This is a genomic window from Tianweitania sediminis (assembly GCF_017813335.1).
Lineage (GTDB): Bacteria > Pseudomonadota > Alphaproteobacteria > Rhizobiales > Rhizobiaceae > Tianweitania > Tianweitania sediminis.
Window position 1 is genome coordinate 277062 of the sequence record NZ_JAGIYY010000004.1, and the last position, 97538, is coordinate 374599.

The 97538-nt window shown below is 62.8% G+C and carries 107 protein-coding genes, 1 tRNA gene and 1 pseudogene (1 of these 109 only partly in view); 63 read left to right on the forward strand and 46 right to left on the reverse strand.

Translation table 11 applies throughout. From position 1 onward, the window contains the following. Positions 1 to 462, reverse strand: partial view of a type I methionyl aminopeptidase gene (gene map / locus J5Y06_RS14300; RefSeq protein ID WP_209335853.1) — the 5' portion only. Its footprint begins 366 nt before the window's first position; 462 of the gene's 828 nt are visible here — the first part of the coding sequence; its start codon is at positions 460 to 462; its stop codon lies beyond the left edge, outside the window. 32 nt (positions 463 to 494) lie between these two features. Here map and J5Y06_RS14305 point away from each other — a divergent pair, with 32 nt between their 5' ends. Both J5Y06_RS14305 and J5Y06_RS14310 read left to right on the forward strand, forming a co-directional pair. Further along, the gene (locus tag J5Y06_RS14305; RefSeq protein ID WP_342453428.1) at positions 495 to 1187 is read left to right on the forward strand and encodes a biliverdin-producing heme oxygenase; all 693 of its coding nucleotides are present in this window, start codon (positions 495 to 497) and stop codon (positions 1185 to 1187) included. Further along, complete coding sequence (locus tag J5Y06_RS14310; RefSeq protein WP_209335854.1) at positions 1187 to 1618, forward strand: YbaN family protein; 432 nt, start codon at positions 1187 to 1189, stop codon at positions 1616 to 1618. The genes J5Y06_RS14305 and J5Y06_RS14310 overlap by 1 nt, the downstream gene beginning before the upstream one ends. Positions 1619 to 1621: 3 nt before the next feature. Here the strand turns inward: J5Y06_RS14310 and otsA are convergent, their stop codons facing one another. Further along, the gene (gene otsA / locus J5Y06_RS14315; RefSeq protein WP_209335855.1) at positions 1622 to 3025 is read right to left on the reverse strand and encodes an alpha,alpha-trehalose-phosphate synthase (UDP-forming); all 1404 of its coding nucleotides are present in this window, start codon (positions 3023 to 3025) and stop codon (positions 1622 to 1624) included. A gap of 91 nt (positions 3026 to 3116) precedes the next feature. Then, positions 3117 to 3896, reverse strand: a complete 780-nt coding sequence (gene otsB / locus J5Y06_RS14320; protein WP_209335856.1) for a trehalose-phosphatase — start codon at positions 3894 to 3896, stop codon at positions 3117 to 3119. Positions 3897 to 4065: 169 nt separating this feature from the next. Here otsB and J5Y06_RS14325 point away from each other — a divergent pair, with 169 nt between their 5' ends. After that, on the forward strand, positions 4066 to 5184 hold the full coding sequence (locus J5Y06_RS14325; protein ID WP_209335857.1) for a mechanosensitive ion channel family protein: 1119 nt from the start codon (positions 4066 to 4068) through the stop codon (positions 5182 to 5184). Between the two features lie 24 nt (positions 5185 to 5208). Here J5Y06_RS14325 and J5Y06_RS14330 read toward each other — a convergent pair whose 3' ends face one another. Together J5Y06_RS14330 and J5Y06_RS14335 are read right to left on the reverse strand one after the other, a co-directional pair. Continuing rightward, positions 5209 to 6138, reverse strand: coding sequence for an SRPBCC family protein (locus J5Y06_RS14330; protein ID WP_209335858.1), 930 nt, complete (start codon positions 6136 to 6138; stop codon positions 5209 to 5211). Beyond that, positions 6135 to 6476 carry an ArsR/SmtB family transcription factor gene (locus J5Y06_RS14335; protein ID WP_209335859.1) on the reverse strand — a complete coding sequence of 114 codons (342 nt, stop codon included), beginning with the start codon at positions 6474 to 6476 and terminating at the stop codon, positions 6135 to 6137. Before J5Y06_RS14335 ends, J5Y06_RS14330 begins: the two co-directional genes overlap by 4 nt. 128 nt (positions 6477 to 6604) lie before the next feature. Between J5Y06_RS14335 and J5Y06_RS14340 the strand changes: the two genes are divergently transcribed. Continuing rightward, on the forward strand, positions 6605 to 6868 hold the full coding sequence (locus J5Y06_RS14340) for a hypothetical protein (protein WP_209335860.1): 264 nt from the start codon (positions 6605 to 6607) through the stop codon (positions 6866 to 6868). 38 nt (positions 6869 to 6906) lie between these two features. Here J5Y06_RS14340 and J5Y06_RS14345 read toward each other — a convergent pair whose 3' ends face one another. Further along, a complete protein-coding gene (locus J5Y06_RS14345; protein ID WP_209335861.1) occupies positions 6907 to 7173 on the reverse strand; it encodes a DUF2934 domain-containing protein in 267 nt (88 codons plus the stop codon). Between the two features lie 174 nt (positions 7174 to 7347). Here J5Y06_RS14345 and J5Y06_RS14350 point away from each other — a divergent pair, with 174 nt between their 5' ends. From J5Y06_RS14350 to J5Y06_RS14360, 3 genes are all read left to right on the forward strand, one after another. After that, entirely contained in the window at positions 7348 to 7821 is a 474-nt protein-coding gene (locus J5Y06_RS14350; RefSeq protein WP_209335862.1) for a hypothetical protein, read from the forward strand. 441 nt (positions 7822 to 8262) lie between these two features. Next, positions 8263 to 8403, forward strand: a complete 141-nt coding sequence (locus J5Y06_RS14355; RefSeq protein ID WP_209335863.1) for a hypothetical protein — start codon at positions 8263 to 8265, stop codon at positions 8401 to 8403. Beyond that, positions 8400 to 9698 (forward strand): NAD(P)/FAD-dependent oxidoreductase, encoded by a 1299-nt coding sequence (locus tag J5Y06_RS14360; protein WP_342453429.1) that lies wholly within the window; start codon positions 8400 to 8402, stop codon positions 9696 to 9698. Before J5Y06_RS14355 ends, J5Y06_RS14360 begins: the two co-directional genes overlap by 4 nt. An 82-nt stretch (positions 9699 to 9780) precedes the next feature. Here J5Y06_RS14360 and J5Y06_RS14365 read toward each other — a convergent pair whose 3' ends face one another. The 8 genes from J5Y06_RS14365 to phaC all read right to left on the reverse strand — a co-directional run bounded on the left by J5Y06_RS14365 (position 9781) and on the right by phaC (position 17355). Continuing rightward, positions 9781 to 10848 (reverse strand): zinc-binding metallopeptidase family protein, encoded by a 1068-nt coding sequence (locus J5Y06_RS14365; RefSeq protein WP_209335864.1) that lies wholly within the window; start codon positions 10846 to 10848, stop codon positions 9781 to 9783. A gap of 279 nt (positions 10849 to 11127) precedes the next feature. Continuing rightward, positions 11128 to 11382 carry a DUF6894 family protein gene (locus tag J5Y06_RS14370; protein ID WP_209335865.1) on the reverse strand — a complete coding sequence of 85 codons (255 nt, stop codon included), beginning with the start codon at positions 11380 to 11382 and terminating at the stop codon, positions 11128 to 11130. A gap of 172 nt (positions 11383 to 11554) precedes the next feature. Continuing rightward, the gene (locus J5Y06_RS14375; RefSeq protein ID WP_209335866.1) at positions 11555 to 12589 is read right to left on the reverse strand and encodes a fatty acid desaturase; all 1035 of its coding nucleotides are present in this window, start codon (positions 12587 to 12589) and stop codon (positions 11555 to 11557) included. 117 nt (positions 12590 to 12706) lie between these two features. After that, positions 12707 to 13105 carry a hypothetical protein gene (locus J5Y06_RS14380; protein WP_209335867.1) on the reverse strand — a complete coding sequence of 133 codons (399 nt, stop codon included), beginning with the start codon at positions 13103 to 13105 and terminating at the stop codon, positions 12707 to 12709. A 236-nt stretch (positions 13106 to 13341) separates the two neighbouring features. Further along, positions 13342 to 13551 (reverse strand): cold-shock protein, encoded by a 210-nt coding sequence (locus J5Y06_RS14385; RefSeq protein ID WP_209335868.1) that lies wholly within the window; start codon positions 13549 to 13551, stop codon positions 13342 to 13344. A gap of 316 nt (positions 13552 to 13867) precedes the next feature. After that, positions 13868 to 13943: transfer RNA gene (locus tag J5Y06_RS14390), tRNA-Glu, on the reverse strand. Between the two features lie 80 nt (positions 13944 to 14023). Continuing rightward, positions 14024 to 15229 (reverse strand): YcbK family protein, encoded by a 1206-nt coding sequence (locus tag J5Y06_RS14395; RefSeq protein WP_209335869.1) that lies wholly within the window; start codon positions 15227 to 15229, stop codon positions 14024 to 14026. A gap of 281 nt (positions 15230 to 15510) precedes the next feature. Then, a complete protein-coding gene (phaC, locus tag J5Y06_RS14400; RefSeq protein ID WP_209335870.1) occupies positions 15511 to 17355 on the reverse strand; it encodes a class I poly(R)-hydroxyalkanoic acid synthase in 1845 nt (614 codons plus the stop codon). Positions 17356 to 17452: 97 nt separating this feature from the next. Here phaC and J5Y06_RS14405 point away from each other — a divergent pair, with 97 nt between their 5' ends. The 5 genes from J5Y06_RS14405 (at position 17453) to recJ (ending at position 23564) form a co-directional block, all read left to right on the forward strand. After that, entirely contained in the window at positions 17453 to 17944 is a 492-nt protein-coding gene (locus J5Y06_RS14405; protein ID WP_209335871.1) for a hypothetical protein, read from the forward strand. 96 nt (positions 17945 to 18040) lie between these two features. Beyond that, positions 18041 to 19258, forward strand: coding sequence for an LL-diaminopimelate aminotransferase (locus tag J5Y06_RS14410; protein WP_209335872.1), 1218 nt, complete (start codon positions 18041 to 18043; stop codon positions 19256 to 19258). Positions 19259 to 19283: 25 nt separating this feature from the next. Further along, complete coding sequence (locus J5Y06_RS14415) at positions 19284 to 20597, forward strand: homoserine dehydrogenase (protein WP_209335873.1); 1314 nt, start codon at positions 19284 to 19286, stop codon at positions 20595 to 20597. Between the two features lie 151 nt (positions 20598 to 20748). After that, on the forward strand, positions 20749 to 21720 hold the full coding sequence (gene glpX, locus J5Y06_RS14420) for a class II fructose-bisphosphatase (protein WP_209335874.1): 972 nt from the start codon (positions 20749 to 20751) through the stop codon (positions 21718 to 21720). 32 nt (positions 21721 to 21752) lie between these two features. Further along, positions 21753 to 23564 carry a single-stranded-DNA-specific exonuclease RecJ gene (gene recJ / locus J5Y06_RS14425; protein WP_245247857.1) on the forward strand — a complete coding sequence of 604 codons (1812 nt, stop codon included), beginning with the start codon at positions 21753 to 21755 and terminating at the stop codon, positions 23562 to 23564. Here recJ and J5Y06_RS14430 read toward each other — a convergent pair. The 3 genes from J5Y06_RS14430 to folE are packed head-to-tail and all read right to left on the reverse strand — an operon-like array spanning position 23554 to position 25507. Further along, positions 23554 to 24462, reverse strand: coding sequence for a patatin family protein (locus J5Y06_RS14430; protein ID WP_209335875.1), 909 nt, complete (start codon positions 24460 to 24462; stop codon positions 23554 to 23556). The two genes, recJ and J5Y06_RS14430, sit on opposite strands and share 11 nt — an antisense overlap. Continuing rightward, positions 24462 to 24872, reverse strand: coding sequence for a phosphoribosyl-AMP cyclohydrolase (gene hisI, locus J5Y06_RS14435; protein ID WP_209335876.1), 411 nt, complete (start codon positions 24870 to 24872; stop codon positions 24462 to 24464). Before hisI ends, J5Y06_RS14430 begins: the two co-directional genes overlap by 1 nt. Beyond that, the gene (gene folE / locus J5Y06_RS14440; protein WP_209335877.1) at positions 24869 to 25507 is read right to left on the reverse strand and encodes a GTP cyclohydrolase I FolE; all 639 of its coding nucleotides are present in this window, start codon (positions 25505 to 25507) and stop codon (positions 24869 to 24871) included. The genes hisI and folE overlap by 4 nt, the downstream gene beginning before the upstream one ends. 236 nt (positions 25508 to 25743) lie before the next feature. On the opposite strand from folE, the gene J5Y06_RS14445 reads away from it, so the two are divergent. From J5Y06_RS14445 to J5Y06_RS14465, 5 genes are all read left to right on the forward strand, one after another. Continuing rightward, positions 25744 to 26193 carry an iron-sulfur cluster assembly scaffold protein gene (locus J5Y06_RS14445; protein WP_209335878.1) on the forward strand — a complete coding sequence of 150 codons (450 nt, stop codon included), beginning with the start codon at positions 25744 to 25746 and terminating at the stop codon, positions 26191 to 26193. Positions 26194 to 26205: 12 nt separating this feature from the next. After that, positions 26206 to 26412 carry a nucleotidyltransferase family protein gene (locus tag J5Y06_RS14450; protein ID WP_209335879.1) on the forward strand — a complete coding sequence of 69 codons (207 nt, stop codon included), beginning with the start codon at positions 26206 to 26208 and terminating at the stop codon, positions 26410 to 26412. Between the two features lie 225 nt (positions 26413 to 26637). Further along, the gene (gene yidD / locus J5Y06_RS14455) at positions 26638 to 26973 is read left to right on the forward strand and encodes a membrane protein insertion efficiency factor YidD (protein WP_209335880.1); all 336 of its coding nucleotides are present in this window, start codon (positions 26638 to 26640) and stop codon (positions 26971 to 26973) included. Positions 26974 to 27075: 102 nt separating this feature from the next. Next, the gene (gene thrS / locus J5Y06_RS14460) at positions 27076 to 29040 is read left to right on the forward strand and encodes a threonine--tRNA ligase (protein ID WP_209335975.1); all 1965 of its coding nucleotides are present in this window, start codon (positions 27076 to 27078) and stop codon (positions 29038 to 29040) included. Positions 29041 to 29112: 72 nt separating this feature from the next. Further along, positions 29113 to 30000 carry a lysophospholipid acyltransferase family protein gene (locus J5Y06_RS14465; RefSeq protein WP_209335881.1) on the forward strand — a complete coding sequence of 296 codons (888 nt, stop codon included), beginning with the start codon at positions 29113 to 29115 and terminating at the stop codon, positions 29998 to 30000. Positions 30001 to 30018: 18 nt separating this feature from the next. Here the strand turns inward: J5Y06_RS14465 and J5Y06_RS14470 are convergent, their stop codons facing one another. After that, positions 30019 to 30942, reverse strand: coding sequence for a hypothetical protein (locus J5Y06_RS14470; RefSeq protein WP_209335976.1), 924 nt, complete (start codon positions 30940 to 30942; stop codon positions 30019 to 30021). A 424-nt stretch (positions 30943 to 31366) separates the two neighbouring features. Here J5Y06_RS14470 and J5Y06_RS14475 point away from each other — a divergent pair, with 424 nt between their 5' ends. Both J5Y06_RS14475 and J5Y06_RS14480 read left to right on the forward strand, forming a co-directional pair. Further along, a complete protein-coding gene (locus tag J5Y06_RS14475) occupies positions 31367 to 31951 on the forward strand; it encodes a nitroreductase family protein (protein ID WP_209335882.1) in 585 nt (194 codons plus the stop codon). 3 nt (positions 31952 to 31954) lie between these two features. After that, complete coding sequence (locus J5Y06_RS14480; protein WP_209335883.1) at positions 31955 to 32560, forward strand: flavin reductase family protein; 606 nt, start codon at positions 31955 to 31957, stop codon at positions 32558 to 32560. Here the strand turns inward: J5Y06_RS14480 and J5Y06_RS14485 are convergent. After that, entirely contained in the window at positions 32557 to 33426 is an 870-nt protein-coding gene (locus J5Y06_RS14485; RefSeq protein WP_209335884.1) for an HpcH/HpaI aldolase/citrate lyase family protein, read from the reverse strand. The two genes, J5Y06_RS14480 and J5Y06_RS14485, sit on opposite strands and share 4 nt — an antisense overlap. A gap of 3 nt (positions 33427 to 33429) precedes the next feature. Next, positions 33430 to 33888: a MaoC family dehydratase gene (locus tag J5Y06_RS14490; protein ID WP_209335885.1), complete on the reverse strand. Its 459-nt coding sequence runs from the start codon at positions 33886 to 33888 to the stop codon at positions 33430 to 33432. A gap of 81 nt (positions 33889 to 33969) precedes the next feature. On the opposite strand from J5Y06_RS14490, the gene J5Y06_RS14495 reads away from it, so the two are divergent. Both J5Y06_RS14495 and gpt read left to right on the forward strand, forming a co-directional pair. Further along, positions 33970 to 35088 (forward strand): DUF2336 domain-containing protein, encoded by a 1119-nt coding sequence (locus J5Y06_RS14495; protein ID WP_209335886.1) that lies wholly within the window; start codon positions 33970 to 33972, stop codon positions 35086 to 35088. Between the two features lie 74 nt (positions 35089 to 35162). Further along, a complete protein-coding gene (gpt, locus tag J5Y06_RS14500) occupies positions 35163 to 35660 on the forward strand; it encodes a xanthine phosphoribosyltransferase (protein WP_209335887.1) in 498 nt (165 codons plus the stop codon). 3 nt (positions 35661 to 35663) lie between these two features. On the opposite strand, the gene J5Y06_RS14505 is transcribed toward gpt, so the two are convergent. Beyond that, the gene (locus J5Y06_RS14505) at positions 35664 to 35984 is read right to left on the reverse strand and encodes a YnfA family protein (RefSeq protein ID WP_209335888.1); all 321 of its coding nucleotides are present in this window, start codon (positions 35982 to 35984) and stop codon (positions 35664 to 35666) included. 173 nt (positions 35985 to 36157) lie between these two features. On the opposite strand from J5Y06_RS14505, the gene J5Y06_RS14510 reads away from it, so the two are divergent. Further along, positions 36158 to 36658, forward strand: coding sequence for an NUDIX hydrolase (locus J5Y06_RS14510; RefSeq protein WP_245247858.1), 501 nt, complete (start codon positions 36158 to 36160; stop codon positions 36656 to 36658). A gap of 7 nt (positions 36659 to 36665) precedes the next feature. Here the strand turns inward: J5Y06_RS14510 and J5Y06_RS14515 are convergent, their stop codons facing one another. Continuing rightward, complete coding sequence (locus J5Y06_RS14515; protein WP_209335889.1) at positions 36666 to 38333, reverse strand: DUF6311 domain-containing protein; 1668 nt, start codon at positions 38331 to 38333, stop codon at positions 36666 to 36668. 645 nt (positions 38334 to 38978) lie between these two features. Between J5Y06_RS14515 and J5Y06_RS14520 the strand changes: the two genes are divergently transcribed. The 5 genes from J5Y06_RS14520 to J5Y06_RS14540 all read left to right on the forward strand — a co-directional run bounded on the left by J5Y06_RS14520 (position 38979) and on the right by J5Y06_RS14540 (position 45611). Next, the gene (locus tag J5Y06_RS14520; RefSeq protein ID WP_209335890.1) at positions 38979 to 42833 is read left to right on the forward strand and encodes a vitamin B12-dependent ribonucleotide reductase; all 3855 of its coding nucleotides are present in this window, start codon (positions 38979 to 38981) and stop codon (positions 42831 to 42833) included. 65 nt (positions 42834 to 42898) lie between these two features. Continuing rightward, on the forward strand, positions 42899 to 43030 hold the full coding sequence (locus tag J5Y06_RS23580; RefSeq protein WP_209335891.1) for a DUF4062 domain-containing protein: 132 nt from the start codon (positions 42899 to 42901) through the stop codon (positions 43028 to 43030). A gap of 923 nt (positions 43031 to 43953) precedes the next feature. After that, a complete protein-coding gene (locus J5Y06_RS14530; RefSeq protein ID WP_209335892.1) occupies positions 43954 to 44493 on the forward strand; it encodes a GNAT family N-acetyltransferase in 540 nt (179 codons plus the stop codon). 64 nt (positions 44494 to 44557) lie between these two features. Further along, entirely contained in the window at positions 44558 to 44881 is a 324-nt protein-coding gene (locus J5Y06_RS14535; RefSeq protein WP_342453434.1) for a c-type cytochrome, read from the forward strand. A gap of 106 nt (positions 44882 to 44987) precedes the next feature. Beyond that, positions 44988 to 45611, forward strand: a complete 624-nt coding sequence (locus J5Y06_RS14540) for a YoaK family protein (RefSeq protein ID WP_209335893.1) — start codon at positions 44988 to 44990, stop codon at positions 45609 to 45611. Positions 45612 to 45662: 51 nt separating this feature from the next. Here the strand turns inward: J5Y06_RS14540 and cueR are convergent, their stop codons facing one another. After that, on the reverse strand, positions 45663 to 46061 hold the full coding sequence (gene cueR / locus J5Y06_RS14545; RefSeq protein ID WP_209335894.1) for a Cu(I)-responsive transcriptional regulator: 399 nt from the start codon (positions 46059 to 46061) through the stop codon (positions 45663 to 45665). 19 nt (positions 46062 to 46080) lie between these two features. Further along, a complete protein-coding gene (locus J5Y06_RS14550) occupies positions 46081 to 48561 on the reverse strand; it encodes a heavy metal translocating P-type ATPase (RefSeq protein WP_245247860.1) in 2481 nt (826 codons plus the stop codon). A 164-nt stretch (positions 48562 to 48725) separates the two neighbouring features. On the opposite strand from J5Y06_RS14550, the gene copM reads away from it, so the two are divergent. Then, entirely contained in the window at positions 48726 to 49139 is a 414-nt protein-coding gene (gene copM, locus J5Y06_RS14555) for a CopM family metallochaperone (protein ID WP_209335896.1), read from the forward strand. 228 nt (positions 49140 to 49367) lie between these two features. Here the strand turns inward: copM and J5Y06_RS14560 are convergent, their stop codons facing one another. Further along, positions 49368 to 49787, reverse strand: a complete 420-nt coding sequence (locus J5Y06_RS14560) for a cation transporting ATPase C-terminal domain-containing protein (RefSeq protein ID WP_245247861.1) — start codon at positions 49785 to 49787, stop codon at positions 49368 to 49370. Positions 49788 to 49832: 45 nt separating this feature from the next. Here J5Y06_RS14560 and J5Y06_RS14565 point away from each other — a divergent pair, with 45 nt between their 5' ends. Next, on the forward strand, positions 49833 to 50144 hold the full coding sequence (locus J5Y06_RS14565; RefSeq protein ID WP_209335897.1) for a type II toxin-antitoxin system HicB family antitoxin: 312 nt from the start codon (positions 49833 to 49835) through the stop codon (positions 50142 to 50144). Here the strand turns inward: J5Y06_RS14565 and J5Y06_RS23585 are convergent. Next, complete coding sequence (locus tag J5Y06_RS23585; RefSeq protein WP_209335898.1) at positions 50045 to 50413, reverse strand: helix-turn-helix domain-containing protein; 369 nt, start codon at positions 50411 to 50413, stop codon at positions 50045 to 50047. The two genes, J5Y06_RS14565 and J5Y06_RS23585, sit on opposite strands and share 100 nt — an antisense overlap. Before the next feature lie 250 nt (positions 50414 to 50663). Between J5Y06_RS23585 and J5Y06_RS14575 the strand changes: the two genes are divergently transcribed. From J5Y06_RS14575 to J5Y06_RS14590, 4 genes are all read left to right on the forward strand, one after another. Then, positions 50664 to 50870, forward strand: coding sequence for a glycine zipper 2TM domain-containing protein (locus J5Y06_RS14575; protein ID WP_209335899.1), 207 nt, complete (start codon positions 50664 to 50666; stop codon positions 50868 to 50870). Positions 50871 to 51076: 206 nt separating this feature from the next. Continuing rightward, complete coding sequence (locus tag J5Y06_RS14580; protein ID WP_209335900.1) at positions 51077 to 51679, forward strand: thermonuclease family protein; 603 nt, start codon at positions 51077 to 51079, stop codon at positions 51677 to 51679. A gap of 168 nt (positions 51680 to 51847) precedes the next feature. After that, positions 51848 to 52309 carry a DUF4112 domain-containing protein gene (locus J5Y06_RS14585; RefSeq protein WP_209335901.1) on the forward strand — a complete coding sequence of 154 codons (462 nt, stop codon included), beginning with the start codon at positions 51848 to 51850 and terminating at the stop codon, positions 52307 to 52309. Between the two features lie 84 nt (positions 52310 to 52393). Beyond that, positions 52394 to 52642, forward strand: coding sequence for a hypothetical protein (locus J5Y06_RS14590; protein WP_209335902.1), 249 nt, complete (start codon positions 52394 to 52396; stop codon positions 52640 to 52642). Positions 52643 to 52649: 7 nt separating this feature from the next. On the opposite strand, the gene J5Y06_RS14595 is transcribed toward J5Y06_RS14590, so the two are convergent. After that, positions 52650 to 53126, reverse strand: coding sequence for a methyltransferase family protein (locus J5Y06_RS14595; protein WP_209335903.1), 477 nt, complete (start codon positions 53124 to 53126; stop codon positions 52650 to 52652). Then, complete coding sequence (locus J5Y06_RS14600; protein WP_342453430.1) at positions 53119 to 54120, reverse strand: heparan-alpha-glucosaminide N-acetyltransferase; 1002 nt, start codon at positions 54118 to 54120, stop codon at positions 53119 to 53121. Before J5Y06_RS14600 ends, J5Y06_RS14595 begins: the two co-directional genes overlap by 8 nt. A 193-nt stretch (positions 54121 to 54313) precedes the next feature. On the opposite strand from J5Y06_RS14600, the gene J5Y06_RS14605 reads away from it, so the two are divergent. From J5Y06_RS14605 to J5Y06_RS14620, 4 genes are all read left to right on the forward strand, one after another. Continuing rightward, positions 54314 to 54949 carry an ATP-dependent Clp protease proteolytic subunit gene (locus tag J5Y06_RS14605; protein WP_209335904.1) on the forward strand — a complete coding sequence of 212 codons (636 nt, stop codon included), beginning with the start codon at positions 54314 to 54316 and terminating at the stop codon, positions 54947 to 54949. A gap of 343 nt (positions 54950 to 55292) precedes the next feature. Further along, the gene (gene clpX, locus J5Y06_RS14610; protein ID WP_209335905.1) at positions 55293 to 56564 is read left to right on the forward strand and encodes an ATP-dependent Clp protease ATP-binding subunit ClpX; all 1272 of its coding nucleotides are present in this window, start codon (positions 55293 to 55295) and stop codon (positions 56562 to 56564) included. Positions 56565 to 56837: 273 nt separating this feature from the next. Continuing rightward, positions 56838 to 59243 (forward strand): endopeptidase La, encoded by a 2406-nt coding sequence (gene lon, locus J5Y06_RS14615; RefSeq protein ID WP_209335906.1) that lies wholly within the window; start codon positions 56838 to 56840, stop codon positions 59241 to 59243. Positions 59244 to 59288: 45 nt separating this feature from the next. Continuing rightward, positions 59289 to 59696 (forward strand): HU family DNA-binding protein, encoded by a 408-nt coding sequence (locus tag J5Y06_RS14620; protein ID WP_465306594.1) that lies wholly within the window; start codon positions 59289 to 59291, stop codon positions 59694 to 59696. A gap of 77 nt (positions 59697 to 59773) precedes the next feature. On the opposite strand, the gene J5Y06_RS14625 is transcribed toward J5Y06_RS14620, so the two are convergent. The 6 genes from J5Y06_RS14625 to J5Y06_RS14650 all read right to left on the reverse strand — a co-directional run bounded on the left by J5Y06_RS14625 (position 59774) and on the right by J5Y06_RS14650 (position 67651). Then, positions 59774 to 60955, reverse strand: coding sequence for an acetyl-CoA C-acyltransferase family protein (locus tag J5Y06_RS14625; RefSeq protein ID WP_209335908.1), 1182 nt, complete (start codon positions 60953 to 60955; stop codon positions 59774 to 59776). A gap of 51 nt (positions 60956 to 61006) precedes the next feature. After that, on the reverse strand, positions 61007 to 61777 hold the full coding sequence (locus J5Y06_RS14630; protein ID WP_209335909.1) for an enoyl-CoA hydratase-related protein: 771 nt from the start codon (positions 61775 to 61777) through the stop codon (positions 61007 to 61009). A 147-nt stretch (positions 61778 to 61924) separates the two neighbouring features. Next, complete coding sequence (locus J5Y06_RS14635; RefSeq protein ID WP_209335910.1) at positions 61925 to 62101, reverse strand: hypothetical protein; 177 nt, start codon at positions 62099 to 62101, stop codon at positions 61925 to 61927. Positions 62102 to 62305: 204 nt separating this feature from the next. Further along, positions 62306 to 63844, reverse strand: a complete 1539-nt coding sequence (locus J5Y06_RS14640) for a site-specific integrase (RefSeq protein ID WP_209335911.1) — start codon at positions 63842 to 63844, stop codon at positions 62306 to 62308. A gap of 852 nt (positions 63845 to 64696) precedes the next feature. Further along, a complete protein-coding gene (locus J5Y06_RS14645; protein ID WP_209335912.1) occupies positions 64697 to 67036 on the reverse strand; it encodes an AAA family ATPase in 2340 nt (779 codons plus the stop codon). 54 nt (positions 67037 to 67090) lie between these two features. Then, a complete protein-coding gene (locus J5Y06_RS14650; protein ID WP_209335913.1) occupies positions 67091 to 67651 on the reverse strand; it encodes a hypothetical protein in 561 nt (186 codons plus the stop codon). Between the two features lie 254 nt (positions 67652 to 67905). Here J5Y06_RS14650 and J5Y06_RS14655 point away from each other — a divergent pair, with 254 nt between their 5' ends. From J5Y06_RS14655 to J5Y06_RS14690, 8 genes are all read left to right on the forward strand, one after another. Further along, a complete protein-coding gene (locus J5Y06_RS14655) occupies positions 67906 to 69885 on the forward strand; it encodes a hypothetical protein (protein ID WP_209335914.1) in 1980 nt (659 codons plus the stop codon). A gap of 98 nt (positions 69886 to 69983) precedes the next feature. Then, positions 69984 to 70367 carry a hypothetical protein gene (locus J5Y06_RS14660; RefSeq protein WP_209335915.1) on the forward strand — a complete coding sequence of 128 codons (384 nt, stop codon included), beginning with the start codon at positions 69984 to 69986 and terminating at the stop codon, positions 70365 to 70367. A 77-nt stretch (positions 70368 to 70444) separates the two neighbouring features. Then, positions 70445 to 70852: a hypothetical protein gene (locus tag J5Y06_RS14665; protein WP_209335916.1), complete on the forward strand. Its 408-nt coding sequence runs from the start codon at positions 70445 to 70447 to the stop codon at positions 70850 to 70852. A 54-nt stretch (positions 70853 to 70906) separates the two neighbouring features. After that, the gene (locus tag J5Y06_RS14670; RefSeq protein WP_209335917.1) at positions 70907 to 71071 is read left to right on the forward strand and encodes a hypothetical protein; all 165 of its coding nucleotides are present in this window, start codon (positions 70907 to 70909) and stop codon (positions 71069 to 71071) included. A 169-nt stretch (positions 71072 to 71240) separates the two neighbouring features. After that, the gene (locus J5Y06_RS14675) at positions 71241 to 71576 is read left to right on the forward strand and encodes a hypothetical protein (protein WP_209335918.1); all 336 of its coding nucleotides are present in this window, start codon (positions 71241 to 71243) and stop codon (positions 71574 to 71576) included. Further along, a complete protein-coding gene (locus J5Y06_RS14680; protein ID WP_209335919.1) occupies positions 71573 to 71815 on the forward strand; it encodes a hypothetical protein in 243 nt (80 codons plus the stop codon). The genes J5Y06_RS14675 and J5Y06_RS14680 overlap by 4 nt, the downstream gene beginning before the upstream one ends. A gap of 103 nt (positions 71816 to 71918) precedes the next feature. Then, a complete protein-coding gene (locus tag J5Y06_RS14685; protein ID WP_209335920.1) occupies positions 71919 to 72158 on the forward strand; it encodes a hypothetical protein in 240 nt (79 codons plus the stop codon). Further along, positions 72155 to 72379, forward strand: coding sequence for a hypothetical protein (locus J5Y06_RS14690; RefSeq protein ID WP_209335921.1), 225 nt, complete (start codon positions 72155 to 72157; stop codon positions 72377 to 72379). The genes J5Y06_RS14685 and J5Y06_RS14690 overlap by 4 nt, the downstream gene beginning before the upstream one ends. Positions 72380 to 72474: 95 nt before the next feature. On the opposite strand, the gene J5Y06_RS14695 is transcribed toward J5Y06_RS14690, so the two are convergent. The 3 genes from J5Y06_RS14695 to J5Y06_RS14705 are packed head-to-tail and all read right to left on the reverse strand — an operon-like array spanning position 72475 to position 74732. Further along, on the reverse strand, positions 72475 to 72756 hold the full coding sequence (locus J5Y06_RS14695) for a hypothetical protein (protein ID WP_209335922.1): 282 nt from the start codon (positions 72754 to 72756) through the stop codon (positions 72475 to 72477). A gap of 14 nt (positions 72757 to 72770) precedes the next feature. After that, positions 72771 to 73961, reverse strand: coding sequence for a three-Cys-motif partner protein TcmP (gene tcmP, locus J5Y06_RS14700; protein ID WP_209335923.1), 1191 nt, complete (start codon positions 73959 to 73961; stop codon positions 72771 to 72773). A 12-nt stretch (positions 73962 to 73973) separates the two neighbouring features. Next, positions 73974 to 74732 carry a DUF5131 family protein gene (locus tag J5Y06_RS14705; RefSeq protein WP_209335924.1) on the reverse strand — a complete coding sequence of 253 codons (759 nt, stop codon included), beginning with the start codon at positions 74730 to 74732 and terminating at the stop codon, positions 73974 to 73976. A 616-nt stretch (positions 74733 to 75348) separates the two neighbouring features. Between J5Y06_RS14705 and J5Y06_RS14710 the strand changes: the two genes are divergently transcribed. From J5Y06_RS14710 to J5Y06_RS14765, 11 genes and pseudogenes are all read left to right on the forward strand, one after another. Continuing rightward, a complete protein-coding gene (locus tag J5Y06_RS14710) occupies positions 75349 to 75621 on the forward strand; it encodes a hypothetical protein (protein WP_209335925.1) in 273 nt (90 codons plus the stop codon). After that, entirely contained in the window at positions 75602 to 76813 is a 1212-nt protein-coding gene (locus J5Y06_RS23310) for a terminase gpA endonuclease subunit (RefSeq protein WP_209335926.1), read from the forward strand. The genes J5Y06_RS14710 and J5Y06_RS23310 overlap by 20 nt, the downstream gene beginning before the upstream one ends. Further along, complete coding sequence (locus J5Y06_RS23315; protein ID WP_209335927.1) at positions 76789 to 77637, forward strand: terminase gpA endonuclease subunit; 849 nt, start codon at positions 76789 to 76791, stop codon at positions 77635 to 77637. Before J5Y06_RS23310 ends, J5Y06_RS23315 begins: the two co-directional genes overlap by 25 nt. Positions 77638 to 77745: 108 nt before the next feature. Beyond that, positions 77746 to 77979 (forward strand): gpW family head-tail joining protein, encoded by a 234-nt coding sequence (gpW, locus tag J5Y06_RS14725; RefSeq protein ID WP_209335928.1) that lies wholly within the window; start codon positions 77746 to 77748, stop codon positions 77977 to 77979. Between the two features lie 124 nt (positions 77980 to 78103). After that, positions 78104 to 79094: pseudogene (locus J5Y06_RS23105) on the forward strand (phage portal protein). Then, on the forward strand, positions 79094 to 79552 hold the full coding sequence (locus tag J5Y06_RS14740; RefSeq protein WP_209335931.1) for a phage portal family protein: 459 nt from the start codon (positions 79094 to 79096) through the stop codon (positions 79550 to 79552). The pseudogene J5Y06_RS23105 and the gene J5Y06_RS14740 overlap by 1 nt, the downstream one beginning before the upstream one ends. 73 nt (positions 79553 to 79625) lie before the next feature. Then, complete coding sequence (locus tag J5Y06_RS14745) at positions 79626 to 79988, forward strand: hypothetical protein (protein WP_209335932.1); 363 nt, start codon at positions 79626 to 79628, stop codon at positions 79986 to 79988. A 224-nt stretch (positions 79989 to 80212) separates the two neighbouring features. Beyond that, positions 80213 to 81793: a hypothetical protein gene (locus J5Y06_RS14750; RefSeq protein ID WP_209335933.1), complete on the forward strand. Its 1581-nt coding sequence runs from the start codon at positions 80213 to 80215 to the stop codon at positions 81791 to 81793. 96 nt (positions 81794 to 81889) lie between these two features. Then, positions 81890 to 82432 carry a S49 family peptidase gene (locus J5Y06_RS14755; protein ID WP_209335934.1) on the forward strand — a complete coding sequence of 181 codons (543 nt, stop codon included), beginning with the start codon at positions 81890 to 81892 and terminating at the stop codon, positions 82430 to 82432. Between the two features lie 200 nt (positions 82433 to 82632). Next, the gene (locus tag J5Y06_RS14760) at positions 82633 to 82818 is read left to right on the forward strand and encodes a hypothetical protein (protein WP_209335935.1); all 186 of its coding nucleotides are present in this window, start codon (positions 82633 to 82635) and stop codon (positions 82816 to 82818) included. Positions 82819 to 82888: 70 nt separating this feature from the next. Beyond that, entirely contained in the window at positions 82889 to 83188 is a 300-nt protein-coding gene (locus tag J5Y06_RS14765) for a hypothetical protein (protein WP_209335936.1), read from the forward strand. On the opposite strand, the gene J5Y06_RS14770 is transcribed toward J5Y06_RS14765, so the two are convergent. Beyond that, positions 83185 to 83541, reverse strand: coding sequence for a hypothetical protein (locus J5Y06_RS14770; protein ID WP_209335937.1), 357 nt, complete (start codon positions 83539 to 83541; stop codon positions 83185 to 83187). The two genes, J5Y06_RS14765 and J5Y06_RS14770, sit on opposite strands and share 4 nt — an antisense overlap. Continuing rightward, a complete protein-coding gene (locus J5Y06_RS23320; RefSeq protein WP_280819040.1) occupies positions 83538 to 83810 on the reverse strand; it encodes a terminase gpP N-terminus-related DNA-binding protein in 273 nt (90 codons plus the stop codon). Before J5Y06_RS23320 ends, J5Y06_RS14770 begins: the two co-directional genes overlap by 4 nt. Positions 83811 to 83951: 141 nt before the next feature. Here J5Y06_RS23320 and J5Y06_RS14780 point away from each other — a divergent pair, with 141 nt between their 5' ends. Beyond that, positions 83952 to 84593 (forward strand): hypothetical protein, encoded by a 642-nt coding sequence (locus tag J5Y06_RS14780; protein WP_209335939.1) that lies wholly within the window; start codon positions 83952 to 83954, stop codon positions 84591 to 84593. Positions 84594 to 85133: 540 nt separating this feature from the next. Here J5Y06_RS14780 and J5Y06_RS14785 read toward each other — a convergent pair. From J5Y06_RS14785 to J5Y06_RS14805, 5 genes are all read right to left on the reverse strand, one after another. After that, on the reverse strand, positions 85134 to 85970 hold the full coding sequence (locus tag J5Y06_RS14785; protein ID WP_209335940.1) for an HTD2 family dehydratase: 837 nt from the start codon (positions 85968 to 85970) through the stop codon (positions 85134 to 85136). After that, positions 85970 to 87076, reverse strand: coding sequence for a CaiB/BaiF CoA transferase family protein (locus tag J5Y06_RS14790; RefSeq protein ID WP_209335941.1), 1107 nt, complete (start codon positions 87074 to 87076; stop codon positions 85970 to 85972). The genes J5Y06_RS14785 and J5Y06_RS14790 overlap by 1 nt, the downstream gene beginning before the upstream one ends. 19 nt (positions 87077 to 87095) lie before the next feature. Further along, positions 87096 to 87836 (reverse strand): NAD(P)H-dependent oxidoreductase, encoded by a 741-nt coding sequence (locus J5Y06_RS14795; protein WP_209335942.1) that lies wholly within the window; start codon positions 87834 to 87836, stop codon positions 87096 to 87098. A 10-nt stretch (positions 87837 to 87846) separates the two neighbouring features. Continuing rightward, entirely contained in the window at positions 87847 to 89001 is a 1155-nt protein-coding gene (locus J5Y06_RS14800) for an acyl-CoA dehydrogenase family protein (protein ID WP_209335943.1), read from the reverse strand. Between the two features lie 79 nt (positions 89002 to 89080). Continuing rightward, a complete protein-coding gene (locus tag J5Y06_RS14805) occupies positions 89081 to 90055 on the reverse strand; it encodes a LysR family transcriptional regulator (protein ID WP_209335944.1) in 975 nt (324 codons plus the stop codon). A gap of 128 nt (positions 90056 to 90183) precedes the next feature. On the opposite strand from J5Y06_RS14805, the gene J5Y06_RS14810 reads away from it, so the two are divergent. From J5Y06_RS14810 to J5Y06_RS14835, 6 genes are read left to right on the forward strand one after another with little or no spacing between them, the layout of a single operon-like run. Beyond that, positions 90184 to 90717, forward strand: coding sequence for a thiamine pyrophosphate-binding protein (locus J5Y06_RS14810; RefSeq protein WP_245247895.1), 534 nt, complete (start codon positions 90184 to 90186; stop codon positions 90715 to 90717). 4 nt (positions 90718 to 90721) lie between these two features. Beyond that, positions 90722 to 91303: a thiamine pyrophosphate-dependent enzyme gene (locus tag J5Y06_RS14815; RefSeq protein WP_209335946.1), complete on the forward strand. Its 582-nt coding sequence runs from the start codon at positions 90722 to 90724 to the stop codon at positions 91301 to 91303. A gap of 16 nt (positions 91304 to 91319) precedes the next feature. Then, positions 91320 to 92792, forward strand: coding sequence for an aldehyde dehydrogenase (locus tag J5Y06_RS14820; RefSeq protein ID WP_209335947.1), 1473 nt, complete (start codon positions 91320 to 91322; stop codon positions 92790 to 92792). An 8-nt stretch (positions 92793 to 92800) separates the two neighbouring features. Beyond that, positions 92801 to 93964 carry an NAD(P)/FAD-dependent oxidoreductase gene (locus tag J5Y06_RS14825; protein ID WP_342453431.1) on the forward strand — a complete coding sequence of 388 codons (1164 nt, stop codon included), beginning with the start codon at positions 92801 to 92803 and terminating at the stop codon, positions 93962 to 93964. Between the two features lie 19 nt (positions 93965 to 93983). Next, on the forward strand, positions 93984 to 94763 hold the full coding sequence (locus J5Y06_RS14830) for an SDR family NAD(P)-dependent oxidoreductase (RefSeq protein ID WP_209335949.1): 780 nt from the start codon (positions 93984 to 93986) through the stop codon (positions 94761 to 94763). Then, entirely contained in the window at positions 94760 to 95212 is a 453-nt protein-coding gene (locus tag J5Y06_RS14835) for a VOC family protein (RefSeq protein WP_209335950.1), read from the forward strand. Before J5Y06_RS14830 ends, J5Y06_RS14835 begins: the two co-directional genes overlap by 4 nt. Before the next feature lie 590 nt (positions 95213 to 95802). On the opposite strand, the gene J5Y06_RS14845 is transcribed toward J5Y06_RS14835, so the two are convergent. Together J5Y06_RS14845 and J5Y06_RS14850 are read right to left on the reverse strand one after the other, a co-directional pair. Beyond that, positions 95803 to 97002, reverse strand: coding sequence for an ABC transporter substrate-binding protein (locus J5Y06_RS14845; protein ID WP_209335952.1), 1200 nt, complete (start codon positions 97000 to 97002; stop codon positions 95803 to 95805). 246 nt (positions 97003 to 97248) lie between these two features. Next, positions 97249 to 97538 (reverse strand): hypothetical protein (locus J5Y06_RS14850; RefSeq protein ID WP_209335953.1); only part of this gene is annotated, 290 nt, incomplete at its 5' end.

Here is a 97538-nt window from a genome sequence, read left to right on the forward strand (position 1 = left end):
TTTCACCGCAGCGATGCCACGCATCAGGCACTCGTGCGTCACCTCGAGAAGACGCTCGGCAGCGCGCTTTAAGGATCCCACGGGGTACATCCGGCTGGAGTCGCCATGCCAGCCATCGACGATGAAGGTGACGTCGATGTTGACGATATCGCCTTCCTTCAGGGGCTTGTTGTCGGGGATGCCGTGGCATACCACGTGGTTGATCGAGGTGCAGGTTGACTTGGTGTAGCCGCGATAATTCAGGGTCGCGGGCAGGCCGCCATTGTCCATCCCGTATTCATAAACGAAGCGGTCAATCGCGTCCGTGGTGACGCCCGGCTGAACCATTTCCACCAACGCATCCAGGCATCGGGCTGTGAGCTGGCAGGCCTTGCGCATGCCTTCGAACGCCGCCTCATCGTAGAGGCGGATCTGGCCGGTATTTCGAAGGGGCGCCGTTGCAGCGTCGAGATAAGTGACCATGAGAGCGACTTCAGTTCCTGCAAGCCGCACATGTGCCACTCGCAGGCGATGTCTTCAAGCCTGAAGCGACCTTCTGCTTGTTCCAGGCCGCGCATTCCGTTGCGCTGCAAGCTTGGAGTTCTATGTTCGGCTCCATGAACCAGGCTGCCATCCTCGATTTTCCGCTTTCGCGTCGCTTGAAAACGGCTACGGCTGAAGCGCATGCGGGCCTCGACGCCCGCATCATGAAAGCCAGCCCTTTTGCGTCGCGTGAGCGGTATGGCCGCTTTCTGCAGATGCAACATGGCTTCCACCGTGACGTGGCGGACATCTATGCCGATGAGCGCATCGCGGTGCTCCTGCCGGACTTGCGGTCCCGGTGTCGGCTGGCAGACATCGAAGCGGATCGGGCCGATCTCGGTCTTGATCTGGGGATGAACGCCTCGAGCCGGCCGTCGCCGGGCGAGGGGCTGGGGGAGCGGCTCGGCTGGCTTTATGTCGCGGAAGGCTCAAACCTCGGCGCTGCGTTTCTGATCAAGGAGGCCGCCAAGCTCGGCTTGAACGCAGATTTCGGCGCGCGTCATCTGGCCGGTCATCCGGATGGGCGGGGCCTCCAATGGCGTCGCTTTCAGGAAGCGATGGATGGTGCCGGCTTCGGCGAAGCCGAGGAGGCCCATGCCATCGCCGGCGCCTGTGCCGCCTTCGCGCGTGTCCGCCTTCTGGCGGATCAAGCTTTCAGCAGTTGATGAATGTGCCCAGCGAGCCCGTTGCACCACCCTTGCAGGAAGGGGAACGGGCTGTTGTCCCGCTTGGCCCTCTCGCACGAGGCTTTTACCTCGTCGCCGGGCTGCTTCTGACGGCGATCGGCATCATTGGCGTTTTCGTGCCCCTGCTACCGACCACGGTGTTTCTAATCCTGGCCGCGTGGTGCTTCAGCCGCTCTTCGCCACGGCTGGAAGCCTATCTCCTTCACCATCCCCGATTGGGGCCGCCGTTGCAGGCGTGGCGTCGCTCGGGCGCGATCCCGCCACGCGGAAAGTGGCTCGCCTTTGCCGGCATGGCGGGTGGCTACACGCTGTTTTACTTGGCAGCAGAACCCAGCGCGGCACTCGCACTGGCCGTCGCCGCGTTTCTGGCCGGCTGCGCTTTGTTTGTCGGCACCCGACCCAGCCGCTGAGGTTCAGGCCGCGTCATAGGTCTTGATGCTCGTTTGCCAGGCGCCCGGATCGGAAAGGCACGCAACAAAGCGCTCCTGCCAGGTGTGAACGTCGAAGGCGCGCGTTCTTTGCAGCAGAATCTCGTGGCGCTCGCGTCGTTCTTCGATCGGCATGTTGAGCGCTTGGTTGAAGGCGTCCGCCATTTCGTCGACATCGAACGGGTTGATCAGCAGCGCCTCCGGCATCTCTTCCGCCGCACCGGCAAAGCGCGACAACACCAGCACGCCCGGATCCTCCGGGTCCTGGGCAGCGACATACTCCTTGGCCACCAGGTTCATGCCGTCGCGCATGGGCGTCACCAGCGCGACCTGGCTCGTGCGCAGGAGCGCGGCGAGGCGGTCCCGCGACACGGAACGGTGAATATAGCGGATGGGCGTCCAGTCAAAGTCCGCGAAAGTGCCATTGATGGTCCCCGACAGCCGCTCGAGTTCATCGCGGATTTCGGCATAAGCGCCGATGTCCTCGCGAGACGGCGGCGCGATCTGCAGAAACGACACTGTCTTGCTCAACTCGGGATAGCGCGTCAGCATCTGGGAGAAGGCCTGGAAACGCGCCGGGATGCCCTTGGAATAATCCAGCCGGTCGACCCCGATCATCTGCTTGTCGGCGACGAGGTTGCGGCGGAACTTCTCGCTGAACAACGCTTCGGCTTTGGAGCTTGCCATCTTCTGGAACGCTTCAACGTCGATTCCAATGGGGAAACGATCGGCAACGGAAACTCTGCCGTTGAAGCGGAAGCGCTCGCCGTTCACTTCGGCTTGGGTGAATTCTTCCACGCAGCGCCGGAAGTTCGTCACGTCCGTGAAAGTCTGGAAGCCGATCACGTCGTACTGCAGCAGCGCCTCCATGATGGTTTGGTGATTGGGCAGTGCTGCAAAGATGTCCGGCGGCGGGAAGGGGATGTGCAAGAAGAAGCCGATCTTGGCTCCGCAGCCGCGTTCCCGCAGCATCGCGCCGAGAGGCATGAAATGGTAATCATGCACCCACACAAGGTCGTCGCCGCGCAGGTGCGGTATGAGACCGTCGGCGAACTGTTCGTTCACCCGCATATAGGCGTCGTAATAATCCTGCTGGTAGCGCACGAGATCGGCGCGGTAGTGAAACAGCGGCCAAAGCACGCTGTTGGCGAAGCCGAGATAAAACGGCTGGTAGTCGACGGACGCGATCGGGTGCAGAATGGTTTGAACGTTGCCGATCGTTTCGATGGTGGCTGAGCGATCAGCCTCGTCCTCGGTGTTTCCGTCCCAGCCGAACCAGATGCCGCCGCGGTCCTTGATGGCTTCCGAGACAGCCACTGCAAGCCCACCGGTTTGCGCCGGGTTGCGCAGATCGCCTACTCGGTTCGAAACAACAACCAGCCGGCTCACGCCAGCACCTCGAGATGCGTGTTCATCCGTATTCCCGTTCCCTTCGCGGACAAACCCGGTGGGGTTAACTCAAGTTCCGCCTTCTTCTTAACTATAGGGCAGGGCGCTCGGTGATCCATGTCTCGCAAACAGCGTGCAACCAGGCATGGAAGCCGTCCAGCGTCGCTATGCGGTGGGCGGCAAGCGTTGGACCCTCACCGATCTTGATCCCCAAGCCGGAATATCTGCCGAGCACCGCAAAACCATCCTCATCCGTGACATCGTCGCCAACAAACACCGGCAGCCGTCCCGCGAACGGGGCTTCCTGCATGAAATCTTCGATGGCGTCGCCCTTTGTGCGGTGGCTGGCACTCAGTTCAGCCACCATCTTGCCGCGCAACAGCCGGAAGGCGGCGTGCTCGCCCGCAACGCGCGACATCAGGGACAGAGCGTCAGGCTCGAGTTCGGGCCGCATTCGGTAGTGCAGGGCAACGGACGCGGATTTCACCTCGCACACGAGACCCTGATGCTGCGCAACGAACCGCTCGAGCTCCTCCGCAATTGCGCCTACGGCCTGCGCATCGAAGTCGGGCCGAAAGATCACGCCATCGCCGTTTCGCCGCTCGATGCCGTGCACGCCAGCCAGGGGCAGCTTAAGCGGGCTCAGCATCGTGTCCAGCTGGAGAATGGATCGACCAGACACAATGGCCAGCGCCCCGTCGGTAGCCCTCCATAAGGTCTCCAAGCATTGCAGGATATCGGCGTCGACCCCTGCAGCGTCCGGCTGGTCAACGATGCGCGCAAGCGTGCCGTCGCAGTCGAAGAAGAATGCCGTGGTGGCAGGCTGCAGGTTTTCGAGGGGAGGTGCGTTGTTGATCATCAAACCTCTCATGCTTCCGCTTCCCCCAAACTAGATGGGCCATCAAAAGCGGCAAGGCGCAAAGATGCGCTGGGGCCTAGTCAGCTGGGCACGACCGCCTAGTTGCTGCGATGCAGCATGAAATTCGATCGGCGAACGGTTCTGAGCGCCGCATCGTGAACTCAAACGAGAGAGGTCGCCCATGAACGACATTCTCGCACGCCTGAATTGGCTGCCCGACTGGGCGGTTGGCGCCGGTCTTCTCCTGGTCGCGGCGTTGATTGCCGTATCCGTCCATGGTTTGGTCGTGCGGGCGCTGCATGCCGTCCTTCCAAGCGGCAGCAGCTTCACCCACAGGCTGATTTCGTCCACAAAGAACCCGATCCGGTGGGCGCTCATCAACATCGCCATCGCGGTGGCACTGCCGCTCGCACCGTTTGCTTGGCAAACCAAGGTGATCCTCGCCAAGATCCTGACGGCATCATCCATTTGCCTCGTTGGCTGGATCGTTCTGAAGGCGATGGATCTCTTCGTTGATCGTCATCTGCGCCGCTACCGTATCGACGTTGAAGACAATCTACTGGCCCGAAAGCATGTGACGCAGGCCAACATTCTTCGACGCGCAGTGTCTTTCGTTATCGTTGTGCTGACGGCGGCCGCGGCCCTGATGACCTTCGAATCGGTCCGGCAATATGGCGTCAGTCTTCTTGCTGCCGGCGGTGCGGCCGGTGTGATCGTCGGGCTGGCGGCGCAGCCCGTCCTGTCCAACCTTTTTGCAGGCTTGCAGCTTGCCATCACGCAGCCGATCCGCATCGACGATGCGGTGATCGTGGAAGGCGAGTGGGGAACGATCGAGGAAATCACCGCGACCTATGTCGTGGTGAAAATCTGGGATTGGCGGCGTCTGATCGTGCCGCTGCGTTACTTCATCGAAAAGCCCTTTCAGAACTGGACGCGCGAGAACGCGTCCCTGATCGGCGTGGTGATGCTTTACTTGGATTATCGCGCGCCGGTCGAGCGACTGAGGCAAAAGCTGACGGAGATCGCTGAAGCGTCGCCGCTTTGGGACCGCCGCGTGGTGAACCTCGCCGTGGTGGAAACAAGCGAAGCAACCATGCATGTCCGTTTGCTGGTCAGCGCGCGCAACGCACCCACGGTTTTCGACCTGCGCTGCCATGTTCGCGAACAGATCATCGCTTTCATCCAGGAAGAAGTTCCGGAAGCACTACCCCGCAATCGCAGCGATGTCGCGTTGGGGGAGAGGGAGGGGTCTCGCCGCAACACCGCTCTCTTAACAGGCAAGCAAATAGCCGCCGAGTAAGAGGGCGGGCCGCGATGCCGTTGCTTACGGAGCGGAGGTGACGAAGCGTTCCAGCTTGCCGAGCGTTTGCAGGCCCAGTTCCACCGCACCAAACCCTTTGGCCTCCCGGAACTCGGACGCGGTGCTGAAGACCATTCCAAGCGTCACTTGGGTGGTCTCGCCGCGGTCCTCGAAGGAAGCCCAGGCATCGGCATGTTTGGGCCCGTTCTCACCCCACAGCAACGAATAAGCGATCCGCTCCTCCTCCCGCACCTCGTGGTAAAGATGATGGTTCGGGAAGATGGTGCCGTCCGGCGCGATCATGTCGAACACCCATTCGCCATTCGCCCGAAGATCGATGCGTTGCGTTCGGCACGAGAAGCCCTCCGGGCCCCACCATTGCGGCAGCGTTTCGGCGTTCATCCAGGCTTTCCACACAAGCGGGCGCGGTGCCTTGATCACGCGCTGCAGAATCATGGTGCGCTCGGCGACGTCCGCGAGGTTGCTGAGGCCGGCATCGAACCCTTCCCGGTAGCCGGCCTCCATGCCGGGGGCGAGGGAAGAAAGCTGCACGGTAACCGCCAAACGGCTGGCCTGGCCGGCCGGGGAGATTATCGCCGTCACGAGCGCCACCGAGCGCGTCATCCCCTCGCTTGAAACAACCTCGTAGTTGACGCTGCAGTCCGGCGTCTGCAACGCGAGCCATCCACACTCGCATCGGATATCGGGCTGCCCTTCCGCTTTGCACAGCGAAATCTCCCGACCGCCCAAGGTGGGATCAGCATCGAGGATCTCCATGGTCACGTGCGGTGAGGGCGCAGCCCAGATGGCGCGAGCGGCCGGCGCGGTCCAAACATGCCAGAGCTCTGTTGGAGCCGTAGACACGTGCCGCTCGAAGGTCAGCGTCGCAAACCGGTCGTTGTTTTGGGAAGGGCGCTGTTCAGGCGCGCTGCTGTGGACGGTGTATGCTGTCATTGGTCACGTTCCTTCATTGCATTCACAACAAACGCGTCCAGCCGGTCGAGCCGCGCCTCCCAGGTGGCGCGCTGTTGATCGAGCCATGTCCGCGCCGGATGAAGCGCTTCGGGCCGGATCTCGCAGGTTCGGATGCGCCCGTCCTTGGTTGTCGCGATCAAGCCCGCCGTTTTGAGTACCGAAAGGTGGCGCATCACGGTTGGCAAACGCAGTCCGGTGGGGTCCGCTAGTTCGGTGACTTTCGCTGGCCCTTGGGCGAGCCGGGTCAGGATGGACCGCCGCGTCGGATCCGCGAGGGCAGAAAACAACAGCGAAAGATCAGGATCATGCTTAGCCATGTAGCTAACTAACGCAGATCTCACTCGATATCAACGGAAAGTTAGTGGATCGGCTAACTGACTGACTCGCGGGCAAAAGGAACATGCGGGCTCTGCAGGGATTATTCCGGTTCGGAAGGAGTTCCTCAATGCACAAGACAAACACCGAAAGTCTCAATCTGCGGGAAGTCGGCGCCACCAAATTGAAGGCCTCCCATGAGGAGCGCATGACGCCCGAGTTCCCACACACCGGCGACAAGGGAGACGAGCCAAAGGAGCCGTTCGGTTTGACCGAAGGGGTCAACGAGAGCCATGAAGACACCATGGTGTCCGACAGCGTGGATCAGCACGAAAACACGGCCGACGACGAAGCCTTCGTGTCGAAGGATCTTCTAAACAGCCGGTCGCTCTGACCGGCTGTTTAAGGGGGCGGACGCCCTTCGGCGCCTGTTCACGTCTTGCTCTGCTTGCCCAGCTGTTCGGCCTGGGGCGAGCCGCTCACGTCTTCATGTAGCTGGCTGACCTGATCCCGGTTGGACACATCGCCGTTGATGGCCATGCTGTCGTCGCCGTTGCCAGACGCGGCATCCTCTTCCTCGATTTCGCGTGCAGCTTGATGCCAGTGATCATCTTCGCGCGAATGCGGCTCACCTTCCTGCTGCCAGATCGCGTGGGCACGAGCCCGTATCCGGTCTTCTTTGTTGGCGTTGTCGGTCATGATCGGCTCCCTTCGATTTCAGGCACCTGCCTGATGGAGCGTCCAACACAACCTTGAGGCCAAGGTTCCGTTGATCATGGGAAGTTCTCGCGGCCGGCGTTGAGCCTCTTGATTGCCGGCCGGAGTGCTGTCACTGGCTGCAGCCATCCGCTTCAATCCGCCGGGACCGATTCCATGCAAAGGGCCGTGTTTTCCTTTGTTCTTGTTGCTTTGCTCACGATGATCCTTGCCGCGGGCTCCTTGTTTCTCGCAGGCAAGGGTTATCCCTTTGGTGCCGTCGGATTGCGCCGGCTGGACGGCATTGCCGCGGCCACGACGTTCGCTCCGCTGGCTTCTGTGTATTTCTTGAGCGCCGCCCTGATGATGCTTCTGCCGCTTCGCCCAGCTGCCTTCGTGCTGACGCATGCAGCGGATATCCTGTTCTGGGCTGCCGTGGCGCTTCTGGGGACGGTCGTGGGGCTGGTGGCCGCCCAGTTCGCCTTCGGGCAGATGCGCGCTCCTTATGCCCTGGCGGAATGGGGATATCTTTACGCGCTCGCCGTGGCGGCATGCCACTTCCTGTTGAACAGCCTGCGGCGAAACCTCCTGCTGCGCACGCTTGCCTTTGTTGGCCTGCTCGCGGCAGCCGGTTTTTGCTTGGTTTGGTGAGCTGTCATTGCCTTGTCGTGAACGGCCCCTAGATCAGGGATCGATCACATCGACCGACCGCGGATGAACCGGCGGATGACAGGATCAGGAGAAGGTCGGCACCCGCCGGCCTTTTTGCTTTTTTGGACCGTCCGACGCTTCAGGTCTTCGCAAGCAGGCGTTCAGCGCGCTTGCGGCGGCGCCGTGCGAAGAACAGGCTGATCAACAAGGTCGGGACGGAAATCATGGGCGGCATTCTCCTCCGCTTCTTCTAGCGTTCCGCGATTGAAGCGCGGTGAAGAAACACGGCTGACGAAGGCTCGCCGGATTGTTTTGGATCTTACCGATCTTCCGCACGGCATCATCCAAAAACCTTGTTCCCCGATTCGCCACACAAGGACCAGCTTCGTCGGGAACCCATCGGTTCGCCCGCGGTTCGGCTGTCACAGTCGGGAGAAGATCATGAGAAAAAGCGTCATCCTCGCCATCGCTGTTGCCGTCGTAATCATTGGTGGCATCGTGGTGTACCTCGCTCGGGGCGGGATCGAGACGGAGCAAGTGCCGGGACAGGACGCGCCGCCAGCGTCGGAAACCATCCAGTGACGGCTATCGCCACCGGAACCGCACCAAGTCCGCGTGTTGTGGTTGTCGGTGGCGGTTTCGCAGGGCTGGCTTGTGCGAAGGAGCTCGGTGCCCGGGGCGTGGATGTCACGGTGATCGACAGGCGCAATCACAACCTGTTTCAGCCGCTGCTTTATCAGGTCGCAACGGCGGCTCTTTCCCCGGCAGACATCGCAGAGCCTTTGCGAAAGACGCTGGGCCGCTACGAACATGTCTCCGTTATCCTGGCAGAAGTCCGGGGTGTCGATACGACAGCGAAATCCGTTGCGACCGATGTCGGGTCGGTCGACTACGATCACCTGGTGATCGCCACGGGCTCTGAGTACAACTATTTCGGCCGCGAGGATTGGCGGCGGGTTGCGCCGGGGCTCAAGTCGCTTGAACAGGCGAGAACCTTGCGCCAGCGGCTTCTGCTTGCGCTTGAATGGGCGGAAACAACGGCTTCTTCCGAAGAGCGTCGCGCGCTTCTCACGCAGGTCATCATCGGCGGCGGCCCCACGGGCGTGGAGATGGCCGGGGCGGTGGCTGAACTCGGGGCCACCGTGTCGCGGGATTTCAAGAATATCCGGCCGGAAGAATTTCGCGTTCTGCTGATCGAGGCGGGGCCGCGCTTGCTGGCCGCCTTTCCTGAAGGACTGTCCCACTATGCCAAACAGCAATTGGAGAAACTCGGGGTCGAAGTCCTCCTCAACACGCGAGTAAAGGATCTCACCCAGGACACTGTCACCTTCGGCGACCAGATCCTTCCAGTGGGCTCTGTGACCTGGGGTGCCGGGGTGAAAGCGTCATCAGCTTCGGAATGGTTACCGGTAGAGCCTGATCGCAGCGGGCGCATCCCAGTGGAGGCGACCCTGCAGGTGAAGGGCCAGGCCAATGTCTTTGCCCTTGGCGACGTCGCGTTGTTCCTGGACGAGAAGGGCGCTCCGCTTCCAGCGCTTGCGCAGGTGGCCAAGCAGCAGGGCCAGCATCTTGGAAAGGCGCTCGGCAGACACATCAAGGCCGGAGCAACGTTGCCTCCCTTCACGTTCCGGAACCGCGGCAACACGGCGGTGATCGGTCGGCATGCGGCCGTGTTCGACTTCGGCTCCTGGCAACTGAAGGGGCGTTTGGCTTGGATCTTGTGGGCCATCGTGCATGTGTATCTTCTCGTGAGCTTCGAGAAGCGTCTGCTCGTGAGCATCCAGTGGCTTTGGCGCTACGTGACCTTGAATCGCGGCGCCCGGATCATCGCAGAACATGCGCGGTCTGGAGAAGATGCCTCGCCTGTGACCAGGTAGTCCGCAAGCGACAGGCCCTGAGACACCGACGGAGACCATCGCTGATCCCAATCACGCGGTGTCCCATCCACACGAACGGCATTTACCAGGGGGTGAAGTCCACATCGGGCGTGAGGCGGCGGATATAAGCGGCCACCAGATCAACCGTCGCCTGGACGTCCTTCAGCGACAACACTTCCGACGGCGTGTGCATATAGCGCAGCGGTACCGACACAAGCCCTGTCGCCACACCGCCACGATTGGTTTGCAGCAACCGCGCATCGGTTGGGCTGGTGCCGCCATAGCCTTGCAGCTGGAAGGGAATGTTTTCTTCCTTCGCGGCACGCAACAGCAAGTCCAGGACGATCGGGTTGGTGTTGGCTCCCGCGGTGATGCCTGGCCCGTCGCCCAGTGCGAGGCGCCCTTGATCTTCATCTTGTGCCCAGGGGTAGTCCGTTGCCACGCCCATGTCGACGACGATGCCGGTATGGGGGGCGATGTCGAAGGCAGCCGTTTCCGCTCCTCGTGAGCCGATCTCCTCCTGCACGGTGCCGAGGATATAAACCGCGACCTGCGGGTGCACGCCGCCGTCTTCCCAAAGCGTTTTGAGCACCTGCGAGGCGATAAACAAGCCTGCCTTGTTGTCGAAGGCGCGTCCAACGACGTGATCTCCCAGAAGCTGGGCCATTTCCGGCTGCAGGGTCACGGGGCTGCCGATGCTGACCACGGCTTCCGCTTCTTGCCGCGACCTCGCGCCGATGTCGATCCACAGCCGCTTCATCTTGGGTGTTTGCGACATCTCGGCGGGCTCCAGGTCCTGGATCGCCTTGCGTCCGATCACGCCGGGAACCCGCTCCTGCCCATGCACCCAAACGCGCTGGCCAATTTCGGTCGCGACGTCCGTCCCGCCGATCGTATTGAAGTAAAGGAAGCCATTCTGATCGATGTGGTGAACAATGAAGCCGATCTCATCCATGTGGCCGGCATACATCACGCGCAGCGGTGCATCCGGATTGATGATGGCCGTGACATTGCCCATGATGTCCGTGGAAGTTTGGTGCGCAAACGGCTGGACATAGTCGCGGTAAAGCTGCGCCACCGGCTTTTCGAAGCCGCTTGGCCCATGCGCCGCGACGAGGTCCTTGAGAAACTGGAACTTCAGGTCACCCATACTCGCAATCTCCCTTTTCGGCGCCGAACAGAAGAAGCAGGCCGATGTTCCATCTGAGATCTTGCTAAAGAAGAAGGGCGGCGGAGATGGCTGCGCAGTCTCGGCGCCTGGGCTCGGCGTCGGTTCTCACCACCTCAAGCGCAGGCAATAGCGCAGCGCGTTTTCACCGTCGCACAGGCCGTTTAGCTCGTGGTTCTAGGATGCCGTGCAGGTCGAAGGAAAGGGATGAAGCTTCTGAATGACCGTTTGGAAGGGATAGCTGCCGACCAAATCAGACGTCTACTTCAGCGACTTGTAAAGGACAGGCCCTGCCGGACGATCCATGTTGAACCGCAGCGTGAAAAGCAACTGGTCTTTGTCGTCGGTGACGACCATTTGCCATGAGCTCGACTTGGTGAATGGATCATGATCCTGCAGCATCCCGCCTGCTGCTCTGGTCGCTTCAGCCTGCGCGGCTTCTAGGTTCCCGAGTTCCAGACCCTCTTCATCCGGCAGGTGGAAACCATCATCTATGTGAAAAAAGTATCGAGGCACATGGCGCTCCGCATCCGGGCATGAGCATGACAACTCGCCGTCGCTACAAGGCCGATCAGAGGGGCAGCGATAGAACAGGTTAGCAGATGCGCCGGCTTAGGAACAGGCACTTTCAGTGAGCGCCCATTTCCGCCCTGATATCGTGATTGACTGCAAAGACAATCTGTCGGGGCTAGGAATGGGCCCCTGCGGCAGCTTCCCGGAAGGACACCAGCCTCTTGCGCGAACTGTCCCAAAGCACGAGCTTCACGCATCCAAGACTTTCACGCAGCGTAATGCGCCCCACCTGCTTCAACTCTGGAATGGCTTCAAGCACGTCCGGCAGTCGGTAGAACGGGATCTTGCTTGAAAGGTGATGCACGTGGTGCACGCCGATGTTTCCGCTGAGCCACCGCAAAACAGGCGGGAGGTCGTAAAAAGAACTCCCATGAACCGCCGCGCGATGGAAATTCCATTCCTCGCCTTCGGACCAATGCGTTTCTTCAAACTGGTGCTGCACGTAGAACAGCCAAACACCAATTGTCGCTGCCATCAGCAGGATCGGAAGCTGAACCGAAAGGAAAACCACCGGACCGAGCAGCCACATCAGGCTCCCTGCCACGACAACAATGGCGAGGTTGGTGGCAATGGTCGAGATCCAGGGCTCGGACCCCGCCTTCATCAGTCCGATTGGCAGGCGATATTGGCAGAGAAACAGCCAGGCAGGCCCAAGACCGAACATCACCAGGGGATGACGGTACAACCGGTAGCGCAACCGGCCAAGGCGCGGAAGGGCCTGATATTCGAGCACGGTGATCGTGGTGATGTCGCCGATCCCGCGCTGGTCGAGGTTTCCGGCCGTGGCATGATGAATGGCATGGCTACGGCGCCAATAATCGTAGGGCGCAAAGGTCAGAACGCCGAGCGCCCTGCCGGTCCAGTTGTTCAGCGAAGCCCGATTGAAAAGGGAACCGTGGCCGCAATCATGCTGCAGCATGAAGATGCGGACCAGGAACGCCGCGGCAGGAATGGTCAGCAGAAGACCCGCCCAATATCCATTGGCGACGGAAAGAGCGGCAGCCACCCAGATGCCGATGAAAGGAACAACCGTCACGGCGATCTCGAAGATGCTCCGTCCGGCCTGCGGCGTGCGGAAAGCGGCAACGAGCTTGCCCCACTGCCGGGCCTCGGCAACCGCAGGATCAGCGGCCGACATCTTTTGCGTCATGGGACCTGTCGCGTGTTTTGGGTGGAATGATAAACCGCAAACTGCATTCCCGCGCCACGCGTGGAACGAGCCTGCAACCTGAAGACGCCTGATCGAGCGGCGTCTGTCAGACGGCGATCAGTTCAGATTCTCTTCCTTCCGGAACTTGGCCAGGAAGGAACGCCATTTCCGCTTGGCATCTCCTTCGCGAAGGCGAAGGATCCGCGGCGCCAGAAAATGAACCACCGCCATACCGCTGCGGTGTTGTTCCGACTGTGCGACGGAATGCTCATCGTAGCGATCATTGTCCATCGAGGCGATATCTTCATCGCCAAAGGCCTGAAGCTTCGCTCTGCAATTTTCGAAATGGTCGGAAACGAGATCGAACTGCGGCCGCGACTCGTCGTCGAGCCTCAGCGTCTGCAACTCCTCCGGCGACAATTTTCCCAGCAGTGACTTCCGCGGTTTCGTTGCCCGAGGGGACCGCTTCTTAACGGGTTCTTCAACAAGCGTATCTTGCGTCGCGGCATCAATCATGGAGTTGTCCTGTCTGTTTGCAGCCGTGTCGAGCAGGCTCGCGTGACCTCAAAGATCGCGCTGCCGCTCGCGTGGCTGTCGCGGGCGCCCGGGAGGGTGCGGGTACGGCGACCCCGTGACGTAAGCGCCGAACGATTATGCTCCCCGCAAAGCGAAAAGGCCGGGCAAACCCGGCCTTCTTTATGCTCGACAACCCGTGCCAGTTCATCCGTGGTCACGGTCATCGGCATGGTTCGTCAAGCGGCCTGCAGATTATCGGCTGCGTTTTTGCCGCTCTTCTTGTCCCGTACGACGTCGAAGCTGACCTTCTGACCTTCGTTGAGTGTGTACATGCCCGAACGTTCCACGGAAGAGATGTGGACGAACACATCCGTGCCGCCGGCATCCGGGGTAATGAAGCCAAAGCCCTTGGTGGAATTGAAGAACTTTACAACACCAGTATTCATGACGATTTCCTTTCAATCGGCAAAGAGGTTCGACATCCGGCAGAAGTGCCGAACGCCGCGTTTCAGCGAAATTGAGAAGGAAGATCGTCGGGCGCGAAGATCGCGCAAAAACAAGTTCATCAACAAGATCGATGTGAGACATGTACGCTGCAATTGTGTCCCACACAAGACGGCGCAAGATTTTCGCTGATCCAGGGTCGCAGCAAAGCACGCAGGGGGCCGATCTGGATTGCATCGCTCGGTGCAGCATGCCGCCGCAGGCGATGCTTATGCAGGAGAACGAGGTTCGGTAAGATGATCAGCACGATCGAAGTCGTGGCACGCCCAACGGGAATCGAACCCGTGTTTCCGCCGTGAAAGGGCGGCGTCCTAGACCGCTAGACGATGGGCGCGGAAGACGAGGTGGCTTATAATCGGCTGCAGTGCAGGCGGCAACCCGTCAAATGCCGCTTGCGACACTTTTCACACAGGCTTATTTCCGGCGCCGGCAGCGCCAGTTCCAGTCACGTTCCGGGCCAACATCGATGTGAACGGATTCGGTGTGGCAATAAGTGCCCACGCCGCCTCGGCCCGGCATGCTTCGGACATAGCTGGCGAGTTCCACCTTGCTGACGCCGGGGATCTGAACGTCGGCGGCGGCACAGAACATATGCAGCGAGTTGCGCGCGCCGCGCGCTCGTCGGTTGCGGGCCGGATCACGATAACCGGACGTGATCACAGCCTTCTTGCCGTAATGGCTTTCCAAAGCGCCGAGCACGCGCAGCAGCGCTGGCTTCAGGCAGGCGACGTCGACATGCTCCGTCTGCTTCAGGAGACCGTTGGGTGCAAGGCGAGCAAGGCCGGCTGCCGAAGCGACACGCACAGGCGATTCTTCGTCTTCATGCAGATCCACGTCGCTGTCGTCGTCGAGGCCCGACTTGCGGGTGATCTCGAACAGGGCCGTTGTCCGGACCCCAGGGAGCGCGTTGTCGGTGGCGGCGCCACCTTTCCGCTGGGCGGGCTCAACTGACGCCATCTGGATCAACGGCTTCTTGTCTGCGGGATCGATCAGAGGTTTGCCTGCCTTGGCGGCGGCAGCGGGCGCCACAATCGCGGCCCGCACAGGGGCCGGAGCGGCATTGGCTTTTGGTGGCGCGAAAAATGCGGAAAGGAAGCCCTGCTTGCGGGTATCTTGCGGGGGCGAAGCGGGTTGCGCTGCTTGCTGTGCCACGGCTTCGCTTCCGTGCGACGCACCCACGCGATTCTCGATGAACGCACCGGGCAGCGTGGGCGCGGCTGCCGAAGCGGGTGTCTCTGCGGCCGCCCGCTGCGCAGCCGCTTGCCGGGCAGATGCAGGGTCCTGCGCGGGCGCTGCCGCAACTTGCGCAGCCGGTGCAGGCGCGGCAGATGAAGTCGCTGGTTGTGCCTGCCGAATTGTCAGCGTTGCTGTTGCGAGATCCGGCACTCCGCTGCCTGACGGAGCAGCCGGGTTGGCACCGGGAGCAAAGGCCACCTCGGCAGGAAGGCTATTTGTTGTCGAGTATGTGGAAGCGGCAGGCTCCGCTTCGGAAGATTGGATAAATTCATCTTGCTCGGCCGCAAGCGACTGCCCGGACGTGTCGGGCAGCGGGGCCGTGAAGGTGCTGGTGGACGCGGCGCTGGTGCTGGTCAACGAGGGCGACGCTGCCAGGCCCAACATCGGGTCATCCGGAGTTGCCGTGCAGGATGCAAGAAGAACGGAAACGAGAAGGGGGGTGACACACCGGATTGGCAGCCTGGGCACGCGCGGCCGATCATCTGTCAAAGCGGATTCCTTTCGGTTGATTCCGTTTCGGCATCGGCACGCCTTGGGCGTGCAAGCAGCCGATCCCCCTCTCCAGGAAAATCAGACCCGACGATTCCAAAAGCCACGCTCACTATTCCGTTATTTATCAATTGAGGCAAGAAGATGATTCCGAGGCTGCCCTCAGCGCCGCGGGCTTAGGCCTGCAGGTGAACATAGGTTCCCGGAGCCGGTATCAAGACCGCCATGCTTGCCCCGAGCTTGCGCGCATCCACCGTGTTGGGGTCCTGCGCCGCCACCCACGCATGCCAGTGCGGCCACCAGGAACCTGGTGTTGCGGTTGCCTGATCGAGCCACGTTTCCAGCGTGCTCTCTACTTTGCCGCCCGACCAGAACTGGTACTTGTTGGCGCTGGGTGGGTTCACCACGCCGGCGATGTGACCCGACGCCGCCAGTACGAACTTCACGGGACCGCCGAAAAAGCGCGACCCCTCAAATACCGAGCGGGCCGGCGCGATGTGGTCTTCTCGCGTGGCGAGGTTGTAAATGGGCACGGTGATGTCGGCCAACGACAGGCGCTTGCCTTCCAGGATCATCTCGCCGCGCGACAGGTTGTTTTCGAGATAACAGTTGCGCAGGTAAAACGCGTGGTTGGCCGCCGTCATGCGCGTGGAATCGGAGTTCCAATAAAGCAGATCGAAGGGCTGCGGCTCCTTGCCCCGCAGGTAGTTGTTGACGACATAGGGCCAGATCAGGTCGCCGGCCCGCAGCATGTTGAAGGCGCTTGCCATTTTCGATCCGTCCAGAAAGCCTTTGGCGTTCATGGCCGTTTCGATGGCTTCCATCTGCTCTTCGTCCACGAACACCTTGAGATCGCCGGCATGGGTGAAATCCACCTGGGCGGTGAAAAAGGTCGCGGACTGGATGCGGCGGCTGTTGGTTTGCCCTTCGAGGGCCAGTGCGGCGGCCAGCAGCGTCCCGCCGACGCAATATCCAATGGCGTTGACCTCGCGCTCACCGGTTGCCTGCTCCACCACGTCCAGCCCGAATCGAATGCCGTCGCGGATGTAATCTTCCCAGCCAGCCTGCGCATGGCGCTCGTCGGGGTTCACCCACGACAGCACGAACACCGTGTGGCCTTGCTCCACGGCCCAGCGAATAAACGACTTCTGCGGGTTAAGGTCGAGGATGTAGTATTTGTTGATCCACGGCGGCACGATCAGCAAGGGCCGCTTCAGAACCTTTTCGGTGGCCGGCGCATACTGGATGACTTCCACGAGGTCGTTGCGGGCCACGACGCCGCCTTCCGTCGTGGCGATGTTGTCGCCGATCCGAAACCGGCTTGCATCGGATTGGCGCAGCTTCAACTCGCCCCGACCGGCCGCAATGTCTTCGGCCAGCATGCGCATGCCGCGCACCAGGTTCTCGCCGTTGGTGGCCACGGTTTCGCGAAAAAGTTCGGGGTTGGTCAAGACGAAGTTGGACGGAGACACCGCCTGCGTCACCTGCTTCACGTAGAAGCGCGCTTTTTGCCGCGTCAGAGGATCGAGGCCGTCGGCTTTGTCCACCAGGTCTTCCGCCCAGTTGGAGGCGACAAGGTAGACCTGCTTCAGGAAATCAAAAAAGGCGTGACGGCTCCAGTCCTCGTCCTGAAAGCGCTTGTCGCCACGCTGCGGTTGAACCGGCGTCGGCGTTGCGGGCTGGTGCAGCTTCTGGGCGGCTGCGCCCCAAACGCTCATGAAACCGGCAAACAGCCGGGTCTGGGCTTCAAACGCGCGCTGCGGTTCCGACAGCCAGTATTCCGTGAGCTTGGAGAAAGTTCGCACCATGTCGGCCATGGGGCTGGCTGTGGACGGCGCGATCTCGCCGCGCTCGCGCGGGCCGCTCCAGGCTGCGGCTGCCTTGCCGGCCTCTTCCACCATGTGGGCGAGGTTGAGGGCGAACTGCTCGGGGTTCTTCACCAAGAAGGGCTCAACACGCGCAGGGTCGAAACCGTTGCCTGATGCTCCGGCCGATCCTGCTCCCTCCGTGGTGTCCGCCATCTTGCCGCCTCCCAGCGTGTTCTTGACACAATATCATGGGACGACCATAGCGGTCCAACCACGCGGTTCCTGTGTTGCGGGCGGATGGGGAGAAATCATGACAATCAGCCAGGTTTCTGCGCTGCGCCTTAGCCGGATGGCCGGGGCGTCGATTGTGGCTCTGAGCGTTGCCGTGCTTGCCGGTTGCGGCACCGCGGGCATGACAGACGCGATGGCGGTGGTCGCACAGCCGCGCTTGCCGGCGCCGGGCTCCGCCACCTTCACGCAGAACCAGTCGGAGCAGGGGGCGCAGCAGACCGGCCGCCAAACCAACCTGGCCGCAACCGCACCGCGCCCGAGCGACCAGTCGCCCCGCAACAGTGACGCGTTCCCGAACCTGAATGTGCGGCCGCAAGCCGCCGCCGCTCAGTTAAGCGCGGAAGACAGCAAGGCGATGCTGGCCGACCTGCGTTCGACCCAGGGCCGCATCAACGCTGCCAATGTGCGTGCAGCGCGCACCATGCCGGATGCCAATGCGTTGCGCCGCGTCGGTGCCTCGCATGGCGACCAGGCTCTTCGGCAGATCGCCGCCGACTCGGCCGCGCAGTAGCCCGCCCGCCGCCACCACGTCACCGCCTTTCTCGACCCCCTTTCAGAACCGGTGTATAGCCGGCTGAACCGCCCACCACCCTTCGCGAGCAACGACATGGAAGAGTTCCACAAGGTCCGCCGGCTGCCGCCTTATGTGTTCGAACAGGTCAATCGGCTGAAGGCCAGCGCGCGCTCCAAGGGCACCGATATCATCGACCTCGGTATGGGTAACCCTGACCTGCCGACGCCCAAGGCAATCGTCGACAAGCTGGTCGATGTGGTGCGCGATCCCCATACCCATCGATACTCGTCGTCGCGCGGCATCCCCGGCTTGCGACGGGCGCAGGCCAACTATTATGCGCGTCGGTTCGGCGTGAAGCTCAATCCGGAAACGCAGGTGGTGGCGACGCTGGGCTCCAAGGAGGGCTTCGCCAACATGGCGCAGGCGATCACCGCGCCGGGCGATGTTGTGATCTGCCCCAATCCCACCTATCCCATCCATGCGTTCGGCTTCATCATGTCGGGGGGTGTGATCCGCTCGATTCAGTCCGAGCCCGACAGCAGCTTCATTCCCGCGCTGGAACGGGCTGTACGCCATTCGATTCCAAAGCCTTTGGCGCTGATTCTCAACTATCCCTCGAACCCCACGGCGCATGTCGCCAGCCTCGACTTCTACAAGGACGTGGTGGAGTTCGCGAAGAAGCACGACCTCATCATTCTGTCCGATCTCGCTTATGCGGAGATCTATTTCGATGGGTCGCCGCCGCCTTCGGTTCTGCAGGTGCCCGGCGCGATGGACGTGTGCGTCGAGTTCACCTCCATGTCGAAGACCTTTTCCATGCCAGGCTGGCGCATGGGCTTTGCTGTCGGCAACGAGCGGCTGATTTCCGCGCTGACCCGCGTGAAGTCCTATCTCGACTATGGCGCTTTCACGCCAATCCAGGTTGCGGCAACGGCGGCGCTGAACAGCGATGGCGCGGAAATTGAGGAAGTGCGCGGCATTTATCGCAAGAGGCGCGATGTGATGGTCGACGCATTTGGCCGGGCAGGCTTCCATGTGCCGCCACCAGCTGCCACGATGTTTGCTTGGGCGCCGATCCCGGAGGCCTTCAAGACGCTGGGGTCGCTCGAATTCTCCAAGCTCCTGATCGAACATGCGGATGTCGCGGTGGCGCCGGGCGTGGGCTTCGGCGAACATGGCGATGACTACGTGCGCATCGCTCTGGTGGAAAACGAGCACCGCATCCGCCAGGCCGCACGCAACATCAAGCGCTTCTTGGCGACGCATGCCGCTAAGCCCGACAACGTGGTGACGCTCAGCGCGCGCCGCTGATCCTTTTTATTCAGGAAAACAACAGATGACGGATCCGTTGCGCGTCGGCATCGCCGGCCTTGGTACAGTGGGTGCCTCGGTGGTGCGAGTTCTTGCCAGCAAGGCAACCGAACTGCAGCGCCAGTGCGGGCGACCGATTGCAGTCACCGGCGTGTCGGCGCGCGACGCATCGCGTGATCGCGGCATCGACCTGTCAGCCGCACAATGGTTCGATGATCCTGTGGCGTTGGCGAAGTCCGATGACATCGATGTTTTTGTGGAGCTGATGGGCGGCGATGAAGGCCCGGCACGCCAGGCGCTGAAGACGGCGCTTGATTCAGGGCGGCATGTGGTTACGGCCAACAAGGCGCTGCTAGCGAAACATGGCGTGGCCTTGGCAGAAGCGGCTGAGAAGAAGGGTGTACTTCTCAACTATGAAGCAGCGGTGGCAGGCGGCATCCCCGTGATCAAGACCATGCGCGAAGCGATGGCCGGCAACAGCGTGTCGCGCGTGGTGGGTATCCTCAACGGCACCTGCAACTACATCCTCAGCCGCATGGAAGCGGAAGCCATATCCTTTGAGGATTGTTTGAAGGATGCGCAGCGCCTGGGCTATGCGGAAGCCGATCCGACATTCGACATCGAAGGCAACGACACCGCCCACAAGCTGTCGATCCTGACCAGCCTTGCGTTCGGCACGAAGATCGCCGCTTCCGACATCTACCTCGAGGGCATCAGCAACATCAGTCAGGCCGACATCCGCGCCGCCGCTGCTCTCGGCTACCGTATCAAGCTGCTGGGCGTCGCGCAGCGCACCGACAGCGGGATCGAGCAGCGGGTCCACCCGACTATGGTACCGAACCAGTCGGTGATTGCGCAGGTGATGGGCGTCACCAACGCTGTGGCGATTTCGACGGACATCTTGGGCGATCTTCTGCTTGTCGGTCCGGGGGCGGGTGGCAATGCAACCGCGTCTGCGGTGGTGGGCGACATCGCGGATATCGCCAAGAGCCAGCCCGGTTTCCAGCATGGTCCGGTGTTTGGATGGCCTGCCAAGGAGCTCAAGCCCTACAAGAAGGCGCAGATGCGCGCCCATGCGGGTGGCTACTTCATCCGGCTTACCGTGCATGATCGCGCCGGCGTTTTCGCCGCCATTGCCAAGCGCATGGCGGACAACGACATTTCGCTGGAATCGATCGTCCAGCAGGCGGACAGCAGCCTGGATCCTAGCCAGAAAACCGTTGTTCTCGTGACGCATGAAACCACCGAAGCAGCGGTGCGCCGCGCAGTCGACGGGATCACCAAGGATGGTCAGCTCACGGACAAGGCCCAGGTGATCCGTATCGAGCGGGCAGGCTGAAAAAGGCAATGCCCTCAATCGATTAATACCGGCGGAAAGGCGAAAAGCAGCCGTCGCGCGTCTTGCAGCCGTCACGGCGCTTTGCGACAAGGAACGACCTGGCTGGCAAACGATCCGATCGCCGGCGCCCTCTTTTCGGGATTATTCCACCATGTCAAAGAACGCCGGCCTCGATCGCATCCTCACTCTCGAACTGGTTCGTGTGACCGAACGGGCCGCCGTTGCGGCCGCGCGCCTGCGTGGACGCGGCGACGAGAAAGCCGCCGATCAGGTTGCCGTTGATGCCATGCGGTCCGAACTGAACCGCCTGCCGATCAAGGGCACGGTGGTGATCGGGGAAGGCGAGCGCGACGAAGCGCCAATGCTCTACATCGGCGAAGAAGTCGGCCTCGGCGATGGCCCGGAAGTCGACATCGCGCTCGACCCGCTGGAAGGCACCACAATCTGCGCAAAGAACCTGCCGAACTCGCTCGCGGTCATTGCGATCGCTGAGAAGGGCAGCCTGCTTTATGCGCCCGACGTTTACATGGATAAGATCGCCGTCGGTCCCGGCTATCCCGCTGGCATCATCAACATCGACGCCTCTCCGGCGGAGAATGTCGAGGCCCTTGCCAAGGCCAAGGGCGTGCCAATCAATGAAATCACCGCCTGCATCTTGGACCGTCCGCGCCACGCCCGCTTGATCGAGGCTGTGCGCGCCACGGGGGCCGCCATCCGCCTGATCGGCGACGGCGACGTGGCGGGCGTGATCCACACGACCAACCCGGACGAGACCGGCATCGACATCTATATCGGAACCGGTGGTGCGCCGGAGGGTGTTCTCGCGGCCGCAGCGCTGCGTTGCATTGGGGGCCAGATGCAGGGCCGCCTGATCCTCAACTCGGAGGAAAAGATCGCGCGCGCTGCCAAGATGGGCATCTCTGACCCCAACAAGGTCTATTCCATGGATGAGATGGCCAAGGGCGACGTCCTGTTTGCTGCCACGGGCGTGACGGACGGCAACATGCTGTCCGGCGTGAAGTTTGGGCGCGACTCCATCCAGACTCACACGATCGTCATGCGTTCGTCGTCGCTGACGGTGCGTGAGATCAAGGCGCGTCACCAGGACCTCGACAAGTTCTAAACCTCGGGGCCGGGAATCCATATATTCGCGGCATGATGATTCATCAGTCGCGATTCTCCGGCACCCGCCGCCATTTCCTTGATGTCCGCCAGTCTGCCAATGGGGTCGCCTGGGAACATCGCCTGAATGAGCGCCAGGAGAATCTGGCGCTCGCGATCGCGCAAGGCCACGGCGTGCCGGATCTCGTCGCCCGCGTCATGGCAGGGCGGGGCATTACGAGTGAAACGGCGCTCGCTTTTCTTGATCCAACCATCCGCTCGTTGCTGCCTGATCCGGAACGATTCACGGACATGCAAGCCGCTGCCGAACGCATCGCACGTGCGGTGGAGCGCAAGGAACGCGTCGCGATCTTCGGCGACTACGATGTGGATGGCGCCGCGTCGTCCGCTCTGGTGAAGCGCTTTCTTGATCATTTCAGCGTCCAATCCGAGATCTACATCCCCGACCGCATCTTTGAGGGGTACGGCCCCAACCCGGACGCCATGCGAGAGCTTGTGGGCCGCGGCGCACGCCTTATCGTGACGGTCGACTGCGGTACCAACAGCGCGGCCTCGATTGCTGCGGCGCGTGAAGCGGGTGCGGATGTGGTTGTGCTCGACCATCACCAGGTCGGCGGGCCGCTGCCGGAAGGTGCCCCCGTGGTGAACCCGAACCGTGAGGACGACCTTTCGGCACATGGACATCTTTGTGCGGCAGGAGTGGTGTTCGTGACACTCGTGCAGGTCGCCAAGCTCCTGCGCGCGCGCGGGCACACCCCGCCGGATCTTCTGGGGATGCTTGATCTCGTGGCGCTTGCGACCGTGTGCGACGTCGTGCCTCTGACAGGCGTAAACCGCGCCTTCGTGGCCAAGGGACTGATCGTTGCGCGCCAGAATCAGAATTCAGGTCTTGCCACCTTGGCGCGCGTGGCGCGGATTGGCGAACCCCTCAACGTCTTCCATCTCGGATTTCTGCTGGGCCCGCGCATCAACGCGGGAGGGCGCATCGGTGATGCGGCGCTTGGCAGTCGGCTCCTGTCCACCAGCGACCCAGTGGAGGCGCAAAAGATTGCCGAAACGCTCGACCGCTTGAATGGGGAGCGCCAGGCGATGGAGCAGGCGATGCTCCTCCAGGCCCGCGCCGAAGCAGACGCGGAACTCGCAGCGGGCCAAGGCCCTGCCGTTCTGGTCACCGCCAGTCACGAGTGGCATCCCGGCATCGTGGGCCTGATTGCCGCTCGCTTGAAGGAGCATGCGCGCCGGCCGAGCTTTGCGATCCACTTCCATCCGAACGGCGTCGGATCAGGTTCTGGGCGCTCCATCCCCGGGTTTGACATCGGCCGCCTGGTCCGCGACGCGGTGGAAGCGGGTATTCTCGTCAAGGGAGGCGGCCATGCCATGGCGGCCGGGATCACCGTAGAGCGCGCCAAGCTTGGTGCCCTGCGTGCGTTCTTCGAGGAGCGGGCGCGGGATGTTCATGCGTTGCGCGCCGATGAAACGCTGCCGATCGATGGGGCTTTGTCAGCGGAAGGGGCCAACTTCAGCATGCTGGATGCCTTGGACAAGGCGGGGCCCTACGGAGCGGGTCACGTGGCGCCGACGGTTGTTTTGCCGCGCCACCGGATTGCCGACCTCCGCGAGGTGGGCAATGGCGGTCATTTACGAGTGCAGCTGCGCTCCGAAACCGGCGGCGGCTTGAGTGCCATGGCGTTTCGCTGTGCCGATAGCCCGCTCGGAGCCTTTCTGCGCAGAAACAGCGGCGAACTCGTTCATGTCGCCGGCTCGCTGTCGGCCAACTACTGGAACGGCAGCAAGAGCATCCAGTTTCGCATCACGGACGCCGCGGCACCGGGCCTCAAACCATAACGGTTTGCAGCCGCTGCAACTCGGCGGCCTGGACCATCGCCGTTTCGTAGCCGACCCGGATCGCTTCGTCCGCCCGGTGGAACTCGGACAAGCCGATGTGGCCGAGCTTGGGTTGAAGCGAAAGGTCCGGCGGATCGCCCGCAAGCCGCGAGCGTGAAAGCCGGTCCTGAATGATGTTGAAGGCCTCGGTCATCACGCCGACGATGCCCAGGCGCGACTCCGTTCCTGTAACGGGCGCCGGCGCAGTCCGGGGGCGCGGCGCATCCTTCGCGACCACGAGTTCACCGGCATTGTGCTTGATCACGGCCGCGCGCCCGAACAGATCATAATGAAGGTTCACACCCACCACGAGCGGCTGCTCATAAGCGCGGCATACGGACACCGGGACGGGGTTCACCAGCGCTCCATCCACCAGGATCCTGCCATTGCACGCCACAGGCTCAAACACGCCCGGAAGCGCATAGGAGGCCCGCATGGCCGTGATCAGCGACCCTTCGGTGATCCAGATTTCATGGCCGGTGCGCAGTTCCGAGGCCACGCAAACGAAGGGGCGGTCGAGATCCGAAAAGTTCACCCCCGCCAGATGCTGCTGCAGCCGCGTGTCCAGCTTCATGCCGCCGAACATGCCGCTGCCCCCGAGCCGCAGATCAAGCAGCCCGAAGATGCGACGCCGCGTCAAGCTGCGCGCAAACTCTTCCAGTTCGTCCAGCTTTCCGGCGAGGTAACACCCACCGACGAGCGCCCCAATCGACGTGCCGGCGATCATGTCGACGGCAATGCCAGCTTCATCAAGTGCACGCAGAACGCCGATATGCGCCCAACCACGCGCAGCGCCGCCGCCGAGCGCCAAGGCAACGCCTGGCTTCCGAGCGGGCGGGTTGAGCAGCGTGTCAGCCATCAGTCTTGGGCGGGAACAAGTGCTGTCGTGGCGCCACTTCCGGTCACCGCGCGATAAAAACAACTGCGGCGGTTGGTGTGACAGGTGACGCCATCGCCCTGCACGCTGACCCTGAGCCACAGCGCGTCCTGGTCGCAATCGACCCGAATCTCCTGCACTTGCTGCATATTGCCGGACGTCTCGCCCTTCTTCCAAAGCGCCTTGCGCGAACGCGACCAATAGTGGGCGATGCCCGTGTCCAGTGTGAGTTGCAGGGCTTCGCGGTTCATATGTGCGACCATCAGGACGTGATTGTCAGCGACATCCGTGACAACCGCCGTCACAAGTCCGTCGGCGCTGAAACGCGGCGCAAAGATCGCGCCTTCTTCCTGCTCCACCTTGCTCAGCGGCAGCTCGGCTTCGGCGCTCACAATCCGCTCTTTGTGCTGGTCCGCAGCAAGGTCATGAAGCGGATCTGATCCTCGGGGTGATCGGCAAAGCTTCCCGTGAAGGTCGAGGTCAGGGTCGTGGAGCCCTGCTTCTTGATGCCCCGCATGGCCATGCACATGTGCTCGGCCTCGATGATCACCGCCACGCCCTTCGGCTTCAGCACGTCCTGGATCGTGTTGGCGATCTGTGCCGTCATCGCTTCCTGTGTTTGCAGCCGGTGCGCGAAGATATCCACGACGCGGGCAAGCTTGGACAAGCCGACCACCCGTCCATCGGGCAGGTATCCAACATGGGCGCGTCCGATGATCGGCACCATGTGGTGCTCGCAATGCGAATGGAACGAGATGTCACGCTCGATCACCATGTCCTGGTAACCTTCGACCTCCTCAAACGTCCGCCCAAGTTCCTCGGCAGGATCCTTGTTGTAGCCGTCAAACATTTCGCGATAAGCTTTGGCGACCCGCATGGGCGTGTCGAGCAGGCCTTCGCGATCCGGATTGTCGCCGGTCCACAGCAGCAGCGTACGGACTGCGGCCTCGACTTCGGCCTGGGTCGGGCGCTTCTGAGCGTCCTCCGGCAGGGAGCGGTAAGGAAAGGGCTTCAGCACGGCGTCCATTGAGGCGTCTCCCGTTGTCCCATTCTTTGCCGGGACCTGTTGCACGGATCACTGCCTGTTTCGGGATAGCGGGGAGAAGACTTCCCGGCCCAATGCGGCGGTTCTGGTTCGTATCGCGCCAAGCATGCGTTTGCTTGTCGCGTCGTGAACCGTGCCCTTATATACGATTGGCGAACGGCGAAAGGAAGGCTTGCGCACGGCAAACGGTGCTCAAGCTGCGCCTTTGGAGAGCTTCCATGATCGACGACGTTTATAATGCGAAAATTCTGGGCTTTGCCGGAAACATCGGACGCACCGGGCGTTTGCCGGCGCCGCATGCCTCCGCGAAGGCGCATTCCAAGCTTTGCGGCTCAACGGTGGTCGTTGATCTCTGCATGGTTGACGGTGTGGTCACTGATTTTGCCCATGACGTGAAGGCATGCGCCCTCGGCCAGGCATCCTCTGCGATCATGGCCGAACATGTTGTTGGCTCGTCCGCGGCCGAACTGCGGCTCTTGCGCGAAACCATGCTCGCCATGTTGAAAGAGAACGGCGCGCCGCCGGAAGGGCGTTTCGAGGATCTCCGGTATCTTGAGCCCGTCCGCGACTACAAGGCGCGTCACGCTTCCACCATGCTGACCTTCGATGCGGTGGTGGACGCAATCAACCTGATCGAGCACGCCGCCGAGCCGGGCCAGGCAGCCTGAGGGAAGGGAGCAATGCGACCGTCGGAGGCCCTCGCAAAACACCGCGACGAAGGGGTTGCGATCCTTGCAAAATACCCCGTCAGCAATCCGCGTGTGTTCGGCTCCGTTGCGCGTGGTGAAGACACGGAGGGCAGCGATCTGGATATCCTCGTCGAGGCGATCCCAGATGTGGCCATATTGGTCGATCTCGGACTCTTCGGTGCTTGGCAGTCTGGTTGATGTGTCGACACGGTGTAATTCGGACCGCGATCGTTCCTGCGCATTCAGCCAAACCTGATCGCTCTTTGATCATGAACGGCAAGGGCTTCGTGCAGCTGAAGTTCCGGATGCGCAGTAGCCAATCCAAGACTGAGCTCGCCGATTTTGATTGGGTCCGGGTCGCCGCGCACTGTTTCGTGCCGCAGATGGTTGCTGCAGTCCCCGAATCCCCTGCGACATCCACCAATGCCCTCCCGTAACTACCCGGGACCTTGGCGCCGCACGCCTGGCCGCCTTTTTGGCACTGGCTTTGTGCGCCTTTACCAACTCACCCTGTCCGGCTTCATTGGAAACGGCTGCCGTCATTTCCCCACTTGTTCGGAATATTCGTATGAGGCGATCGCCCGGCATGGCTTATGGCGCGGCGGCTGGCTGTCGCTGTTTCGGGTGATGCGCTGCGGGCCTGGGGGCACGCACGGCATCGATCTTGTTCCCGATGAGCTTGGGATTGCCGCGTCGCCCTGGACGCCATGGAAGCTTTGGCGATTCGGACGCAAGCGCGCCGGCGAACCCAAGCACTAGACTTTACGGCCGGCCGTTCGGGGGGTACATGCCGCCCCTGGCGCCCCAAAGATGGCGCGAAAAACCACCCGCGCTCGTTTGCGGGACTGGATAGCGGAGATGATGATGTCCCAGGTTTCCCTGCAATTTCCTGATGGGTCGGTGCGCGACTATGACGGCGCAACCACCGGTGCCGCGGTTGCCGAGTCGATCTCGAAGTCCCTGGCGAAGAAGGCTGTCGCTTACGCCGTGGATGGCACGGTGCGCGATCTCGCCGAGCCGCTTGGCGCGTCCGGCAAGATCGAGATCTTGACGCGCGATGATCCGCGCGCGCTTGAACTCATCCGCCATGACACCGCCCATGTGCTGGCCGAGGCCGTGCAGGAGCTGTGGCCGGACACCCAGGTTACCATCGGCCCGGTGATCGAAAACGGGTTCTATTACGACTTCGCCCGCGCGGAACCCTTCACGCCGGACGACTTCCCCGTCATTGAAAAGAAGATGCGCGAGATCATCGGGCGCAACAAGCCGTTCACGCGCGAAGTCTGGGATCGAGACCGCGCCCGGCGGGTCTTCGCCGACAAAGGCGAGGGCTACAAGGTCGAACTGATCGATGCCATTCCCCAAGGCCAGGATCTTAAGATCTATTATCAGGGTGACTGGTTCGATCTTTGCCGCGGGCCACACATGGCGTCCACGGGCCAGGTCGGCAGCGCCTTCAAGCTCATGAAGGTGGCCGGCGCTTATTGGCGCGGCGACAGCAACAATCCGATGCTGACGCGCATCTATGGCACGGCCTGGGCCACCCAGGAGCAGCTCGACCATTATCTCCATGTTCTGGAAGAAGCGGAGAAGCGTGATCACCGCCGCCTTGGTCGCGAAATGGACCTGTTCCATTTTCAGGAAGAAGGGCCGGGCGTCGTGTTCTGGCACGCGAAGGGCTGGAAGATGTTCCAGAACCTCGTCAGCTACATGCGCCGGCGCCTAGAAGGCGATTACCAGGAAGTGAACGCCCCTCAGGTGCTCGATCACAGCCTGTGGGAAACCTCGGGCCACTGGGGTTGGTATCGTGACAACATGTTCAAGGTCACGGTGGCGGGCGATGAAACCGAAGACGAGCGTGTGTTCGCCCTGAAGCCGATGAACTGTCCGGGTCACGTACAGATCTTCAAGCATGGCCTGAAGTCTTATCGTGAACTGCCCGTCCGGCTTGCGGAATTCGGAACCGTTCACCGTTACGAACCGTCCGGCGCGCTACATGGCCTGATGCGGGTGCGTGGCTTCACGCAAGACGATGCGCACATCTTCTGCACGGACGAGCAGATGGCCGCCGAGTGCCTAAAGATCAACGACCTCATCCTGTCAGTCTACAAGGACTTTGGGTTCGAAGGGATCACGATCAAGCTGTCCACGCGTCCGGAAAAGCGCGTGGGTTCGGACGCGCTCTGGGACCGCGCCGAAAGCGTGATGATGGACGTGCTGAAAACGATCGAGCAGCAGTCGCCTGAGATCAAAACCGGCATTCTCCCGGGCGAGGGCGCGTTCTACGGGCCGAAATTCGAATACACGCTCAAGGATGCGATCGGCCGTGAATGGCAGTGCGGAACGACACAGGTCGATTTCAACCTGCCTGAACGCTTCGGCGCCTTCTACATCGGCTCGGACTCGGAAAAAAAGCAGCCGGTGATGATCCACCGCGCCATCTGCGGATCTATGGAGCGCTTCCTCGGCATTCTGATCGAGAACTATGCCGGCCACATGCCCCTGTGGTTCGCCCCGCTGCAGGTGGTAGTCGCCACCATCACCTCGGATGCCGATGACTATGCCCGCGAGGTTCAGGCGAAGCTGAAGCGCGCTGGTCTTCTGACGGAGCTTGATCTGCGCAACGAGAAGATCAACTACAAGATCCGAGAACACAGCCTGGCCAAGGTCCCGGTGATCCTCGTTTGCGGAAAGCGTGAAGCTGAAGAAGGTGCGGTGAACGTCCGGCGCTTCGGTTCACGCGATCAGGTTTCGATGTCCCTGGATGATGCGCTGGCTCAGCTGACGTCTGAGGCAACACCGCCAGATCTCCTGCGACAGGGCTGATCCCGTCCTGCGTCATGCGGGCGTCATGAACGGTTCATACGCCCGTCATCGGCTGCTGTGCATGACATTTTCATGCACAGCGACGCGACTCTCCCCCACAACAGCCTGGCCGATCTTTCCTACGCTCATGCCGTGGAAAACTGGCTTGGCCGTAAGTTCGTCGAATTAAGCGAGCGGCTTTCGGGCCGTGATCGCTACGAGCGGCTTTATCAGATCTGGCGCCAGGAAATCGTGCCGACCAACGACCGCGTGTTCGGTCGCATGTTGGACCTGGTGGATATCGGCCTGTCCGTTGAAGGTGCCTGGCCACCGCGCCCTTGGCGGGACGGGCCGCTTGTCCTCATTGCCAACCATCCCTACGGGATCGGGGACGGCATCTCGGTCCTGACGCTGGCCGAGCAACTCGGTCGCCCGTTCCGGGTCCTGATCAACTCCGAACTTCTTCGGGTTCCCGAAATCCGGCCTTACTCGCTGCCGATCGACTTTCATGAAACCAAGGAAGCGCAGCGCAGCAACCTGGCGGTGCGCCGGGAAGCGCTCGAGCTGATCCGGCAGGGGGTCACGATCATCGTGTTTCCAGCTGGCGCGGTTGCGACCGCCACCAAGCCGTTTGGTCCCGCTGTGGACTGGCCCTGGAAGCTCTTCCCGGCGCGGCTCATTCAGGATGCCCGCGCCACAGTGGTGCCCATTCACTTCGCCGGACAGAATGGCCGCCTGTTTCATCTTGCGAGCCATCTGTCCACCACCGCACGCATGTCCATGCTCGTGCGTGAGTTCACAAAGCTATCGGGAACCACCGTCCACGCCCGCATCGGCACTCCGATGGAATGGTCTGAACTGGAACCGATCCGAGACCGAAAGGCCTTGACGGCGCATCTCCGCGCAGCCGTTTTCGCCCTGTCGCCGAACGGCGACCCAGCTGGATCGAGCGGCGGCGCAGCGGTGGACCCCTTCTACTGAAAAGGGTGCGCCTGAGCCTCACTCGTCTCCGCTTGATCCGGTGACCGTCGCCGGCACCCCTTCCGCCGCCAGAACCTCGACGTCCTGATTGCGTCCGGCGACTACGGTGAAGTCGCGGGTGTAGATGCGGTCGCGGTTCTTGGCGATCACGGTGTAGTCCCCTTCGGCCAACACCATCGAGGCGAAAGCACCCACATTTTCCTGCACGAGATCGCCGCCCTCGGTCAGCACCGACCAGGACGTGTCCGCAATCGCTTCGCCGCCGGCTTCGCGAACCAGCTTCATCGTCAGCTGAGCGGCCTTGTGCTCGACCGTGGCCTCGGTGAGTTGCCCGCCTTCAACGCGGATATCCGCGCGTATCACGGCATTCACCGAGCCATAGGTGGACACGACGTGATAGGTGCCTGCGTTCAGCCGAACCACGGCGCCGGCGCTGACATCGGGTATGATCAGGGCGCGGTCGCCATTGGCATCCGGATTGTTGTCGAAGATGGAGAAGCGAAGCTCGTTTGGCGGGATACGAACGCCGCCTGAAAGCACGGCGTCCAATTTCATGCCGCCGGCGTCCAGCACCAGGCTTTCGCGCTTGGCGTCACGCGTCACCGTGATCCGCTTGGTTGCGCCGGCGCGACCATAAGCTGCGTGAACCAAGTAGCTGCCGGGCTTGAGGTGGAAGATGCTGGTTCCGCCCTGCGATGAAGCCACCAGCGGCAGCTTGCCGTCCTCCTGTGCTTCCTGTCCGAACACGCGCCACACGAGGCCTCGTGGAATCTCGGCGGCCGCTTCCGTCAGCTGAGCGGACAAGGTGATCTCGCCGAGATCCTGGGTTGCCAGCGGGCCTTCCGGCTGTGCCGGTGCGTAGCTGCTGATACCCGGAACCTGGACGTCAGGGAGTTGCGGGGCCGGGGCTGTGCCGAACTGCGTGTCCGGGGACTGCGGCACTTCCAAAGCAGCAGGCGGCGTATCGTCGGCAGGCGCGTCTGGCGCGGAAAGGCTCGGCAGGGAAAACAAGGGCCGCCTTCCGCTGCGCGTGCCTTCGCCATCTCCGAAAGCGCCGGCAGGTCCGCCGCTCTCTGCGCCGTCAGGTCCTGCGCTGCGCGCGCCGATCTCGGCCCTTCCAGGCCCAGGCTCGCTGGGCTCACCCAGGCTGGCTCCAGGCCCAGCCTCCTGCGCCGCTGTTGCCGCGGCGCCAGCGAGCAACAGGAGCGCACAGGCACCGAAACGTAGGGTAGTGGAGATTGACCGACTCATCGGTTGCTTTGAACGGGCCGCCGGTGGCATTTTCAAGACATTCAATGCAGCATGACCCAAGCTCATCCCAGCTGAGGCACGCATCCGGCACCCGCTGCTTCAGGAGTTCGTATCCTTGTCTTCCCCCATCATCGCCTTTCTGTCCACCCGCAAGTCTGCACCGATCAACGAGATGACGGAGCCGGGTCCCAGTGACGAGCAGCTCGAAACAATGCTGCGGATCGCATCGCGGGTGCCCGACCATGGCAAGCTCGCGCCTTGGCGCTTTATCCTCTACCGCGGCGAGGCAAGGCTTGAGGTCGGCAAGCATCTCGTGGCCTTGGCCGAACAGCACGAGGGGCCGCTTGCCGAAGGTCGCCGCCATCAGGAAGCCACCCGCTTTTCACGCGCGCCCTTGGTGATCGGCGTCGTGTTCGTGCCGAAGCCCCATCCCAAGATCCCGGACTGGGAAAAATTCTTGTCCGCCGGGGCCGCGGCCATGAATCTTTGCCTTGCGGCCAACGCGCTGGGCTTTGCCACGAACTGGATTTCCAACTGGTATTCCGATGATCCCGAAGGACGCCGTCTGCTTGGGCTGAGACACGACGAACGCGTGGCGGGCTTCGTCCATGTCGGCACCCACAGCGGGGCAATCTTCGAGCGGCCGAGACCAGACCTCGCCGAGATCGTCAGCGACTATGCAGGGCCGACGGAGGCCTGATTGATGTTTTATGAAACAGCTAATGGCCACGGCCTTCCGCACGACCCGTTCAAGGCCATTGTGGCGCCACGCCCAATCGGATGGATCTCGTCACGCAGCCACAGCGGCGCAGTAAACCTCGCCCCCTATTCGTTCTTCAACGCGCTGACCACCAGCCCTTACCTTGTCTGGTTTTCGTCCGAAGGTGCGAAAGACAGCGTGGCGTTCGCGGAGGAAACCGGCGAGTTCGTCGCCAATCTGGTCAGCCGTGATTTGGTGGAACAGATGAACAAGAGCTCCGTGGATGCCCCACGCGGGGTCAACGAGTTTGATTATGCCGGTTTGACGGAAGCGCCTTCGCGGCTGGTGAACGTGCCGCGGGTGGCAGAAGCGCATGCGGCGCTGGAATGCAAGGTCACCGAACTGTTCCGGCCACGCGATCTTCAGGGTCGTCCAAGCGCAGCACACGTCGTGATCGGCCAGGTCGTCGGCATCCACATCGCCGATGACTTCCTCGAGAATGGCCTGTTCGACATCACCAAGGCGCAAACCACGGCTCGTCTCGGCTACATGGATTACGCCGCGGTGACGGAAACCTTCCCCTTGCGACGGCCCCGCTGGACCGACTAGCCGGTCGGCGCCACGCGCCCCAAAAGCCGTTGGGCGCGCTTCAGGTGCGGGCGGTCAAACATCTTGCCGTCGATCCCTACCACGCCCGGATTGCCGGCGGCCGCAAAGGCGTCCACCACCGAACGGGCATGGGCGAGCGCTTCGGCGCTTGGCGTGAACGCCTCGTTGATGGCCGCCACTTGGCCAGGATGAATGGCCATCTTCCCCGTGAAGCCGTCCCGGGCCGCGTTCTCGCATTCGCGCCGGAGGGCAGCATCGTCGCGGAAGTCGACGAACACCGTGTCGATAGCCGCGACTTCGCTTGCCGCAGCCGCAAGCACCGTCACCGCACGCGCCAGCCTGAACACGTCGGTGAGGGCGCCGTCTTCGGTTCGCGTACGCTCAACCCCGATCTCCGCCGACAGATCCTCCGCGCCCCAGGTGAGGCCCACCATACGAGCGTGCCGGCCGCTCCAGCCAATTGCAGCCAGCACGGCGGCCGGCGTTTCGGTGATGATCGGCAGGATCTGCGTCCCGCCGTCTTCCAACCCATGTTCGGCCTCGTGAACCCGCAGCTTTGTCGCCAGCTGCTCGACGTCGCGCAAACCAACTGCCTTCGGCAGCATGATGCCCGCCGGTGCCGCGGGCATCACGGCCGCAAGATCCGCGTCGGTAAAGCCGGAGCGAAGGTCGTTGACGCGCACAAAAAGCCGCGGCCCGTCTTTCGCCGCCGTTCGCAGGAGGCAGGCGGTGAGCGCTCGCGCAGCCTCCTTATTGGGGAGGCTGACACTGTCTTCCAGATCAAGCAGGAGAACATCGGCGCCGGACGCCAAACCCTTCTCCATTTTGCGTTCGGAATCGCCAGGAACAAACAGCAGCGACCGCATGGCTCAGGCTTCCGCTGGTTTCTTCAGCATCATGGCTTGGCGCAAGCACCGAGCCACCAGAACCCCGTCCTGATTGAAGGCGCGATGTTCGAAGTCCACAATCCCCCGATCCGGTCGCGAACGCGATTCACGCAAAGCCTTCACCTCGGTTTCACAGCGCAGGGTGTCGCCGTGAAAAACCGGATGTGGGAATTCCGTTTCGCGCATTCCCAAGTTGCCGATCGTGGTGCCGAGGGTCGTGTCATGCACCGAAATGCCGATCATCAGACCCAGCGTAAAGATCGAGTTCACCAGCGGCCGACCCCATTCGCTTTTTGCGGCGAAGTCGAAGTCGATATGCAACGGCTGCGGGTTCAGCGTCATGACGGAAAACATCATGTTGTCGCTTTCTGTCACGCTCTTCGTAAGAGCATGGCGGATCACCATGCCCACTTCGAACTCATCCAGATAAAGGCCCGCCACGAGTCACCTCTCAAACATGGTGAACGCTTCGTAAACCATTGCCCTGATATCGTCCAAGCCTCGCAAGCGGCAGATGGAATCATGGTGGTCACGCAAGCCTTGAGATGGATCGAAACCGCCCGCGTGGCGGACCGCACGGCGGCCGCTACGGCTTTATCGCAGGCGCTGGTCGAGGATCGACTTGACTTCGAAGATCGCTGCGCTGCCGAAGCAGCCCTCACGATGCTGCTCGACGACCCATCCGACAAAGTACGAGCCGCCATGGCCGAAGCGCTGTCGTTCAGCGCCAAGGCGCCGGCACAGATCATCGAAGCCTTGGCGGGAGATCAGCCGCATGTTGCGGCGTTTGTGCTCGGACGCTCCCCGCTTCTGACCGAGGCCGATCTTGTTGATCGTCTTGTTCTCGCCCCGGGCATCCTCCAGGCGGTGATCGCGTCCCGGGCTGGGGTTGGGATCCAGCTCGCAGCGGCGATAGCCGAAGTCGGTGAGCGGGAAGGCTGCCTTGCCCTCTTGAGTAATGGTGGCGCTGAGATCGGGTCCGTCAGTTTTCACCGCATGATCGAGCGGTTCGGCAGCGACGATGAAGTTTGTCATGCGCTTCTCGGGTCGGCCCGTCTGCCGGCTGATTGTCGTCACCGCCTCGTGGTTCGGCTGGGTGAAAAGTTCAGCCGCTCGCCGCTTCTGACAGGGGTCGTGGGCGAGCGTCGGGCCGAGCGCATTGCGCGCGACGCCTGCACCCAGGCGTCCCTGACACTCATCGACCACACGAGATGCGAAGACCACGCAGTTCTGGTGGAGCATCTGCGCTCGCGCGGTGACCTCACAGGCGGCTTCCTCGTTCGCGCGGTGGCGCAAGGCAACATCGACTTCTTCGGCGCCGTGCTAATTGCGCTGACCGGCCAGAACGAACGGCGGGTGCGCGCACTTCTTGCCCGTGGCCGCGATGTGGCGCTTCAGGCTTTGATGCAGTCTGCCGGCCTGTCCCAGCAACTCCACGGCGCCATCATCTCGGCCCTGCGGGTTTGGCGTGAGGTGGCCAACGGCCGGCGCGTCGCCGGAACCCAGGAAGTCAGCTGGACCATGCTTCAAGGGCTGCGCGGCGAAGGCAATAGCGAACTTGCTCTGCTGTTACGTCGGATCCACCTCGACGCGCTGCGCTCAAACGCCCGCGGCCACGCGCGCATGCTTGCGGCTGCGTGACCGCTCGAACCCTGCTGGCAATTCGCTTCGCCATCGTCTAACCGGCTGATCTTCATCCGCTCGAGGAGCCGATCATGTCTTTGCCGGAAAAAGCGTTTCCTGTTTCGTGGGATCAGTTCCACCGCGATGCCCGCGCCCTTGCGTGGCGGCTTTCGGCGCACAAGGAACAATGGAAAGCGATCGTCTGCATCACGCGCGGGGGGCTTGTCCCGGCTGCCATCATTGCACGCGAGCTTGGCATCCGCGTAGTGGAAACGGTGTGCGTGGCATCCTACCATGCTTATTCCGAGCAGGGCGAGATGCGGATTTTGAAGGAAGTTGCAGAGCCGCTGCTTGCCAACGAAGGCGCCGACGTCCTGATTGTCGACGATCTGACAGACACCGGCAAAACGGCGGCTATTGTTCGTGCAATGCTGCCCAAGGCGCATTTCGCCGCCGTTTACGCCAAGCCGAAGGGACGTCCCCTGATCGACACCTTCGTGACAGAGGTGTCGCAGGACACATGGATCTTCTTCCCATGGGACCTCGGTTTCACCTTCCAGAAGCCGATTGCGGAAGGCCAGCCGGGCTGAGTTTCAGCGCGGCGCCCCGATGATCACCACGGCTCCTGCCAAGCAAAGAACCGCGCCCGCCAGATCGAATCGGTCCGGCCGGAGGCCTTCAGCGAACCAAAGCCAGGCGAGTGAAGCTGCGATGTAGATCCCGCCGTAGGCCGCGAACGTGCGTCCGGCCGCGGGACTGTTCACAAGCGCCAGGAAGAGCGCGAAAACAACTAGGCACGCGAGCCCCGGCACAAGCCAGAGGATCGACTTGCCGAGGCGCCACCAAGCCCAGAAGGCGAAGCAACCGGCAATCTCAGCGAGTGCGGCCGCGATGAAAAGCGCCAAGCTGCGCAAACAATCTGTTCCTGAGTGCTGAGCTTTCGGAAGATCAGTGGGGCTGGTCTGACCGCGCCAATTCACGATTGTTAATGTGGCGCAAACTTGATTATGGGAAAGTCGTTACCATATGATTTGCTTTAGTCGGCAAAGGAGTTCGGACCAACCGAACCGGCGAGGTTTCTTCCAATATGTTCCTTCACCCAAACATGCGCAGGACGCTCAAGGCACGATTGCAGTCGTTGCTGGGTCGACGGCCATGCCATGTTCAGGTCGCCGCGCTGCCGTGGCGCAGAACGGCTGACGGCATCGAGGTGATGTTGATCACGAGCCGCCGGACCCGACGCTGGGTTGTTCCCAAAGGATGGCCGGAAGGCGACGAGCATTTCTGGGATGCCGCGGCGCGCGAAGCGGCCGAGGAAGCAGGCCTCAGCGGCACGATCTCGGACGCGAGCCTGGGATCGTACTTTTACAACAAGATCCGCACCTCCGGTGAAGAACTGCGCTGCGAGGTGAAAGTCTATCCGCTCGAAGTCGAGCAGGTCGCGGAAAAGTGGCGCGAGCGCCGCCAGCGCACCCGACGCTGGATGCCACCACACGAGGCCGCCCAATGCGTCAAGGAGCCTGAACTTGCGGCCCTGATCGGCTCGTTTTCGGTGGATCCGTCTCAGCCGCTAGAGGCCGTCGCTTAACTCGACGTCAGCGAACGGGTTCTGCGGGAAAGCCGATCTGGTCCCAATCAGTCGCCTTATTTGTTGTGCAGGCGATGAGAACAACAGTGCCAATCGTCAGCCTTCGGCATTGATCCTGGTCGGTCGCCTGCTCAACCGCAGGTGGCTCAGGCAATTTCACCGATTCGGCCAGGGAAACGAGCAGCGTGCCGTTCTGGAGTTCCGTCGGCCCGTTACGAAGTTCTGCGGCACATCTTTGATCCGGCCGAGGCTGGTAAGCGGTGCTGATGGTCGTCTGCATATGGCCGGCAAGCAGCTGCAGAAAGATGTAAGGGGCATCAAGGCTTGCAACGCAGCCATAGCGCGGGAAGACCTCGATGTGGTCGATATCCGCCAAGGCCCTTTGCCAAGCCGGGAAGTCGAGGACGCCGGGTGCTTCGGTTTGCTGTTGGATCGAAGTGATCTGCGGCAGTGCATCGATGCCTTGCAAGGTAAGCGCACACGCAAGGAGCGCCGACGCCCAACGAAGCGCAACGTGACGCAGCAGGGCGCACAAGGTGAAAAACAGGACAAGATAGCCGACCGGCCAGAAGAAGCGACCGGACGCACGAAAGGTCTGCGTCAGGGGTGCGAGGCGCTGCGGCACTTCATAATGGAAGATCAGGTAGGGGCCGAGCCACATCATGTTGGACGCAGCGTAGACGACCAGGCCGAGTGCCACGAGAATCAGGCCGGGTGATCGCTTTGCAAGAGGAACCACCTCTTTTCGTGCCGCCCATAGAGCGATAGGGATTAGAAGGAGCAGACCCAGTCCAAGATTGTTGAACCCCTCATATTGCCCGCCGGTAGTATTCATAGGTCCGCATAGTGAAAGCTTGCCTCCGCAAAAAGGTGAGGCGAGATTCATGGAGTAGATGTCGTACCCGCCGCTCCGAGTCTGCCCTCCCGAAAGATAACCGAGCGGTATCAGGGCTGTTGCAAGCGCCAGACAACTCACCACAAGCGCTGCAAGCGCCATGTGGCGCTTCGGTCGGTCGCAAAGGCGATCGATCAAAAAGGCGCCATGGATCGCCAGCACCATCGCGCAGAGATAGGGGTGGACGAGCAGAGCTCCCAGCGACAGCAGCGCAAATAGTCCGAAGGCCTTTGCATCTGACCAGGGCTTGGAGCGCGCCCGCACGTAAAAGGCGATGGCGATGAGAATGAAGCCGTGTGTTGCGAGCGCGGTGTGCGTCACTCGGATGAGATGGGCTGGCCACAAGAGTGCGAAGGCGGCAGCTACCACCGCGTGCAACGGATGTCGAAGTCCGAAGCTGCGGATCAGATACACGGCGGCAAGGGCTTGCAACAGCTTGTTGAACGCTTGCCAAAGGCCAAAATAGTGGAAGCCTTCGGGCAGGACACCGGCAAGTGGTTTGAAAAGCAGTGCTGCTAGGGGAATGCTGTCGGTCAGGAAGATAGCTAGACCGTCAGGCGGTGCGATTCGTTGCGTGACGAGGAGGGGCCAGCGCCATTCGTCCGCGGCATAGAGGAGCCAGCCGCTGACGTGCTGGGCGGGATCCCCAAACTCGAAAAAGAAGCCTTTGCCGAGCAGAAAGCTCAACGGGAACAGCCACGCGACGAGAAGCAGGGCGAGGAACGCTCCCAGCCCATAAGCGGCGGAAGGGCTGGTGCGCCAGCTGCTGCTGTGTTTCACGGTGTGCATGCCCTCGCGCTTGTAGCGTCTTTTGTCGCAATCATGCCGGTTTGCAAACTCTCTTGCTCCGCGGCCTGTCGTGACAGGCAGCCAGCGGCCAAGCAGGCATGATCGCTGGTCCCCGTTATCCACACTATGTGTTCCACAGAAGACACTAGATCTGGTGCCGGCTAAGCGGTCGGGAAACGAATCGTTGACCCTTCGCTGCGATGCGCGCTTAATGGCTCATGCGCTTCAGTGACAAGCGCGGCGGGCCTTGTTTGTTGGCCTGCCCGAAGTTCTAAACAGCTCATCTCAGGAGCAGTACAACGATCGCAGCAGGGTGCGGGCGGGGTGGGTTTTTGTGCGTTCACGCGCAGCCAGCCGTCTCGCATTTACCGGTTGAAAACACCATATGTGGTAGAGGCGTTGCATTCCTGCACTAGATCGTCGGTTGGCGACCTGGGTAGGAAGTCAGGTGAGGCCAGGGTCGCGGGGGAGCCCGGGAGCTGGTTCGAAGTGGTGAGTTGTGTGTGCGGACCCCAGGTTCGCGCTTTGGGTGAAATGGACCGGCGCCAAGCTGGTCAAGATCTAGAACCGAGCCTTGCGCCGAAGCGGATAAACAGCCGCCGCAGGCTCTAGATATAGACGTCGAAGGGACGAACGATGCGCATCGCACGGCATTTCACCAAGCCCGGTCAATCGGCTTACGCTGAGATCGAATTCCGCAAGGCTTTGTCGGAAATCAAGAATCCCGATGGCTCGGTGGTGTTCCGCCTGGACGACATCGACGTGCCCGCGCAGTTCTCCCAGGTGGCGGCCGACATCCTCGCCCAGAAGTATTTCCGCAAGGCCGGCGTTCCCGCGCGCCTGAAGAAGGTCGAGGAAAACGACGTTCCGTCTTTCCTGTGGCGTTCCGTTCCCGACGAAGCCGCTCTCGCCGAACTTCCGGTTGACGAGCGCTATGGCTCGGAAACCGACGCCCGCCAGGTGTTTGATCGTTTGGCCGGTACCTGGACCTATTGGGGCTGGAAGGGCGGTTATTTCGCATCTGAGGAAGACGCTTCGGCTTTCCGCGACGAGCTCGCCTACATGCTCGCCACCCAGCGTGTCGCGCCGAACTCGCCGCAATGGTTCAACACCGGCCTTCATTGGGCCTATGGCATCGATGGTCCGGGGCAGGGCCATTATTATGTTGACCCGTTCACGGCCAAGTTGACCAAGTCCAAGTCGGCCTACGAGCACCCACAGCCGCATGCCTGCTTCATCCAGTCCGTCGGCGATGATCTTGTCAACGAAGGCGGCATCATGGATCTGTGGGTGCGTGAAGCGCGCCTGTTTAAATACGGCTCGGGCACCGGCTCGAACTTCTCCTATTTGCGCGGTGAAGGCGAAAAGCTGTCAGGAGGCGGCAAGTCGTCGGGCCTGATGAGCTTCCTCAAGATCGGCGATCGCGCGGCCGGCGCCATCAAGTCGGGCGGCACGACGCGCCGCGCCGCCAAGATGGTTGTGGTCGACGCCGACCATCCGGATATCGAGGCTTACATCGACTGGAAGGTGAACGAGGAACAGAAGGTCGCGGCGCTCGTCACGGGCTCCAAGATCGTGAAGCGCCACCTCGACGCGATCCTCAAGGCCTGCGTCAACTGCGAAGGCCCGGAAGGCGATTGCTTTGACGCCGCCAAGAACCCGGCGCTCAAGCGCGAGATCAAGGCGGCCAAGAAGAACGCGGTGCCGGAAAACTACGTCAAGCGCGTCATCCAGATGGCGCGCCAGGGCCAAACGGCGATCGACTTCAAAACCTTCGACACCGACTGGGATTCGGAAGCCTACCTCACGGTGTCAGGCCAGAACTCCAACAACTCGGTTTCGCTGAAGGACGACTTCCTTCGCGCCGTGGAGAATGACGCCGACTGGCACCTGACTGCCCGTAAGGACGGCAAGACGCTGAAGACGCTGAAGGCGCGCGACCTATGGGAAAAGATCGGCTACGCCGCGTGGGCGTCGGCTGATCCGGGCCTCCACTTCAACTCCACCATGAACGACTGGCACACCTCGCCGGCCGCGGGCCCGATCCGCGCCTCGAACCCGTGCTCGGAATACATGTTCCTCGACGACACGGCCTGCAACCTAGCGTCCATCAACCTGCTGCAATACCGCAACGGCGATGGCACGATTGCCGTGCAGGCCTATGAGCACACCGTTCGCTTGTGGACGATGGTGCTGGAAATTTCGGTGATGATGGCGCAGTTCCCGTCCAAGGAAATCGCCCGCCTGTCCTATGAATACCGCACGCTCGGCCTCGGCTTCGCCAATATCGGCGGATTGCTGATGACCTCCGGCATCCCTTATGACTCGGCGGAAGGCCGTGCGATCTGCGCTGCCCTGACCTCGATCATGACCGGCGTCGCCTACGAGACCTCGGCGGAAATGGCGCGCGAACTCGGCGCCTTCCCGGATTACGTCCGCAACCGCGAAGCCATGCTGCGCGTCATGCGCAACCATCGCCGCGCCGCTTACGGCGAATCAACCGGCTATGAGAAGCTGTCGGTGAACCCTGTTCCGCTGGTTGCCTCAGATCTCAAGCAGACCGAACTGGCAGAGCGCGCCCGTGACGCGTGGGACCGCGCCATCGCGCTTGGTGAATTCCACGGCTACCGCAACGCCCAGGCAACCGTGATCGCGCCCACCGGCACGATCGGCCTTGTGATGGATTGCGACACCACCGGCATCGAGCCCGACTTCGCGCTGGTGAAGTTCAAGAAGCTCGCCGGCGGCGGCTACTTCAAGATCATCAACCGCGCCGTTCCGGAAGCGCTGCGCACGCTCGGCTATTCCGAATCGCAGATCGCGGAGATCGAGGCTTACGCGGTTGGCCACGGCAACCTGAACCAGGCGCCATCGATCAACCCCGGCTCGCTCAAGGCCAAGGGCTTCACCGATGAAAAGATCGCGGCCGTCAACGCAGCCCTGAAGTCGGCCTTCGACATCAAGTTCGTGTTCAACAAGTGGACGCTGGGCGAAGATTTCTGCCGCGACGTCCTTGGCTTCACCGACGAGCAGCTGAACGACTTCTCCTTCGAGATGCTGCCGGCGCTCGGCTTTGGCCGCAAGGAAATCGAAGCCGCCAACATCCATGTGTGCGGGGCGATGACGCTGGAAGGTGCGCCGCACCTCAAGGACGACCATCTGCCGGTGTTCGATTGCGCCAATCCCTGCGGCAAGATCGGCAAGCGCTATCTCAGCGTGGAATCGCACATCCGCATGATGGCGGCTGCCCAGCCGTTCATCTCGGGCGCCATTTCCAAGACGATCAACATGCCCAACGAGGCAACCGTCGAGGACGCCAAGAACGCCTACATGCTGTCGTGGAAGCTCGCGCTGAAGGCCAATGCGCTTTACCGCGACGGTTCCAAGCTCAGCCAGCCGCTCAACGCCTCGCTGCTTTCGGACGACGAGGAAGAAGCGGAGGAGCTGGTGGAAGCGCTGATCCAGGCGCCGGCTGCCGCACAGGCCGTTCAGGTCACCGAAAAGATCGTCGAGCGGATCATCGAGAAGGTGGTGCGCGACCGCGAAAAGCTGCCGAACCGTCGCCAGGGCTATACCCAGAAGGCGCTGATCGGAGGCCACAAGGTATATCTGCGCACCGGTGAGTTCGGCGATGGCCGCCTCGGCGAGATCTTCATCGACATGCACAAGGAGGGCGCTGCCTTCCGTGCGATGATGAACAACTTCGCCATCGCGATCTCGCTCGGCCTTCAATATGGCGTGCCGCTGGAAGAATATGTGGAGGCCTTCACCTTCACCAAGTTCGAGCCGGCTGGCGTCGTTGTCGGCAACGAGGCGATCAAGAATGCGACCTCGATCCTCGACTACATCTTCCGTGAGCTCGCCGTGTCTTATCTCGGCCGCAACGATCTGGCGCATGTCGACACGTCGGACTTTTCCAACACCGCGCTTGGCCGCGGTATCCAGGAAGGCAAGACCAACCCGTTCTCCACGGGCCTGATGCGCGGCCACAAGCCGGTGCTGGTGTCCGGTGGTTCGGCGTCCGGCCAGGGCGGCGCAAAGGGATCGGCCGGGCAGGGCGCTGCCGGTGCCGGTGGCGGAACTCCTGCCCCTGTGCGTGCGGCACCGACGGCGGCCAACACGTCCGTGGTGCGGGCCGTCGGTTCCACGGTCACGGCGCTGAAAACGGTGGCGCAGGAAGAACCGTCAGCCTTCCGTCGGGATTACGAGGAGCGCCAGGCCGACTTCGTCGAGGACCTGGAAATCGAGGAAGGCCCAACGGCCGATGAGGTCGCGGAAGCCAGCCATGCCACGGCGGCCGGCGCGCTCTTCACCGACGCTGCCCAGCGCGATGCTTCGGATGCCAAGGCGCTTGCCGCCGAACGCCGGACCCAGGCGCTGATGCAGGGCTACACCGGCAACATGTGCTCGGAGTGCCAGAACTTCACCATGGTGCGCAACGGCACCTGCGAGAAGTGCGACACCTGCGGCTCAACGAGCGGATGTAGCTGAGGAAACAAAGACTTAGACGCTTCTTCGGCCCGGTCCTTGGATCGGGCCGTTTCTGTGAGAGAGCCATGGAACTTAAGCGGTATCAAATCTTCCTAAGTTCGACGTTCGCAGATCTCGAAGTCGAGCGGCGAAATGTGATGCAAACCCTTCTGGAACTGGATTGCATCCCGTCTGGGATGGGAGTTCTTTCCTGCTAGAACGAAGAGACTTTCGAGTTCATTAAGACAGCCTTCTCTTCTCCCCTTGTGGGAGAAGGTGGCTGAGCGAAGCGAAGCCGGATGAGGGATGTTCCAGCTTGGCATCACTGGCGCCGCGCCCCTCAACTGTCTCGCCGCTGACGCGGCGATCCCCGCCTAGGGCGAGTCACTGGCCTCGCCCGCCCTTCGGGCCCCATAGGGGAGAAGGGCCCGCACTCCCCGTTCCACATCGTCATCAGCCCCGCATCAGGCGAAGGACGCGTGGAAGGATCTGCGCTAACGTCCTCAGGTCCTTGCCCCTCCAAAGAATTCCATCCACGCCCCTCCGATCCGCCCTTACCTTCCACCTCGTCCTTCTCATCGGGATCGCGGTTCGCGACGGTGATCGGCGGGGGAGGACCGGCGGTTTGGATGCGGTCTAACGTGGGCTGCATCCAAACGGAGCGGAGCCAAGGTCGCGGTCATCCCCCTCCCGCTACCGCAGCGGGGGCGTGACGCGAATGTCACTTAAGCCGGCGGTCACAAGCCGTCCGGCGAAGCGGACGCGGCGCTCCTGATCCAACGCCGGACGGGCGGCCGCAAAGCCGCATATACAAAATCCTACGAGCGACTTTGCAGCCGCCCGTTTTCCCGAATGCTGTTTTCAACGGCCAGACGGCGCAAGCCGGGCGTGGCGAGGCGGAGCCACGCGCTGACAAATGCGTGACCTCGGCGGCGGGAAGCGTCCCTAGGCTTTGGCGGTTACGTCCAGCGGAGGCGTGGATGCGACGCGTTTGCGGGACACGGTTTGATCCCGGTCAATGCCCAGGTGTTGCCGCCGTGCAGAATGAGCCCAACGCCAGCGACGCACTTATCGTCCTGAGCGGAAAGGCAGGATGGCCGAAGGCTTGCTGCCTGATCAAACGAAACTTCAGGAGCTCGCCATGACGTCGACAAGCAGCAACGCGGTACTGACCACCCGCACGAACCTCGTGCTCTCGGTACGACCTGCGGGACCGGGCGATGAAAGCCTGCTTGCCGATCTCTATAAGCATGTTTCCGCCGAGGACCTGCGCTTTCGCTTTCTCGGTGGCATGAGGGAGGTCAGCCACGAACGGATCGTGGCCATGACAAACGTGGACCACCGGACGGTGGAGAACTTTCTCGCTTTCACCAAGCCGGACAACATCCTCGTGGCGTCAGCGATGCTTTCGTCCAGCGGCGGACCTGAACGAGGGGAGGTGGCGATTGCTGTCAGGTCTGACTACAGGCACAAGGGCATAGCCTGGGAACTTCTCCGCCATGTTGCTGGCCAGGCCAAAAAGATGGGCTTCAAGAGCATCGAGTCCATCGAGAGCCGCGAGCACCATGAGGCGATCGAACTGGAGCGCGAGCAGGGCTTTCACGCCGTTCCTTATCCTGAAGACCCGCGTCTGGTCTTGATCCGCAAAGAGCTCGACGCGGTCCCGCGCAGCGCGGCCTAGCCACTTCCTTTGACGGGCACGGCGCGACAGGCATGTTCTCGGAAAGGTTCTCGCATTGAAAACCGTGTTTCCTCTGATGTTCCTGCTCTGCAGCTTCGCGTCTGACGTGAGCATTGCGGAAGGCACCTCTGCCGAGCAGCGCGGCCGAGAGATCGCCCTTGCGAACTGTTCAAGATGTCACTCCGTGGAGGCCGTGGGCGCGAGTACTCTTCCGGAGGCGCCGCCGTTTCGTCTTCTGAACAGACGCTATCCGGTCGAGCAGCTGGGGGAGTCCCTCGCAGAAGGGATTGGCACCGGCCATCCCGAAATGCCGGAGTTCCGTTTCGAGCCGGCCCAGATCAGCGACTTCCTTGCCTACCTGAGATCCCTAGCGTCGCGGCGGCCGTAAGCGTAGGAGGGCGCATTGATAGCCGCACCGAAGCGGGCGTCGTCAGCAGTAGGCCATCCCCGCAAGTTTGCAGAGCAAGGAGTTTCATGAAAAACCGGCAGGTGCCTTGATACAGGCTGACCGAACAACACGGCTTCTCGCCATCAGCGCGGCTGTGGTAGCTGGCTTCGTGGACGCCGCGGGTTTCATCCAAACGGGCGGCTACTTTGTTTCCTTCATGACGGGGAACTCGACGCGTCTTGGGATCGGGCTGGCGGGCCCAGGCGACGTGCTGTTGCCGGCCGCGTTGGTCCTCGCCTTCGTTGGCGGGGTGACTCTTGGATCTCTGCTGATCATGGCCAGGAGAAGCTTCAGGCCCAGTGCCGTTACGTTTGGTTTCGTGGCCGGCCTCCTCGCAATCAGTGCAGCACTCGGCGGACTCGGCTTTGCAGCTGCTGCGACCCTTGTGATGGCCGGCGCGATGGGGGCCATGAACGCGGCTTTTCAGGCGAACGGGGAAGTCCGGATCGGTCTCACCTACATGACGGGAACACTGGTCAAAATCGGCCAGCGCGTGGCCGGCGCGTTGGGCGGCGGCCCGTCTTGGCTTTGGATGCCATACCTCCTCCAGTGGCTTGGGCTGGTCGCCGGAGTTGCACTCGGTGCAGCTGCCTACGGTAAGCTCGAAACACAAGCCTTGTGGCTGCCGGCAGCAGCTTTGGTCGCCATGAGCCTGTTCGCGGCGAAATGATAAACCAAGGCCATGGGCAACTCACTGGAAAGCCTTGTAACCAGCCCTTGCTTAGTGGACCGAAGTCTCGCCCGACAGTCCATCGATGATCGGGCATTCGGGCCGGCTATCGCCATGGCAGTTTGCGACGAGATGCTTCAACGTGTCCCGCAGCCCCTGCAGTTCCGTGATTTTGCGCTCGATTTCTTGAAGCTTCCCCGATGCGATAGCCTTTACCTCCATGCTTTCGCGCCCCCGGTCTCCATAAAGCGACAGGAGCTGCCGGCATTCCTCCACGGAAAAGCCGAGGCTTCGGGACCGTTGAAGGAAGCGCAGGCGGTGCACGTCCTCCATGGAATAATCACGATAGCCGTTCTCGCGGCGATCCGGCCGGATGAGCCCGATGTCCTCGTAATAGCGGATCGTTTTGGCCGGCAGGCCCGACTTTTCCGAAACAGCGCCGATATTCATTCGCGTTCTCCTTGTTAGTTCAGCCGAGCCGTACGGTTCGCAGCCGGAGCGCGTTGGCAATGACGGACACGGACGAGAGGCTCATGGCCGCCGCGGCAATCATCGGCGACAGGAGCGCGCCGAAGACCGGATAAAGCACTCCCGCCGCAACAGGCACGCCGAGCGCATTGTAAACAAAGGCAAAGAAGAGGTTCTGCTTAATATTGCGGATCGTGGCCTGAGCCAGGGTGCGTGCCCGCACGATCCCGTTGAGGTCCCCCTTCACAAGCGTAATCCCCGCACTGTCGACGGCAACATCCGCTCCTGTTCCCATGGCAATGCCGACGTCCGCGGCAGCAAGGGCAGGTGCATCGTTCACCCCGTCGCCCGCCATGGCGATCCGGGCTCCTTTCGCCCGCAGCTCCTGAACAAGCTGCTGCTTTCCTTCCGGCAGCACATCGGCACGAACTTCGTCGATCCCGAGCTTGGCCGCGACGGCCTTGGCCGTGCGCTCATTGTCGCCCGTCGCCATGATGATGCGAAGGCCGCTTTCGTGTAGGGCGCGGATGGCTTGCGCGGTGGTTGCCTTGACCGGATCGGCAACGGCGACGAAGCCTGCGACCCGTCCGTCCAAGGCAATGAACATCGCGGTCTTCCCCTCGGCTCGCATCGCATCCGCTTGTGCGGCGAGGCGATCCACGCCGATCCGAAGGTGCGCCATCATGGCAGCGTTTCCGAGCGCCACCATCCGGCCTTCGACCTTGCCGCTGACGCCCTTGCCGGTGATCGACACGAAGTCGGCTGCGTTCAAGAGCGCCGCGCCGCGTTCCACGGCGCCTTCAACAATGGCCTCGGCCAGTGGATGCTCCGAGCCGCGTTCCAGGGAGGCGGCAAGTGAAAGAAGCTGAACGGCATCAAACCCGTCAGTCGCGACGACATCCGTCAGTCTGGGCCGGCCCTCCGTCAGCGTGCCGGTCTTGTCGACGATCAACGTGTCGACGCTGGCGAAGCGCTCGAGCGCTTCCGCATCCTTGATCAGAACGCCCGCCTGGGCACCGCGCCCGGTGGCCGTCATGATCGACATCGGCGTGGCCAGCCCCAGCGCACAGGGGCAGGCGATGATGAGCACCGACACCGCCGACACGATGGCGAAGACCATATTGGGTTCTGGCCCGAACAGAGCCCAGACCAGGAAGGCAAGAACGGCGGCCAGTACCACCGCCGGCACAAAATAAGCGGAAACCCGATCGGCCAAGCCCTGGATCGGCGCGCGGGAGCGCTGCGCCTTCGCAACCATCTCGACGATCCGAGACAGCATCGTGTCGGCGCCTACACGCTCGGCGGAGATAACCAGCGTGCCGTTCTGATTCAGCGTTCCACCGGTGACGGGGTCCCCCGGTGCTTTTTCTACTGGCACCGACTCACCCGTGATCATGGACTCGTCGATGGACGTGCGGCCCTCCACCACCCTGCCGTCAACGGGAACGCTGTCGCCGGGCCGAACGCGAAGGCGATCTCCCGGCCCGACTTCGTCCAACGGAACATTGACTTCGGAGCCGTCAGCGGCAATCCGGCGGGCGGTCTTCGGCGAGAGGTCGAGGAGGGCGCGGATTGCCGATCCCGTGCGCTCGCGTGCCCTCAGTTCCAGCACTTGTCCGAGGAACACCAGCGCAACGATCACGGCCGCCGCCTCGAAGTAAACCGGAACGGTTCCGCCATGGTCGCGGAACTGGTGCGGGAAGAGGGCAGGGAAGAAGGTCGCAACGACACTGTAGAGATAAGCGGTGCCCACGCCGATGGAGATCAGGGTCCACATGTTCGGGCTGCGGTTGACGATGGACTCATAGCCTCGGTGAAAGAACGGAATGGCCGCCCAAAGAACAACAGGCGTTGCAAGCAGCAGTTCAAGCCATGCTGCCAGCGGCTCGCCGATCCCGTCACGAACAGCCAGTCCAAGCATCGGCCCCATGGCGATCACGAGCAGCGGCATCGACAGGACCGCGGAAACCCAGAACCTGCGCGTGAAATCCACCAATTCCGGGTTTGGGCCCTCGTTACCGGTGGGCACCCCCATCGGTTCCAACGCCATTCCGCACAAAGGACAGGAGCCCGGCCGGTCGCGCACGATTTCAGGATGCATCGGGCAGGTATATTCGGTGCCCGCTGGCATTGGCGCCGGGACGGGGCGACCCGCGAGAAAGCGCTCGGGCTCCGCCTCGAACTTGCTTTTGCAACCACCTGAACAGAAGTAGAATTTCTGTCCCTCATGGCCATGCAGATGTTGCGCGGAGGCCCGGTCCACTTCCATGCCGCAGACAGGATCTTCGGCCGTCAGGTAGAGCTGCGGCTCCGCAACGAACTTGGCATGGCAGCCAGCGCTGCAGAAGTAAAAGACGCGTCCGCCGTGGTTCGCGCTGGGTGTGCCCGCGTCACGGTCGACGGTCATGCCGCAAACTGGGTCGCGCACGATGGCTTCGTTTGCGCCATGCGGCTGTTGAAGGCCGTGATCATGAGAGGTCATGCTGATCGCCTCGTGTTCCATCTTGCCCTAACGTTCGCGCTTCCAGTAACTGGAAGGTCAAGCTTCATATTCAGCTTGACCTTCCCTCCGCTGGAAGGCGGACAGTGGACAAATGCCGTCCGGCGGTCCTGCCGGGGATGCGGGAAGGAGCCGAGGAAATCACCATGAAAACGTTGAAGACGATCGCCGCAACAGCCGTGCTAGCCTCGATGGCCGCGGTCGCGTGGGCGCAGATGAACCACGGCACCCATGGCGGCGGCATGATGATGAACATGGACCAGATGCAGTCCATGATGGCAACGATGATGCCCTCAGACGGGGACACCGACGCCATTAAGGCCTTCAAGGAAGCGGATATGGAGATGATGCGGGGGATGGCGGTCAACTACACGGGCGATCCGGACGTCGACTTCCGCCTCAAGATGATCCCGCATCACCAGGGCGCGATCGACATGGCCAAGGTCGCGCTCCAGCACACTGCTGACGAGGACACGAAGCTCCTGGCGCGGGCGATCATTGCCGCGCAGGAACGCGAGATTGTCGAGATGCAGGCCTGGTTGGCAAAGAACCGCAAGTAGCCGGCAACAAGCCCATCCGCAGGGTGCATGCTCCCGGGGCGAAAGCGGTAGTAGCACGTCCCTTCGAAGATTCGGGTCCCAGGAATCGCCGCTCGTTGACCCTATCGAGCCCTTCGAGGCAGGGGTGTTATCCGCTTTCTCGCCTCGTTGAACCACAGGACCGCGCTTCCCACGGCGAGGCGAACAGCCACTGACCTCCATCGAGAGGCTCCGCCCCGAAGGCCACGTTCAGCGCGGGCACGCAGACAACGGCCACCTGCAGAACGAGGGAAGTCCTATGGCTCCCCACAGCCAGGGGTTCACGAAGGAGTGGCTGAAAGCACTTCGCGTTTCCGAGCGAGCATTGAAGCAGTTGAAGAGCTGGGCAAACACAAGCACGGTGAAGCCTGCAGTTCGAGCTTCGTCCAGTGTTCCGCTTCCTTCCACCAAGCCACTCGGAAGGTAGAAATCGATCGTGAACAGCGTTGCCGCCGCCATCACACTTCCTGTCGCCATGACGCCGCGCCACATCCGCAAGTTGATCGTCGGCTTCGCCGGATCCCTCGGCGGCCTTGCCATGGCGTCCTCGGTGTAGGGATCGATGCCCATTGCGAGGGCCGGACCTGCATCCGTGACGAGGTTGATCCAGAGGATCTGAGTCGCAAGCAAGGGCGGCACCTCGGTTGCCACCACCCGTCAGAGGGAGCGGTCTTTATGCGTATCGAACGCTATGCGGTGATTATCGAGAAAGCCGGAGAAAACTACTCGGCCTATGTCCCTCATCTTCCAGGATTGAATGCCACTGGCGCGACTCTTGAGGAGACCGAAAGCGAAATCCGCGAAGCGATCCGCTTCCAGATCGACGGCCTAAAGGAAGATTGTTTACCAGTACCGGATGCGGTCAGCCGGCTCGAGTATGTTGATGCTCAGAGCTTTCGCAAACGTTCCATTCCGAGATTTAGGTCATCGATCGCCTGCTGCAGTATCGCCAACGTTTCGGATTTGATTGGATGGGGTGAAGCATAGAGCGCCTGCCGTTCGGAGAAGCCGAAGGAATAGTCGCGAAGTGTGCTAGAGTTCTCGTCCGAAAGATCATCCGTGATCTTCTTGATCCGCTCAAAGAGTTCCACGCTTATCGAACTTTCTCCGCGTTCGTATTTGCTTATCTGCTGAGCCGTTAGGCCGACTTTGGTGCCGAGTGCCTCCTGTGTAAGGTGTGGGACACGCTTGCGCATTCTTCTCAGCCTTTCGCCAACGGCTTTCGAGCCTGAAGAGATCTGCCGCTTGGCAACCACGTTTTGATTCCTGATTGTGGCTCCACAATAGTTAAACTTTCTGGTTGTACGCCAGGTGCCGATAGTTGTAGCCGCAAGGCCTTTTGTTACTCAAAGTAGAATTTCAGCTCAGCCAACCATCAAGCCGGAACTGTCCGCCTATTGAGCTGAGTAGGTCGAGCAGTCATGCGCTGACAAACGCGTGACCTCGGTGGCGGGAACCGTCCCAAGGCTTTGTCGGTTACGTCCCCGCAACAAAAAGGAAGATCCCATGACCAAACGTCTCGCCGTTCTTGCCGTTCTCGGAGCCACCCTCGTTGGCGCCGGCTGCACCACAAGCGAACGCACCGTAGGCGGTGCCGTGGTTGGCGGCGTCGGCGGCGCGGTTGTGGGCAATGCCGTGGCGGGCACGGGCGGCGCCGTGGTTGGCGGCGTTGGCGGTGCCGTGGCCGGTGGCGCAATCGGGCGCAACCTCTAAGCCCAAACGACTATGGGGCGGCTGCCACCCTGGCGCTGCCCGACCACCTACTTTCGCCGCCTTTTCCTGCAACGGGAAGTTGTTTGGCTGGAGGAGCACGTCTCCTGATTCGGTGCCGCACAAGCGGCGGAGTGAGACGCATTTTTGGAATGGGCGAAACGGCCCGTTCACCCCTGCCAGCTACGATTTCCTGACGGGAGGTGGCGATGGGCAGGATCGTGGATTTTCGGCCGCGGACACCAAAAGGGTGGGATCATCGGCCCGGGCGCGATGCGCAGCCCAGGCGGCGCGTTCGGCGCAGACGCCGCTCGGTGCTGCCGGACCGTCTCGGCTTTCTCGTTTTCGCGGCCCTGTGCGTGGGCGCCTTAGCGCTCCACGAAGACTGGTCGGAGCCGACCGTTGATCTGGTCGGCTATTTCCGCCCCGAGCCGGCGACGGCACCCTCGCGACCCAATCTCATCTCGCAGCGGTTTTCCTTATGTGGCAGCGGCCGACGGATAAACTGCGTGGTGGATGGCGACACGTTGTGGATCGGTGGGGAAAAGATCCGCGTGGCCGACATCAACACGCCCGAGACCGCGGAGCCGCAATGTCGCAGCGAGGCGCAGCTCGGCGAACGGGCCAAGCGCCGGCTGGTGGAACTGGTGAATGCCGGCCCCTTCGAGCTGCGGCAGACAGACCGCGACCAGGACCGCTATGGGCGCTCGCTTCGGGTGCTGGTGCGCAACGGCCGGTCGCTGGGCGCAACGCTGGTGGCCGAAGGGCTTGCGCATGGCTGGGATGGTGCGCGTCGCTCCTGGTGCGCTTGAAGATTTCGCCGGGCAGCGCTCACCCGATCTTGCGCAGCATCATTTCAATTCCAATATGACGTTCATCGGGGTCCGGGCCCCTCTGGCTGAAGCTCTCAGAGCTACAGCGATGTCGGACCCTCTCAGCAGTTGAGCCTGCGGGCTCGTGAGCGAGAGGTTTTGTCGTCCATGTCGTCTTTCCGTTCCTTTGTGCGTCCTGGACCCGCTTCTGCGGAAACCGAAGCGGCGGTTTTGCAGCGTTTGGAGCACCTGTCGGTGTTTCTCGACAGCGCCTTTCGCGTGCCGGTGATCGGAACGCGCGTCGGTGCCGATGCGCTGTTGAACGTCGTTCCAGGCTTCGGCGTCCTGTTTGCGAAGTCGCTGTCGGCCTACATCATCTGGGAAGCGCATCGGTTGGGCGTTCCGCGTCGGACACTTGCCAAGATGCTGACTAATCTCGGAGTCGACTTTGGCATCAGCATCGTGCCGCTGGCGGGCTGGGTGGGTGACGCCTTTTTCCGTGCCAACCTGCGCAATCTCAACCTGCTGAAAGCGCATCTGCATGAGCGCAAGGCGGGCTACCGGCCGCAGGCTGGGGCTCGGACGGCCGCTCCTGTGATTGACGGGCAGTGGGTGCGCAACCCCGCTTGATCGCCTTCGGGAACCGCTCGGGCGCTTGACGGTTGCTTCTTCAGAAGGCAGCGGCGGGCCGCTGCTCAAGAAGGAGATTTCGCGATGATCGACGACAAGTCCCCAGGCGCCGGCGCAAGCCTGCCATCCCAGGCGCAGGACGCCAAGCCGCAGTCATCCTCCACGTCCCACACCAGCGGCCAAGGCAAGGACCGAGGCAGCGTCGAAGGCGATGCGCGCGGCCAGTTTGTGCAATCACAACACGGCAAGGAAAACAACGGCGTTTCCAGTGCCAGCCCTCGCGTCACCACCGGCACGGATGATGCGACGTTTGAGAATGATCCGGGCGACTGAAATCGCTTCAGATCCAGCGCCGCACCTTCTTGCGGTAATCGCGGTACCGCTTGCCGAAAACAGCGTCCAGATGCCGCTCCTCGGGCTTGATTGCCACAGCCTGCAAGATCAGGCAGGCGATCAGCCCGAAAATGAAGAACCACAAGCTTCCAATGAGAAAGCCGAGGCCGAACATCAGCATCGCCATGCCAAGATAGATCGGGTTGCGCGAAATCTTGAACACGCCGTCCGTGACAAGGTGCTGAGCGGCGCGATCAGGGCGGATGGTGGTGTTCTCGCGACGGAACTGCCGTGCGGTGGCGCCAACCAGCGCCAGCCCACAAAGCACGGCGATTGCGCCAAGCATGAACAGGACATCGGCCAAGGGCCGGCCGATCCAGGGCAGCGGCAGCAAAGCATGTCCAGCGAAACTGAGAGCCAGAACGGCGGCCAGCACGAGAACGGGCAGGGGCGAGCGCATCGGCGCGCTACGGGCATCACTCATCGTCGCTTCCTTCCAATTGCTCCAGGTCCGTTTGGCTCGTGCAGAACCCGGCGATCTTGTTGAGTTGCGCTTGCATCGCAGGATCGCTGGCGCTGCGGTCAAAGGCGGTAATGCCCCCTTCCAGGAGCCCGACCTGGTCCAGAACGCAGCCGCAATAGCTTTGGCAGAACGAGGCCCCGCGCACAGGGGTGCATTGCGCGCGGCATGCATTGCGAAAGCCCGCTACCGGGTCCGGCGGCGGCGGCGGGGCAATTTGCGTCGCAAGCCAGACCAGGCTGATCAGCACCGGCTGGTGGATAAGGTAAAAGGCGAGGCTGTGCCGACCGCCCCATTCCAGAGGGGAGAAAATGCTCGGCGGTGACCATGTCCGCAACCGGTCCATGAGCCCGCTTGCCCGGCCGATCTTCGCCGCTGCCATGCCAAGCAGCACGGCACCGAACCACGGAAACAGCGGCACATAATCATTGGAGTGCGGGTTCTCCGACGATAGCCCAACCCACCAAAGCCAGGGTGTGTTGAAGCTGTCGCTGCGGAAGAACCATGGCAGGGCGATCACCGCTGCGGCCGCGAGCACCAGAACAAAAGCGGGAAGTCGCAGAAGGAGCACGCCGAGCAGGCTTGCCAGCGCGATCTGGTGGAGAATGCCGAAGAAGATGAAGCCGCCGGGTACAGCAAACCAGGTTACAAGCGAGATCGCCGCAGCGGCCCCGGCAACCTGAGCCAAGCGGAGGAGAAAGGGGCGCCAGCGAACTCCCTTCGCGTGGGCAAGAACCAGGCTGACGCCGGCAAGAAACAGGAAGCTCGAGGCGATGCACCGGGCAAACAGCCGCCAACCGCCGAACGCAGTCAGGCCTGGTGAAAGGTAGCCGAAGAATTCGAGGTCCCAGGTGAAGTGGTAGATCGCCATGGCCACGAGGGCCGCGCCACGTCCGATGTCGATGGCGCGGATGCGAGCCGAAGGGGAGGCGGAGGGAACCGTGGGATCTGTCATCATGCAGCCTTTGCCGCATTTGCGCGGAGGAAGAAACAAAGCGGGAGCCGGTCTCCCTTCATCAGTCTTTTGCAACCGCGCCGGACCCTTGCGGAGGCCATGCTCCACAACTTATTTGTGTCGGGCACTTCCATATCTGATTCCCTTCGACCCGACCTGTTTGGCGACGGAATCCTAGCCTGAAGAGGGACTATTCATGAGAGATCCGGTTGAACGCGCCATGAGCCTGGTCCCGATGGTCGTCGAACAGACGAACCGTGGCGAGCGCGCCTATGATATTTTCTCGCGCCTCCTGAAGGAGCGCATCATCTTCATCACCGGTCCGGTGGAAGACGGCATGGCGACGCTGGTTTGCGCGCAGCTGCTGTTTCTTGAAGCCGAGAACCCGAAGAAGGAGATTGCGCTTTACATCAACTCGCCAGGTGGCGTGGTGACGTCGGGCATGGCGATCTATGACACGATGCAGTTCATCAAGCCCGCCGTGTCGACGTTGTGTGTCGGCCAGGCAGCGTCCATGGGCTCGCTGTTGTTGTGCGCTGGCCACCCGGACATGCGCTTTGCTACGCCCAACGCGCGTATCATGGTGCACCAGCCGTCCGGCGGCTTTTCCGGCCAGGCGTCCGACATTGAGCGCCATGCCCAGGACATCATCAAGCTCAAGCGCCGCTTGAACGAGGTGTATGTGAAGCACACCGGCAAGGATTATGAGACGATCGAGCGCACGCTGGATCGCGATCATTTCCTGACGGCGGATGAGGCCAAGGAGTTCGGCCTGATCGACAAGGTCATCTCCAGCCGTGAGGCGATGGAGACGGCGGTCGCGGCGAGCTGATTACCGGCTCACATCAAGGTGCACCGCAGCCGCGCGATTTTCCGCGCGGCTGCGGCAATTCTGTCACAATTTCTTGTTCCCTCGGATCATGCATGGGCCTACGTTAAGCCTATGTTGAGCTTCTGGCGTTGAGATTCCGCTTCGGGGTTGCATCGCCGGAATCACCGGGCGAGCTACAGGAGTTCAGATCTGGGTCGATCTTTGCCGGAACATCGAGATCAATCTGAACTGCTCAGCCGGTCAGGCGTTCGGTGCGCCACTGGCCGGGAACCCAGGATAACGGGAACCCACTCACCGATGGATGCAGCCGCTTTCGGGCGGCGTGAGCGAAAGGACTAGTTTGATGAGCAAAGTGGGCACCGGCGGCGATTCGAAGAATACGCTTTACTGCTCCTTCTGCGGCAAGAGCCAGCATGAGGTACGCAAGCTGATAGCAGGCCCGACCGTGTTCATCTGCGATGAATGCGTCGAACTGTGCATGGACATCATCCGCGAGGAGAACAAGACCTCGATGGTGAAGTCCCGCGAGGGTGTTCCAACCCCGCAGGAGATCCTGAAGGTTCTCGACGACTATGTGATTGGCCAGCCTTACGCCAAGCGGGTGCTGTCGGTTGCGGTTCATAACCATTACAAGCGCCTTGCCCATGCGACGAAGAACAACGACGTCGAGTTGGCAAAGTCCAACATCCTGCTGATCGGCCCGACGGGCTGCGGCAAGACGCTGCTTGCGCAGACGCTCGCCCGCATCATCGACGTGCCGTTCACGATGGCTGATGCGACCACGCTGACGGAAGCAGGTTATGTCGGCGAGGATGTCGAGAACATCATCCTGAAGCTGCTGCAGGCTGCCGATTACAACGTCGAGCGCGCCCAGCGTGGCATCGTTTACATCGACGAAATCGACAAGATCAGCCGCAAGTCGGACAATCCTTCTATCACGCGCGACGTGTCGGGCGAGGGTGTCCAGCAGGCGCTGCTGAAGATCATGGAAGGCACGGTCGCTTCCGTTCCGCCGCAGGGCGGGCGCAAGCATCCGCAGCAGGAATTCCTGCAGGTGGACACGGCCAACATCCTGTTCATCTGCGGCGGTGCCTTTGCTGGTCTCGACCGCATCATTTCCGATCGCGGCCGAAAGACCTCCATCGGATTCGGTGCCTTGGTTGCTTCGCCGGAAGATCGCCGCACCGGCGACCTCTTCCGCCAGGTCGAACCAGAAGATCTGCTGAAGTTCGGCCTGATCCCGGAGTTCGTCGGCCGCTTGCCGGTTCTGGCAACCCTGGAAGATCTGGATGAGCCCGCGCTGATTCAGATCCTGACCGAGCCGAAGAACGCGCTTGTGAAGCAGTACCAGCGTTTGTTCGAGATGGAGAACGTGGATCTCACCTTCCACGAAGGTGCGTTGTCAGCCATCGCCAAGCGGGCCATCGAGCGCAAGACGGGTGCTCGCGGCCTCCGCTCCATCATGGAAGCGATCCTGCTCGACACGATGTTTGAACTGCCGGCGCTGGAAGGCGTGCAGGAAGTGGTCATCTCGGACGACGTGGTGCAGGGCAAGGCCCGACCGCTCTACATCTATTCGGAGCGGGAAAAGGAAAAGGGCAGCGTTAGCGCTTGATCCGTTTGCCGTGAAGAAAATGGCCCGCCGATCCGCCTGTTTGGGTGCTCGGCGGGCTTTGCGCATCAAGCGTCCAACGGGCTGTGATCGACCCCGCTGGAGGCTTGAAACCAGCGCCGGGTATAGCCACCTAACATCCTGTGAGGCTGTTCCCGAAAATTTCCGTGCTGTGATCCGGGCCGATGCAAATCGCCCGTAGGCGGACTTCGATGCGGCCGTTATTATGAGACTCGCTTCCGGCCATCAGGCGTTGGCGAGGTGAAAGGCAAGAGAATGACCAAAGCTCCACGCTCTTCAGGGTCTGGTACTTTCGCAGTGCTGCCGCTGCGCGACATCGTGGTTTTCCCCCACATGATCGTGCCGCTTTTTGTGGGCCGTGAAAAGTCCATCAAGGCGCTTGAAGAAGTCATGGGCTCCGACAAGCAGATCCTGCTTGCGACCCAGATGAACGCGGCCGACGATGATCCTGCGTCGGACGCCATCTTCGATGTCGGCACGCTGGCCAATGTGCTGCAACTCCTCAAACTTCCCGACGGGACGGTGAAGGTGCTGGTTGAAGGCACTGCGCGCGCCAAGATCACCGAGTTCACCGACCGCGAAGACTTCCACGAGTCCCGAGCCGTTGTTCTCGAAGAACCGGAAGAGGAAGAGGTCGAAATCGAGGCCCTTGCCCGCTCCGTGGTCGCGGACTTCGAAAACTACGTCAAGCTGAACAAGAAGATTTCGCCGGAAGTGGTTGGCGCCGCCAGCCAGATCGACGATTATTCCAAGCTTGCCGACACGATCGCATCGCATCTCGCGATCAAGATCCCCGAGAAGCAGGAGATGCTCGGTACGCTGTCCGTGCGCGAGCGTCTCGAGAAGGCCATGGGCTTCATGGAAGCCGAAATCTCGGTGCTTCAGGTAGAAAAGCGCATCCGCTCCCGCGTCAAGCGGCAGATGGAGAAGACGCAGCGCGAATACTACCTCAACGAGCAAATGAAGGCGATCCAGAAGGAACTCGGCGAAGGCGAGGACGGCCGCGACGAAGCTGCCGAACTGGAAGCACGCATCAAGAAGACCAAGCTTTCCAAGGAAGCTCGCGAAAAGGCCGACGCTGAGCTGAAGAAGCTCAAGACGATGTCGCCGATGTCTGCGGAAGCGACCGTCGTGCGCAATTACCTCGACTGGCTACTTTCGATTCCCTGGGGCAAGAACTCCAAGGTTCGGACGGATCTCGCCTTTTCCGAGGAGGTGCTCGATTCCGATCACTTCGGCTTGGACAAGGTCAAGGAGCGCATCGTCGAGTATCTCGCTGTCCAGAGCCGACAGAAGAAGCTGAAGGGGCCGATCCTGTGCCTCGTCGGACCTCCCGGCGTCGGCAAGACCTCGCTTGCGCGTTCCATCGCCAAGGCAACCGGCCGTGAATATGTCCGTATGGCGCTTGGCGGCGTTCGCGACGAAGCCGAGATTCGTGGTCACCGCCGGACCTATATCGGCTCCATGCCGGGCAAGGTTCTTCAGTCGATGAAGAAGGCCAAGAAGTCCAACCCGCTCTTCCTTCTCGACGAAATCGACAAGATGGGCCAGGATTTCCGTGGTGATCCGTCGTCCGCTCTGCTGGAGGTGCTTGATCCGGAACAGAACTCGACCTTCATGGATCACTATCTTGAGGTCGAATACGACCTGTCGAGCGTCATGTTCGTGACGACGGCAAACACGATGAACATTCCTGGCCCGCTTCTGGACCGCATGGAAGTCATCCGCATCGCCGGCTACACGGAAGACGAGAAGGTCGAGATTGCCAAGCGGCACCTGCTGCCAAAGGCGATCCGCGATCATGCGCTTCAGCCAAGTGAGTTTGCGATCACTGATGGTGCGATCCGTCAGATCATCCAGACCTACACCCGGGAAGCCGGCGTGCGCAGCCTGGAACGCGAGCTGATGAAGCTTGGGCGCAAGGTGGTCACCGAGATCCTGCGGACCAAGAAGAAGTCCGTGAGCATCACGGAAGATAACCTCGCTGATTACCTCGGCGTTCCGCGCTACCGCTTCGGCATTGCGGAAACCGATGATCAGGTCGGCGTGGTGACGGGTCTCGCCTGGACCGAGGTTGGTGGTGAACTTCTGACGGTGGAAGCAGTCATGATGCCTGGCAAGGGCAAGATGACCGTGACCGGTAACCTGAAGGATGTGATGAAGGAGTCGATTTCGGCGGCGGCATCTTATGTCCGCTCGCGTGCCATCGACTTCGGCATCGAACCGCCGATCTTCGACAAGCGCGACATCCACGTGCACGTGCCGGAAGGCGCAACGCCGAAGGATGGTCCGTCGGCCGGCGTTGGCATGACCACGGCGATCGTGTCGGTGATGACCGGCATTCCGATCCGGGCAGATGTCGCCATGACCGGCGAGATCACGCTTCGGGGCAGGGTGCTTCCGATCGGCGGCCTGAAGGAAAAGCTGCTTGCAGCACTTCGCGGCGGCATCAAGAAGGTGCTGATACCGGAAGAAAACGCAAAGGATCTGGCGGATATTCCGGACAACGTGAAGAGCGGACTGGAAATCGTTCCGGTCAGCCGGATCGGTGAAGTGCTCGAACATGCGCTGGTTCGCATGCCCACCCCGATCGAGTGGGTGGAGCCGGTGGAGCCGCCGGCCAAGGTGCTGGACGAAGCAGGCAAAGCGCTGGCGCACTGACCAGCGGGTGCAGTAAAGAAGCCGGGCCTCGCGCCCGGCTTTTTCATGCGAAAACCCTTGGAAAAGCAGGAAACGCTTTACCCCGACGTCGATTCCGGCTTGGGTGCAAACCGGTTCAATCCTAGAGTTCGCGCCATTGAACCTGGTTCGACATCCAAGACATTTGAGAGGGAGAAATCGATGAACAAGAATGAACTCGTGTCTGCCGTTGCAGAAGCGACCAAGCTGTCCCGCAACGACGCGTCGGCAGCCGTGGAAGCGGTCTTCTCGACGATCACGACCGAGCTGAAGAATGGCGGCGACGTTCGTCTGGTCGGCTTTGGCAATTTCAGCGTTTCCAAGCGCGAAGCCACAACGGGCCGCAACCCGCAGACCGGCGCTGAAGTGAAGATCCCGGCGCGCAACGTTCCGAAGTTCTCGGCCGGTAAGGGCCTGAAGGACTCGGTGAACTAAGCTTCCCCCACGGAACTGATCGAAAAAAAGGCCGGATCATCGATCCGGCCTTCTTTGTTTCGCCGGGGCGGCTTCTGTCAGAGCCGCTCGATCGCCATGGCGATCCCCTGGCCGCCGCCGATGCACATTGTGATAAGCCCGTAGCGGCCGCCTGTTTCGCGCAGATGGTAGAGCGCCTTGACCGTGAGAATCGCGCCGGTGGCGCCGACCGGATGGCCGAGGGCAATGGCTCCGCCATTCGGGTTGACCTTGTCGGGATCAAGGCCGAGTTCCCGGGAAACGGCCAACGCCTGCGAAGCGAACGCTTCATTCGACTCGATGACGTCGAAATCGCTGATCTTCATGCCGGTGCGCTCGAGCAGATTCTTGACCGCAGGCACCGGACCGATGCCCATGACCCCAGGCTCGACGCCGGCATGCGCATAGCCAATGATCCGAGCGAGCGGCTTCAGCCCCTTCTGCTGGGCGTAGCTTTCGGAAGCCAGCACCACGGCGGCCGCCCCATCGTTGATGCCCGATGCATTGCCGGCCGTGACGCAGCCATCCTGCTTGAACACGGTTTTCAGCGTGGCCAGGCTTTCTTCGGTGGTGTCCGGCTTCGGATGCTCGTCCGTATCGAACTGCACGGTCTTGCGCCCCTGCCTCACTTCGATCGGCAGGATCTGTTCCTTGAACTTGCCGCCCTCGATCGCAGCCTTCGCCCGGCGCTGGCTTTCAGCGGCGAACTTGTCCTGGTCCGTGCGCGAGATCTGCCAGCGCTCCGCAACGTTTTCGGCGGTGATGCCCATAATGCCGTTGCCGAACGGATCGGTCAGAACGCCGTTGAGACCGTCAACCAGGGTGGTGTCGCCGAGCTTCTGGCCGAAGCGGCCGGTTTGCAGGTAATGTGGCGACTTGCTCATCACTTCGGCGCCACCGGCCAGCGCGACGTCGGCATCACCCAGCATGATGTTTTGCGCGGCGGAGATGATCGCCTGCACACCCGAGCCGCACAGGCGGTTCAGCGTCATGGCTGGCGCTTCCTGCGGGATACCGGCCTCGATGGCTGCGACTCGACCGAGATACGCGTCCTTGGGCCCGGTCGGGATGACGTTGCCGTAAACGACGTGTCCGACTTCCGCCGGCTCCACGCCCGCGCGTTTCATGGCCTCGACGGCGACGGCCGCGCCGAGCTTCGCCGGCTCCTGGCCGGACAGGCTGCCGCCGAAGGTGCCGATGGCCGTTCGGGCGCCCGAAAGGATGACCACGTTTTCTGACATTGCTTTGTTCCTTGCTGAGGGACCTCAGGCGGGTCCTTCGTTGCTGTGGGTCTAGCGCTTGCGGCTGGCGAAAAAGGCCGCCACAGCGGATGTGAAGTCAGGCGACCGGCCAGCCTCGCCTTGCAGGTCGCGTTCCAGCGCAAGAAGCGCATCGAGATCGGCTTCGGCCGCCTGGGTAATCAGCCGCTTGGTGGACGCGATCCCGGTCGCCGAAAGTCCAGCCAGCTTGGCAGCGACCTTTTGCGCTTCTGCTTCCAGATCTCCATCGTCGAAGACCTTCCAAACCAGACCCCATTCCAGGGCCTGTTCGGCGGAAATCCGATCACCGAGCAGCATCATGCCGGAGGCACGGACGCGGCCAAGCATGCGGGTGAGGAAGATGGTGTTGCCGGCATCAGGAACTAGCGCGATGTTCAGGAAAGGCTCGTAGAAGTAGGCAGATCTGGCCGCCAGGACGATATCGCCTGCCAGGGCGAGACCCACGGCTGCGCCGGCGCAAGGGCCGTTCACCACCGAAATGATCGGTAGCCGCGACTGCCGCATCGCGTGCACCAGCGGGTTGAAGTGTTCTTCCAGCACGCGCTCAAGGGCAGGGGTGGAGCTGGGATCGACGGTCGCGAGATCATAGCCCGCTCCGAAGGCACGCCCTTGGCCGGTCAGAACCACGACACGCAGACTTGCGTCCGCTTCCGCCTTCCGCAACGCGGATGTAAGCTCGTCAGCCGTTTCATCGCGGTAGGCATTGAGCTTTTCAGGGCGGGCCAACGTGATGCGGCACACCGCGCCATCGGTTTGATAGGTGATGTCTTCAAATTCGGCCAACGCGCATCTCCTCCTGCGGGTCAACTCACGACGGCGTTCACCGAACGCCGTCTGCCGGCCGATTTTCTACGACGTTTCACCTTCGCCGCAAAGTCACCTAACAAATGTTTTTTTGGCTGGGAAAACTGATCGGCCGTTGAGTGGCGATCACTTTGAGACGGGCGCCGCGTGCGCCTTGTGCCAGTCCTTGCCGTACATGTGATGCGGCACTTCATGCAGAACAACAAACATCGCGAGGAGCATTACGATCACCGGACCGACGATTCGCAGCAGGTAAAGGTTGGAGCGCCAAAAGGCGCGGAGCGCAGCAGGCAGAGGGGGCATGGAAGCGGCACCTGGAGAATGGTGGGCGATGAGAGACTCGAACTCCCGACATCCTCGGTGTAAACGATGAGCCTTGGGATAGAAACCGCAGGGTTGCGGGCTTTGTTCATCGAGTTCGTTCCTGTTCGTTCCCCTTAATTCCCGTTGTTCCGGTGGCAAACGGTGGCGGTTGGTGGCGGTAATCGCGTCCGCCACCGGCCGGGTTCAACGTAGGCTCGCCAGTTTAGCATGGCCGAGATTATCCGTCGCCGGCTCGGAACGCTTGTCGCCGAAACCCTTCCAGTTTCCGGATCGCCCGGCCTGCCTGATGCGAGAGCGCAGGCTGTCAATGCCGGACGCGGGGGTCGCGTCGATCAAGGCGGTAACGCTGGCGGGCGCATCGAACGCTTCCGCAAGATCGTAGAGGCTCCGACGCCGCTCCTCCAGCAGGAGCGCTTCCAATGGGTCGGCTGCCTGCCTCGGAGCGACCGAGCTGCGGCCGACCGCCCGGTCCGCGAACGCATCCCTGATAGATGCCTGGAAGTCGACCGAGTACTTTCCGTAGACTTTCAGGAGCACCTGCACGTCCATTCCTAGGAAGCCCGCGATGTCGTAGGGGTTGAGCTTCTTCGAGGACGAAAGTAGCCACGTCGCCGCGGAGTGCCTGAAGGTGTGGATCGACCGCCCGGGAGCTTCGTCTCCGAGGACCTCCCGCACGAGGCGGTAGAAGGCGCTGGAGACCTTGACCGGCCTTCCACGGTATTCCGTAAGGAAGCGGAGGCCCTGATCCTTCCACTTCCGGCACCACAGCAAGAGGGTAGGGTGCAGGACGCACGGGTCGGCACGCTTGTTGCCCGCCACGTTCTCGCCGTCCCATGACCGCCAGAACACGCCCTTGTCGACATCGATCCAAGGGTGGCCGGGAATGTCATAGAAGGATGCCATCTCGCAGCGTTCGGAACGCGTCCCGGTTCCTGCCGCCACGAGGATCAGGCGCGCTATGTGCCTCATCGGGCGGAGGGAGGTCTCCTTCACAACGCCCGCCTTCTCGGCGCCGGACTTCTTAGCCGAGTAGACGTATCGGCCCTTCTTCCGCCAGGCGTACAGGACCATCTTCGCAACGTGGCCCCGGGTGTAGAAAGTCGTTCGCTTTCGGCGGGGGTGTTTGGGGATGTCCCAGTAGAGCGCGACCGACTCGCACTTGTTCTCGGACATCGCAAAGCGAACGGCTGCCTTAAGGTCATCGAGGCATCGCCCCTTGTAGGAAGGGGTCAGGGCGATGGTCTCGCCCTTCTTGTTCTTGGCTTCTTTCCCGAAAGCGCGGCACCTATCCGTGTTGATCTGGGAGACGTACTTGTCGCCCCACCAGTCCAGGAGGTGTTCCAGACGGCGCTTCAGCTCGCCGACCTGCTTGTGGTCGACCCCCGCCTTCGGCTGCTTCCCCTTGGTGCTGAGACGGGCGGCAAGTTCCGCCACCCTGTGATGCTGGTAGAGCATCAGGGCGGTGGCTATGGGGTATTCGCGTGCGGGCGTGGCCGGGCTGTCGTCCGACGCGTTCAGGTTCAGAGCTTTCTTCTGGTACTCCCGGACGTTGTACTCGTGGAGCTTCAGCTTGGCTTCTTCATGCTCGCTCTCGCCGCAGCCAGTGCTAACTGGAGACTTGTCTCCGTCCTTGATGACCCAAGCTGGGCGGTGCGTGAGCTTGCCGGCCTTGTACCTGGCGCGGCGGAGGATGAGGTGTGGTTCCCTGCGTTTCTGCGGCATGTCTTTTCCAGCCATTCGCGCACCCAGCGGCGCGTCGTGTACATATTTTTGGTGTTGAGCCACCCGTAACTGAGCTCGCCGCGCGCGATAGCGGCGCGCAGCGTCTTCTCCTTCACGGTCTCGGACGCGGACCTTAGTTCCGGGCTGACCGTATGAGAGCCCCCGATCTCGGGAAGCGTAAGCGCCTGCTCCAGTGTGAGCGGCGCCTCGTCGTGCAGGTCCTTGGGCAGCGCGCCGCGCCGGAAGTCTTCCCAGACCCCCATTAATACATGCGGCCGTGACAGGCTCTCGATGAGGTCGTCGACCTCCATCATGAGCAGCTCTTCGCCCAGGCGGGCTTTGCCCTCGGCCAAGGCCCGTTCGTAGTCCATAGGTGGTCCCTCGTCGTCCATGTGCGCCCCCACGCTCGCGGGACGCGCAAGGTCCCGGAGTCGGCTTTAGACCGTTGCCCGTGAAGGCGCGGTGATCTGATTGGGTAAAATGCCGCCTCTCGCGGCCCGGCAGCATGGCCGGGTGTGACTACCCCATAAAGCCGTCGGGCGGCCCCAGGATGTCGGGGGTTCGACTAGCAGGAAGAAAGGCGGGGGGCAAGTACGCTTCGGAGCTGACGGACGGGCTTCTCAAGGGCCAGGAAACCAAGCTCGTGACCATTCGGACCAGCCAGGATGCCTGGGTCGCTTTCCCACGCACCAAGGGCGACCAGGGCTGGCTGACGCTGGACGACGTCGACCTCGTCCTCGCGGGTTCCGTCGACGACAAGCACCCGCCTCGCGAGGTCCGCGCGCACCTGATCCCGGCGGACGAGATGCGCGCCCTCTATGACCGGGCCTACGCCGCCCGCCGGGAGGCAGGCTACACGCTGCCCGTCGGGCGCGGCATTTGGCTGTCGCTGGACGAGAAGGAGGTCGCGGACCGGTCACGCTCGTCGGCGCCGGCGCGGGCCTCGACTACCCGGCCATCTACACGCAGCGGCTGGACGGCAGCGCGCACATGGAGCCGGAGGCGCGCGAGGCGGTCGAGCAGGCGGGAGAGGAAGAGGACGGCGAGGCTCCGCTGACCATCGTGGAGGCCAAGCGCCGCCTGGCGTTGACGTTCGGGGTCGATCCGTCGGCCATCAAGATCATCGTGGAAGGATGACGAAGACAAGTTCGGCTGTATCGCCGAAGCGGAGGCAAGGATCACGCCTTCCTCCGCTGCTCGTTGCGACACTAGAAGGAGACGCGGCTGCCGATCGAGCAGCTCGCGCACCTCGTCTCCGGAAAGCCGACCGCGTGCGCGCAGCGCCTCCGCCACCCGCTCCACGTCCTCGCGCCGCTCCTGCACGATGCCGCGGGCACGCTCGAGGCATGCGGCCAGCACCTCGTCGACGCGGCGCCGTAAGCTGAAGTCGACGCGCACGAGACGAGCGATGTCGCTGTCGAAAGCGCCGAGGTAAGCCAGTCCTTGGCCCAGTCCGACGGAAGCTTCCATAATCGACGCGTAGGTTGTCGCGCGTGCGAGGTCCGAGGTTTCCGTCCCGCCTGCGCCGTCAGCGCGGTCGCCGAAGAACACTTCCTCCGCTGCGGAGCCCGAAAGTGCGCGTACGATCCGGTCGAGATACATAGCCCGTGTGCTGGAATGTGTATCGTCGTTCTCGAAAGCCACGCCGCCTGCCTTCCATTCACGCTCGCCGGAAGGAATTTCGCTCACGACCATCGCCGACCTCACACGCCACTCCAGAGCCTCTCCGACAACCGCATGCCCCGCTTCGTGCACGCACGACCGCCAGACCAGCACGGGCTGGATAGGCACCATCGACGGCAGCTCTCCGGACAGATCGTCGAGCACCATATCCCTGCGAGCGCGCCGCGCCGTGCGCCGCCCGCTGCGCACGATCTGCTCGAGCGCAGCGCCGGACCAGCCCTCGGTCCTTCCGGCGAGGCCGGAGAGGTCCGCATCCGGGAGCGCGCCGCCGAGGTGCCAGCGCAGGATTCCCTCGCGGCCTTCTGCGTCCGGCAGCGGGATGTGCACGTGCCTGTCGAGCCGGCCCGGCCGGATCAGGGCAGCATCGAGCCGCGAGGGGTGGTTGCAGGCGCCAACGACGACCACGCCCTCGCGGCTGTCCGCCCCGTCGATGCACTCGAGAAGAGCGGCCACGACCTGGCTGCAGTAGTTGACATCACGCGGATCGAACGTCTCCCGGTCACCAATGGCATCGACCTCGTCAATGAAGACGATGCTCGGCGCGTGCTTGTTGGCTTCGTCGAAAGCTGCACGCATGGCCTTGAGCATGTCTCCCAAGTGACCTTTCGCCTGCCACCGACCGATGGAGCCGACGACGAGATGCACCCCGCAGGTCCGCGCAAGGGCTCCCGCGAACGTGGTCTTCCCGGTACCGGGAGGACCCGACAGCAGGATGCCGCGATCAACGTCCGCCCAGCCAATCCGGCCCGCCTGCCAGTCGGCGAGGTCGATCGCCAGCTCGCGTCCCCACGTTCCCGCCTCGCCGAGTCCATGCAGGTCATCGAGCGTCGGCAGGGGAGCGGCGGGCCTCTCCGCGGGAGCCTCTTCCTCGGCGACCGGCATCTCCAGCCGCCTGAAGGACTCGGTCACGCGGCGGCCTTTCCGGAAAGCCACCAGCCGTTCAACCGGCGCGGCAGCAGCCTTCCGCGCCTGAGCCTCGGTGAGCCTGGCTCCGAGGTTGCGATGCGCTGCCGCGTGTACGTGCCGGGGATCGACACCGTCGACGGTGACCACGCCATCTGCGGCGATTTCGAAGTCGGCGGGAAGGAGGGAAGCGTCTTCGGTGACGACGATCAGGCGCGTCCGCTTCAGGGCCTGCCTGAAGCTCTCGTCGCGGATGCGGGCGCGGTCCTTAGAGTCGAGGAAGAAGATGTCGCCTTGGCTCGCGAAGGTCGGTCGCAGGAACCCTTGAAGCGCCGCTTTGAAGTACGAGCGCCAGCCGGCCGGGATCACGACGGCGACGACAATCGGGGTACCATCTTCGTGCCAGCCGTGGAAAGGCCGCAGCGCGCGGACCAGCGCGCAAGCAGCGACGTAGTCCGCGAAGCGCTGCAACTTGGGCATCTGAGGCCCGGAGCGGCGAGGGCGCGCGACTTCCTCGACTGCCGCTTGGAAGCTGCTGTCGTCGAGGTCGTCGGCGGAAGAGAGGTCGTTCAGCCTTCTTTTTTTCACGAGTGGATCCTTGGGCATGGCTCCGCCCTCCGGCGGGATGCCGGGGGCGGAGGTAGTCGGCAGTTCGGAAGGTCAGGCGGCGGCTTTGATCGTAGCCGCAGCGGAGGTCAGTTCCTTGAACGTGCGAGGCACGTAGGACACGTCCGGCATGTCCACTCCCACGTCCCGCGCGCGGGGATGCGGATGCGCGAGGTTGCCGTGGCTGTGGCCGTAGAAATGCCACCCAGTCTCGCGGTGAGCCGCTTGCCACGTGAGGTGCGCGTAGTGGGACAAGAAGACCCTGCAGCCCTCATCCTTCACTTCCAGCGTCTCCGTCGGCGGCTGCTCCCAGCCGAGCGCCATGATGTGGGGCAGCGGGTCCTGGGGACCCCGGCGGCAGTCGTGGTTGCCGAACAGGAGGTACTTGCGGCCGTTCAGCCGTTTGAACACGGATGTCGCGTGCTCCCGCGTGGACAGGGCGAAATCGCCAAGGTGGTAGACGATGTCGTGCGGCGCCACGGTGGCGTTCCACAGGTCGATCATCGTCTCGTCCATCTCTCGAACGGACGAGAACGGACGCTCGCAGTGGCCGAGGATCATCTCGTGTCCGAAATGCGTGTCCGCGACGTAGAATTTCCGGGTGAAGTTCTTCATGGCATTGCTCTCCTTGGATACGGTCTGCTGATCGCGCCATGGCTGGCGCGGCGGTGTCAGGCAGGTATGCGTATCGAGAGCGTGCTCATGGCTGTGGTCCCTTGCTGCGAACGTCTTATCCTAGAAGATCTAAGGAAGTGCGATCGCTGACCCTCGATTACAGGCCCCGCTGACGCGGCGTCAAGCGCCTCTCTGACAACCATCGATCCCGCCGGCGTTTGTCCCTTGCATGGTTTCGGCTGACCATCGTTGTGATGAATGGGATCGTCACACATAACCGCGGGCAGGGCGCGCAGGCTTTCGAAGCCGCGTACTCGGCCGCGCGCGCTCTGCGCACCGCCGCCATCGATGACCACCGCCGCGAGAAAAGGCGCCCCAAGGACCGCAAGCGCCGCGTCATGCCGGAGGGCCTGACGGCTGCGGAGGAGCATGCGTGGCGCCAGAAGGAGGCTCTCCGCATCGAGAACGCATCCTTCTTCGCCGAGGACTCCCGCTTCCAGGCAGGACTCATCCGCGAAAGGCTCGAGGATGGTTTCCGCATGCGCTCGGGGCGCGTGGTCTGCGGCCGCTGGCGCGAGGGCGTTCACGAGAAGGGGCTGCGCAGCAACTCGCTTGGCCTGCCCGGCAAGATGTTCGTCGCCGCCTGCCGCCGGGGCGGGAACCTGAGGATGTCATGGGACAAGGCGAACCTCGGCTACGAAAGCAGGTCGAAGCTCCTGAGCCTGGATGCGCCGTACTACGAAGCGAACAAGGAGTTCCTTGGCTTCTGGCGCATCGACGTAGACGGAACGTGGCCGGACATCTACGCCTTCCGCGATGACGTGTACCAGCTTGTCGGCAGCAGGATCCCGTTCGCTCCGCACTTGGTGGCAGGCGACGAGCTGCCCGACGGACGTTTCGTGAAGCCGCACCTGATCTTCTTCCTGCCTTATGGCCAAGCCGTCTGGAACAAGCCGGAAGACCCGCGCTGCAACATGCGTACCGTGAAATTCTTCGAGGCTGTCTACTACGGCATCGTGGACGCTCTGGAGTCGCTTGGCGCCGACCCGGGCGCTCCGGCGACGACACAGCGCGGAAAGAGTCCCCTGTCGCCGATGTTCGAGTCCTTCTCCATGAACGACAGGGAGTTCATGTCCCTGAGCGAGTGGGCGGAGTGGGTCGATACGAGCCTGAACCGAGAGGCGCTCGTCCGCCAGCATGCGGCAGAACATGCCGGAACCGAGGTGAAGACCTCGAACGAGCTTTTCACCGCCGTGCAGCGGGAGGCGTATGGCCTTCTCCGCAAGTGGTACTTCGAGTCCGACCTGCGCATCCGCGGCCGGACGGAAGGGGGTCTCGCCGACGAACTGCACGAGGCGCTCGAGCCGGTGGCCCAGGAGATCGCCGCCGGCCTCGGCGGCAGCCTTTCCGAGAAGCAGGTCACGCTGCTGGTCAGCAAGGTTGCGTCATACGCGGCAGGTGCCTTCGACCCCGCGCGCCTGGAGAAGAAGGACGTGGTTCGGAAGACGCTCCTCCACGTTGTCGACGGGATCGGCTCGGTCCGCGAACGGCAGCAGGTCGCCGCGGCCTACGCGTCGAAGGAGAGGTCCGACAAGACGCTGGCCCGGCTGGTCGGGGCCTGGGACACGCTGGCCGTCGAGGCTTCCGAGGTGTCGAAGTCGGCCCTGGCTCGCGAGGCAGGCGTGTCGCGTCCTACCGTCTACGCGAGGTGGGCGGACCTGCAGTCCGTCCTTGAAGGCCGGAAGGGGTGTAAAGTTCGGTGTATAGATAAAAAGCCAGTCGCCACCCCGGCAGGAACGATCCTTGTCAGGGCCACGGTCCAGAACCCAGCGCCTGAGCTGAACGGTCCTGCCGGGCGCCTCCATGCACCAGCTGTCTCCTGTCTGACATCGGCACGGCTGCCCGAATCCGAATCCTTCACGAAGGCCGATGCTTCGGCAGTCGAAAGGATCGCGACCCCGGGAACGGCAGCCTTCCTCCGGAACGGTCGCGCGCCTTCGTCGTGCGCTGAGATCGTCCTCCCGCCGTCGGCCTGCCTGCCTGGCGCCGGCGCGGCGGACATGGACCCGCCGTGGCAGGACTCGTGCGAGGACGAGGACGCGGACGAGCGGGACGAGCTCTCGGAGCAGGAGCGGTTCCTTTCGTCCGACTTTGACGGGGCGCCTCCGTGGGACGGCCATGACGTGGACCCCTGGATCGACGCGCCTTCCGTGGGCGGAGGCTGGCTCCAGTGACCGCGCAGGAAAAATCCCGTTTGGACGTGTCCAATCTTGTGCCGCTCCCGCCGGCGCCTGACCATCAGTGCAGTCGCAGCCGGATTGGAGACGAAACGATGAAGCCGACGAGCGCGGAGACGTTGATGGTGACCCTGCCGAGCCTGAGGATGTACGAACTCGCCGCGAAGCGCGACGCGCCTCCGGCGACGATCGCCGACATGACCGCCGAGCAGCGCCGCGAGTACGACCGCCGCAAGCGGTCGGAGTCCCGGGCTCGGCACAGGGAAGCGGCCGCAGCGGGAGCGCCGGAGGCCAGCCTTGGCGCCGTCCGCGACGCGCTCGCGGACGCGGCGATCATGCTCCTCGCGGTCGGTGGCCCGGGCTCCGAGGAGATCAAGCGGGTCCTGGGGAAGGTCTTCGAGGCACGCCCGGGGGTGGTCCTGAAGGCGGCCACCGATGCGAAGCGCGGAAAGCTTCGGCCGAAGTTCCTGAAAGCCTGAGGCGGCCTCTTTGTGGCTTGCCGGGCGCGGCCCCACACTCACCAGGTGAGTTTTAGTGAGGGTGGGTAGGGCTTGTCATGGCGAGAAAGGCGACAGTTTCGGAGGACAGGCACCGCGAGGAGCAGCGCGGCTACCGCGCCCGCCTCCTTGCGCAGGACACGCCGGAGATCGGGCGCGCCGACACGGCGGCCGCGGTCGCTCTGTACGCCTACCTGCGCAGGATCAAGCGCGAGCGCCGTGGCCCTCAGGGACTGGCGGACGCCGACTTCATCCTGCGGACCGCCGTCCGCGTCCTCGCGGAGATGGGCTGCGAGCGGAAGGACAGGAAGGCCCCTTACGACCGCGCCGCCTCCAGACGCGTCCTGCGCCGCCGCCTGGCCCGGGAGAGCGATCGCTTCAACGGCCTGCTGGAAGCGGCAGCCGACGACGGCGGAAAGGAACTCCGGGAGGTCTCCATCCGGTCCCCGACGGCGCACACGTCGTGAGCCTCGCCAATGCCGTATTCTCCCCATTACTCCAGTGAATGGAATCGGAACGACATGAAATCCTTTAGTGAGTTCGACCCGAGGGTCCTGACGGAGGCGCAGCTGCGCGCGCTGCTCACGGCGCTTGCGAACCTTCCGGACAAGGACCTGTTGTTCCTCGAACGCCGCATCCAGTCCGCCCGCGGGAGACGGGACGCGCAGCGCGAGGAGGGCGCCTGAAGAAACCGCCGCCGGCGCCTTGCGGCTTTCGTCGGCAGGACTCACCATGCAATGGACGGCGGGTCCTGAAGCGGCCCCTCGTCCTTTCGAGACCCCGGCGTATCCCATTCCGCCGGGGTCTCGTTTTCGGCGTAGCGCCCGCAAGTCCCTGCAGACCACGATCTCCCGCATGCGCGCCAAGGTGACCTCCAACGACGCTGAATTCTCCCGCCTGGCGGGAGAAATCGTCTCACGCCTGACGAAGGCGCAGCAGGACGCCGTCAACGCCGCGGGCGTGCGGGTTCTCACCGGGCTCCGCACGGCCATGGAGGAGGAGCTCGACCGCCCCACGAAGTTCACGCTGAACGCGTTCTCCCTGTGGCGCGCCCGTGGCAGGCACACGGACGCCGCCATCGTCATCAAGCCCGTCCAGGCTGCCTACCTGCAGCCCGTTTTCGCCGGCGGCCACCGCGCGGACGACGTGATCCCGTCCAAGAAGGCCCGGCTGAACAGCATGGCAACATGACGCGGAACTACACGCGCAGCCTGGTCAACCAGAAGAAAGGCTTCTGGAAGACGGCGAGGTCGGGCGTGAGGACGCTGTTCGTGAAGGACCGTTCAGGGGCACTGGCGCCCGTTGCGTTCAAGGTGAAGCGAACGGACTACGATCCCGCCATGGACCCGCTGGAGGAGGCCCGCGCTCTGGTCGCCGACGTCCTTCCGGAGGAGGCCGAGAAAGCGTTCGCCGCGCTTTTCAAGGCCTGAGTTCTCCGCAGTCCTTGCAGACAACGGGGCGGCATTCTCCGCAAGGCTTGTCCCCGGCGCGCCGGCGGCGAACCCTGAAGCAGGTGGATGGGAGGACGGCGGCATGGACAGCGTGCGATACACGGGAGCGGGCGTGATGTCCGAGGTCAGGGCGACCGCGATCCTGTCCATCAAGGATTCGATGCGGCAGCGGCAGCTCTCCGTCGAAGACGCTGCGGGCCTCGCCGGGGTGACGCCCGAGGAGCTGCGCGGGATCGTCGAGGGCGGCCTCGGCCGGTCCGCGAGCCTCAGGACCCTGGAAGGCATCATGGAGGCGCTGGCGGCGCCGGAAAGGCGGCCATGACGGCGCTCGCGGCAGTCCTTGCCTACCTCGCTTCCAGAGCCGCTCTCCTTCTCTCGGCCCTGGCCATCGCGGTGGAATTTTCCCGCGGCCGCGGCGTGTCGCTGACGCGCCGCATGCTTATCGTGGCGGCCGCCTGGCCGCTTGCGCTGGGGTGGCTCGTGGCTGCTGCAGCGTGGGACCTCGGCAGCGCGCTGCGCGGGCGCTTCAGGAGGGCTGCTTGATGGACACGACAGAGGACAGGTCGGAACGGAATCCTCGGGTCCGCAGGTACATGCGGCAGAGCGGGCAGGTCCTCGACGACCTTCGGCTCCTCGCATCAGGAGACGGCGCCGAGGTTCGCTTCCGCCAGGACGGGCATGGCGCGTCCACCCGGCCGCGCCAGCTTGATCCCGTGGACGGCCGTGCGCTGCGTCCCGCTCTCGCGGATCAGGTCGCCGCGCGGCAGCCGATCGACGTCCCGCCGGGCGAGCGCCCGTGCGACGCGGGTCATGCGCATCGTTGCCGCGTACTGCGAGGAGCACGAGGCCGAGGCGGCGAGGCGCCTGAGGGCTGCGGCGCTGGCGCATCGCCGCTCGCTGGCGAAGTCGATGACGGACAAGTGGTCTGTTGCGATCAGGGACGCGAAACGGTGTCAGGGCTGATGGTTGCCGGAGCAGCCGGAACGATCATCGGCCCGATCACGTGTCCCTCCCTGGGCTTCCTCTTGCCGTCCGGCGACCACGTATCGGCGATAAGTCCTTGCTTCGCCAAGGAGCAGCAGATGTCCTTCACGTCCGTGACGCGCAGCATGAACGTCTCCAGCACCGGCGGCCACAGGTCTTCGAACCGGGCGGAGTAGCCCTGCTGCAGCTGCGCCTCGATCCATGCGGCTGCCTTCGTCCGCTCGGCCTTGGCCTGTGCCTCCAGCGTACGCGTGCCCAGGTCTACGGCTTCGAACAGGAGAGGCTGTCCAGTCCTCGCTTCGGTCCGCGCCTGCCTTGCCACCGCCCGGACCTGCTGGTGGTTCTTGAGGGCGCTGGACTCGATGTCACGGTAGGCCTCCAAGCCGTGCGAGTTCCTTGTGCCGTAGGTGATGCAGAAGTGGGTCCGGTCGTCGATCTTCTCGATGGGCGTGGAGACGACGTGAAGGAAGTCTCCCGCCTTGCGGAACTGTTCGAGAAACAGCGCCTCGACAGCTTGGTGGCGGGGCAGGGACGCGTCCAGGCGAGCCTGCCAGCGGGACCCGAGAATGCCCTCGAATGTAGCTGAGATGGTCGAGTCGTTCCAGGCGGTGAACCTGTTGATGAAGTCGAACATGTAGTTCAGGAGCACCTCGCCGGGGCGGTGCTTCAGCACGGCTCCGACCTTCTGGAACTCGTATCCGGTCCAGCCTGTGGGATCGATGAACGTCAGCGAGAAGGAGCGGCCTACGAAGCGCAGAATATGAGGAACCGCGTCCTCGAACCTGCCGTGGAAGGTCGCGATCTCGAATCCTCCCGATGGATCGTTGTAGACGGACACGGCGGCCTGCAGCTGGCTGTACGTCGCCACATCCTGCTCCACGAAGAAGCATCGGATGGGGCGCGCCCTGCCAGCCGCGGCCAGTTCCGCATGGACCTGCTTCAGCGTCCTAATCGCGATCATGAATGAGGTGTCGGAGAAATCCGTCGTCTTGGATTCCCACGGGCCCGAGAAGGCGTCCACGTAGGTGAGCGGAAGATGGCCCTTTCCCTGAAGTATCTTGTAGGCGAGCGTCTGCAGGTATTTCCCAAGGATGAAATGTTTCGCGAGAGTCTGCTCGCGATCTGCGTACTCGGGTTTCATTTGCCTCCTGCACTACTCTTCGGGGACGAACACTTCTCTGCGAATCGGTTTTACGGAAGGTAGTTGGCTCCATTCCTTGCCGTCCAGGCTTCTTCCCCCGGCTTTGGGACGTATTCCGCCCCACTGCTTGAAGAAGAATGCCACGCCCTCGTCATGGCACTGGTCCCGCACTTCCCTGACCCAGTCCGGGTGCAGGGGCCTCGCCTTCGGACCGCTCTCTCCTCCGACGATCACCCAGTCGATACCCCTGAGGTTCATGCGGCCCATCGGTCCGATCAGGGGCTCCACTGAAAGGAATCTGACAGCTGCGTTCATGTCCTGCATGTGCCTGATCCGCGACCTTCTCGAGCCGTCCTCGACAGATGTCCCGAGCCACACGTGCTCCGGCGCCGCCGACCGGGCATAGCGCCTGTTCACATAGTCGCGCATGCGCGAGCTTCGCTTGGTCAGTATCTGGAAGGTGTGCCAGCGCGCACTCTCCATGGTGTCGAACACCTGGTCAACGAAGGCGACCGGCACGCCCTTGTGGAAGAGGTCGCTCATAGAGTTCACGAAGATCATCTTCGGCGTCTTCCAGGCGAGCGGCTGGAGGAGCCGTTCCGGCCGCAGCAAAAGATCAAAGCCATGCTCGAATGGATGCCCCGGCACACCGCGGAAGCGTTCCGAAAAACGCTCGGCGTAGCAGTGGTCGCAGCCGGCGCTGATCTTCGTGCACCCGGTCATCGGGTTCCAAGTTGCGTCAGTCCACTCGATGGAGGTCGTCCCGGCCATGCGCCTGCCCTGAGAACAGAAAGAGAACGCATAGTGCAAGCCGCATGGTTAGGGAAGGGTTAACCTCATCGCGTGTTCGCGAGCGCCTCGTGCAGCCTCGGACTCCGAGCTAGCTTTCCTTGGTGAAACTATGGCGCAGTCCCCGCACCCCTCACCCGGGTAGGTTCTTCCGGAGCCGGGAAGGCCCGCAGGGTTCGCGTGCGCCGGGGTTTTCGCCGCGAGAGGGTCTGAAAGTGGGTAACAGCGCTGCTGGAGAGACGCACGTGGCGGTTGCATCGACGAAGCCGAAGCCGATGACGCAGACCGAGTTTGCGTCCTACGCCGGGGTTTCGAAAGTCACCGTAACCAAGTGGAAGCACAAGGGTTTCGTGATCCTGACCGACGATGGACTCGTCGATGTTGGACGTTCCATCATCCTGCTTCAGGACCGCGGCTATGGGAACTTCGAGGCTGTTACCCAAGACCCGCAGCCCGTTAGACGGCACGACAGCCCTGTTACCCTGGCGGGCAGCCCTCGGTTGGTGATGGCCGCTCGGAACTCACCACGGACGAGATCGCGGCGCGGCTTGTTTCCTCTCCCGAATTCGAGCTGCTGACGCACGCCGAGGCGGAGCGCTTGAAGGAAAACTACCTCGCGCTCGCGCAGCGCCTGAAGTACGAGCGAGAGGCGGGAAGGCTGGTCGATGCCGAGAAGGTCGAGGCCCGCCACGCCACGAGATGGTCGGAGGAGCGCAACGCGTGGGAGAACTGGCCCTCGTCGGTCTGCGCCGACATGGCCGCCCAGCTCGGGGCAGACCCGATCAAGCTGAGGGTCGCGCTCGAGTCCTTCGTCGACAGGCACCTTCGTGAGCGCGTCCGGAAAGGCGCCGATGCGTCCGCAGCGGGATAGCTCCGAGCGGCACGAGGTCACCGCTTCCGAATCCCTGCACCGCCTGTTCTCGGAGGCTCCGCTCCCGGGCCTCGCCGATCCAGCCGCGGTGGAGATGGCCGGCTTCTCCGTCGGCTACCGTCCCTTCGAGCGGCTGCCTGTCTCCGGATGGGCGGACGAGCACCGGAAGCTGACCGGGGTAGGCGCCTCCGAGCCGGGAGACTGGGGGACCGCGAGGACTCCGTACCTCCGCGAGATCATGGACAACATGTCCACGGTCAGCCCCGTCTGGAAGCAGGCGTTCGTGGCCGGGGCGCAGATCGGGAAGACGGAGGCAGGCAACTGCTGCATCGGCTACTGGATCTCGGCGGCGCCCGGGCCGATCATGATGGTGCTCCCGAAGGCCGGGACCGCGGAGAAGATGAGCAAGCAGCGCATCACTCCGATGATCAACTCGTCGCCGGCCATCGCCGAGAAGGTCACCGCGAACCTCCTCATGAGCAGGGAGTTCCACGGCGGGGTCCTGTTCTTCGCGAGCACCCAGTCGGCCACGGACCTGCGCGCTATCCCGGTCCGATATCTCTACTGCGACGAGGTCGACGCGTTCCCGATCGAGTGCGAGGGCGAAGGCCCTCCGATGAACCTGGCGCTGGCGAGGACGCGCACCTTCAGGAACAAGCGCAAGGTCTTCCTCACGAGCACGCCGAAGAGCGAGGCCACCAGCGCGATCTGGGCAGCCTGGCAGGAGGGGGACGTGCGCCTCTACCACGTGCCGTGTCCGCTGCCGTCCTGCGGCGCGATGATCACGCTCGAATTAGGGGGCCTGAAGTGGGACTGGGGCGACCACAGGTCGGTGCGCTACGGGTGTCCCGAGTGCAAGGAACGCTTCGGCGAGGAGCACAAGACCTGGATGCTCGAGCGCGGCGAGTGGCGCCCGACGCGGAAAGACCTCGACCAGGTGCCCGAGGGCGTGCGGTCCTATCGGCTGCCGTCGCTCTACGCACCGCTCGGCTGGCACGGCTGGGACGAGATGGTCGCCAAGTTCGAGGGCATCTACAGCATTCCGTCAAAGCTCGCCGAGTTCCGGAACGTCGACCTGGGCCTGCCGTCCGTGGAGGTATTGGAACGGATCGACTGGGAAACCCTGATGGGCCGCGCCGACGTCGGCGTTCCCTACACCTCGGCGAAGTGCCGCCGGGAGTCCTGTTCCTGACCGCAGGCGCCGACGTGGGCAAAGACCACATAGAGGTCGGCGTGTCGGCATGGGGAAGGGCCCGCAGGCGGTGGCTCGTCGACCACTTCCGGATCGAGGGCAACACGCAGCTTCCGAAGGTCTGGGAGGAGGCTGCCGACGCGGTGCACCGGGTGTACAGGAACGCGGAGGGCGTGGAGTTCAGCCTCCTCAAGTTCTTCATCGACACCTCGGCCTGGCCCGAGATCGTGAAGCCTTGGGTGCGGCGGCAGAACCAGCAGATCGTGATGGGCTGCGACGGCCTCGACCACCTCGACCAAGCGGTGAAGGTGGAAGTCCAGGCGGAGCCGGTCCGCGGCATGCCGAACAAGAAGACGCGTATCGGCGCCCTGCGGATCGCACAGGTCGGCGTGAGCCTCCTCAAGGCCGAGCTGGTCGGCGTGCTGTCGATCCCGCGTCCGGAAAGCTCCGACGAGGCGCCGCCGGACTGGCTCCATCTTCCGAAGCAGGGCTTCACGAAGGAGATGGCGAAACAGCTCGTGTCGGAGCGCAAGGTCATCCTCCGTGACGCAAACGGCAGGCTCACGGGAACCCGGTGGGAGAGGATCGAAGGCCGCCGGGCAGAGGTCCTCGACTGCCACAACTACGCGGTCGGGCGCCGCACTGGTCGGATGGGACCGCTTCAGGGACCGGGACTTCGAACGCTGGGAGAAAAGGATCGCCGCGGCCGCTGCCGAGATCAGGTCCTCGAGGGAGGCGGAGGCCCGAGGCGCTCCTGTGACCGTCGCGCCCGAAGCGAAGGTCGGGGTCGCAGTCCGCAGGCCTGCTCCCTCCGCTCCCTCTGAGGCTCGAAAGGCGTTGCCTCAGCCAGCCCCGCAGCAGTCTGCTTTCGGCGTGACCACCGCGCGTTCCGAGAGGCGCGTCGTGCCGATGCCGAAGGTTCTGAGCGAGGGATGATGGCCGATCTGGCGACACTGGAACTGCGCCTCGCCGAAGCCGAGCTGGCGAAGCACAAGCTCGCGCTCGGCGAGAAGGTCGTGCTCCTGTCGTATTCGGCTGAGGGGACGAACACGCGCCAGTTCAACCAGGCCTCGCTTCCTCTCCTCAACACCTACATCTCCGAGCTGAAGGCCGAGATCACCCGCGCCAAGGGCGGACGCGGACGCGGCCCGATCTACTTCGGGTGACCGCATGACCGCGACAGCCCTCCCGACGATCCTCGCGGCGGACGGAAGTCCGCTGCGCCGGGTGACCGTGTCCGCCATGTCCGAGGACGGCAGCGCCTACAAGGCCGCGTCGCGCGGCCTCGACATGCGCGGCTGGAATCCTTCACGCGGCAGCGCCGACGTAGACCTCCTTCCGGAGAAGGACGACATCGACGCGCGGGCGCGCGACCTGACGCGGAACGAGCCTGTCGCCAAGTCGGGCGTGAACGGGCAGCTGGAGATGGTTGTCGCCACCGGCGCCACGCTGCACCCGATTCCCGACTACAAGGCGATCGGCATGTCCAAGCAGGAGGCCGACGCGTGGTCCCGCGACGTCGAGTCCAAGTTCCACGAGTATGCGGACAGCACTGACATCGACGCGACCAGGCAGGGCAACCTGGCGGACCTGACGCGGCTTTTCTACCGGACGAAGATCACTGTGGGCGAGGGCGCCGCGCTGCCCCTCTACCTGCCGGACGGTCCCGGCTCGGACTACGCCCTGGCGATCCAGAATCGACCTCGACCGCATCTCGAACCCCTGGTTCGCGCCCGACGCGGCCGATCTCCGCAAGGGGATCCAGATCGACGAATGGGGCGGCCCCGAGGGCTATCACATCCAGAAGACGCATCCGGCAGACATGATGTTCGGCTACGGGCGCAACATGGAGTGGGACTACGTGCCAGCGCGAACCGACTGGGGCCGTCCGCGGTTCATCCACGCGTTCGAGAAGGAGCGTCCGGACCAGCACCGGGGCATCTCCGCCCTTGCTGCGATGATGGGCCAGTTCAAGACGCTCTCGGACTATAAGGGCGCCGAGCTGCAGGCAGCGCTTACGAACGCAATCGTGGCCGCCTTTACGGAGAGCGCCCTCGACCAGACGGCGCTGCTCGAGCTTTTCGGCGGCGACGCGGAAGCCCTGATCAGGCAGCGCGCGGAGTACGTCGTGAAGATGAAGGCGGGCGCGGTCATCCCCCTGTTCCCCGGCGACTCGTTCGCGTCCCACGCTCCCGCGCGCCCGAACGCCGCCTTCGGTCCCTTCGTCGACAACGTCCTGAAGCACATCCAACCGGCTTCGACATGCCGTACGAGCTCCTGATGAAGGACTTCAGCAAGGGGTCCTACAGCGCCATCCGCGCGGCTTTCATGGCCTCGTGGAAGACCGCCGCCACCGCCCGTTCCTGGCTGAAGACCCAGTGGCTGGACGTGGTCTACGTCCTCTGGCTCGAGGAGGCAGTTGCCAAGGGAACGGTCGATGCGCCGGGCTTCTACGAGCGGCGCGGCGCATGGACCCGCTCAAAGTGGATCTTCGACGGCAAGGGCTGGCTGGACCCGGTCCGCGAAGCGCAGGCCTCGCAGTTGCGCATCGCGTCCGGCATCAGCACCTTCGAGCAGGGTCTCGACTGGGAAGAGGTCTTCGAGCAGTGCGCTGCCGAACAGGCCCGCATGCGCGAGCTTGGGCTGGACACGGCCACGATCCTCCAGACGGTCGCGGTGGCGCCGCAGACCGCCGACGATGAGGAGGGAGAAACGGAAACCCAACAGAAGGCGGCATAGTCGCAGGCGAGGTTCAGGATTCCGAAACGCTTCCTCCGCTCTCCTGTCTTCTTGAAGAGACGGAGGGCAGGAAATGCTGAGGACGATGGTGGTGACTGGAGCGCTGGCATTTGCCGGAGCGGTCTCAGGGCAAGAATTGGTGGGCGCCGCCAATCCCCTGAACGAGGAACAGAACCGCGCGTTCTTCGCGGCCCTCAACGGGAAGCTGGTCGATCCCTACAGCGTCAAGATCACTGACGCGAAGGTCGACGCGTCCCTCGGCCCAGTCCTCCTCTGCGGGATGCTGAACGCAAAGAACCGGATGGGCGCCTATACCGGGGCGATCCCGTTTGCGTTCAACCGGGGTTCGGGCGACCTCACCATCCTCGGTCGAGACGACGAGGAGACCCTCCGGCAGCTCAAGCAGTATGCGATGGGGCCCTGTCCCAAGCAGTAGGAGCAGCCTCGCCAGGGAGTTCCGCCGGCGAAGCGGGCGGAGGGAACTCCCCTTGCTCCGGACTGTCCCAGAAAGCCTGGCGCGAAGGGCCCGTGTTGACGCACTGCCGTCAACATATTTGGCAAGCTTCTGAATTGTCATAGATTTTTCCTCTATGAACTCGCATCGCCGCACCACATCATAGTCATACGGCGATCTGCCGGGGCTCAGGATGGGAGAGCGAAATGAGGAAGGGCTGGACGCCGAGGACATCGGCGGAAGAGGTCGACGAACTGGTCGCGGTAACGCTTCGCGACATGCAGAAGCTGGGCGAGGCCGAGGGCGAGACCGTGGCGGAGGTCCCAGCGCTGGTGCAGCTGCTGCGCTGCGCCGCAGACCTGATCACGGAATCCTTTCGGGAAGGCCAGACGGTCGGGTGCGACTACGAGTCTGTCGCGGCGCTGATGGACCGCGCGCGGGCGGAGGCGGCCATCGGCAGGCTTTCCATGAAGCGCCGCCTCGCCCTGCAGCTGGCGGTGACCCGCGCGGCCATTAGGTGCAACGGGCTGCTGCAGCTCGCAGCAGCAGACGCGGAGCGGAGAGCCGCCGCTGACAGTACGGTCCCGGCCTCCGAGTGGTCGGACGAGGCGATCGTCGCCGACTGGTCGAAGACCGAGGACACGCCCGCTCCGGTAGCGCGCGCCATCGCGGTGCAGCCTGCGCTCTGCCGCCCGGGCCTCGTCTACGAGGTCCGCATGGGACTCGGAACGGAGTGGAGGGAGGCTGTGCCTTCCGCCGACGGCAAGAGGTGGGCCAGGCCTGACGGTTCCTGGCTCTGCTACCGCAGCGGGGTCACGGAAGCCCGCATCCGGGAGGACGAAGTGCGCGACGTGGTTGAGGCGCTCCTCCAGGATCGTCGCGATGCGCTCGCTGCAGGACTGACCGAGAAGGACGCGGCCCGCCGAGCGGAGTGGCTCGCGGGCGAGTTCGCGGCCGGGTACGTGACCGACAGGGACAGCGACACGTGGCTGTACATCAGGGAGGACCTGCTCGACTTGTTCAGGCACAAGGCGAAAGTCGCTCACTGCGTCGTCTTGGTCAGGCAGTCGGACCGCCGTGTCATAACAGGGGCGACCGTCAAAAGCGCGACCGTGAGGGGCAGCCGCAGCGAATCCTTGGAGGCAGTCGCGGCGACGACGGCAGCGGCAGGCTGCGTACCCCTCCCGATCGACAGCCTCGACATCCGCGGTCTGCCGGAGGGCGAGATCTGGGCTGCGTTCCGCCGCCCGGCTGGCGACTGGGAGCAGGCAGAGTATGGCGAGATCAACGTAACGAACGCCTACGTGGGCCTGTTCCACATTCCGGGCCTGGCGCCGGACGATGCCCGGAAAGGTCCGGCCGAGGGCCTGAGTGCCCAGGCTGCCCCCGCCGCGGATGATCACCAGGAAGAGATCGACAAGGCTACGGCAGCCGTCCTGCGGCAGTACAGATACAACGCCAGCACGATCAGCGGCGCATCCGCTCTCGCCTGGGCGGACGCGGACATCGAGCGCGAGGCGGCGGCGATCGCGCGCGGCCGGCGCATGCGCAAGGCGGAGGCCCGGCGCGTCCACACGGCCCTCCGCCGCCGCTTCAACAGGTACATGGTGCACGTCGACGACAGCCAGCCGCTGCCTGACGGCCCGTGCGAGGTCTGGATGAAGGACTCGAAGGACTGGGTTCCCGCATGCATTGAACGCCGCGGCGAAACCTGGACCCTGCCGATCGGTCGGGTGAGCCGAGAGATCGCGGAGAAGTCAGTGCTGGCCGTCCGTCCGGCTGCCTGATCGCAGCACCATGGCCCCGCCCTCCCGCGGGGCCTTTTCTTTGGCGTAGCCTCCGCAAGCCAAGGACTCGTTTCCTGACATCAACAGGAGACCCGCATGCCCCGCTTCCGGAAAGCCTCGTTCGAACACGGCCGCGTCTGGGCGATCACCGAAACCGCTCTGCGCTCGATGCTGGTGTCGGCCGCAGCGCAGGAAACCTCCGTCGACGCGATCGCCCGGCAGTGGGGCGACCAGCTCGAAGGCGCCTATTCCGCGGAGGTCCATGATGGCGTGGCCGTCATCCCGGTCAACGGCCCGCTCATGAGGCACCTTTCGTTCTGGTCCTGGATATCCGGCTCGGGCGCCTACGAGCTGCTCGCGAAGGAAATTTCGGCCGCCGTCGCCAACGGCAACGTCCGCGCCGTCGTTCTCGACATCGACAGCCCCGGCGGGGAGGTGACCGGCTGCGGCGAGCTTGCAGAACTCATCTTCCGGATGCACGGCGAGAAGCCCATCGTCGCCTACGCCACCGGCCTCTGCGCCAGCGCCGCCTACTGGATCGCCTTCGCCTGCGACGAGGTCATCGTGTCGCCTACCTCGCAGGTAGGCTCCATCGGCTGCGTCGCCTCCATCCGCGACTACCGCGTCGCCGAGGAGTAGCTCGGCATCCGCGAGTTCGAGTTCGTCAGCTCGGTCTCTCCGGCGAAGCGCAGCGACCGGCCACTGACGACGGCGCCGCAAGGATTCAGGCCCCGTCGACGCGCTCGGCAGCGCCTTCGTGGAGGCGGTCGCAAAAAATCGCGCAGTCTCAAGCAGCGAGGTCGGACAACGCTTCGGGGTGCGCGACCACGGAGCGGGTCGTGCCCCGGGTAGAGACCCGCACGCTGGAGGTGCCGCCGTCGCTGCTCCAGTGCATGCCGGAGCCGCAGGCCCGGGCCGCCTGGCGCACGCAGCGCGACGTGGCGCTTTTCCTCATCGAGCTGGCGGAGGCCGGCGAGGACTGCAGGGTGAAGCTGGACGCGGTCCGGAAGGTGATGGAACGGTAGAAGTCGTCTGAAGCCGGGAACGGTCCCTTCAGCGCTGCATGATTATAGAGCAGCCCTGAAGGAGAACCCGATGATCGCCAGGATCGGAATTGCATTCGCCATCGCCCTGTCAAGCAGCGGCGCCTTCGCCGACGAGCGCTTGGACGCCTACTCGGAGTGCTGGGAGAAGGTAGCCACCGCCGACGTTCCCGATGCGACGGGGAAGGCTTTGGAACGTGCGCTTGACGCTTTGGTAGACAGGGCGAACAAGGCCTGTAACCGGCTTGCCCGCGAGGCGGCCAAGACCAATGGCAAGGACGCCGTCAACGAGATGTGGCGGTACATGGAAGTCCAGTTCTACAACGCGAACCTGCGCGAGAGCGGAGACTAGACCTTCGGAGCAGCGGGTCCGGTCCGCCGTGACCTGCGCAGTAGTTCGCCGAATGACCGGGCGTTCATCAGGGCCGCTGGGCGTCCCTTTCCGTCGGTCTTACCGAGCCACGCCGCATCGGCGAGGTACTCTGCGGTGAGCCAGTCCCGGATCGCTTCCACATCGCCTTCTTCGGGCAGGGCAGCGACAACGGGCAGGTCGCTGCGCGCTGACATCTTCGCCCGCAGATGCCGGATACGGGTAACTGCGAGCCTTCCGACGGAAGCCAGCAGCATGTCCGCCACGGCAGGAAGCGGAGTCCAGGACTCCGCCCAAGCAACGAGGTCTCGGAAATCCTTGCTCGACGTCCTCATGGACGCGGTCCGCCGATGGTGATGCTTTCAGAGCCGTAACGCTCCGCAATCGCTTCTATGGCCTGCATGAGCTTGTTCCACTCTAGCGCGTCGATCGCCTGAGCGGGGATGTTCCCCGCACGGGTGCCGTAGGAGCGCACGGTGGCGGTGCTCATGCCGATCATCTGCGCGATCTCCTCCGGGGACAGGCCTGAACACCTCACCGCCCGATCCCAGGCTCCCTGCCGGATGCGTGCAAGCTCCGTCGATGTCGTCGGCCGTCCACCCATATCTTCTCCCTCTCATGATCTTCCACGAGGGTGAGGCGGCCGGCTGCAAGGACATAGAGGAAAAGGCTACGGCATGCGCGAGCGTTGTCGATTGCCCCGCCGGAAGCGACTCTGGCCTCCTGACGAACAGGAGGGACAAGCATGCTGGGTGCGATCATGCGGGCTATCAGGCGCATCTTTTCCGCGTTGCGCAGGATCCTTGGAGGCCTCTTCGGAGGCGGGGCTCCAGAGCTGCCGTCGACCGAGTTCGAAGAAGTCGTGGACGAGCAGGTCGAAGAGTTGCGGCAGGATCTCTCCGTGAAACGGCAGCCGCAGGCGCCCACGCCGACGGGGCTTGGCGGCAGGGTTTACGCCTATGCCTCAGCGGACTACTCTGCTCGGTCGAGCTGCGACCTCGACGGCATTCCCGATCATGTCGCGCTGACGCTGCTTTCGCTTTCCCGCAGAGAGCTTGCCCGACTCGCGACCGCAGGCCCTGCGGTGTGCGGCAGGTGGGCGAAGGGCGAGAAGACCGGACTCGTGGGAGTGCCTCCCTGCCGTGCTGCGCTGCCGACTCACCAGACGCGGGTGTCTCTCCCGAGAAGCCTAAAGGCAGCGGGCCCGCACCAGTGCCCGCTGCATGGGCTGCTTGAGCGCCTCGAAGACTTGGGTGAGCTTCCGGTCCTGTTCCATGCCGCAATCGGTACGGAACTTGGTCCAGGCCGACTCGTTCGCCCAGCCCAGGCTGCCGTTAGTCAGGTGAGCGCCGGATCGACCACGGTGCCCCGCTGCGCGAAGATATAGGCGACCGCTTCGGCTCATCTGAAGAGTGCCCTCCCGACGTACCAATTGTCGGCCATGTGGAACGGCGAAAGGTTCACGCCCGTAGCGTTTCAGCCTTGCTCATACACGGAGAGCGCTTCGATTTCGGCTCCGCTCCTGCAGAGGAGCCGGTGACAAGGATAGCGGCGGCGCGCGCGACTTGGTGGCGACAAGGAGAGTAAGTGTGGAAACGTTTCCACACATCCAGCGCTGTGCGGTTCCAGTCCACGGTTGTCACCGTCGACGCCTCAGGAAGAAAGTTAGTCCAGCATGCAGCAAATGCCGGTTAAGAAGCTTCAACGTCTTCTACGTAAAGTCGGCTCAGCTGCTGGATCCTCTTTTCGCGAGGATGCTTGCGAGGAGGGCGGCATCCGGCCCGCTTCCGTCCTCCAGGACCACGCCGCCCTGATTGGACGAGCCTCCTCCTGCCTCTCCAGCGCGGGATCGTCCCGGGCCATGAACCTTGACTTCAGTTAGAGCACTTAGGTTCCGAGACTCACGCCATCCTGTCGCCCGCTAAGCTTACCATGAAGCGCGGGCTTCCATGGCAACCGGCCCTTCCTTGGCCGCTGTCCAGAGCTTGAGGCCGTCGACGTCGTCGCGGGCGTTCAGCGTGAAGGACCGGTCGTCGAAGAGGGGCGACAGGCTGCGGAACTCGAACCGCGTGGGGGAGCGGCCGCGAATATCGGCTGCGAACTGTGCCAGCATGGTGGCCTGCATCGGACCGTGGACGATCAGGCCGGGGTAGCTCTCGACGTCACGTGCATAGGGCGCGTCGTAATGGATGCGGTGGCCGTTGAAGGTCAAGGCAGAATAACGGAAGAGCAGGATCTGCGTCGGTTCGACCATACGGCGATGGTGACCTTCGGGTGCGGGTTGGACGGGCTTCAAGCCGCCGCCGGGCAAATCCATTCCGCGAAAGACGATGTCCTGCCGTTCGCTGATTACGCGGCGGCCGTCCGCTTCGAACAGGTGCTCGACGGTGACGAAGCACAGCGTTCCCGAGCGTCCTTTCTTGATCAACACGTCTTTAATCCTGGAGGTGCGGGCAACGGTCTCGCCCACGCGTATGTCGTCGTGGAAGGCCATGTGTCCGCCCGCCCACATCCGTCGGGGCAACGGCACGGGCGGAAGGAAATCGCCGCGCGCGGGATGGCCGTCAGTTCCGATCTTCGCGGTCGGCACCGATGGAACGGTGAGGCAGACATGCGACAGGACGGGAATGGCAGCTCCGTTCCTGGTGTCCTCCTCGAGATCGAACGTCGCGGTGAACCGTTCCACCATGGATCGCGTTACAAGCTCCTCGCCGCGTTCCTCGCGGCCGATCCACCCGCGCAGGTGCTCGATGTCTGCTTCCATCACCGTTCTCCTGCACTACCGAGCGCGGGAACCGCGCCGTAGCTGCGCTCCTCGTCGCCGCCGAAGAGGGGCGCTGGAGCGGGATAGCTGACCGGACCTTCCGGCGTGTCTACGGTGATCCGGCGTAGATGGGGATGACGGGCAAGGCCCTCCATGTCGTTGACGGTGGCGAACGCCACGTCCGCCTTCAGGATGGCGGCGGTAGCCTCTTCCAGATTAAGAGAGGCGAAGCCTTCTGCCACTGCTTCATCGGTTTCGCTCCGGTTGGTCACGCGCGCGACGTTTGTGGCGAACCGAGCATCCCTTGCCAGTTCCGGCCGCCCGAGGAACAGGTCTGCTAGCCTCGACCATTCGCGGTCGCTCTGAACCGATATCAGAACCTGTGCGCCGTCGGCGCAGCTGAAGACCCCGTACGGGGCGATCGAAGGATGTGCCAGGCCAATCCGCTTCGGCGACTTGCCGCCTTCGTGGTTCAGGAGGGGGACGCTCAGCCAGTCGGCCATTACGTCAAACATGGAGATCGAAATGGAGCCGCCTTTTCCCGTGACGCCGCGCCTGATCAGAGCTTCGAGTATCGCGCCGTAGGCAGTGGCCCCGGTGGCGATGTCGACGACGGAAATCCCGACACGCGCCGGGCTGTCCGGCCCGCCGGTGATTGAGCACAGTCCCGTGTCGGCCTGGATCAGAAGGTCATATGCCTTGCGTTCCGCCATGGGACCGCTTTCGCCGTACCCGGAGATCGATACGGATATCAGACGCGGATAGTCTCGTGCGAGGCGCTCGTCGTCGAATCCCATCCGGGGCAGCGCTCCGGGCTTGAGGTTCTGGATCAGCACGTCAGCCTCTGAGAGAAGTTCCGCGAGGCGCGTCCTGCCGTCCGGCGTCGCGAGGTCGAGCACCAGCGATTCCTTGCCGCGGTTCAGCCATACAAAATAGCTGGACTGGCCCCTGGCCACCGAATCGTAGCCGCGCGCGAAGTCGCCTTCTGGCCGCTCGATCTTGATGACGCGCGCTCCGGCGTCCGCCAGCCTAACGCTCGCGAACGGTGCGGCTACCGCCTGTTCGATGGCTATGACCGTGAGGCCTGAAAGCGGAAGAACAGCCATGGGATCTCCTTTCGTGCCTTCAGACGTTTCGTTGGACGCCGGAGCGCGCCAGCACGCCCGGCCTTAGACGTTCGTTCGGGCCGTAGTCTTCGGCCGGATGGAAGAAGAGGCGCGGAACGGCATCCAGTCCCCCGAGCCGCTTGCGATAGGCTTCGAGGTACGTGTTGCGCCCGTCGTCGCCGACGCGGCCAGGCATGTAGACCACGAAGGGCGGAAGGACATCGAAGCCCGAATACCTGAAGAGGCCATTGTGCAGAGGCCAGAGGACCGTGAGGACGTCGCCGTCGATGCCGTCAGGCGCGTAGGTGTCGGCAGAGGTGCCAGTCGTGCACGCGACCATCGCAAGCTTGCCCTTGAACATGCCGGTGTCGTACTTGCGTCCAGCCATGTAGGCGAAGCCGCGCGCGAACACCCTGTCGGCCCAGCCCTTGAGGATGGCAGGCATGCCGAACCACCAGATCGGGAACTGGAAGATCAACAGGTCGGCCCGCTTCAGCTTCTCCATCTCGCCGACGATGTCGGGAGCGGTGCGCCCGCCGTCATAGGCTGCCGTCTGTTCCGTCGCCAGGCTGAAGAAATCCGGATTGATCAAATTGCCCTCGACGTCGGCGGGCCCGGCGACCGGTTGGAAGCCCATCGCGTAGAGGTCACTCACCACGACTTCGTGGCCCCGCGCCGTGAGGACCTCGACGGCAGTGTCCTTCATCGCCCCGTTGAAGGATTTCGGTTCCGGATGGGCGTAAACGATGAGGACGTTCAACGGGACATTCCTAGTAAGAACGGGGCAGCCCGAGCACGTGCTCGGAAACAAAGGATAGGATCAGGTTCGTGGAAATGGGCGCAACCTGGTACAGGCGCGTTTCGCGGAACTTGCGCTCTATGTCGTATTCTTCCGCGAAGCCGAAGCCGCCGTGCGTCTGGATGCAGACGTTCGCGGCCTCGTTGGACGCGTCTGCGGCCAGCATCTTTGCCATGTTGGCTTCGGCGCCGGGGTTCTCGCCGGACTCGTAGAGCGTCAGGGCCTCGCGCACCATAAGCTCCGCTGCACGCATGTTCGCGTAGGCACGCGCGATCGGAAACTGGACGCCCTGGTTCCGTCCGATCGGCTGCCCGAACACGTTCCGTTCCTTGGCGTAAGACGTGGCCTTGTCGATGAACCACTTGGCGTCGCCGACGCATTCGGCGGCAATCAGGATCCGCTCGGCGTTCATGCCTGACAGGATGTACCGGAAGCCCTTACCCTCTTCGCCGATGAGGTTTGCCGCCGGGACCTGAAGGTCGTCGAAAAAGACTTCGGTCGTCGCGTGGTTCATCATCGTGCGGATAGGGCGGATGGTCAGGCCGTTCCCCACGGCCTCCCGCATGTCGACGAGAAGGACCGAGAGGCCGTCTGTCTTCTTCATGTCCTCCTTAAGCGGCGTGGTGCGGGCAAGCAGCAGCATAAGGTCGGAATGTTCTGCCCTGCTGGTCCAGATCTTCTGTCCCTTCACGACATAGTGGCCGCCGTCGAGGCGCGCCGTCGTCTTTAGCGCGCCTGTATCCGTTCCGCTGGTCGGCTCCGTCACCCCGAAAGCCTGAAGCCTTAGCTCTCCGGTAGCGATTTTCGGAAGGTAGCGCTGCTTCTGTTCCTCGGACCCATGCCTGAGGAGCGTTCCCATCGTGTACATCTGCGCGTGGCAGGCGCCGCCATTGCAGCCGGCTCGCTGGATTTCCTCGAGCACTGCGGCGGCCGCGGAGAGCGGGAGACCGGAACCGCCATATTCTTCCGGAATGAGCAGCGACAGCCATCCGGCCTCCGTCAGGGCCGTTACAAACTCCTTGGGATATGCCATGTCCCGATCGCGGGCGCGCCAGTATTCGCCGGGAAACTGGGAGCAGAGCCTGCCTACCGCCTCGCGGATGTCTGAGTAGGATTCGAGACTCATCGTTCCAGCGTCCCTCGCATTATCGCCTGGTCGTAGCCTCCTGCGCCAAGCTTCCACAAGGACAGATGGGCGAGATCAGCTATAAAGGAATTCTATCGATGCCGTCCTCAGGAGGTGAGACGGCGCTCGTGGTCAGGAGATTTCCAGTCCAAACGCCTTTCCGCACCAGGCTCGCGATAGTAGCTGCGATCACTTGACCTGCGTAACGGGCCAGGCGCGGGACGGGCCGGTCCGTCGGGTAAGACATGATCAGCTTTCTCATGGGAACCGGATCGACGAGAGGCGCCGCCCTCAGCCTGCCGTCCTTCAGGTCGCCGTGGATCGACGCGAGGGGAAGGATCGTCATGCCGTGCCCGCTCATAACCAGCGACTTGAGCGTAGAGTAGCTGTCGGCCTCGACTCTTACGTCCAGTACGATCTCGTCATCATCTGCATACTGGTCCAGCAGCACCCGAAGTCCGTGTCCACCGCTCGGAAGAAGCAGGCGCTGCGTCGCCAGGCACGAAAACCGCACGGGCGCATCCATCGACAGATCCGAGTTGGCGGGCCCTATCAGAAAGAGTTCCTCCTCAAGGAGCGGCTGAACTCGCAGGGTCCTCGCCGACTTGGGGTCGTAGAGGATCGCAGCATCGATCTCGCCCCTCTGCATCCAGTCCAGAAGATAGCCGGAATAAGCGCTGACGACCCGCAGGGTGGCTTCGGGGTGCGCCTCGCTAAAGGCCGAAACAAGCGGCTCCGTCAGGATGTCGGACGCCGTGGGCGGCATCCCGATCGAGACGTGTCCTCGCAGCGGCGCATCGCCATCGGATGCCACCGCGCGGATTTCCTCCATTTCCGCCATTATCCGCACCGCAAGGCGGAGCACGTCCCGTCCGTGCTCGGTGACGATCATGCCGCGGCCGTGCCGGTCGAACAGGCGCACGCCCAGTTCTTCCTCCAGCATTCGGATCTGGCGACTCAGCGCGGGCTGCGCGATGTGCAGCCGGTCTGCGGCTTTGGAAAGGCTGCCGAGCTCGGCGACGTGGATGAGCGTCCTGAGTTGAGGAATGTCCATTCCTATAGAATATCGCTATATCTGATCATGCAAAAGGGTCGATGAAGAGCGGCCGCCGAAAGGGCATAGAAGCGCATCAACAACGCTCAGGGAGGCGAGCCGTGGGTGCCGCTGAAGCCATTAAACCTCTGTCCGAGGCCAGGACCCGCGACCTTGCCACGGATTGGCCGATAGCACTTTACGAGACCCTCAAGGCTGCGGGCGTTCAGCACATGTCCTATGTCCCCGACGCAGGCCATTCGACGTTGATCCGGCTCTTCAATGAAGACGCCGACGTCCGCACCAACGTTCTGACGACGGAAGAAGAGGGCGTCGCCATCTCGGCGGGCTCGTGGCTGGGTGGCAAGCGCAGCGTTCTCCTGATGCAGTCGTCGGGCGTCGGAAACTGCATCAACATGCTTTCGCTGCCGGTTCAGTCACGCTTCCCCTTCCTGACGCTCGTCACCATGCGGGGCGAGTGGGCGGAGTTCAACCCATGGCAAGTTCCGATGGGGCGCGCCACGCAGGCGTCGCTCGAAGCGATCGGGTTGACGGTGCTCCGGGCGGAAACCGGCGCGGATTTGATCGACACCGTGGAACAGGCCGCCACGATGGCCTTCGATGCAGATCAGCAGGTGGCAGTGCTGATCGGCCAGCGCCTCTTGGGCAAGAAGAAGTGGTAACAGGATGACAACGATGGACCGCAGGCAAGCCGTGAAGAAGCTTCTCGACGCACGCCAGGGCGCGCTGGTCGTCACCGGACTTGGATCGCCGAGCTACGACGTTCACGCGGCCGGGGACCGCGACGACAACTACTATCTCTGGGGCGCGATGGGCGGTGCAGCGCTCGTCGGGCTTGGTCTCGCACAGGCGCAGCCCGAAAAGCGCGTAATAGTGATCACGGGCGACGGCGAGCAGCTCATGGCGTTCGGTTCGATTGCAACCATCGCGGTGGCGCGGCCGGAAAATCTGGATCTCATCGTGCTCGATAACCAGCACTTCGGGGAGACGGGCATGCAGGCGAGCCACACCGGAAGCGGCATTGCTTTTGACAGGATCGCGGCCGCCGCGGGGTTCGCCGAGACGGCGGAACTGCGCTCCTTGGAGGAGGTGGACAAGCTTGCGGAGAAACTAAAGGAGCATGCCGGAGGGCCGCGTCTCTTCGTGCTGAAGATCGCTGCCGAAAACCTCCCGCGATCCTTGCCGCCTCGTGACGCGACCTTCGTGAAGAACCGCTTCCGGGCGCATCTCGGCCTGGCGACCTGCTGATCGGGGGAGCAGAGGGATGCAGACGTTCCAGAACACCGTCGGCGGACGCCTGCGTCCCGTCAAGGATACCTTCGAGTCCTTCGACCCGTTCACGGGCAAGGCCTGGGCCTTGATCCCTCAGGAGGGTAAGAAGGAAGTCGACGAGGCGGTCGCCGCCGCGAAGTCGGCCTTCCGCTCTCCAGAATGGGCAGGGCTGACGGCAAGCGCGCGCGGCAAGCTGCTCGTCAGGCTTGCTGACGAGATCCTGGCCGACGCGGACCGTCTCGCGGCCCTCGAAACGCGCGATAACGGCAAGCTCATCTCCGAGATGTCCGCGCAGGTCCGTTACCTCACTGAATGGTTCCGCTACTTCGGTGGTCTTGCCGACAAGATCGAAGGCTCGGTTCTTCCGATCGACAAGCCGGGCATGTTCGCCTACACGCGCCACGAGCCGATCGGCGTGGTCGCCGCGATCGTGCCATGGAACTCTCCGCTCCTCCTGCTCACGTGGAAGCTCGCGCCGCTTCTGGCTGCTGGAAACACCGTCGTCATCAAGCCGTCGGAGCACACTTCGGTTTCCACGCTGGAATTCGTGAAGCTCTTCGAGAAGGCGGGCTTTCCTTCCGGCGTGGTCAACACCGTCACGGGAATGCCGCTCGACGTCGGCGTTCCGCTCGTTTCCCATCCCGATGTAGCCAAGATCGCTTTCACCGGAGGCGAGGCAGGCGGCGTCGCGGTCTACAAGGCGGCAGCCGAAGGCCTGAAAACGGTCACGCTAGAGCTGGGCGGCAAGTCCGCCAACATCGTCTTCGAGGACGCCAACATCGAGAGCGCGGTGAACGGTGCGATCTCCGGCATCTTCGCCGCAAGCGGCCAGACCTGCATTGCGGGATCGCGCTTGCTGGTCCACCGGCGTATCCACGACCAAGTCGTCGAGGGGGTAGTCAGGCTCGCGGGCAGCGCACGGATCGGCAACCCGGCGCTTGCTGAGACACAGGTGGGTCCTATCACCACGCAGGCCCAACGCGAGAAGGTCCTGTCCTACATCGAGATGGCACGGGGCGAGGGCGCGGAATGCGTCCTCGGCGGAGCGGTCCCGGGGGCGGCTGACCTCCAGGACGGTTGGTTCGTGCAGCCGAGCATCTTCACGGGCGTGCACAACCGAATGCGCATCGCGCAGGAAGAAGTGTTCGGCCCGATACTTTCGGTAATCCCCTTCGAAGACGAGGAAGAGGCATTCGCCATCGCCAACGACAGTCCGTACGGCCTGGCTGCGGGCCTTTGGACGGCGGACATTGGCCGCGCCCTTCGCGGAGCTGCCGCCATGCAGGCGGGCACTGTCTGGATCAACACCTACCGGGCGGTCAGCTACATGGCGCCTTTCGGCGGGTACAAGCGCAGCGGCGTCGGCCGTGAAAGCGGGCAGGAGGCCATCAACGCCTACCTGCAGACCAAGACGGTGTGGATCGACACGGTCGGAAAGACCGCCAACCCGTTCGTGATCCGGTAGGTGCAGCCGTGCAGCCGCGCGTCGTCATTGTCGGTGGTGCGATAGTCGGCAGCTGCGTCGCCTATTTCCTCCGCATGTCGGGTTTCGAAGGGGCGGTAACCGTTGTCGAGCAGGACCCGAGCTACCGCAGGTCCTCCACCTCACTGTCTGCAGCCTCGATCCGGACCCAGTTCGGCACGCCCGTCAACATCCACATGAGCCTCTTCGGCGCCGAGTTCCTGCGGACAGTGAAGTCCCGTTTCGGACCCGAGGCCGACGTTGGCTTCGTGGAGCGGGGTTACCTGATCCTCGGCGGACCGGAGACGGTCGAGGCGAGGCGTGCAGGGGCCGCCATGCAGCGGTCGCAGGGGGCAGATGTTTCCGTTCTTTCTCCTCAGGAGACCGCAGCGCGCTTTCCCTGGATCAACACGGACGGGCTTGGGATCGCCACCACTGCCGAGCATCATGAGGGCTGGTTCGACGCCTGGGCGCTGCTGTCGCTTGTCCGGCGCGGGGCGAAGGACCTGGGAGTGGATTACGTCCATGCCAAAGCTTCCGCCATCGCGATCACGGCGGGACGGGTAACGGGCGTGAAGCTCGATGACGGATCGGTTCTTCAAGCGGACTGGTGCGTGAACGCCGCAGGACCCGGATCAGGCCGCCTGGTCCGAAGCGTTGGGATCCACCTTCCGGTGGAACCGCGCAAGCGTACCGTCTTCAGCATCAAAGCTCCGCTGGACAGGAGCGGCTTCCCAATGCTCTTCGACGTCTCGGGCGCCTGGATAAGGCCTGAAGGCGAGGGCTTCATCTGCGGCATCGCGCCGCCGGAGGATGAGGATCCGGACGCCACCGACGATTTCGATGCCGCGCACGAACTGCTTGAGAACGCGCTCTGGCCTGCGCTTGCACACCGGGTGCCCGCGCTGGAAGAGCTGAGGGTGGAAAGCGCCTGGGCGGGGCACTACGAGGTCAACACGCTCGACCATAACGGCGTGATCGGCTTCCACGACGAGGTGGCCAACCTGATCTTCGCGACAGGGTTCTCCGGCCACGGCGTGATGCATGCCCCCGCGACCGGCCGCGGTGTCGCCGAACTGATTACGCGTGGCGCGTTCCGCTCGATCGACCTTTCGGCGTTGGGCTATCATCGGGTCAGGAGCGGTACGCCGCTGCACGAAACAGTTGTGTACTAAACTTGGGAAGGACCAGGACATGAACCATACAGGCAAGATTGCCGTCATCACCGGCGCCGCCCGCGGCATCGGTAGGGCATGCGCGGAGCGCCTGCTCGCAGACGGGGCCAAGGTGGTGATGGCCGACATCGACGAGGGGGGAGTGAAGGCCGCTGCGGCCGAACTGGGCACCGAGGAGCATGTCCGGAGCGTGCGGACCGATGTCAGCCAGAAGGATCAGGTAGAGGCCTTGATCGAGGAAGCGGTCAAGGCGTTCGGCCGTATCGACATCATGGTCAACAACGCCGGCATCGCTATGGTCCAGGATTTCCTCGAGGTGACAAAGGCAGACTATGACAAGGTTCTGTCGGTGAACCTTGAAGGCGCCTTCTGGGGAACCCAGGCGGCCGGACGGCAGATGATCAAGCAAGGCGGAGCCGGAGTGATCATCAACATGTCCTCTATCAATTCCGGTCTCGCGAACCCGCGGGTCGCCACCTACGCGATCACGAAGGGTGGCATGAACCAGATCACCGGCACCGCGGCCGTGGCTTTCGCTCCACACGGCATCCGCGTGGTGGGCGTTGGACCGGGCACCATCGATACCGACATGATCCACACAGGTTTCGTTTCGGACGCTTCGGTCAAGGGAATCCTGTCCCGAACGCCGCTCGGCAGGTACGGCACGGCAGCCGAGGTGGCCTCCGTTGTGTCGTTCCTCGCGAGTGATGACGCCTCGTACATCACAGGCGAGACGATCTATCCCGACGGCGGACGGCGTGTCCTCAATTACACGGTACCAGTGAAGGAACAGGGATGACCATCTTCAACAAACTGCATCACATCTGCATCGTCGTTCACGACATCGACGAGGCGCAGGCGTATTACGAAGGGATCGGCATCGGTCCATGGGAAGCGTATCCCCCTCTGGCCGAGTACGAAGAACTCGACGTTCCCAGCCCCGAGGGCTTCAGGGCCATGCAGTACCGCGTCTGCAACCTTCCCGACATCCAGATCCAGCTCTGTCAGCCAAGCGAACATCCTTCGCCGCAGCGCATCCATTTGGATTCGAAAGGCGAGGGGGTATTCCATCTTGGCTTCGAGGTGCCTGACGCCGATGCTGCCGAGGTCCTGGCTAACAACGCTGGACTGTCGACATTCATGCGCGGCCGTCGTGAAAACAGGACTGGGTTCACGTATTACGATTCAGCCGACAAGGGCGGCGCAGTCACGCTACTGACGCGCGCCACGAACCTTCCCGGCAAGTGAACTGCAGGATCTCGGTGAACAGCACCCTCCGCCAGCCAGCAGTCCTCGCTGGCTCGTTTCGGTCCGCATGGGCGGGCGGAAAGGACGTAATCGGAGATGCGTCACGCGACCAGTTCAGGAGTTCACGGCAACGGGGACAGGATCCCTGCGTGTCCCGCATCTCGTTCAGCTTTTCCAAAAGGAACCTGCCGCCCGTCATGATGATGTGCGCTTCCAGGAGTTCCACCGCACGGACGGTGTCCTTCGCCTCGCAGAACTCGGAGCTGCTAATGCTCCCGGTCTGATGGCTTGTTGAGTTCGGCAAGAGACACCATCAATCGGGTGTACCGTTCAAGCTGGTGCTGGATCCTGGCTGGCATGTCCAGAGTGGCTCTCCGCCCCGAGGGCCTATAGAGCGAGCGATGAAGTTTCCAGTTCAGCTCCGATATGAACTCGTCGTCCTGCCCGCTCTCCTCATGAGGCTGGGCGCGCCTCCCGACGACAATGCCGAAATAGTGAGGTACTAGTCGTGAGGCGGTCCAAGCTTTGACTGCTTCCTGAGGTAACACGGCGCATCAATCTCAGGCACGCCGTGCTGATTTGGATTGGTTCTATTTTACGAGCGGGCAGCTACCCTCTTCGAGAGGACGAAAAGCTTGTGCGGCCGGGGTTGTCGACACAACGTCGTAATAGTCCCACGGGCCTTCCGATTTCTCCGGGGACTTCACCCTGAAAAGATAGGAGTCGTGGATCTTACGGCCGTCGACCCGAACCTCACCTTGGCCAAACAGAGGATCGTCCGTCGGAAGCTCCTTCATTTTCGCCACGACGGCTGCTCCATCATCCTTGTCGCCCAACGCCTCCACTGCCTTCAGGTAGTGCAGAACGGCCGAATACACGCCTGCGTGTGTCATCACAGGCTTGTTGGGACCACCGGCCTCTTCATAACGCTTAGTCCACTCGCGGGTCTGATCGTTCAGATCCCAGTAGAAACTTTCCGTCAGAACCAGCCCTTGCGCGTCCTGTAGCCCTATCCCATGAACGTCTGTGATGAACACTAACAAACCAGCAAGCGTCTGCCCGGCTTGGACGATTCCGAATTCGGATGCCTGTTTGATCGAATTGATCGTATCCCCACCGCCGTTTGCCAACCCGATCACCTTCGCTCCGGATGACTGTGCCTGAAGCAGGAATGATGAGAAGTCGTTACCCGGAAATGGATGCCTCACGGAGCCCACAACGGTACCACCAAAAGCTTCAACAACCGCAGAGGTATCGCGCTCCAGCGCATGACCGAAAGCGTAGTCGGCCGTCAGGAAAAACCACGAGTCGCCGCCATCTTCAACAACCGCACGACCGGTGCCATTAGCAAGCTGCCAGGTGTCATAGGTCCAGTGGATGGTATTGGGTGAGCAGAGCGAGCCAGTGAGATCAGAGGATGCAACGCCGGAACCGAGAAATACCTTATTCATTTCACGGCTTGCGTCGTGTACCGTCAAGGCTGCTGATGTATTCGGCACATCGACGATGACATCGACATTTTCTACAGCATACCATCGGCGTGAGATCGCCGAAGCTACGTCTGCCTTGTTTTGGTGGTCGGCAGCGATGATCTCAACGTTGATGCCCTTTCCGGCAGCGTCGAAGTCTTCAACCGCCATGCGTGCAGCAACCACAGAACCCTCTCCGGACATATCCGTGTAGATTCCTGATCTGTCATTGAGCACCCCTATCTTGATGTCCATCGCGTCGGCCGGAGCAGCAATTAAGGTTGCCACTACCGATCCGACAAGCACGCTGTTCAGTGTCATGTCCACTCCTCCAAAAACGGCGCGTCGACGCGCCTCCTCGCTAAAAACCGCTTCTAGCGGCCTGTATCCCAGATGATCACATCGCCCCTTCATCGGTGATCATGCCGACAATCCCTTCCAAAGTAGGTCTGAAGATGCAGGGAAGCTTTAGGTCTTGTGGTTAGAAAGCGTGGAAAGTTGTTCAGTCTACTTTTAGGGGCAGCTCCAATGTGGACGAGACCTGCATGATCAGGCCTGTGCACCAAACTATTCACGCCACACCAATAGGCGTGAAGTAAAAAGGCTTTTAGCCTGCAGCCTGTCAGGCATCCAGAAACGCATTTGATTAACCGGTATAACGAAATTGTATATCGGCAGCGCAGCCTCGAAGCCCTTGGAGTGCTGATGGTGGCCGGGGAGAATACGTAGCGCCCTGGAGCGCACCCCATTTTGACCGGACACGCGGCATAGCTGATAAGGCATAGGCATACGCCTATGAGTAAGACTATGTCCAAAGCCTCTGACGCTCCGTTCAGCAGGGTCGAAGTCATCACATC

What these genes read in the sequence shown, in the direction of transcription:
- J5Y06_RS14750 (WP_209335933.1), top strand. Translation starts at nt 80,213, where the DNA reads ATGAGGAAGGGCTGGACGCCGAGGACATCGGCGGAAGAGGTCGACGAA.
- J5Y06_RS14785 (WP_209335940.1), bottom strand. Translation starts at nt 85,970, where the DNA reads ATGGAAGCAGACATCGAGCACCTGCGCGGGTGGATCGGCCGCGAGGAA.
- J5Y06_RS14310 (WP_209335854.1), top strand. Translation starts at nt 1,187, where the DNA reads ATGAATGTGCCCAGCGAGCCCGTTGCACCACCCTTGCAGGAAGGGGAA.
- J5Y06_RS14345 (WP_209335861.1), bottom strand. Translation starts at nt 7,173, where the DNA reads ATGACCGACAACGCCAACAAAGAAGACCGGATACGGGCTCGTGCCCAC.
- gpt (WP_209335887.1), top strand. Translation starts at nt 35,163, where the DNA reads ATGTCTTTGCCGGAAAAAGCGTTTCCTGTTTCGTGGGATCAGTTCCAC.
- J5Y06_RS14375 (WP_209335866.1), bottom strand. Translation starts at nt 12,589, where the DNA reads ATGACGCAAAAGATGTCGGCCGCTGATCCTGCGGTTGCCGAGGCCCGG.
- J5Y06_RS14800 (WP_209335943.1), bottom strand. Translation starts at nt 89,001, where the DNA reads ATGAGTCTCGAATCCTACTCAGACATCCGCGAGGCGGTAGGCAGGCTC.
- J5Y06_RS14325 (WP_209335857.1), top strand. Translation starts at nt 4,066, where the DNA reads ATGAACGACATTCTCGCACGCCTGAATTGGCTGCCCGACTGGGCGGTT.
- J5Y06_RS14685 (WP_209335920.1), top strand. Translation starts at nt 71,919, where the DNA reads ATGGACAGCGTGCGATACACGGGAGCGGGCGTGATGTCCGAGGTCAGG.
- J5Y06_RS14565 (WP_209335897.1), top strand. Translation starts at nt 49,833, where the DNA reads ATGCGTATCGAACGCTATGCGGTGATTATCGAGAAAGCCGGAGAAAAC.
- J5Y06_RS14790 (WP_209335941.1), bottom strand. Translation starts at nt 87,076, where the DNA reads ATGGCTGTTCTTCCGCTTTCAGGCCTCACGGTCATAGCCATCGAACAG.
- J5Y06_RS14330 (WP_209335858.1), bottom strand. Translation starts at nt 6,138, where the DNA reads ATGACAGCATACACCGTCCACAGCAGCGCGCCTGAACAGCGCCCTTCC.
- J5Y06_RS23580 (WP_209335891.1), top strand. Translation starts at nt 42,899, where the DNA reads ATGGAACTTAAGCGGTATCAAATCTTCCTAAGTTCGACGTTCGCAGAT.
- J5Y06_RS14365 (WP_209335864.1), bottom strand. Translation starts at nt 10,848, where the DNA reads ATGGGTGACCTGAAGTTCCAGTTTCTCAAGGACCTCGTCGCGGCGCAT.
- J5Y06_RS14745 (WP_209335932.1), top strand. Translation starts at nt 79,626, where the DNA reads ATGCTGAGGACGATGGTGGTGACTGGAGCGCTGGCATTTGCCGGAGCG.
- J5Y06_RS14480 (WP_209335883.1), top strand. Translation starts at nt 31,955, where the DNA reads ATGTTTTATGAAACAGCTAATGGCCACGGCCTTCCGCACGACCCGTTC.
- J5Y06_RS14690 (WP_209335921.1), top strand. Translation starts at nt 72,155, where the DNA reads ATGACGGCGCTCGCGGCAGTCCTTGCCTACCTCGCTTCCAGAGCCGCT.
- J5Y06_RS14620 (WP_465306594.1), top strand. Translation starts at nt 59,289, where the DNA reads ATGCGAAAACCCTTGGAAAAGCAGGAAACGCTTTACCCCGACGTCGAT.
- J5Y06_RS14820 (WP_209335947.1), top strand. Translation starts at nt 91,320, where the DNA reads ATGCAGACGTTCCAGAACACCGTCGGCGGACGCCTGCGTCCCGTCAAG.
- J5Y06_RS14585 (WP_209335901.1), top strand. Translation starts at nt 51,848, where the DNA reads ATGTCGTCTTTCCGTTCCTTTGTGCGTCCTGGACCCGCTTCTGCGGAA.
- J5Y06_RS14405 (WP_209335871.1), top strand. Translation starts at nt 17,453, where the DNA reads ATGACAATCAGCCAGGTTTCTGCGCTGCGCCTTAGCCGGATGGCCGGG.
- J5Y06_RS14380 (WP_209335867.1), bottom strand. Translation starts at nt 13,105, where the DNA reads ATGATTGATGCCGCGACGCAAGATACGCTTGTTGAAGAACCCGTTAAG.
- J5Y06_RS14340 (WP_209335860.1), top strand. Translation starts at nt 6,605, where the DNA reads ATGCACAAGACAAACACCGAAAGTCTCAATCTGCGGGAAGTCGGCGCC.
- J5Y06_RS14445 (WP_209335878.1), top strand. Translation starts at nt 25,744, where the DNA reads ATGATCGACGACGTTTATAATGCGAAAATTCTGGGCTTTGCCGGAAAC.
- J5Y06_RS14640 (WP_209335911.1), bottom strand. Translation starts at nt 63,844, where the DNA reads ATGCCGCAGAAACGCAGGGAACCACACCTCATCCTCCGCCGCGCCAGG.
- J5Y06_RS14595 (WP_209335903.1), bottom strand. Translation starts at nt 53,126, where the DNA reads ATGAGTGATGCCCGTAGCGCGCCGATGCGCTCGCCCCTGCCCGTTCTC.
- J5Y06_RS14705 (WP_209335924.1), bottom strand. Translation starts at nt 74,732, where the DNA reads ATGGCCGGGACGACCTCCATCGAGTGGACTGACGCAACTTGGAACCCG.
- clpX (WP_209335905.1), top strand. Translation starts at nt 55,293, where the DNA reads ATGAGCAAAGTGGGCACCGGCGGCGATTCGAAGAATACGCTTTACTGC.
- J5Y06_RS14495 (WP_209335886.1), top strand. Translation starts at nt 33,970, where the DNA reads ATGGTGGTCACGCAAGCCTTGAGATGGATCGAAACCGCCCGCGTGGCG.
- glpX (WP_209335874.1), top strand. Translation starts at nt 20,749, where the DNA reads ATGTCAAAGAACGCCGGCCTCGATCGCATCCTCACTCTCGAACTGGTT.
- J5Y06_RS23310 (WP_209335926.1), top strand. Translation starts at nt 75,602, where the DNA reads ATGCGTCCGCAGCGGGATAGCTCCGAGCGGCACGAGGTCACCGCTTCC.
- yidD (WP_209335880.1), top strand. Translation starts at nt 26,638, where the DNA reads ATGCCCTCCCGTAACTACCCGGGACCTTGGCGCCGCACGCCTGGCCGC.
- J5Y06_RS14830 (WP_209335949.1), top strand. Translation starts at nt 93,984, where the DNA reads ATGAACCATACAGGCAAGATTGCCGTCATCACCGGCGCCGCCCGCGGC.
- J5Y06_RS14835 (WP_209335950.1), top strand. Translation starts at nt 94,760, where the DNA reads ATGACCATCTTCAACAAACTGCATCACATCTGCATCGTCGTTCACGAC.
- J5Y06_RS14660 (WP_209335915.1), top strand. Translation starts at nt 69,984, where the DNA reads ATGAAGCCGACGAGCGCGGAGACGTTGATGGTGACCCTGCCGAGCCTG.
- J5Y06_RS14755 (WP_209335934.1), top strand. Translation starts at nt 81,890, where the DNA reads ATGCCCCGCTTCCGGAAAGCCTCGTTCGAACACGGCCGCGTCTGGGCG.
- phaC (WP_209335870.1), bottom strand. Translation starts at nt 17,355, where the DNA reads ATGGCGGACACCACGGAGGGAGCAGGATCGGCCGGAGCATCAGGCAAC.
- J5Y06_RS14385 (WP_209335868.1), bottom strand. Translation starts at nt 13,551, where the DNA reads ATGAATACTGGTGTTGTAAAGTTCTTCAATTCCACCAAGGGCTTTGGC.
- recJ (WP_245247857.1), top strand. Translation starts at nt 21,753, where the DNA reads ATGATGATTCATCAGTCGCGATTCTCCGGCACCCGCCGCCATTTCCTT.
- J5Y06_RS14335 (WP_209335859.1), bottom strand. Translation starts at nt 6,476, where the DNA reads ATGGCTAAGCATGATCCTGATCTTTCGCTGTTGTTTTCTGCCCTCGCG.
- J5Y06_RS14650 (WP_209335913.1), bottom strand. Translation starts at nt 67,651, where the DNA reads ATGAAGAACTTCACCCGGAAATTCTACGTCGCGGACACGCATTTCGGA.
- gpW (WP_209335928.1), top strand. Translation starts at nt 77,746, where the DNA reads ATGATGGCCGATCTGGCGACACTGGAACTGCGCCTCGCCGAAGCCGAG.
- copM (WP_209335896.1), top strand. Translation starts at nt 48,726, where the DNA reads ATGAAAACGTTGAAGACGATCGCCGCAACAGCCGTGCTAGCCTCGATG.
- J5Y06_RS14680 (WP_209335919.1), top strand. Translation starts at nt 71,573, where the DNA reads ATGACGCGGAACTACACGCGCAGCCTGGTCAACCAGAAGAAAGGCTTC.
- J5Y06_RS14805 (WP_209335944.1), bottom strand. Translation starts at nt 90,055, where the DNA reads ATGGACATTCCTCAACTCAGGACGCTCATCCACGTCGCCGAGCTCGGC.
- J5Y06_RS14675 (WP_209335918.1), top strand. Translation starts at nt 71,241, where the DNA reads ATGCGCGCCAAGGTGACCTCCAACGACGCTGAATTCTCCCGCCTGGCG.
- J5Y06_RS14550 (WP_245247860.1), bottom strand. Translation starts at nt 48,561, where the DNA reads ATGACCTCTCATGATCACGGCCTTCAACAGCCGCATGGCGCAAACGAA.
- J5Y06_RS14485 (WP_209335884.1), bottom strand. Translation starts at nt 33,426, where the DNA reads ATGCGGTCGCTGCTGTTTGTTCCTGGCGATTCCGAACGCAAAATGGAG.
- J5Y06_RS14580 (WP_209335900.1), top strand. Translation starts at nt 51,077, where the DNA reads ATGGGCAGGATCGTGGATTTTCGGCCGCGGACACCAAAAGGGTGGGAT.
- J5Y06_RS14780 (WP_209335939.1), top strand. Translation starts at nt 83,952, where the DNA reads ATGCTGGGTGCGATCATGCGGGCTATCAGGCGCATCTTTTCCGCGTTG.
- J5Y06_RS23320 (WP_280819040.1), bottom strand. Translation starts at nt 83,810, where the DNA reads ATGGGTGGACGGCCGACGACATCGACGGAGCTTGCACGCATCCGGCAG.
- J5Y06_RS14770 (WP_209335937.1), bottom strand. Translation starts at nt 83,541, where the DNA reads ATGAGGACGTCGAGCAAGGATTTCCGAGACCTCGTTGCTTGGGCGGAG.
- J5Y06_RS14410 (WP_209335872.1), top strand. Translation starts at nt 18,041, where the DNA reads ATGGAAGAGTTCCACAAGGTCCGCCGGCTGCCGCCTTATGTGTTCGAA.
- J5Y06_RS14430 (WP_209335875.1), bottom strand. Translation starts at nt 24,462, where the DNA reads ATGGCTGACACGCTGCTCAACCCGCCCGCTCGGAAGCCAGGCGTTGCC.
- J5Y06_RS14450 (WP_209335879.1), top strand. Translation starts at nt 26,206, where the DNA reads ATGCGACCGTCGGAGGCCCTCGCAAAACACCGCGACGAAGGGGTTGCG.
- J5Y06_RS14415 (WP_209335873.1), top strand. Translation starts at nt 19,284, where the DNA reads ATGACGGATCCGTTGCGCGTCGGCATCGCCGGCCTTGGTACAGTGGGT.
- J5Y06_RS14815 (WP_209335946.1), top strand. Translation starts at nt 90,722, where the DNA reads ATGACAACGATGGACCGCAGGCAAGCCGTGAAGAAGCTTCTCGACGCA.
- J5Y06_RS14465 (WP_209335881.1), top strand. Translation starts at nt 29,113, where the DNA reads ATGCACAGCGACGCGACTCTCCCCCACAACAGCCTGGCCGATCTTTCC.
- J5Y06_RS14645 (WP_209335912.1), bottom strand. Translation starts at nt 67,036, where the DNA reads ATGCCCAAGGATCCACTCGTGAAAAAAAGAAGGCTGAACGACCTCTCT.
- J5Y06_RS14510 (WP_245247858.1), top strand. Translation starts at nt 36,158, where the DNA reads ATGTTCCTTCACCCAAACATGCGCAGGACGCTCAAGGCACGATTGCAG.
- J5Y06_RS14350 (WP_209335862.1), top strand. Translation starts at nt 7,348, where the DNA reads ATGCAAAGGGCCGTGTTTTCCTTTGTTCTTGTTGCTTTGCTCACGATG.
- tcmP (WP_209335923.1), bottom strand. Translation starts at nt 73,961, where the DNA reads ATGAAACCCGAGTACGCAGATCGCGAGCAGACTCTCGCGAAACATTTC.
- J5Y06_RS14625 (WP_209335908.1), bottom strand. Translation starts at nt 60,955, where the DNA reads ATGTCAGAAAACGTGGTCATCCTTTCGGGCGCCCGAACGGCCATCGGC.
- J5Y06_RS14590 (WP_209335902.1), top strand. Translation starts at nt 52,394, where the DNA reads ATGATCGACGACAAGTCCCCAGGCGCCGGCGCAAGCCTGCCATCCCAG.
- lon (WP_209335906.1), top strand. Translation starts at nt 56,838, where the DNA reads ATGACCAAAGCTCCACGCTCTTCAGGGTCTGGTACTTTCGCAGTGCTG.
- J5Y06_RS14635 (WP_209335910.1), bottom strand. Translation starts at nt 62,101, where the DNA reads ATGCCCCCTCTGCCTGCTGCGCTCCGCGCCTTTTGGCGCTCCAACCTT.
- J5Y06_RS14520 (WP_209335890.1), top strand. Translation starts at nt 38,979, where the DNA reads ATGCGCATCGCACGGCATTTCACCAAGCCCGGTCAATCGGCTTACGCT.
- J5Y06_RS14655 (WP_209335914.1), top strand. Translation starts at nt 67,906, where the DNA reads ATGAATGGGATCGTCACACATAACCGCGGGCAGGGCGCGCAGGCTTTC.
- otsB (WP_209335856.1), bottom strand. Translation starts at nt 3,896, where the DNA reads ATGAGAGGTTTGATGATCAACAACGCACCTCCCCTCGAAAACCTGCAG.
- J5Y06_RS14600 (WP_342453430.1), bottom strand. Translation starts at nt 54,120, where the DNA reads ATGATGACAGATCCCACGGTTCCCTCCGCCTCCCCTTCGGCTCGCATC.
- J5Y06_RS14605 (WP_209335904.1), top strand. Translation starts at nt 54,314, where the DNA reads ATGAGAGATCCGGTTGAACGCGCCATGAGCCTGGTCCCGATGGTCGTC.
- J5Y06_RS14670 (WP_209335917.1), top strand. Translation starts at nt 70,907, where the DNA reads ATGAAATCCTTTAGTGAGTTCGACCCGAGGGTCCTGACGGAGGCGCAG.
- J5Y06_RS14575 (WP_209335899.1), top strand. Translation starts at nt 50,664, where the DNA reads ATGACCAAACGTCTCGCCGTTCTTGCCGTTCTCGGAGCCACCCTCGTT.
- J5Y06_RS14765 (WP_209335936.1), top strand. Translation starts at nt 82,889, where the DNA reads ATGATCGCCAGGATCGGAATTGCATTCGCCATCGCCCTGTCAAGCAGC.
- J5Y06_RS14845 (WP_209335952.1), bottom strand. Translation starts at nt 97,002, where the DNA reads ATGACACTGAACAGCGTGCTTGTCGGATCGGTAGTGGCAACCTTAATT.
- J5Y06_RS14395 (WP_209335869.1), bottom strand. Translation starts at nt 15,229, where the DNA reads ATGTTGGGCCTGGCAGCGTCGCCCTCGTTGACCAGCACCAGCGCCGCG.
- J5Y06_RS14530 (WP_209335892.1), top strand. Translation starts at nt 43,954, where the DNA reads ATGACGTCGACAAGCAGCAACGCGGTACTGACCACCCGCACGAACCTC.
- thrS (WP_209335975.1), top strand. Translation starts at nt 27,076, where the DNA reads ATGATGTCCCAGGTTTCCCTGCAATTTCCTGATGGGTCGGTGCGCGAC.
- cueR (WP_209335894.1), bottom strand. Translation starts at nt 46,061, where the DNA reads ATGAATATCGGCGCTGTTTCGGAAAAGTCGGGCCTGCCGGCCAAAACG.
- J5Y06_RS14355 (WP_209335863.1), top strand. Translation starts at nt 8,263, where the DNA reads ATGAGAAAAAGCGTCATCCTCGCCATCGCTGTTGCCGTCGTAATCATT.
- folE (WP_209335877.1), bottom strand. Translation starts at nt 25,507, where the DNA reads ATGGACGCCGTGCTGAAGCCCTTTCCTTACCGCTCCCTGCCGGAGGAC.
- J5Y06_RS14665 (WP_209335916.1), top strand. Translation starts at nt 70,445, where the DNA reads ATGGCGAGAAAGGCGACAGTTTCGGAGGACAGGCACCGCGAGGAGCAG.
- J5Y06_RS14740 (WP_209335931.1), top strand. Translation starts at nt 79,094, where the DNA reads ATGAAGGACTTCAGCAAGGGGTCCTACAGCGCCATCCGCGCGGCTTTC.